At 41.0% G+C, this 83,629-nt stretch carries 82 protein-coding genes, 4 pseudogenes and 1 riboswitch; of the genes and pseudogenes, 72 read left to right on the top strand and 14 right to left on the bottom strand.

Translation table 11 applies throughout. The features are described from left to right. Window positions 1-96: IS3 family transposase (locus tag QM450_RS07355; protein WP_150535176.1), on the top strand; the 96-nt coding region annotated here is incomplete at its 5' end. A 30-nt stretch (window positions 97-126) separates the two neighbouring features. Here QM450_RS07355 and QM450_RS07360 read toward each other — a convergent pair. From QM450_RS07360 to QM450_RS07370, 3 genes and pseudogenes are all read right to left on the bottom strand, one after another. Beyond that, a pseudogene (locus QM450_RS07360) lies at window positions 127-687 on the bottom strand (phage integrase central domain-containing protein); the annotation flags it as partial. A gap of 84 nt (window positions 688-771) precedes the next feature. Further along, the gene (locus tag QM450_RS07365; RefSeq protein ID WP_414320150.1) at window positions 772-2,286 is read right to left on the bottom strand and encodes an ATP-binding protein; all 1,515 of its coding nucleotides are present in this window, start codon (window positions 2,284-2,286) and stop codon (window positions 772-774) included. A 358-nt stretch (window positions 2,287-2,644) separates the two neighbouring features. Then, window positions 2,645-3,175, bottom strand: a complete 531-nt coding sequence (locus tag QM450_RS07370) for a helix-turn-helix domain-containing protein (protein WP_414320151.1) — start codon at window positions 3,173-3,175, stop codon at window positions 2,645-2,647. A 217-nt stretch (window positions 3,176-3,392) separates the two neighbouring features. Here QM450_RS07370 and QM450_RS07375 point away from each other — a divergent pair, with 217 nt between their 5' ends. The 23 genes and pseudogenes from QM450_RS07375 to QM450_RS07485 form a co-directional block, all read left to right on the top strand. Further along, complete coding sequence (locus QM450_RS07375; protein ID WP_261052964.1) at window positions 3,393-3,587, top strand: helix-turn-helix domain-containing protein; 195 nt, start codon at window positions 3,393-3,395, stop codon at window positions 3,585-3,587. A gap of 19 nt (window positions 3,588-3,606) precedes the next feature. Then, window positions 3,607-4,014 (top strand): hypothetical protein, encoded by a 408-nt coding sequence (locus QM450_RS07380; protein WP_414320152.1) that lies wholly within the window; start codon window positions 3,607-3,609, stop codon window positions 4,012-4,014. A 494-nt stretch (window positions 4,015-4,508) separates the two neighbouring features. After that, window positions 4,509-4,904: a hypothetical protein gene (locus QM450_RS07385; RefSeq protein ID WP_414320202.1), complete on the top strand. Its 396-nt coding sequence runs from the start codon at window positions 4,509-4,511 to the stop codon at window positions 4,902-4,904. After that, window positions 4,901-5,101, top strand: coding sequence for a hypothetical protein (locus QM450_RS07390; protein WP_414320153.1), 201 nt, complete (start codon window positions 4,901-4,903; stop codon window positions 5,099-5,101). Before QM450_RS07385 ends, QM450_RS07390 begins: the two co-directional genes overlap by 4 nt. 1 nt (window position 5,102) lies before the next feature. After that, window positions 5,103-5,318 carry a hypothetical protein gene (locus tag QM450_RS07395; RefSeq protein WP_414320154.1) on the top strand — a complete coding sequence of 72 codons (216 nt, stop codon included), beginning with the start codon at window positions 5,103-5,105 and terminating at the stop codon, window positions 5,316-5,318. Further along, the gene (locus tag QM450_RS07400) at window positions 5,315-5,656 is read left to right on the top strand and encodes a DNA-binding protein (protein ID WP_414320155.1); all 342 of its coding nucleotides are present in this window, start codon (window positions 5,315-5,317) and stop codon (window positions 5,654-5,656) included. Before QM450_RS07395 ends, QM450_RS07400 begins: the two co-directional genes overlap by 4 nt. Further along, window positions 5,649-5,930, top strand: a complete 282-nt coding sequence (locus QM450_RS07405) for an XRE family transcriptional regulator (RefSeq protein ID WP_414320203.1) — start codon at window positions 5,649-5,651, stop codon at window positions 5,928-5,930. Before QM450_RS07400 ends, QM450_RS07405 begins: the two co-directional genes overlap by 8 nt. Window positions 5,931-6,064: 134 nt before the next feature. Next, window positions 6,065-6,925 (top strand): primase alpha helix C-terminal domain-containing protein, encoded by an 861-nt coding sequence (locus QM450_RS07410; RefSeq protein WP_414320156.1) that lies wholly within the window; start codon window positions 6,065-6,067, stop codon window positions 6,923-6,925. Window positions 6,926-6,944: 19 nt separating this feature from the next. Further along, window positions 6,945-8,585 carry a phage/plasmid primase, P4 family gene (locus QM450_RS07415; RefSeq protein WP_414320157.1) on the top strand — a complete coding sequence of 547 codons (1,641 nt, stop codon included), beginning with the start codon at window positions 6,945-6,947 and terminating at the stop codon, window positions 8,583-8,585. A 295-nt stretch (window positions 8,586-8,880) separates the two neighbouring features. Then, entirely contained in the window at window positions 8,881-9,057 is a 177-nt protein-coding gene (locus QM450_RS07420; protein ID WP_261075048.1) for a hypothetical protein, read from the top strand. A gap of 11 nt (window positions 9,058-9,068) precedes the next feature. Beyond that, a complete protein-coding gene (locus QM450_RS07425) occupies window positions 9,069-9,527 on the top strand; it encodes a hypothetical protein (RefSeq protein ID WP_414320158.1) in 459 nt (152 codons plus the stop codon). A 98-nt stretch (window positions 9,528-9,625) separates the two neighbouring features. Beyond that, window positions 9,626-10,129 (top strand): hypothetical protein, encoded by a 504-nt coding sequence (locus QM450_RS07430; protein WP_414320204.1) that lies wholly within the window; start codon window positions 9,626-9,628, stop codon window positions 10,127-10,129. 677 nt (window positions 10,130-10,806) lie between these two features. Then, on the top strand, window positions 10,807-11,226 hold the full coding sequence (locus QM450_RS07435) for a DUF1492 domain-containing protein (protein ID WP_414320205.1): 420 nt from the start codon (window positions 10,807-10,809) through the stop codon (window positions 11,224-11,226). Window positions 11,227-11,714: 488 nt separating this feature from the next. After that, window positions 11,715-14,546, top strand: a complete 2,832-nt coding sequence (gene uvrA, locus QM450_RS07440) for an excinuclease ABC subunit UvrA (RefSeq protein ID WP_414320159.1) — start codon at window positions 11,715-11,717, stop codon at window positions 14,544-14,546. After that, entirely contained in the window at window positions 14,539-15,600 is a 1,062-nt protein-coding gene (locus QM450_RS07445) for a M24 family metallopeptidase (RefSeq protein ID WP_414320160.1), read from the top strand. Before uvrA ends, QM450_RS07445 begins: the two co-directional genes overlap by 8 nt. A 53-nt stretch (window positions 15,601-15,653) precedes the next feature. Further along, window positions 15,654-15,807: riboswitch (M-box (ykoK) riboswitch) on the top strand. Between the two features lie 192 nt (window positions 15,808-15,999). After that, window positions 16,000-18,660 (top strand): magnesium-translocating P-type ATPase, encoded by a 2,661-nt coding sequence (gene mgtA, locus QM450_RS07450; RefSeq protein WP_049549169.1) that lies wholly within the window; start codon window positions 16,000-16,002, stop codon window positions 18,658-18,660. Window positions 18,661-18,795: 135 nt separating this feature from the next. Continuing rightward, window positions 18,796-19,194, top strand: coding sequence for a transcriptional regulator Spx (gene spx, locus QM450_RS07455; protein WP_000591164.1), 399 nt, complete (start codon window positions 18,796-18,798; stop codon window positions 19,192-19,194). A 66-nt stretch (window positions 19,195-19,260) separates the two neighbouring features. Then, window positions 19,261-19,833: an SP0191 family lipoprotein gene (locus QM450_RS07460; protein ID WP_000737513.1), complete on the top strand. Its 573-nt coding sequence runs from the start codon at window positions 19,261-19,263 to the stop codon at window positions 19,831-19,833. 96 nt (window positions 19,834-19,929) lie between these two features. Beyond that, window positions 19,930-20,196 (top strand): IreB family regulatory phosphoprotein, encoded by a 267-nt coding sequence (locus tag QM450_RS07465; protein ID WP_000507060.1) that lies wholly within the window; start codon window positions 19,930-19,932, stop codon window positions 20,194-20,196. Between the two features lie 3 nt (window positions 20,197-20,199). Further along, complete coding sequence (gene ruvX, locus QM450_RS07470) at window positions 20,200-20,619, top strand: Holliday junction resolvase RuvX (RefSeq protein ID WP_049549170.1); 420 nt, start codon at window positions 20,200-20,202, stop codon at window positions 20,617-20,619. Between the two features lie 15 nt (window positions 20,620-20,634). After that, a complete protein-coding gene (locus QM450_RS07475; RefSeq protein WP_000017624.1) occupies window positions 20,635-20,940 on the top strand; it encodes a DUF1292 domain-containing protein in 306 nt (101 codons plus the stop codon). A gap of 354 nt (window positions 20,941-21,294) precedes the next feature. Further along, the gene (locus QM450_RS07480) at window positions 21,295-22,533 is read left to right on the top strand and encodes a bifunctional folylpolyglutamate synthase/dihydrofolate synthase (protein ID WP_414320161.1); all 1,239 of its coding nucleotides are present in this window, start codon (window positions 21,295-21,297) and stop codon (window positions 22,531-22,533) included. Window positions 22,534-22,620: 87 nt separating this feature from the next. Continuing rightward, a pseudogene (locus QM450_RS07485) lies at window positions 22,621-23,049 on the top strand (SP_0198 family lipoprotein); the annotation flags it as partial. 129 nt (window positions 23,050-23,178) lie between these two features. On the opposite strand, the gene QM450_RS07490 reads toward QM450_RS07485, so the two are convergent. Further along, a complete protein-coding gene (locus QM450_RS07490) occupies window positions 23,179-23,991 on the bottom strand; it encodes a Cof-type HAD-IIB family hydrolase (protein WP_414320162.1) in 813 nt (270 codons plus the stop codon). Between the two features lie 196 nt (window positions 23,992-24,187). Here QM450_RS07490 and QM450_RS07495 point away from each other — a divergent pair, with 196 nt between their 5' ends. The 7 genes from QM450_RS07495 (at window position 24,188) to QM450_RS07525 (ending at window position 30,721) form a co-directional block, all read left to right on the top strand. Next, window positions 24,188-25,609, top strand: a complete 1,422-nt coding sequence (locus tag QM450_RS07495) for an NCS2 family permease (protein ID WP_414320163.1) — start codon at window positions 24,188-24,190, stop codon at window positions 25,607-25,609. Window positions 25,610-25,695: 86 nt separating this feature from the next. Then, a complete protein-coding gene (tsaE, locus tag QM450_RS07500) occupies window positions 25,696-26,139 on the top strand; it encodes a tRNA (adenosine(37)-N6)-threonylcarbamoyltransferase complex ATPase subunit type 1 TsaE (protein WP_007555495.1) in 444 nt (147 codons plus the stop codon). Then, entirely contained in the window at window positions 26,129-26,650 is a 522-nt protein-coding gene (locus QM450_RS07505) for a GNAT family N-acetyltransferase (protein WP_049526485.1), read from the top strand. Before tsaE ends, QM450_RS07505 begins: the two co-directional genes overlap by 11 nt. A 4-nt stretch (window positions 26,651-26,654) precedes the next feature. After that, the gene (gene brpA / locus QM450_RS07510) at window positions 26,655-27,692 is read left to right on the top strand and encodes a biofilm formation/cell division transcriptional regulator BrpA (RefSeq protein WP_414320164.1); all 1,038 of its coding nucleotides are present in this window, start codon (window positions 26,655-26,657) and stop codon (window positions 27,690-27,692) included. A gap of 79 nt (window positions 27,693-27,771) precedes the next feature. Continuing rightward, entirely contained in the window at window positions 27,772-29,040 is a 1,269-nt protein-coding gene (locus tag QM450_RS07515) for a competence/damage-inducible protein A (RefSeq protein ID WP_414320165.1), read from the top strand. A gap of 41 nt (window positions 29,041-29,081) precedes the next feature. After that, complete coding sequence (recA, locus tag QM450_RS07520) at window positions 29,082-30,236, top strand: recombinase RecA (RefSeq protein WP_414320166.1); 1,155 nt, start codon at window positions 29,082-29,084, stop codon at window positions 30,234-30,236. A gap of 290 nt (window positions 30,237-30,526) precedes the next feature. Further along, on the top strand, window positions 30,527-30,721 hold the full coding sequence (locus tag QM450_RS07525) for a PspC domain-containing protein (RefSeq protein WP_414320167.1): 195 nt from the start codon (window positions 30,527-30,529) through the stop codon (window positions 30,719-30,721). A 201-nt stretch (window positions 30,722-30,922) separates the two neighbouring features. On the opposite strand, the gene QM450_RS07530 is transcribed toward QM450_RS07525, so the two are convergent. Continuing rightward, a complete protein-coding gene (locus QM450_RS07530; protein ID WP_414320168.1) occupies window positions 30,923-31,477 on the bottom strand; it encodes a GNAT family N-acetyltransferase in 555 nt (184 codons plus the stop codon). A gap of 108 nt (window positions 31,478-31,585) precedes the next feature. Between QM450_RS07530 and QM450_RS07535 the strand changes: the two genes are divergently transcribed. Both QM450_RS07535 and QM450_RS07540 read left to right on the top strand, forming a co-directional pair. Next, a complete protein-coding gene (locus QM450_RS07535) occupies window positions 31,586-32,956 on the top strand; it encodes an MATE family efflux transporter (protein ID WP_414320169.1) in 1,371 nt (456 codons plus the stop codon). A 97-nt stretch (window positions 32,957-33,053) separates the two neighbouring features. Continuing rightward, the gene (locus QM450_RS07540) at window positions 33,054-33,770 is read left to right on the top strand and encodes a YebC/PmpR family DNA-binding transcriptional regulator (protein ID WP_000532896.1); all 717 of its coding nucleotides are present in this window, start codon (window positions 33,054-33,056) and stop codon (window positions 33,768-33,770) included. A gap of 221 nt (window positions 33,771-33,991) precedes the next feature. Here QM450_RS07540 and QM450_RS07545 read toward each other — a convergent pair whose 3' ends face one another. Then, window positions 33,992-34,651, bottom strand: coding sequence for a hypothetical protein (locus QM450_RS07545; RefSeq protein ID WP_414320170.1), 660 nt, complete (start codon window positions 34,649-34,651; stop codon window positions 33,992-33,994). A gap of 206 nt (window positions 34,652-34,857) precedes the next feature. Between QM450_RS07545 and QM450_RS07550 the strand changes: the two genes are divergently transcribed. The 17 genes and pseudogenes from QM450_RS07550 (at window position 34,858) to tnpA (ending at window position 48,006) form a co-directional block, all read left to right on the top strand. After that, complete coding sequence (locus QM450_RS07550; protein ID WP_414320171.1) at window positions 34,858-35,319, top strand: MarR family winged helix-turn-helix transcriptional regulator; 462 nt, start codon at window positions 34,858-34,860, stop codon at window positions 35,317-35,319. After that, a complete protein-coding gene (locus QM450_RS07555) occupies window positions 35,303-37,072 on the top strand; it encodes an ABC transporter ATP-binding protein (protein ID WP_414320172.1) in 1,770 nt (589 codons plus the stop codon). Before QM450_RS07550 ends, QM450_RS07555 begins: the two co-directional genes overlap by 17 nt. After that, complete coding sequence (locus QM450_RS07560; RefSeq protein ID WP_414320173.1) at window positions 37,062-38,822, top strand: ABC transporter ATP-binding protein; 1,761 nt, start codon at window positions 37,062-37,064, stop codon at window positions 38,820-38,822. Before QM450_RS07555 ends, QM450_RS07560 begins: the two co-directional genes overlap by 11 nt. 64 nt (window positions 38,823-38,886) lie before the next feature. After that, window positions 38,887-39,243 carry a DUF2200 domain-containing protein gene (locus tag QM450_RS07565; protein WP_414320174.1) on the top strand — a complete coding sequence of 119 codons (357 nt, stop codon included), beginning with the start codon at window positions 38,887-38,889 and terminating at the stop codon, window positions 39,241-39,243. 2 nt (window positions 39,244-39,245) lie between these two features. Beyond that, on the top strand, window positions 39,246-39,749 hold the full coding sequence (locus QM450_RS07570) for a phosphatase PAP2 family protein (RefSeq protein WP_414320175.1): 504 nt from the start codon (window positions 39,246-39,248) through the stop codon (window positions 39,747-39,749). Between the two features lie 118 nt (window positions 39,750-39,867). Beyond that, on the top strand, window positions 39,868-40,314 hold the full coding sequence (locus tag QM450_RS07575; protein WP_000776599.1) for a LytTR family DNA-binding domain-containing protein: 447 nt from the start codon (window positions 39,868-39,870) through the stop codon (window positions 40,312-40,314). 4 nt (window positions 40,315-40,318) lie between these two features. After that, the gene (locus QM450_RS07580; RefSeq protein ID WP_414320176.1) at window positions 40,319-40,993 is read left to right on the top strand and encodes a LiaF transmembrane domain-containing protein; all 675 of its coding nucleotides are present in this window, start codon (window positions 40,319-40,321) and stop codon (window positions 40,991-40,993) included. A 106-nt stretch (window positions 40,994-41,099) separates the two neighbouring features. Next, window positions 41,100-41,288, top strand: coding sequence for a 50S ribosomal protein L28 (rpmB, locus tag QM450_RS07585; protein WP_001140948.1), 189 nt, complete (start codon window positions 41,100-41,102; stop codon window positions 41,286-41,288). A 150-nt stretch (window positions 41,289-41,438) separates the two neighbouring features. Next, entirely contained in the window at window positions 41,439-41,804 is a 366-nt protein-coding gene (locus QM450_RS07590) for an Asp23/Gls24 family envelope stress response protein (RefSeq protein ID WP_000216431.1), read from the top strand. A gap of 2 nt (window positions 41,805-41,806) precedes the next feature. Continuing rightward, on the top strand, window positions 41,807-43,471 hold the full coding sequence (locus tag QM450_RS07595) for a DAK2 domain-containing protein (protein WP_414320177.1): 1,665 nt from the start codon (window positions 41,807-41,809) through the stop codon (window positions 43,469-43,471). A gap of 170 nt (window positions 43,472-43,641) precedes the next feature. Beyond that, the gene (locus QM450_RS07600) at window positions 43,642-43,848 is read left to right on the top strand and encodes a hypothetical protein (protein ID WP_414320178.1); all 207 of its coding nucleotides are present in this window, start codon (window positions 43,642-43,644) and stop codon (window positions 43,846-43,848) included. Next, on the top strand, window positions 43,845-44,039 hold the full coding sequence (locus QM450_RS07605) for a hypothetical protein (RefSeq protein WP_075232359.1): 195 nt from the start codon (window positions 43,845-43,847) through the stop codon (window positions 44,037-44,039). Before QM450_RS07600 ends, QM450_RS07605 begins: the two co-directional genes overlap by 4 nt. Further along, window positions 44,026-44,910: an ABC transporter ATP-binding protein gene (locus QM450_RS07610; RefSeq protein ID WP_414320179.1), complete on the top strand. Its 885-nt coding sequence runs from the start codon at window positions 44,026-44,028 to the stop codon at window positions 44,908-44,910. The genes QM450_RS07605 and QM450_RS07610 overlap by 14 nt, the downstream gene beginning before the upstream one ends. Before the next feature lies 1 nt (window position 44,911). After that, on the top strand, window positions 44,912-45,649 hold the full coding sequence (locus QM450_RS07615; RefSeq protein WP_414320180.1) for an ABC transporter permease: 738 nt from the start codon (window positions 44,912-44,914) through the stop codon (window positions 45,647-45,649). Then, complete coding sequence (locus tag QM450_RS07620; RefSeq protein ID WP_414320181.1) at window positions 45,649-46,746, top strand: sensor histidine kinase; 1,098 nt, start codon at window positions 45,649-45,651, stop codon at window positions 46,744-46,746. The genes QM450_RS07615 and QM450_RS07620 overlap by 1 nt, the downstream gene beginning before the upstream one ends. Next, entirely contained in the window at window positions 46,747-47,346 is a 600-nt protein-coding gene (locus QM450_RS07625) for a response regulator transcription factor (protein WP_075232363.1), read from the top strand. It begins immediately after the preceding gene. Between the two features lie 202 nt (window positions 47,347-47,548). Further along, a pseudogene (gene tnpA, locus QM450_RS07630) lies at window positions 47,549-48,006 on the top strand (IS200/IS605 family transposase). Between the two features lie 283 nt (window positions 48,007-48,289). Here tnpA and dusB read toward each other — a convergent pair. Both dusB and hslO read right to left on the bottom strand, forming a co-directional pair. Continuing rightward, window positions 48,290-49,270, bottom strand: coding sequence for a tRNA dihydrouridine synthase DusB (gene dusB / locus QM450_RS07635; protein ID WP_414320182.1), 981 nt, complete (start codon window positions 49,268-49,270; stop codon window positions 48,290-48,292). After that, window positions 49,257-50,129 (bottom strand): Hsp33 family molecular chaperone HslO, encoded by an 873-nt coding sequence (gene hslO / locus QM450_RS07640; protein WP_414320183.1) that lies wholly within the window; start codon window positions 50,127-50,129, stop codon window positions 49,257-49,259. The genes dusB and hslO overlap by 14 nt, the downstream gene beginning before the upstream one ends. Window positions 50,130-50,367: 238 nt before the next feature. Here hslO and QM450_RS07645 point away from each other — a divergent pair, with 238 nt between their 5' ends. From QM450_RS07645 to QM450_RS07690, 10 genes are all read left to right on the top strand, one after another. After that, window positions 50,368-50,499: a teichoic acid D-Ala incorporation-associated protein DltX gene (locus QM450_RS07645; RefSeq protein WP_000358457.1), complete on the top strand. Its 132-nt coding sequence runs from the start codon at window positions 50,368-50,370 to the stop codon at window positions 50,497-50,499. Window positions 50,500-50,519: 20 nt separating this feature from the next. Continuing rightward, window positions 50,520-52,070, top strand: coding sequence for a D-alanine--poly(phosphoribitol) ligase subunit DltA (gene dltA / locus QM450_RS07650; protein WP_414320184.1), 1,551 nt, complete (start codon window positions 50,520-50,522; stop codon window positions 52,068-52,070). Beyond that, entirely contained in the window at window positions 52,067-53,311 is a 1,245-nt protein-coding gene (dltB, locus tag QM450_RS07655) for a D-alanyl-lipoteichoic acid biosynthesis protein DltB (protein WP_414320185.1), read from the top strand. The genes dltA and dltB overlap by 4 nt, the downstream gene beginning before the upstream one ends. 13 nt (window positions 53,312-53,324) lie before the next feature. Further along, window positions 53,325-53,564, top strand: a complete 240-nt coding sequence (gene dltC, locus QM450_RS07660) for a D-alanine--poly(phosphoribitol) ligase subunit DltC (RefSeq protein ID WP_414294956.1) — start codon at window positions 53,325-53,327, stop codon at window positions 53,562-53,564. After that, on the top strand, window positions 53,557-54,825 hold the full coding sequence (dltD, locus tag QM450_RS07665; protein WP_414320186.1) for a D-alanyl-lipoteichoic acid biosynthesis protein DltD: 1,269 nt from the start codon (window positions 53,557-53,559) through the stop codon (window positions 54,823-54,825). Before dltC ends, dltD begins: the two co-directional genes overlap by 8 nt. Window positions 54,826-54,963: 138 nt before the next feature. Beyond that, window positions 54,964-56,997, top strand: coding sequence for a cell surface ecto-5'-nucleotidase Nt5e (gene nt5e / locus QM450_RS07670; RefSeq protein ID WP_414320187.1), 2,034 nt, complete (start codon window positions 54,964-54,966; stop codon window positions 56,995-56,997). Window positions 56,998-57,240: 243 nt separating this feature from the next. Further along, complete coding sequence (adcR, locus tag QM450_RS07675; RefSeq protein ID WP_414320188.1) at window positions 57,241-57,681, top strand: zinc-dependent transcriptional regulator AdcR; 441 nt, start codon at window positions 57,241-57,243, stop codon at window positions 57,679-57,681. Then, window positions 57,681-58,385, top strand: a complete 705-nt coding sequence (locus QM450_RS07680; protein ID WP_316108278.1) for a metal ABC transporter ATP-binding protein — start codon at window positions 57,681-57,683, stop codon at window positions 58,383-58,385. The genes adcR and QM450_RS07680 overlap by 1 nt, the downstream gene beginning before the upstream one ends. After that, window positions 58,378-59,184: a metal ABC transporter permease gene (locus QM450_RS07685; RefSeq protein WP_061863957.1), complete on the top strand. Its 807-nt coding sequence runs from the start codon at window positions 58,378-58,380 to the stop codon at window positions 59,182-59,184. The genes QM450_RS07680 and QM450_RS07685 overlap by 8 nt, the downstream gene beginning before the upstream one ends. A 9-nt stretch (window positions 59,185-59,193) precedes the next feature. Then, window positions 59,194-60,696: a zinc ABC transporter substrate-binding protein AdcA gene (locus tag QM450_RS07690; protein WP_414320189.1), complete on the top strand. Its 1,503-nt coding sequence runs from the start codon at window positions 59,194-59,196 to the stop codon at window positions 60,694-60,696. A 142-nt stretch (window positions 60,697-60,838) separates the two neighbouring features. Here QM450_RS07690 and QM450_RS07695 read toward each other — a convergent pair whose 3' ends face one another. Next, window positions 60,839-61,696, bottom strand: coding sequence for a 5'-nucleotidase, lipoprotein e(P4) family (locus QM450_RS07695; RefSeq protein ID WP_223339512.1), 858 nt, complete (start codon window positions 61,694-61,696; stop codon window positions 60,839-60,841). A gap of 431 nt (window positions 61,697-62,127) precedes the next feature. On the opposite strand from QM450_RS07695, the gene QM450_RS07700 reads away from it, so the two are divergent. The 3 genes from QM450_RS07700 (at window position 62,128) to QM450_RS07710 (ending at window position 70,440) form a co-directional block, all read left to right on the top strand. Continuing rightward, entirely contained in the window at window positions 62,128-65,730 is a 3,603-nt protein-coding gene (locus QM450_RS07700; RefSeq protein ID WP_301559182.1) for a DNA-directed RNA polymerase subunit beta, read from the top strand. A gap of 32 nt (window positions 65,731-65,762) precedes the next feature. Further along, complete coding sequence (rpoC, locus tag QM450_RS07705; protein WP_414320190.1) at window positions 65,763-69,425, top strand: DNA-directed RNA polymerase subunit beta'; 3,663 nt, start codon at window positions 65,763-65,765, stop codon at window positions 69,423-69,425. A 451-nt stretch (window positions 69,426-69,876) separates the two neighbouring features. Continuing rightward, window positions 69,877-70,440, top strand: coding sequence for a sugar O-acetyltransferase (locus QM450_RS07710; RefSeq protein WP_414320191.1), 564 nt, complete (start codon window positions 69,877-69,879; stop codon window positions 70,438-70,440). 137 nt (window positions 70,441-70,577) lie between these two features. Here QM450_RS07710 and QM450_RS07715 read toward each other — a convergent pair whose 3' ends face one another. Next, window positions 70,578-71,261, bottom strand: coding sequence for a DUF4956 domain-containing protein (locus QM450_RS07715; protein WP_414320192.1), 684 nt, complete (start codon window positions 71,259-71,261; stop codon window positions 70,578-70,580). Continuing rightward, complete coding sequence (locus tag QM450_RS07720; protein ID WP_414320193.1) at window positions 71,254-72,030, bottom strand: polyphosphate polymerase domain-containing protein; 777 nt, start codon at window positions 72,028-72,030, stop codon at window positions 71,254-71,256. The genes QM450_RS07715 and QM450_RS07720 overlap by 8 nt, the downstream gene beginning before the upstream one ends. Before the next feature lie 206 nt (window positions 72,031-72,236). Here QM450_RS07720 and QM450_RS07725 point away from each other — a divergent pair, with 206 nt between their 5' ends. Further along, on the top strand, window positions 72,237-73,484 hold the full coding sequence (locus tag QM450_RS07725; protein WP_414320194.1) for a carbohydrate-binding domain-containing protein: 1,248 nt from the start codon (window positions 72,237-72,239) through the stop codon (window positions 73,482-73,484). Window positions 73,485-73,546: 62 nt separating this feature from the next. On the opposite strand, the gene QM450_RS07730 is transcribed toward QM450_RS07725, so the two are convergent. The 3 genes from QM450_RS07730 to QM450_RS07740 form a co-directional block, all read right to left on the bottom strand. Further along, window positions 73,547-73,750, bottom strand: coding sequence for a CsbD family protein (locus QM450_RS07730; RefSeq protein ID WP_075232383.1), 204 nt, complete (start codon window positions 73,748-73,750; stop codon window positions 73,547-73,549). Window positions 73,751-73,866: 116 nt separating this feature from the next. Beyond that, window positions 73,867-74,499 (bottom strand): DUF421 domain-containing protein, encoded by a 633-nt coding sequence (locus tag QM450_RS07735; RefSeq protein WP_414320195.1) that lies wholly within the window; start codon window positions 74,497-74,499, stop codon window positions 73,867-73,869. Next, complete coding sequence (locus tag QM450_RS07740) at window positions 74,496-74,948, bottom strand: DUF3290 family protein (protein WP_049508129.1); 453 nt, start codon at window positions 74,946-74,948, stop codon at window positions 74,496-74,498. Before QM450_RS07740 ends, QM450_RS07735 begins: the two co-directional genes overlap by 4 nt. A gap of 192 nt (window positions 74,949-75,140) precedes the next feature. Here QM450_RS07740 and QM450_RS07745 point away from each other — a divergent pair, with 192 nt between their 5' ends. The 8 genes and pseudogenes from QM450_RS07745 to QM450_RS07780 all read left to right on the top strand — a co-directional run. After that, window positions 75,141-75,905: a nucleoside phosphorylase gene (locus QM450_RS07745; RefSeq protein ID WP_414320196.1), complete on the top strand. Its 765-nt coding sequence runs from the start codon at window positions 75,141-75,143 to the stop codon at window positions 75,903-75,905. A gap of 32 nt (window positions 75,906-75,937) precedes the next feature. Beyond that, on the top strand, window positions 75,938-77,317 hold the full coding sequence (locus QM450_RS07750; protein ID WP_414320197.1) for a TrkH family potassium uptake protein: 1,380 nt from the start codon (window positions 75,938-75,940) through the stop codon (window positions 77,315-77,317). 13 nt (window positions 77,318-77,330) lie between these two features. Then, window positions 77,331-77,996: a potassium channel family protein gene (locus tag QM450_RS07755; RefSeq protein WP_414320198.1), complete on the top strand. Its 666-nt coding sequence runs from the start codon at window positions 77,331-77,333 to the stop codon at window positions 77,994-77,996. Between the two features lie 157 nt (window positions 77,997-78,153). Beyond that, window positions 78,154-80,643 (top strand): SSURE domain-containing protein, encoded by a 2,490-nt coding sequence (locus tag QM450_RS07760; protein WP_414320199.1) that lies wholly within the window; start codon window positions 78,154-78,156, stop codon window positions 80,641-80,643. 123 nt (window positions 80,644-80,766) lie between these two features. Further along, window positions 80,767-81,465, top strand: coding sequence for a response regulator transcription factor (locus QM450_RS07765; protein WP_414320200.1), 699 nt, complete (start codon window positions 80,767-80,769; stop codon window positions 81,463-81,465). Next, window positions 81,462-82,514: a sensor histidine kinase gene (locus tag QM450_RS07770; protein WP_414320201.1), complete on the top strand. Its 1,053-nt coding sequence runs from the start codon at window positions 81,462-81,464 to the stop codon at window positions 82,512-82,514. Before QM450_RS07765 ends, QM450_RS07770 begins: the two co-directional genes overlap by 4 nt. Window positions 82,515-82,708: 194 nt before the next feature. Beyond that, complete coding sequence (rpsD, locus tag QM450_RS07775) at window positions 82,709-83,320, top strand: 30S ribosomal protein S4 (RefSeq protein WP_000092756.1); 612 nt, start codon at window positions 82,709-82,711, stop codon at window positions 83,318-83,320. A 205-nt stretch (window positions 83,321-83,525) separates the two neighbouring features. Beyond that, window positions 83,526-83,629: pseudogene (locus QM450_RS07780) on the top strand (sigma-70 family RNA polymerase sigma factor); the annotation flags it as partial.

Here is an 83,629-nt window from a genome sequence, read left to right on the forward strand (position 1 = left end):
ATTGTAGACTATATTGATTACTACAACAATAAACGAATTAAGGTAAAACTAAAAGGACTCAGTCCTGTGCAATACAGAACTAAATCCTTTGAATAAATTAATTGTCTAACTTTTTGGGGTCAGTACATTTTCAAAGTGTTTTACTTTTTGGCGTTTTGCTTTCTGAGTGTTACGAGGTAAAACAACATCACGGGCAGGATTGGACGTTATAGCTTGCATGGTTACGCCATACTGTAAGATACGTTTGTTTAAAGCGTGTATCTTGTCATAGTGTAGAAAAGCCCCTTTTTCCCCTCTATTAGCCTTGTCAGCAAGTTTGTTGATAATTGACTGGATAAGTGGAGTAGTGAGCTTGTCGAGCTTGTAGGCCCCAAAATTAGGCAATATATGATTATCGATTAGCTTTCTAATATTGCCTTGATTGTTTGGCTTAACAGTATTTTTATAACTTTCCCACCAGAGAGTGGCTAATTCTTGATAGCTTGTTATGGTACTAGCTTTTTGTCTAGTACAACCGTCTTTCTGGAAAGCAATTTTTTCTTGAGCAGCTTTCTGCTTAACTTCCTTTTGCGTCCGACCTGTTACCTTGGTTTTTACTTTCTTTCCTGTTACCTGGTCAACTCCTAGATATACATTAGCACGATAGACTTTACTACCGTCTTTTTTTATAACTTCAGTTATTTTCATGATGATAAACCTTTCTAAAATACATCAGCAGGCAAGCTATTATCAAAAAGGTTTTATATCATGCTAGGGGCTACGAGAAGACCCTTATTTTCGTTTTATTTCTTCCAGTAGAGAATACATAGCATCAATGTGGTTATATTTTTGAAATTCAGGATCTTGGTTTTGTGCAATAAAGTATACGTATTGTCTACCGGATTTGAATTTATCGATAGCTTGTTTTTCCACTAATTTCTTTAAATATTTTAAAATTGTATTTTTGTGGATTTTTAGTTTTTCTTCCAAAGTCTCTCTTGTTATGAAACGGTTTTCGATTATTAATTCTAATATTTTTTTCTCATATTCGTTATCAATATCCAGGTTATCTATAAGGGAAGTATCCCATAATGTAAGTTCAACTGAGTCTAATTCAGTTCGTAAATTGGGATACTTTAAATGCCTCTCTTTAACTGCTTCCATTATTTTGGGTATACCAGTTCCCGCTTTTTCACATAAATTTAAAAATCTAAAAATTTCTTGTATTAAGTAGTTTCTTGGATCAGAATGTGCCCCACTAAAAAAGTCCTTTATGTCAATTCTAAGTGTTCCGCCATTTGTGAATATATACCTGTCGGGATATCTAATTATCATTATCCCTTTTTCGCTTTTATAGTCGCTATGAATAAGGCTATTAATGAATGCCTCGCGAATTGCAATTCGTAATTTTGAAATTCCAATTCTATTCATAGAATTTTCTTGAATGTTAGAGTTGTCATTCAAAGTTAGATATAATTTTTCAATAACTAGGTAAAAGAAATTAAAAAGATTATCTTCCCCCCATGTACCATCATAAATCACACGATCTTTAAAGCGATTGTTTTCAGAAAACTCTTTTAGAACATATTCTACGTTATAGTGTGGAATAAACTCTTTTATTGAATTATGTGTACCAAAAATTAATAGTCCAGCAACTGTTGGCTTTATTTTATCGTCCTTGCGATCTCTTCGTAAAGCATTTATTTTTATTAAAAATTGTTCGTTATCCAATTTTGAAAAAGGGTGCTCCGCATTTATATTATCAAATTTTTCTCTATATAGCTTTATTGTTTCTGTATCTAAGTCTAAAATAGAAAAATCCTGAATAAGTGTGCTATCAAAACTTTCCTTAGCGGAATCTCTTAACATAGAGTTGATTTGTTCTTGTGAACATCTAAAATCTCCGGTACCTTGGCGGAAATAAGTAGATGTTACACTTTCGTTTAGATATATTGGTTTGTCCTTATAATCAACTTTATAAATAGGGATAATGATAATACTCTTTCCCTTTTCATTTATAACTTGAACACTTTCTTCGTTTATTACATTTCTGTTAATTTTCTTAGGATTGTTAACTAAACTATATAAATCATCAAGTATTTTATCTGGATTATTGACCCCAGAAATATAAAATTCTTTATTTTGTGTATTCTCTGATATTCCCAGAATTAGTAATCCATCATTTGTATTAGCAAAGGAGCAAATGGTTTTCATACCGTCTTTAGGGAAAGAGTTTTTAGCTTCTTTGAATTCAACACTTTGGTTCTCTCCTGCTAATAACAATTTTTGTATATCGTATTTTCTCATTTTTTCTCCAATAGATTCGCACACGCATTCGCACACGCGCGGGAAAAATAGTTTATTTTTGGTTAGCTAACAGTGCTATTAAAGGTTTTTTTGAAAGTAGATTATTCGCACACGCATTCGCACACGCGCTTCATGATTGTTGAACATTGTGGCGCGTGAGTATGCTATAGGTCGCATTTTAAATTCAAGAGTGATATAATGATGTTGTGAATACCTAACCTTTCGCTTATTTTCAGTTAGGTACTATTAGACAAGTTGGCAGTAGCTAGCTTGTCTTTTTTTTGCTCTTTTCCAATTTCCCCCGTTTTTGCACAATAGACCTATGGGTTAGGGTTACTATTGGCGAATATGGGGGAGTTTATTCATCGTCAATTGTGATAAATCGGTAATCTTTTTTATCCACAAGATCAAGAAGACTTTTATTGTGACCAGCTTGTTTTTGTAAAGTCTTACCTAACAAACTATCTTCCCTGTTAAAGTTAAGAGTCGTAATTAAATTATAAATCAAAATTATATCTTTATCGCTTATATAAAAATTGCAATCATTGATATATTTCACGAAATTTATAAAATTCTTTTCAGATAATCTTTGAAGATTTTCGTTAAAAAATAGCTCGTTTTCCTTTTTGATGAAGTCAGAAAAATCATCAGGGTTTAAATCGGTAGTACCGTGGACTAGGTGATTTCTTAAATCACGGTTACTTTCATACCCCAACAGATACCCAACGCTTACCCCGAAGAAGTCAGCAAGTTGCTGGGCTTTTTCTGGTTTAATTTGGCTTTCTCCGTTTTCCCAGCGTGATAGAGTCTTTTCTGATATGCTCATTTCTTTTGCTATTTCCTTTTGAGATAGCTTTTTTTCTTTACGTAACTCTTTTAATCTATTCATTTATATCAACACCTTTCAAATGTATTATATCATTCTTTTTCTCAAACCAGACAAAAAAAGTCTGATAAAATAAAAAATATCCTTGACAAAGACAAAAAATGTCTGTATAATAAAAACCAATCAGACAAAAAATGTCTGAACAAAACCTCCAGCACAACACTTTTCAATCTATTCTGCTGGAGATAGCTTTTAAAGATAATAGAAGGAGGTAAGACATTTGAAAAATAATATGCGTGTTATTTTAGCAAAGAAACGTTTGAAGGTGGCAGATGTTGCAAGAGAAACAGGGCTATCAAAAAGCACATTGACTGCATTATATTATGAACGTTCAAAAAATCCGACTTTTGAGACATTGCAAAAAGTAGCTGAGTTTTTAGAAGTTACGATTGATGACTTGTTAAAGGTTGGATAAATAGAAAGGCAGGCAAGCAATGGGGAAACAAGTATTTACTCAGGAATTACTGAGGAACATACAGGAAGAAAATGGAATCATCACACTAGACCTAATACTGGACGCTTTACCAACTTGGTCAGAAAAAGACATCAAGGGCCGATTATCAAATTGGCGTTACCGTAAGGCTATTGACTACAAGGTAGAAGATGGGGAATTTAGTGAGATTTTCCTACTAAAAAGCAAGCAGGAAACAAAAGAAGAGATCAGCGCTGGTCAACGTTTGAAAATGGATTTATATTTCAGGCAGGTTTTAGCCTTAACTGGAATCATTGAATCAAACACCAGTAAGGACAACGACAAGACCAAGGCGGTTGAATTGCAACAGAAAGCAATGCGAGCAATACCAGATGACATTTTCAAAGAATTGTCAGAGGTTTATGAATAGATGGAACAGTACGGAAAGGTTGGATTTAAAATCCAAGCTATGGCATTCAGAAATAAAAAAACACGCCTAGAAAGCGCGTGATAGCAACAAAAAAAGGCTTAGCAATAACCACACCGCAGAGCCTTTCACACTAACACTAAAACGAATTTAACAAAGCAGGCAAGCTATTATCAAAGAGGTTTTAGTAAAGATTTATACCTAGATTATAGCATATTTAGGGCAATTTGACCATACGGAGAGCGCCAAATCTTAAAACTGGTACTTTCTCACGCTTTCAATTTGGCGACTCTGAGCGTGGGAATTAACTGTATAGGAAACAACTCAAAAAGCCCCACGCTCAAATTTTGGTCGAGGAGAGTGTGAGGAAATCATGTATAGTAAAAGGCATTAAAAAGCCCTCAGGGCAATTACACAACATAGAAACAGAGGTAAAAAACATGGCAGAAACAACATACGAGAATTTAACTAGACGTATAGACAGAATTAACGCAGAAATGCGAGAAATTGGCGAAAAAACTGGGCTTTATAGCCTTTCGTTATTGGCAAGTCAGATAAAGTCTATCAAAGAAGATTTATCCCGTTTACTTTGGATTGAACTTCCTGAATTGAATGAACGCAATAAAATCGAGGCACTATCTAAAAGAACTACGGGAATGTTTTTCAGCCCTGGTATTTTTGAAATGGACGCTATGCGAAAAGCATTCTTTAAACGCCAAGCCAAGCACTTTTTTGACAACGAAGCAGAGCAACAGGCATATATAGAGCATGCTGAAAAGGAGTATTTAGAGGCTACTGTAACCTTAAAAGATATTCTTTTTAACTCTAAAAATGGAACTCAGAGAGTAAATAAAAGTTGTCTTATAGAGAAGTTTGAGGAGGCAATGCAATGACACTTGACCTAGACAACATGACACAAGCAGAGTTTGATGAAGTAATGGCAGAAATTAAGTCAAGAAATCCAAACCTATTCCAGTTTATCGCTGATTTTGTAGATCGAAAGGTAACAACCGAAGAGGTGGACGACTGGTTGAAGATGAAACGTGAAAAACAAGTGGAATATATCAAAAATTACAAAGCGAGGGCATAACATGAATGAGTTAGATTTGACTAATACACAGGCGATTATCTTTTCCGTGGTATTGATTGGCTTGCTAATCTATCTAAACTACCGAGACCGCAAAAAAAGCGCCCAATTTGAGCGAGAAAACCAACAGACGATAGAAACACCTAGCGAGGATTTGAACCCTGATTATGGGCGTTATATTCAGCTTGCAGGGGTAGACGTATGGGGAGGAATTGAATGAGTCTGACAGAGAATGACAAACGAGTATTAAGACTAATCAAAGTGGGGGCTGAGAACTCCATAACAGGGGCAGAAATCAGCCTAATCACCAAACTAGCAGAAAGAACCGTCCAGGATATTATCAGCCGTCTGATCACGCGCTACGGTGTTCCTATCGTTGGGGTACGTCACGGAGCTTTTAGAGGCTACTTTATCCCAGCTAACAAAGAGGAGCTACTGGATGGAGCAAAGGCATTCTATAACCAAATACAGGAGGAACAGAAGCGCCTAACTGTCCTTTTAAATGCTGATTTAGAGAGCTACAAGCAACTACTGAAGGGAGCTGATGAATATGTTTAGTCTCAGCAAAGAGAGCGAATATGAGCTAACTCATGGCGTTCTGGAGCTTGTGGAGAATTACCTGGAAGCGCGTGATACAGTCAAACCACGTTTGACAGGGTTAATCTCAGCCCAGGAAGTCATGGACGAGTTAGACGTAAAATATAAGACACTCCAAAAGTGGGAAGATGCTGGGCTAAGACGATACCACCCACCGCTAGAAGACACTAGGAAAATCTATTATAGAATTTCTGACTTGCTGAAGTTTTTGGGGGTGGAAAATGGCAAGGTATAGTATTCATCCGGCAGATAATAAAGGACATTATCACAATATTAAATTTTACAAAGAGCGCAGGCCAACCCTAGACCAGCTAAAGGAACAGCAAAGTCTTAAAAAGCTGAAGAAAAAACGTAGAAAGGGGCGATAGTATGACAATTTACGAGGCTAAAGGCTTTCAGGGTAATCTTGTCTATCCATTTGATAAGATTGAGCCATTCCAGTATATTGAACGCTTTAAGCCTTTGGTAGTCCCTGAAGGGTCAAACATTGAAGGATTTAAACGTACACAAGCGCCTTACTGTATCAGTGGGAAAGTGACACCAGAAAATAATGGCAGTTACAAGCGAAACAACACCAGTCTGGTATATCGGGATTTGATTTTCCTTGACTATGACGATATACAGGGGACGTCTGAGGACTTCATAAGAGCCGTTTCTAGCGCCTTGTTTGGCTATTCCTATATCTTATACCCGACTATCAAACATAGCTTAGAAAAGCCCCGTTTTCGCCTTGTGGTGAAGCCTGACAACGTGATGAATGAGGCAACCTATAAGCAGATAGTAAAGGAGATTGCTGACAAGATAGGACTACCCTTTGACATGGCCAGTCTAACCTGGTCACAACTCCAAGGGCTACCAGTCACAACAGGCAACCCAGGAGACTATCAAAAAATCGTAGAACATGGCCTAGATTATCCAGTCCCCAATGTTGAACCAAGAACGAAGCAAGAAACTACTGGAAAATTCACACCCAGAACGAGTGGCCAGAGATCAATGACTATGAGGATCATTGACACGCTTTTTAATGGTTTTGGAGACGAGGGAGGGCGTAACGTGGCACTCACGCGCTTTGTGGGGCTACTCTTTAATAAGTGGGTTGATTGTGATCTAGAGACCGCCTATGAACTTACAAAGATAGCCAATAGCGTGACTGCTGAACCGTTACCGATTGAGGAACTAGACCGTACTTTCAGCAGCATAGCACGGGCAGAATACAGAAAGAGAGGATAGAACCATAGAAAAGGAGAAATTGAAAAGCCTGGAAAGTGAAATCTTAGGGGTGCGTGAAAGTGAGGATAAGCACTTTAAGACTTTCAAAGGTGTTAGGGGGCAACTTATCAAAGAGTGTCAAGAAATCAAGGACAAGGCTTATCAGCAAGCTTATGAAGAAGTTATGGCAGACAGCAAACACCTTGAAAATGTAAAGGCAGGCAGGTTGACCGAGGCCCAACATGAAGAACTAGCCCAGCAGAAAGGCGAGGAAAAGAGCAGCAAGGCTTTACCAACTAATCCGCTGGAAGTTGCTATTATGTTAAAAAAGCATATCCGATTTATTAGAATTAAGCCAGAGGCACAAGGGCAAAAAGCCCCACTATATTTCTATAATCCTGATTTTGGTATCTGGTTAGAGGATAATGAATTTTTGCAAGATCTTATTTCTGTCATTTATCCAAACACAACGGAAAAACAGGCATTTGACACGCTTTATAAAATAGCAAGACAAAGCCAAATGAGGGAAATCCAAGGTAATTATACTGTAATTGGGAAACAGCTATACAATGCTAAGACAGGCATTTTTGAAGAAACTACACCAGAGATTACAGCAACAAGAAAGATAAAAACAGGCTATAACCCTGGGGCAGAAGAGCCTATAATTAACGGCTGGAAGCCGACAGCTTGGCTTTTAGAGTTGTTTGACGGTGACAAGGAGCTTTATAACCTTGCTATCCAAATTATAAAAGCAAGCATCACAGGGCAGTCATTACAAAAGATCTTTTGGCTTTTCGGTGAAGGTGGAACAGGAAAAGGAACTTTTCAGCAGTTACTTATAAACCTAGTTGGTATGGAAAATGTGGCCAGTTTGAAGATCACCGGTTTAACAAAAAGCCAATTTTCAACCTCTATATTATTAGGGAAGTCGCTTGTAATCGGTGATGATGTACAAAAGGACGCAGTAATTAGAGACACTTCAGATATGTTTAGCTTAGCAACAGGCGACATAATGACCATAGAGGACAAAGGGAAGCGCCCTTATAGCATACGCCTTAATATGACGGTAGTACAATCTTCTAATGGTTTACCAAGAATGAACGGGGATAAATCAGCTATTGATAGGCGATTTAGAATTTTACCTTTTACCAAAGTATTCAAAGATAAACCGAATAAGGCTATCAAAGACGATTACATTAACCGCAAAGAAGTTCTGGAGTACCTGGTTAAGTTGGCCATTGAAACACCAATCGCTGACATTAACCCTACGAAGTCTATTGAAATACTTGAAGAACATCATAAGGACATGAACCCCGTTATTGATTTTGTTTCTAAGTTTTTTACTGATGAATTGACAAGTGAGTTTATCCCTAATAGTTTTGTATATCACGTTTGGAAAGGTTTCCTAGAATACTATGGTATTAAAGAAAATAGGTCAGAAATGGGCTTACATCGAGAAATCAAAAGCAACTTGCCTGAAGGTTTCGCAGTTGGCCAGAAGGTTATCCCTGCAGGGCAACAGATCCATAAAGGTTTTTATCCTAAAGAAGACCTACCGCCGTTTGCGAGTATAGTTTACGCTAATGGTAGGGAGACACCCGAAAAGCAGAAAAAGCCAAAGAATGAACGCGGGTATTACAACCATTGGCCAGAGTACAAAAAGAGAAGAAAAAGAAAATAAGAATTTTATACACTTTATACAGTAGGGCAAAAATTTTATACACTTAAAAATGTTGTCATATCAAGGGTTTTATACACTTTATACGAAAAACACGGAAATAAAAAAATTTCCTTATATTATGTTTCAAAAATGGGGTTCCTATTATCCCCTATATATATTTTTATTTTAATGTATAAAGCGTATAAAGTGTATAAAACAATAGCAAAACCCTTGGTACTACTGACTTTATTTTTTATACACTTTCAAAAACAAGTGTATAAAATTTTCAAGAAGCGTATAAAAAAGGAGCTAAAAAATGAAAGTCAAGTTATTTTATCAGCAGCAGAAGCAAAGCCTGCAGGAATTTGAATCTCAAGTCAACGACTTTATGGCAAGCGTTGAAGTTGTGGATGTGAAATACACTGAAGCGACTGAAGGTGATTATGAGAATTTAAGTGCAACATTGGGTCTACTGATCCTATATAAAGAATAAGGAGGAAACCTATGATAGAACCAGCATACTTTGAACAGGCAGATCAAGAACTGGAGGAACTCAACCGTAAGCGTGACGATTTTATGGCGGATGTAACACCAGTGTGTCTTGAAGATACGCCTGAATTGATTGAACTAGGTGAGAAGCTCCGGGCAGAAGACACCAGCATAAACGCCTATGAGTTATACAGACACCCTGAAGCGCGTGCAAAGTTATTCGCCCAAATCGCGGAAGCCTGCTTCTTGCTGATTGCAGATAGTTCACCAGTACCAGTGCAGCCAACACAAGCACAGCGGATCCATTTTTGCGAGTACCTAGAAGGGCAGTTCCAGAATATCATTAAAAAGTTGATTGCAAGCACAGACAAGCAAGCTTTGGAGTCTTTACTTGAAGCCCTGCAACTGCCCAAAGAAAAACAAGCTCAGTTTATCCGTAATGTGGTAGTAAGCGGCTTACTCAGTGAAGAATAGCAGCAAAGGGGCATTGCCTCTTTTTGTGGTTTCATTGCTACCAAACCCAATCAATTTGGGTTTTTCTATATAGGGGGATTTTTGAACGAATGGAAGTTATAAAATCAATAACCATAGAGACATTTATAAAGCCAATGAAAAACAAGAATATCAGTCATGGTATAGCTGAGTTGGACGGTAGAAAACTAGAAATAGACCTAGGTAATCTGTATATCACCTTTGAACGTGATCGTTTTGATTTAGCAAGAATACCAGGAACTAAGGGAGGCAATCGCTACTTCTTTCTCTGTCCTATTTGTGGTAAACGATGCAGAAAACTCTATAAGAGACTTTTGATATATGGTTGTGGATCATGCCAGAAAATACACAAGTCAACACTGAACCGAAGTAAGACAGATTGCCAATACTATTGGGAGAGAGCACTGAGGGAAGCTAGAAAGGTAGAACCAGGTTGGAGTCCCAAACGTGGCGGATATATGTTCGATGGTTTTCCTGAAAGACCAAAGTATATGAAACGTGCCAAATATTATAAGCATTATCAAAAGTTTGTGAACTATACCAAGAAAGGAGATAGTTTTTGGCTGAATGGATTGAAATTGTAGGACAATATGAAGTAGTGTGCAATTTACAAAACAAACAAATACTACATATTAGACGGTTTAAAAGTTAAAAAATCTAGATATATCAAGGGTTTAAGTAAGCAGAGCGTTCCAAAAAAGGGTGCGATAAAAGGAGCGCGTGTTTTGATAAAAAAATTATTCGTTTAGGAAAAGGAAACAGAAAATACTTAGGTTTTGGTAAGGTTTAAATTAGGTTTTGCATTTAATAATAGCAAGGTACAGGGCTTTGTTCTAGAGATAAAACACTAAGATTTCCTAAGATATAGATACTTTTAGAGACAAAGAACGGTAAGGTATCGAAGTTTTCCAATGGTGAGGTTTTGGTTAGGTAGTGGCAAAAAATATGCCTGACAAATGGCAGGGTTATGTGTGTTGAACTCCGAGCGAACGCCGAGAAAATAGCTCTTGAACAGAGAACAAACAGAGAAGATTACATAGCTTGAAGTTAGAGCGAAGCCTGAGAAAGTGGGGTATATCCCCCTATCATTTATCAAGCAGAGAAGGAACAAATAACTTGCCTTATTTACACTTACAACATGCTTTCGAATATGGACATTTATGGACACATTCCGCCAGTCGTTGAAAATGCAAAAAAGCCAAGGCTTACCACCTCAGCTATAATTTCAACACATTTATTATATCATAGAGGAGGCCAAGGCATGACACCAGGGCGGATAAAAGAAAAACTAGAGGGCGTTAAGTGGATCAATAAAGAAATAGAGGGCTTATATTTAGAGCTTGCAGCTTTAGAAAGTGGTATTATCAAAAAGCAAGAACTGACCACTACCAGAGTACAAACAAGCAGGGTAAATACAGCAGAGAATAACCTTATAAGTGTCCTGAAGCTAAAAGAGGACACTTTACAGAGAATTGAACGCCTCACTGAAGAGAGAATGGAAATATCTAAGCTGATTGATAAGCTGGTCAATCCTCTTGAGCGTTCTGTTCTCAGGCTGTTTTACTTGAATGATCTCGACGCTTGGGAGGTTGCTGAAGAAATAGATAAATCAAAGACTACAGTATACATTATAAGGCAAAAAGCTATAGAACATTTGGCAGGTATTGTAAACGGGGATTGATTTAACCTTACCACAGAGCCTAGTGCGTATAGGGAGCCCTAGGCTTAATATTTGCCCCTGTTTCGCTTTGTTTCGGACTGGACGATAAAATCATTACGGATAAACTAAAAGCCCTTATAAACGAATCTGGAGGCTTTTGTGAGGTCATAATCTTATAAACCACGCGCTTCATGGTATAATATACCTATCAGCAACCAGCAATTAAAAAAGCACGTTTGACCGTGCTAGTTTCTTGCCTGCTGAACTCGTCAAATCCTAGCCCTTTTGTGGGGCTTTTTTGCTCCCCTTTTTGCGTACTTTGGGGGAGCAAGTAGTAAATAGTAATGTTAGTGATTTTTATTAAAAAGCGCGTGATATAAGGGTTAGGGAACTCTAAGGAAACATAAAATAAGAAGCTTTTAATTATACTACAAAATCGGCTTTTTTGGTAATAGAATTTCACTTTTTTTGGTATAATGGTAAGCAACAATGGACTAGAAAGAAGTAACATGCAAGATAAGATTGTCATCCATGGGGCTCGCGCCCATAATTTAAAAAATATCGACGTGGAAATTCCACGAGACAAGCTAGTTGTGGTGACGGGACTATCTGGATCTGGGAAGTCTAGTTTAGCCTTTGATACCCTTTATGCAGAGGGGCAGCGTCGCTACGTTGAGAGTCTGTCAGCCTATGCTCGTCAGTTTTTGGGCAATATGGAAAAACCAGACGTGGACTCTATCGATGGTCTCAGTCCTGCCATTTCCATTGACCAGAAAACGACCAGTAAAAATCCTCGTTCAACGGTTGGGACAACAACGGAAATCAACGATTATCTACGTCTCCTCTATGCTCGTGTAGGAACACCCTACTGTATCAACGGACATGGGGCTATCAAGGCTTCGTCTGTCGAACAGATTGTAGACAAGGTATTGGAATTGCCAGAGCGACAGCGTCTGCAGATTTTGGCTCCTGTTATTCGTAAGAAAAAGGGGCAGCATAAGACGCTGATTGAAAAAATTCAAAAGGATGGCTATGTTCGTGTCCGTGTCGATGGGGTTGTCTACGATGTGACCGAAGTTCCTGAACTTGAAAAGAATAAGCAACACAACATCGATGTGGTGGTAGACCGTATTATCATCAAAGATGGTATCCGAAGTCGTCTCTTCGATTCGATTGAAGCAGCTCTCCGTATCGCTGAAGGTTATGTCGTTATTGATACTATGGATGATTCAGAGTTGCTCTTTTCAGAACACTATGCTTGTCCAGTATGTGGATTTACGGTTCCAGAGCTAGAACCCCGTCTCTTCTCCTTCAATGCACCGTTTGGCTCCTGTAGTGAGTGTGATGGTTTGGGTATTAAGCTAGAGGTTGATACGGACTTAGTCGTACCAGATGCTAGTAAGACTCTTCGTGAGGGAGCCTTAGCGCCCTGGAATCCGATCTCTTCTAACTATTATCCAAATATGCTGGAACAAGCCATGACAGCTTTTGGAGTGGATATGGATAGGCCTTTTGAGGACTTGTCTGAGGCGGATAAACATCTCATCTTCTATGGTTCAGATGGGAAAGAATTCCATTTCCACTATGAGAATGAATTCGGCGGAGTTCGTGATATCGACATTCCATTTGAAGGAGTGCTTGGCAATATCAATCGCCGTTACCATGAAACCAATAGCGACTACACTCGTACTCAGATGCGCCTTTATATGAATGAGCTAACTTGTGGTACCTGTCATGGTTATCGTCTCAATGACCAAGCCTTATCTGTTCGTGTAGGGGGAGAGAAAGAACTCCATATCGGAGAAATTTCAGACCTCTCCATCGCAGACCATTTGGAAGTTATTGACCAGCTAACCCTATCTGAAAATGAAGCTATCATCGCTCATCCTATCCTGAAGGAAATCAAGGATCGCTTGACCTTTCTAAATAATGTGGGACTGAACTATTTAACGTTATCCCGCTCGGCAGGAACCCTATCAGGTGGGGAGAGCCAACGTATTCGCTTGGCAACCCAGATTGGTTCCAATCTCTCAGGAGTTCTCTATATTCTTGATGAGCCGTCTATCGGTCTTCACCAGAGGGACAATGACCGTTTGATTGCCAGTCTGAAAAAAATGCGCGATTTGGGTAACACTCTCATCGTGGTAGAACACGATGAAGACACCATGCGAGAAGCCGATTATCTGATTGACGTTGGTCCTGGAGCGGGTGTCTTTGGTGGAGAAATTGTCGCGGCAGGAACACCTAAGCAGGTAGCTCGCAACAGCAAATCCATTACAGGACAGTATCTATCAGGGAAACGCGCAATTCCAGTACCGACGGAACGCCGAGTTGGAAACGGTCGCTTTATCGAAGTGACAGGTGCGCGTGAGAACAACTTGCAAAATATCACCGCTCGCTTCCCACTCGGGAAATTCATTGCAGTGACAGGGGTATCTGGTTCAGGGAAGTCTACCCTCATTAACAGCATCCTCAAAAAGGCTATTGCACAAAAGCTCAATCGCAATTCAGACAAGCCCGGTAAGTTTAAAACTATTACAGGAATCGAGCATATCGATCGTTTGATAGATATTGACCAGAGCCCAATTGGACGGACACCGAGGTCTAATCCTGCGACCTATACAGGTGTCTTTGATGACATTCGAGACCTCTTTGCTCAGACCAATGAAGCCAAGATTCGTGGCTACAAGAAGGGCCGATTCAGTTTTAACGTCAAGGGAGGTCGTTGCGAAGCCTGCTCAGGTGACGGAATCATCAAGATTGAGATGCACTTCTTGCCAGATGTTTATGTTGCTTGTGAAGTCTGCCACGGGACCCGCTACAACAGTGAAACCCTAGAAGTTCACTACAAGGAAAAAAATATCTCGCAGGTCTTGGACATGACGGTCAACGATGCGGTAGAGTTCTTCCAACACATTCCTAAGATTCAACGCAAACTCCAGACTATCAAGGATGTGGGACTGGGCTATGTGACGCTAGGTCAACCAGCTACCACCCTTTCTGGGGGAGAAGCCCAGCGTATGAAGCTGGCTAGCGAGCTCCATAAACGCTCGACAGGCAAGTCATTCTATATTCTGGATGAACCGACGACAGGGCTTCATACTGAGGATATCGCTCGCTTGCTTAAAGTCTTAGCTCGCTTTGTTGACGATGGCAATACAGTCCTTGTCATTGAGCACAATCTAGATGTTATTAAGACAGCAGACCATATTATTGATTTGGGACCTGAGGGCGGTGTCGGTGGTGGAACCATCATCGCAACAGGAACTCCAGAAGAAGTAGTGGCCAATGAAGCCAGCTACACAGGACACTATTTGAAAGGAAAGTTACATCATGAATAAACGTGTACAAGCATTTCTCGCTAAAATGCAAGAAAAAGAACTAGATGGCATCATCATTAATAATCTTAAAAATGTCTATTACCTGACTGGTTTTTGGGGTTCGAACGGAACAGTTTTTATCAGCCGTGATCGTCAGGTCTTAGTGACAGACTCTCGTTATATCATCGCAGCCAAACAAGAAACCAGTGGGTTTGAGATTGTGGCTGACCGTGATGAATTGGCTGTCATTGCCGGCATTGTCAAGGACATGGGCTTGTCTCGGATCGGTTTTGAGGATGAGATTTCGGTCTCTTATTACCACCGTATGCAGGCAGCTTTTGCAGGTTTGGACTTGCTTCCACAAACTCAGTTTGTTGAAGGTCTTCGAATGATTAAGGATGAGGCAGAGATTGCAGCTATTCGCAAGGCTTGTTCTATCTCAGACCAAGCTTTCCGCGATGCGCTTGACTTTATCAAGCCAGGAAAGACTGAAATTGAGATTGCCAACTTCCTTGATTTCCGTATGCGTGAGTTGGGAGCGGCAGGCTTGTCTTTTGACACCATCCTAGCGAGTGGCATCAACTCTTCTAAACCCCATGCCCACCCAATGCACAAGCCAGTAGAACTAGGCGAAGCTATTACCATGGACTTCGGTTGCCTTTATGATCACTATGTCAGTGATATGACTCGTACCATCTACCTTGAGCATGTGAGCGACGAACAAGCAGAAATCTACAACACTGTTTTAAAGGCTAACCAAGCATTGATTGACCAAGCTAAGGCCGGCTTAGGTTTCCGTGACTTTGACAAGATCCCTCGTGATATCATTGTTGAAGCAGGCTATGGAGAATACTTTACACATGGTATCGGGCACGGTATCGGACTTGATATCCACGAAGAACCTTATTTTAGCCAAACTTCCAAAGAAGTTATCAAAACTGGTATGGTCTTGACTGATGAACCTGGTATTTATATTGAAGGGAAATACGGAGTTCGTATCGAAGATGATATCCTGATTACAGATACAGGTTGTGAGTTACTAACCCTTGCTCCAAAAGAATTAATCGTAATCTAAGAAAAATGAGATAAATTGTTGACTTTTACGAGTTAAAGGTTTATACTGAAAGGCGAAAACGGTAGGTGAGGCTACCATAGGGATACGGATGACTACCGCAAAGCAGTGGAGACACTACTCGTTGGTCAACAGTCCTGGTCGCGAAGGTCAAGACTAAGCTCATTACATCGCCCTATGGAGTTAAAGCTTGAACGAAAACGGATAATAAGTTTTTTAGTCCTGCCATTTTATGGCAGGATTTTCTGCTGTTTTAGAACAAAGAAAGGAGACAAACGATGCAAATTGACGATCATCCAGAACCGCACATACACAGCCAATCGCTGATTTGTGTCGTTTTGTCCTTATAAAGCGATTGGTTTCTGTGTATGAAATTATCATTCATACAGATAGGAGAAACCAATGAAAACTACAAAAGAAAGACTAGCAGCAGCTATTCAAACCCCATTAAAAGATAGTCTAGCTTTTTACCATACAAGTCTAAAAGGCTTAGACCAAGAACAAGTCGAAGAAAACCGTGACCTGTATGGTGAAAACACCATTACCAAGGGTCAAGAGGATTCCATCTTTAAGAAGATTTATGAGTCCATTATCAATCCTTTCACAATCATTTTGCTTGTGATTGCCTTTATTTCTCTCGTTACAAACGTTTGGCTTGCCAAACCTGGCCAAGAGGACCCAACTACCTCTATCATTATTGTTGTCTTAGTCTTGATATCAGGAGGCATCCGTTTTGTCCAAGAGTTACGGAGCGACAAGGCGACAACCAATCTTTCAAAAATGATTGTCAACACGGCAACTGTCATTCGTGATGGTCTGGAACAAGAGTTGCCAATCGATGAGTTAGTTGTGGGAGACCTCGTGAAATTGAGTGCTGGAGATATGATCCCAGCTGATATTATCTTATTTGAATCCCGTGACTTTTTCGTTCAACAGTCAGGTTTGACTGGAGAAAGTGATGCAGTCGAAAAACTTGCTTTAAATAAAGCGACTAGTCAAGATGTAGATAGCCTCTTAGAAGCAGAATCTTTGGCATTCATGGGGACAAACGTTATCTCAGGAAGTGCTACAGCTATGGTCCTAGCAGTTGGGGATGACACCATGATGGGAGCCATCGAGCAAACTCTCAACACCTATGATGAGCCAACTTCTTTTGAACGTGAAATGAACAGTATTTCTTGGCTCTTGATCCGCTTGATGCTTGTCATGGTTCCGATTGTGTTTTTTGCAAATGGTTTAACCGATGGAGACTGGCTAGAGGCTGGAGTATTTGCCTTGAGCGTGGGTGTCGGACTGACACCAGAAATGCTTCCGATGATTATTACAGCCAGCTTAGCAAAAGGTTCCATTATCATGGCCAAGGAAAAGGTAGTCATCAAAAAACTAAATGCTATCCAAGACTTAGGAGCAATCGATATCCTTTGTACGGATAAAACTGGAACTCTAACGCAAGATGAGATTGTCTTAGAATATCCCTTGGATATCCATGGTGATTTGGATATGGCGGTCTTAAGAAGAGCTTATCTAAATTCACATTTCCAAACAGGTTTGAAAAACTTGATGGACCGTGCCATTATCAGTAGAACTGAAAAAGAAGTTAAGGAACACGCTATCCTACAAAATCTAGACACCAGCTTCCAAAAAATCGACGAACTACCATTTGATTTTGAACGTAGACGCATGAGTGTTATCGTCAAAGATGATAGCAATGTTGTTAGTATGGTGACCAAAGGCGCTTTAGAAGAAATGTTGAACATTTCGACACATGTGGAATATCGTGGAGAAATAATCCCTATTACGGAAGGTATTCGCCAAGAAGTACTGGCAGAAGTTGGTCAATTAAACCGTCAAGGCTTGCGTGTCTTAGGTGTTGGCTACAAATCAGGTTTACGTGAAGACTATGCCTATGCTGTGGATGATGAAAGTGATATGATCCTTACGGGTTACCTTGCCTTCTTGGATCCACCAAAACCATCTGCAGCACCCGCTATCCAAGTCCTACTTGAGCATGGTGTCAGAACAAAGATTTTAACTGGGGATAATGAAAAAGTAACCCAGGCCATCTGTGAAAAGGTTGGTTTGGATGTTGAGCAGATGCTTTTGGGAGCTGATATTGACCAAATGACAGACCAAGAGTTGGCAGAAGCGGTTGAAAGTGTAACAGTCTTTGCCAAATTGTCTCCTGACCAAAAAGCGCGTATCATTCTACAGTTAAAGAGAAATGGTCACGGTGTTGGTTATATGGGAGATGGTATTAACGATGCCCCATCCATGAAGGTGGCAGATGTCGGTATTTCTGTAGATACAGCAGTCGATATCGCCAAGGAAACAGCGGATGTTATCTTGCTAGACAAGGATCTCATGGTTCTTGAAACTGGTATCGTTGAGGGCCGTAAGGTCTACGCCAACATGACCAAATATATTAAGATGACCGTTAGTTCAAACTTTGGGAATATCTTCTCACTCCTTGTTGCGAGTATCTTCTTGCCATTTTTACCAATGGCCCCTGTTCATCTCATTGTCCTAAACCTAGTCTACGATTTATCTTGTGTGGCATTGCCATTTGATAATGTGGATCAAGATTTCCTCAAACAACCCCATACATGGGAAGCAAAATCCATTACGCGATTTATGGTTTGGATGGGACCAATCTCATCTGTTTTTGATATTTTGACCTTTATCTTCCTCTACTTTATCATTGTTCCTTTGGTGACTGGCCATCATTATGTTCATGGGTCAGAATCTGCCCTTCAGTTTATTATCTTGTTCCAAACAGGATGGTTCATCGAATCTATGTGGTCTCAAACCATGGTCATCCATATGCTTCGTACAGCAAAAGTTCCTTTTGTACAAAGCAGACCAGCTTGGCTTGTGATTTTGATGACACTGGTTGCAGCCTTTTTCGTAACCAGTCTACCTTATGGACCGCTAGTAAATATCCTTCGTCTAGCACCCTTAGGACTTCCTTACTTCTTGTTCTTAATCTGTATTATTTTCTTGTATATGTTTAGCGTTACAGTTATTAAGGAGTTTTACATTAAGAAGTATAAAGAATGGTTATAGTTCGTATTTTGTCAAGAAAAAAGTTCAAAAATTGCCAAAAAAGTTAAAATTTTTTAAAAATAGGTCGCAAGTCCGATGTTTTTTATGGTATAATAGTCTAAACTGATAGTAACATGTAGCGAAAGGGGTAGGTACATGATTAAAATTTATACAGTCTCAAGTTGTACTAGCTGTAAAAAAGCGAAGACCTGGCTCAATGCCCACCAGTTAAGTTATAAAGAACAAAACCTTGGTAAGGAAGGAATTTCGAGAGAAGAACTACTTGATATTTTGACAAAAACAGACAATGGAATTGCAAGTATCGTATCATCGAAAAATCGTTATGCAAAGGCCCTTGGTGTTGATATCGAAGATTTGAGTGTGAATGAAGTGCTCAACCTGATTATGGAAACACCACGTATCTTGAAAAGTCCGATTCTTGTAGATGAGAAACGTCTACAAGTCGGCTATAAAGAAGACGATATCCGTGCCTTTTTGCCACGCTCTGTCCGTAATGTGGAAAATGCAGAAGCGCGTTTACGTGCGGCTCTATAAAACATCAAGGCTGGGAGTGACTCCTGGCCTTCTCTAATATTTAAATTGGATAACATGTGAGGATTTATGAAAAAGTTAGTCATCGGAACATTCGCAGCACTATTTTTGCTCGTTGGATGTGGTCAGAAAAAAGAAACAGCAGCTTCAACTACTGAGAGTTCTCAGGAAGCTCTACAGTCTACCTTGCCCGTATTAGAAAATGCAACCAAGAATACAGTTGTTACTAAGACCTTGGTTTTGCCAGCTGATGAGAGTGGAGCACAGCAAACTCAAATCATTACTTACAAAGGCAATCAATTTTTAAGCTTGACCATTCAGCAGAAACGTCCTGTATCAGAAGATTTAAAAAATTATATTTCTGAACGTGGATTAGACGAAGCTAAAAAAGCTCTTAAAGAAGCTGAGGACAAGGATGAATCTGTGCAGGCAGCTCGAAAAATTTCAGGCTTTACCATTGAAACGACTCTTTTAAATGAGAAAGAAATGGAAACCAAGACTAGCTATGATTTCCAAACACTGGATCTCAAAAAAGCAAGTGAAAACGAATACTTGAAGAATGTTGGACTGGAAAATCTATTGAAAAACGAACCAGAGGACTATATTGCTAATCGTGTTGCAAATGGGGCAACAGTCCAGTAAAAAGTCAGAGAAAATCAGCAGAATCAGACTGTGTGATTTGTAGAACGACCGCGAATGTGCTATAATAGTACTATTCTAAGGAAAGAGGGTGTTAGAATGGGATTTACTGAAGAAACCGTACGTTTTAAATTGGACGATTCCAATAAAAAAGAAATCAGTGAAACATTGACAGATGTCTATGCTTCTTTGAATGAAAAGGGCTATAACCCTATTAACCAGATCGTGGGCTATGTTCTCAGTGGAGACCCAGCTTACGTTCCTCGTTATAACAATGCACGAAATCAAATCCGTAAGTATGAGCGAGATGAAATCGTTGAAGAACTGGTTCGCTACTACCTTAAAGGACAAGGAGTCGATCTATAATCTATGAGAATTATGGGATTGGACGTTGGCTCCAAAACGGTAGGAGTAGCGATTAGCGACCCGTTAGGTTTTACGGCACAAGGACTTGAAATCATCCAAATCAATGAAGAACAAGGTCAGTTTGGTTTTGATAGACTTGAGGAGTTGGTTGATACATACAAGGTGGAGCAGTTTGTTGTCGGTTTGCCTAAAAACATGAACAACACAAGTGGCCCACGGGTGGAAGCTAGCCAGGCATATGGCGAGAAGTTGGTAGAGCTCTTTGGCTTACCGGTAGATTATCAAGATGAACGCTTGACTACGGTTGCTGCTGAGCGTATGTTGATTGAGCAAGCAGATATTAGTCGCAATAAGCGTAAAAAAGTTATTGATAAATTAGCTGCTCAATTGATTTTGCAAAATTATTTAGATAGAAAATTTTAAGACAGAGGAGAAACTATGTCACACGATCACAACCACGATCACGAAGAACGTGAACTTATTACACTTGTAGATGAGCAAGGAAACGAAACTTTATTTGAAATCCTTTTGACTATTGACGGAAAAGAAGAATTTGGTAAAAACTATGTCCTTCTTGTACCAGTTAACGCAGAAGAAGATGAAAATGGTGAAGTTGAAATCCAAGCATACTCATTCATCGAAAATGAAGATGGAACAGAAGGTGAATTGCAACCAATCCCTGAAGATTCAGAAGATGAATGGAACATGATTGAAGAAGTCTTCAACAGCTTTATGGAGGAGTAAAAACGTTCGGGGAACGTTTTTAGCCCTGCGCTAGAAATTAGAAACGCAGGTAGTCTGGTAGACTGTATCAGCCCAGTTCCTTAAAATAAGGGAGAACTGGTAAGTCCAGTGGACGTTTTTAGCCTGACGCTAAAAATAAAAACCGTCAGTAAGTTCGGGGGATGTTTTTAGCCCAGCGCTAGAAATTAGAAACGCAGGTAGTCTGGGAGACTGTATCAGCCCTGCTTCTAGAAATAAGAAAAAGCAGGAACGTCCGAGGGGTATTTTTCTCCCATACTAGAATTAAATACTAGCTAATGAAGTAAAAAGCGAAGAGAATCTTCGCTTTTTTGTTAAGGATTAAGGAGATTAAGCGTGTTTGAAGTAGAAAAATGGCTTCATAGTCGAATCGGTTTGAATTTTAGATCAGGTTTGGGGCGGATGCAGAGTGCGGTAAACTTGCTGGGAAATCCTGAGCAAGCCTATCCTATTATCCATGTGACAGGGACAAATGGAAAAGGTTCAACCATTGCCTTTATGAGAGAGCTCTTTGTTTCTCATGGTAAGAATGTGGGAACCTTTACTTCCCCTCACATTGTTAGCATTCATGATCGGATTTGTATCAATGGTCAACCCATATCGGACGTAGACTTTATCCGTTTAGCAAATCAAGTTAAGGAAATGGAGCAAAGACTTCTAGAAACCCACGATCAGCTATCTTTTTTTGAATTGTTAACTGTGATTGCTTTGCTTTATTTTAAAGAACAAGAGGTGGACCTAGTTCTATTGGAAGTTGGAATTGGTGGCTTGCTTGACACGACCAATGTGGTGACTGGAGAGATCGCAGTTATTACATCAATCGGCCTAGATCATCAGGAGACCTTGGGCAATAGTCTGGAAGAAATCGCAGAACAGAAGGCAGGGATTTTTAAGCCAGGAAAGGTATCAGTGATTGCAAACTTAGCTCCTGAAGCCCAGCTCGTTTGTCAAAAGATAGCAGAAGATTTAGATGTAACTCTCTATCAAGCTGACCGAGATTTTTCTTTCAAATCAGGAGATTTTTCTTCTTCTCTAGCGGATTTGACCCGACTAAAACTGGGTTTGGAAGGAGCTTATCAAGAGGAAAATGCCGCCCTTGCTTTGCAGGCATTTCTGTTGTTTATGACAGAGAGAGGTGAAAAGGTCAATGAGGAAGTTATCCGGTGTGCTCTGAAAACAACCAGCTGGGCTGGGCGTCTAGAAGCTGTTACGGAGCACATTTATTTGGATGGGGCTCACAATTTACCGGCTTTAGAGCGGTTGGTTGAATTTATCCAGCAAAAAATTCAGCAAGGTTGTCACCTTCAAATCCTTTTTGGAGCTTTAAAGCGTAAGGATTATAGCGGAATGTTAACTTATTTGACAGATCATTTACCTGATACAGCTCTCTATGTGACGAGCTTCGACTATCAAGGCTCTTTGGAGGAGCAGGATTTGAGCGGCTATCATAGAGTTGCTTCCTATCGAGACTTTATAGATGATTTTGAAAAGTCTGCAGGGGAGAAAGACTTGCTATTTGTGACAGGTTCTCTCTATTTTATATCTGAGGTTCGTGCCTACCTTGTGAATGTTTGAACCCGCTTGATATAGTAGAGGTGAAATGGCTCAGCAGTATTATGATACTTCATAGTTGTTAAAAGAAAGGAGACATTATGTCACTAAAAAAAATTCACACTTTCTCTTGCTACTGTGGTAAGTCTTAGTCTTTTAGTTGCTTGTTCGTCAACAACTAAGTCGACACCTTCATCCCAAGCAAGCACTAGCTCTGAAGTGAGCACTAGTCAAGTATCAGAAACCAGTGCTTCTAGTTCTAATACTAGTGCAAAGACTGACACAACTACTAATATAGATGGGACCTACAAGGGCCAAGACGAGGGAGATAGCATTACTCTCGTTGTTACTGGTAATACTGGAACATGGACAGAAGTTGAAGCTGATGGTGATCAGGAAATTAAAAAGGTCACTTTTGAACCAGAAAATCAGAGAGTCTTTATTGGAGACGATATCAAGATTTATGTGGCTGAAGAGAACCAGATTATTGTCGATGACATGGACAGCGAGGCTTCGGATCGTATCGTTTTAAAGAAATAGACATCATTTGTTGGGATTTGGATCTGTAAAAGACGGATTCAAATCCTTTTTTCATTGACTTTGAGCTCAAAAAAATTCCATACTTTTAAGGTAGCTAATGTCTACCACAAAAGTATAGAATGAGTGAAATTAAAGAAATCGTTCTTGTAAAAATTGAGCGACGCCATCTTCGTCGTTGGTTAATGGTAGTTGCTCGTCTGCGAAAGGTAACAGAGCAGGATTTGCGTTTTTCATGGCATATCCTTTACCTGCAAAAGAAAGCATTTCTTGGTCATTATGTTCGTCACCAAAGGCAATCAAATTCTGTTTGTCTATATTCATGACATTGAGAAGATATTCAAGGGCAAAGGCCTTGTGAACTCCTTTGGGAGTACACTCGAGAATGTTCAAAGGGCCGCCCCAAGTGTTAATATTGAGTTGGTGCTTGTAGAAGCTGTTCATCTCTTCAGCCAGTGCATATTTATCGTCTGCCCTAGTTTGTAATAAAATACAGTTAGGCCCTTTGGTCACTAAGTTAGACTGGAATTGATTTTCTGGGCGAAAGTTTTCAACACCAAATAATTTAGGGTTGGCAATTTCTTTGTCCAGGGCTGTAATGTAAAACTTTTTACGGTATTCACCTGCGATAAAGTCTGCCTCAATCTCCTCTTTTCGTTTCACGATATCCAAGAGGTATTTTTTGTCCACAGTCAGACACTTTTCATGTTTCCAAGTCTTACCTGGCAGATGAGTGAGTGAGCCGTTGAAATTGATCATAGGGGTTTCAAGTTCAAGTTGGTCATAAAAATCTTTGGCCATACGGTAAGGGCGACCAGTTGCGATAACAACTTGGTGGCCTTTTTTAGAGATTTTCTTAATCGTTTCAATAGTAAAATCAGAAAGTTTGCTTTCAGAGTTGAGCAAGGTTCCGTCCAAATCGACGGCAATCATTTTTTTAGTCATAAAATCCTCCCGAATCTAGTTTCAGATAAGATGTTTTCTATTATATCAGAAAGTGACTAGAAAAGCTGATAATAAGCGAAAATAAAGAGAATAATATCTCATAAGAATTTTTAAAATTAGAAAAAATATCTTGAAAATATGAATGATTGGTGATATAATGGTGTTATTGTTCGTAAAATGACAAAGGAGATTAAAAATGGACAAACTATTTAAACTAAAAGAGCACGGGACAGATGTTCGTACAGAGGTGCTTGCTGGTTTAACAACTTTCTTTGCAATGAGTTATATTCTCTTTGTAAACCCTCAAATGCTTTCACAAACAGGAATGCCTGTTCAGGGTGTATTCTTGGCGACAATTATCGGTTCTGTTGTGGGAACTTTGATGATGGCCTTCTATGCTAACTTGCCATATGCGCAAGCTCCAGGTATGGGACTCAATGCCTTCTTCACATTTACCGTCGTATTTGGGATGGGTTATAAATGGCAGGAAGCCCTTGGAATGGTCTTCATCTGTGGGATTATTTCATTGATTATTACATTGACCAATGTTCGTAAAATGATCATCGAATCTATTCCTACAACTCTTCGTTCAGCGATTTCAGCTGGTATTGGGGTTTTCCTTGCTTATGTTGGGATTAAGAATGCTGGTCTCTTGAAATTCTCGATTGACCCAGGTACCTATACAGTAGCAGGTGAAGGAGCAGATAAGGCTCAAGCAGCACTTACTGCAAACTCAGCAGCTGTTCCAGGATTGGTAGACTTCAACTCTCCAGCTGTCTTGGTAGCTCTTGCAGGTCTTGCTATTACTATCTTCTTCGTTGTTAAGGGGATCAAAGGTGGTATCATCCTTTCTATTTTGACAACGACAGTTCTTGCGATTGCTGTTGGTCTTGTTGATTTGTCTAGCATTGATTTTGCAAGCAACAATCTTTCATCAGCAGTTAACGACCTAGGAACCTTGTTTGGTGCTGCTCTTGGTTCAGAAGGATTGGGATCTCTGATTTCAAACACTTCTCGTTTGCCAGAAACCTTGATGGCCATTCTTGCCTTCTCATTGACAGATATTTTTGATACTATCGGTACTCTTATCGGTACTGGTGAAAAAGTTGGTATCATTGCAACAAGTGGTGAAAACCATGAGTCAGCTAAATTGGATAAGGCTCTTTACTCTGACTTGGTGGCAACTTCAGTAGGTGCTATTGCAGGTACTTCAAACGTTACAACTTATGTTGAGTCTGCAGCTGGTATCGGTGCTGGTGGACGTACTGGTTTGACAGCTTTGGTTGTTGCCATCTGTTTTGCCCTATCAAGCTTCTTTAGCCCACTTCTAGCAATTGTTCCAACAGCTGCAACTGCACCAATTTTGATCATCGTCGGAATTATGATGCTTTCTAACTTGAAAAATATCCCTTGGGATGATATGGCTGAAGCTGTTCCAGCTTTCTTCACATCTATCTTTATGGGATTCAGCTACTCAATCACACAAGGGATTGCCATTGGTTTCTTAACTTATACTTTGACGAAGGTTGTCAAAGGTCAAGTGAAAGATGTGCATGTCATGATTTGGATTTTGGATGCCTTGTTTATCTTGAACTACATCAGTATGGCTCTTAACTAATGACAAAAACTAAAAAAAGAGGGGAGTCTCCTCTTTTTTTGTTGATGGAAATATCACAAAATAAAACTTTTTGGTATAATAATTACATGTACACAAAAAATGAAGATGAGTTGGTTGCACTTGGGGAAAAGCTAGGGCACTTGTTAGAAAAAAATGATGTGTTGATTTTGACTGGTGAATTAGGTGCTGGGAAAACAACGCTAACAAAGGGTCTGGCTAAGGGATTAGGCATTCATCAAATGATTAAGAGTCCTACTTATACCATTGTTAGAGAATATGAAGGACGTCTACCCTTGTATCACTTAGATGTTTATCGCATCGAAGGGGATGCAGATTCTATCGACTTGGATGAATTTCTTTTTGGTTCAGGTGTAACGGTTATTGAGTGGGGACATCTATTGGGGGAAAATCTTCCATCAGATTATCTGGAGTTAGAAATCCTTAAAAAAGATGAGGGCCGAGAAATCGTCTTTCATGCTCATGGCCAAAGAGCGACAGAACTTTTGAAAGGATTGACGGATGGAGTATGATCTTTTAATCCGTGAAGCGGAAGCCCAGGATGCTTCAGCGGTCATTGCTCTCTTAGATCAAATTGGTCAAGAGACTAGTTTTACCAGTCTGGATGAAAATGGGATTGCAATGAGTGAGTCTGAAATGCAACATTTTTTGGATAAGCAGGCCCAGTCGGATAATCAAATTACCCTACTCGCTTTTTTGAATGATGAGTTAGTAGGAATCATCAATACAACAGCTGATCAACGTCCGCGAGTCCGTCATATTGGAGATGTCTTTTTAGGAATAAAAAAAGCTTACTGGGGAAATGGTCTCGGTAGTATCTTGATGGAAGAAACTATTGAATGGGCCAAATCAAGTGGTAGTATTCGACGGTTACAATTGACAGTTCAAAAAAGAAATCTTGCTGCGGTGCATCTGTATGAAAAAATGGGCTTTAACATAGAAGGATTACAGGAACGTGGTGCTTGTATAGAAGGAGGAGAGTTTCTAGATGTTTACCTAATGGGTCAACTGATAGACGAATAAGAGTATGGCAAAAAAGATAATCGGAATGTTTTTAGGCTTTGTTCTTGTGACAGTACTTGGTGTGGGAGCTTATGCCTATACGATCTACCAACAGAGTACACAGACCCTAGCTAAAACCTATAAAAAAATCGGTGAAGAAACCAAGGTCATTGAAGCGACCGAACCTCTGACGATTTTGCTTATGGGAGTGGATACGGGAAATGTTGAGCGTACAGACCCATGGGAAGGTAATAGTGATTCAATGATCTTGGTGACAGTGAATCCTAAAACCAAGAAGACAGTCATGATGAGTTTGGAGCGTGATATTCTCACACAAATCCAGCAGCCAGATGGTAGTGTAACGGAGGCTAAACTCAATGCTGCCTACGCCAATGGTGGAGCAGAGTTGTCTATTTCAACGATTCAAAAAATGATGAATATCCATATTGACCGTTATGTGATGGTCAACATGCATGGACTTCAAAGAATGGTTGATGCTGTGGGTGGTATTACAGTGAACAACACTCTAGGTTTCCCAATCTCTATCCAGGATCAGGAACCATTTAATACAATTTCTATCGGTGTTGGTGAACAGAAGCTAAATGGTGAAGAAGCCCTTGTTTATTCACGTATGCGTTATCAGGATCCAGAAGGAGACTATGGTCGTCAAAAACGTCAGCGTGAAGTGATTCAAAAAGTTGTCGAGAAGATTCTTAGTCTGAACAGTGTGAGTCACTATCAAGAGATTCTGAAGGCTCTTAGTGACAATATGCAGACAAATATCGAAATTACAACGACAACCATTCCTCAGTTGATGGGTTATCAAGATTCATTCAAGAATATTGAGTCTCAACAATTGCGTGGAGAGGATGCAATGCTTCAAGGGACATCTTACCAAATCGTGACATCTGAGCATATGTTAGAGATGCAAAATCTTTTACGTCGTTCGCTCGGGCAACCAGAGGTTACGAATTTGGAGACTAATGTAGTCTTGTATGAGAATCTTTATGGTCAGGGTCAGTTGCCTCAATCTACTAGTGTTGCAGTAGAAGAGTTAGAATAATAGGAAACTATTGGTCAAATCGTAGGAATTATCCTGCGATTTTTTCAAAGAAATCCGAATAGGTAAGTAGGAGGAAAAAATGAAAGCAGAAATTATAGCTGTTGGAACAGAGATTTTGACAGGTCAAATTGTCAATACCAATGCGCAATTCTTGTCTGAAAAGTTGGCTGAAATCGGTGTAGATGTCTATTTTCAGACGGCCGTAGGAGATAACGAGGCTCGTCTCTTATCCTTGTTAGAAATTACTCAGAATCGCAGTAGTCTAGTTATTTTAACAGGTGGCTTGGGGCCAACGGAAGATGATTTGACCAAGCAAACTTTGGCTCAATTTTTAGGACGTGACTTGACTTTTGATCCTCATGCTCAGGCTAAGCTAGATGACTTTTTTGCTCATCGACCAGACTATGCTAGAACTCCAAATAATGAACGCCAGGCTCAAATCGTTCAAGGTTCAACTCCATTACCAAACAAAACAGGACTGGCAGTCGGTGGCATGATCGAGGTGGCTGGGGTAACCTACGTCGTTCTACCAGGACCTCCAAGTGAATTGAAACCTATGGTCTTAAATGAGTTGCTTCCAAGATTGACAACGGGATCTAAGCTCTATTCACGTGTGCTACGTTTCTTTGGCATTGGTGAGAGCCAGCTAGTGACCATTCTATCAGATTTGATTGACCAGCAGACGGATCCAACCTTGGCACCTTATGCTAAAACTGGGGAAGTGACCCTTCGATTATCGACCAAGGCTAAGAGTCAAGAAGAAGCTGATCGTGTTCTAGATACTTTAGAACAAAAAATCCTTGAAAGAGAAACCTTTGAGGGTGTTTCACTTCGAGAAATTTGCTATGGCTATGGGGAAGAAACCAGCTTGGCTAGCCTGGTAGTAGAAGAGTTGAAAAAGCAAAAGAAAACTATCACTGCAGCAGAAAGCTTGACTGCAGGTCTTTTTCAAGCTACTTTGGCTGATTTCTCAGGTGTATCTGCTATCTTTAAAGGTGGTTTTGTGACCTATAGCCTTGAAGAAAAAGCTAAGATGCTTGATATTCCACGAGCTGAATTGGAAGGGCATGGAGTTGTCTCAGCCTTTACTGCTGAAAAAATGGCTGAACAGGCGCGAATCAAGACCCAGTCAGATTTTGGCATTAGTTTGACAGGAGTGGCTGGACCAGATAGCCTAGAAGGACATCCAGCAGGTACAGTTTTTATTGCTTTGGCGCAAGCTTCGGGGGCAGAAGTTATCCAGGCCAATATCGCAGGTAGAAGTCGTGCAGATGTGCGAGAAATTGCAGTATTACATGCCTTTAACCTAGTTCGCAAAGCTTTATTAAGTGATGGAGATTTGTTATAATAGAAGAAGGTCTAAGGACTATTAGAGTACAGGAGAATAAAATGGCGAAAAAACCAACAAAAAAATTAGACGAAATTGGCAAAAAATTTGGTGCTGATCGTGAAAAAGCCCTAAACGATGCCCTTAAATTGATTGAAAAAGATTTCGGTAAGGGATCAATCATGCGCTTGGGTGAACGTGCAGAGCAAAAGGTCCAAGTGATGAGCTCAGGTTCTTTGGCTCTTGATATCGCACTCGGATCAGGTGGTTATCCAAAGGGACGTATCATCGAAATCTACGGTCCAGAATCATCTGGTAAGACAACGGTTGCCCTTCATGCAGTTGCACAAGCGCAAAAAGAAGGTGGGATTGCAGCCTTTATCGATGCAGAACATGCCCTCGATCCAGCTTATGCTGCGGCTCTTGGGGTCAACATTGACGAATTGCTCTTGTCTCAACCAGACTCAGGAGAGCAAGGTCTTGAGATTGCAGGGAAATTGATTGACTCAGGTGCAGTTGACCTTGTCGTAGTCGACTCAGTTGCGGCCCTTGTCCCTCGTGCGGAAATTGATGGAGATATCGGAGATAGCCACGTTGGTTTGCAGGCTCGTATGATGAGCCAGGCTATGCGTAAACTTGGTGCTTCTATCAATAAAACCAAAACAATTGCTATCTTTATCAACCAATTGCGTGAAAAAGTTGGGGTCATGTTTGGAAATCCAGAAACAACTCCTGGTGGACGTGCTCTGAAATTCTATGCATCAGTGCGTTTGGATGTTCGTGGAAGCACGCAAATCAAGGGAACTGGTGACCAGAAAGATACCAATGTTGGTAAAGAAACTAAAATTAAGGTCGTGAAAAACAAGGTGGCTCCACCATTTAAGGAAGCCTTCGTTGAAATCATGTACGGAGAAGGGATTTCTAAGACTGGTGAGCTTTTGAAGATTGCAAGCGATTTGGATATCATCAAAAAAGCAGGAGCTTGGTACTCTTACAAGGATGAGAAAATCGGGCAAGGTTCTGAAAATGCTAAGAAATACTTGGCAGATCATCCAGAAGTCTTTGACGAGATTGACCACCAAGTTCGTGTCAAGTTTGGCTTGATTGAAGATGATGCAGTAGCTGATGAAAAAGTTGCACCTGCGGAATCAGAAGTAGCTAATCAAGAAGTGACTCTTGACCTTGGCGATGATCTTGAAATCGAAATTGAAGATTAAAAAGTAAAAGTGGTGGAGGAATCCCCACTTTTTCTGTTCTTTGGACTAAGGAACTGAAACAATGAGAGCTTAATACTCTTCGAAAATCAAATTCAAACCACGTCAGCTTCGCCTTGCCGTACTCAAGTACAGCCTTCGGGTCGCTTCCTAGTTTGCTCTTTGATTTTCATTGAGTATAAGATCTGCTAAAACTAGCATCTTCAGATAAAAAGTAGAAAGACTATTGAAAAAGATTTGATTTGATGATAAAATAAATTGAAAATAAAAGTAATGCCAAGGAGATTGTTGGTATGGAAAAACGTCTAGTTCGTAATGTTCAAGATAAAAAGATTGCTGGTGTTTGTGCAGGTCTTGCTGACTATTTAGATATTGATGCAACACTTATTCGTGGGCTTTGGATTCTCTTCACATTGCTAGGTGGATCAGGAATTCTTGCTTACCTCATTCTTTGGCTCATCATGCCAGAAGCTGGAACAGAAGCGTAAACTTAGTGCATCTTTATAAGATAAATCATGATAAGGCTGAAACAAAATTGTTTCAGCCTTATTTATGATGAGCTAGGGATAGTTTTTTCCAAATTTTCATCTTCTTTGGGAATAACAAAAAATCACCTGCAACAGGTGATTGTAAATCGGTTATAGAGAAAATTACAAATCTTTAATGGAGATTCAAGGTTACAATCTAGATTAGTGTTCACTAAAGCGACGGTACTCGATGTGGAAGTCAAAATAATTTTCTTCTTGTAATTTTTGGAAGATATTCCGATAGGCTTCTTCATCAAAGTGGTCGCCACGATATAGAATCTCAAAACTAAGACCTTCGTACTCCAAAAAAGCATTGGCTGTTTTGAAGCCGTTTTGTAGGTAGAAGTCCATGCGGGCTTTTCGTTGTTCGAGGTTATCACAATCTTCGTCCAACCGCTCCACTTCAAGAATCATGGTACGTTGGTAAAAATCAATGAGTTTTTCAATGATTTCTCTCCCGTAGCCATGACTACGGAGATGAGGCATAATAGCAAAGAAGCTAATGTAGAATGCTTTTTGGTTGGAAATGGCAAAAGCGAAGCCGACAAATTCTTCCTCGTTATAGAAAGCGAAAAAGTGGGCATCATCTCTATCCTGGTAACTTAAAAATTCTTCCAAAGAGACGCGTTCTTCTTCAGGAAAGGCTTCCTTGTTTAATTGGTCAACTTTCTCAAGGTCTGGGAATACATCTGTAATTAACTGGCTGGTTAAGCTCATACATAGCCTCCTTTTCTGTCACGATTATACCAGATTGTTTGTAACTAGGCAACGCTTTCTTATCCAAACTCTCTTGTTCCCCTACTAGAAAGCTGATATAATAGCCTTATGAATAAAAAATCAACGGTGGACCTGATTTATGGTCCCATCCTTCCCGCGCTAATTAGTTTTGCATTACCGATTCTACTGTCCAATATCTTTCAGCAACTTTACAATACGGCTGATATCTTGATTGTTGGGCGTTTTTTAGGGCAAGATTCCTTGGCTGCAGTTGGAGCAACGACAGCCATTTTTGATTTGATTATCGGCTTTGCCCTCGGTGTTGGAAATGGGATGGGTGTTGTTATTGCACGTCTCTACGGCGCTCGTAATTTTGAAAAGATTAAGGAAGCTGTCGCAGCAACTTGGATTTTAGGGATTATCTTGAGTGTGCTTGTCATGTTGATGGGCTTTTTTGGTCTTTATCCACTCTTACAGTACCTAGAAACACCTGTAGAAATTCTCCCTCAGTCCTATGAATATATCTCCATGATTGTTAGCTGTGTGGGAGTGAGCTTTGCTTATAATCTTTTTGCAGGTTTGCTACGATCAATTGGTGACAGCCTTGCTGCGCTTGGTTTTCTTATTTTCTCAGCCATCGTTAATGTGATTCTGGATTTGTATTTTATTACACAATTGCAGTTGGGGGTTCAGTCTGCAGGTCTTGCAACCATTATCTCCCAGGGTTTGTCAGCTATCCTTTGTTATCTCTATATCCGAAAGAGTGTTCCAGAGCTCCTTCCTAGGTTGAAGGATTTCAAATGGAATAAGGCCCTCTATGTCGATCTCTTAGAGCAGGGGCTAGCCATGGGCTTGATGGGTTCAATCGTCTCTGTCGGAAGTGTTATTTTGCAATCCTCTGTCAATAGTTTTGGAGCAGTCATTATCAGTGCTCAGACAGCAGCACGCCGAATCATGGCCTTTGCCTTATTGCCAATGACGGCAATTTCTGCCTCTATGACCACTTTTATCTCTCAAAACTTTGGTGCAAAACGTCCAGATCGCATTGTCCACGGTCTTCGACTAGGGAGTTATATCAGTATGGCTTGGGCAAGCTTTGCTTGTGTATTCCTATTTTTTGCAAGTCCTAGCCTGGTTTCTTTCCTAGCGAGTTCGACAGACGGTTACTTGATTGAAAATGGGGCTTTGTACCTACGCATCAGTTCAGTATTCTATCCGTTTTTGAGTCTTTTATTGATCTATAGAAATAGCTTGCAGGGTCTCGGTCAAAAATTCTTGCCACTTGTATCAAGCTTTATCGAGTTTTTTGGTAAAATTATTTTCGTCGCTTGGATTATTCCTTGGACAGGTTATACAGGTGTGATTCTATGTGAGCCCCTTCTCTGGCTAGTTATGACTGCCCAACTTTACTTCTCACTTTCCAAACATCCATGGATCAAAGAAGGCAAAAAACTCTTGGCTACTGGCGGGAAATCCTAGCTTAATTTACAAAAGAAAAATCCATTTCCTCTAGTGAAAATCGGATAGACTTGTGTTATAATAAGAAAGATTAAAATGTGAAAAAAGGAGATTCCTAATGGGACGTAAATGGGCCAATATCGTAGCTAAGAAAACGGCTAAAGATGGAGCTAACTCTAAAGTATATGCAAAATTTGGTGTAGAAATCTATGTGGCAGCTAAAAAAGGTGAACCAGATCCAGAACTAAACACTGCTTTGAAATTCGTTATCGATCGTGCCAAACAAGCGCAAGTACCAAAACACGTTATTGATAAAGCAATCGATAAAGCAAAAGGAAACACAGACGAAACCTTTACAGAAGGTCGTTACGAAGGATTTGGGCCAAATGGTTCAATGTTGATCGTTGATACCTTGACTTCAAACGTTAACCGTACAGCTGCCAACGTGCGTGCTGCCTTTGGTAAAAACGGTGGGAACATGGGAGCTTCAGGTTCTGTATCTTACCTCTTTGACAACAAAGGCGTTATCGTCTTTGCAGGTGATGATGCTGATGCCATCTTTGAGCTTTTGCTTGAAGCAGATGTTGATGTAGATGATGTGGAAGCAGAAGAAGGAACAATCACTGTCTACACTGCACCAACTGACCTTCACAAGGCTATCGTTGCCTTGCGTGAATCTGGTATTGAAGAATTCCAAGTAACTGAATTGGAAATGATTCCTCAATCAGAAGTTGAGTTGTCAGGTGAAGATTTGGAAACATTTGAAAAACTCTACGGAGTCCTTGAAGACGACGAAGACGTACAAAAAATCTACACAAACGTAGATGGATTCTAAGAATAAAAATAACCCCTTTGAAAATTCAGTGTTTTCAAGGGGTTTGTTTATCTTGTGATGACAAAAGGGCAGGAAAGAGACGAAAATCTCTTTTGCTCAAAACGTTATTAGTAATCTATAATTGTCCATAATCCAATGGATTGTGGAAATATCGTGGTGTTGGGATTTAGAAATCGAGGCTTGGCCTACCGATTGCTATTCCCAGTACCTTTTTAGTTATGTTAAACTTTCACTCCAGAATCAGTTTGTTCTTTTCGGTCCAGTCCGACAGCAAATTTATGAATCAGAAGAAACTGACCATTTTTCTGCTTTACAAAGTTTAAAACAACTGCCTTACTAGGTGAACTTAGGGAGAGGTAGGTGATTCTTTTGGTTTCATAATCACTGTCACTTGAATCTACTTCAGAATCTGGAATCCCATGTTCACTGATAATGTCTTTGTAATTGCTACCGCCTTGCCCTTGGTTGGAAGGGTCGCCCTCTATTAAGGCATCAAACTGTTCTTGAGTCCAGGTAAATATCTCTTCTTCCTCTTCATATTCATCAATGGTACTATTTGGCCAATCTTCATTGGTTGGTTCTTCCATGAGATAATTAGAAGAGCTACGATAGCCTCTTATAAAATCAGCGAAGATAGGAGTGAACAGCAGTTGGCTTATCAGTACAATGATAATGGAAATGAGGCCAAAGCTTGAACCAATCATAGCCAATGTTTTACGGTTTCTGAGATTGAGGGCGATGCCAAAAACTCCTAAAATCAAAGTGGCAATGGCAAGGAAAAAAGATAGGATGTTGACGATAGGTATCCAAGAACCAAGAAGCGCCAGGGCTCCAAAGATGATGGCAAGGATTCCTAAGAGTTTCTGTTCTTTTTGTTTCATGTGTGAATTTCTCATTTCTAGTAAACTGAATTCGTATCTATGTGAGATAGTGTTTATTATAGATAAAATAAGAGCTTATGTCAATTTCTGCTTAGATAGTTCTCAAGGAAACTTTTTTCTTGACATCCTATTTGAAAATGATAAAATAGTTCTCATGAAAACTTAATTGTTCGCAAGAGAACTATTTTATTTAGAAGGGAGAAAACATGGATAAACCGATGTTGGTCTTTAAACGTTTTGGGCATCAGGTTCACCTCATGGTACAAAAGGAAGCCAAGCGTTGTGGTATCGAATTTATGGGTGGACCGCAAGGACAGGTCCTCCGTTTTTTAGATCGTCGTGAGCATGATCAAGAGTTGACGCTCATTAAGGATATTGAACAAGAACTCAATGTCACCAAGTCAGTTGCTAGTAATTTAGTCAAGCGCATGGTGCAAAATGGTTTGGTAGAGTTGGAGGCAAGTCCAAGTGATAAACGAGCAAAATTTGTTCATTTGACTGAAAAATCTCGCTCTCAAATGAAGCAGGTCAAGTCTTTCTTTGATCGAATTGACCGCAGTTTACTCGATGGAGTATCTGAGGAAAAACTAGCTATTTTTGAGGAAGTCATGGGGCAATTACAGGCTAATGTAGAAAAAATAGGAGGGGAAGATGAAGAAACTCGCTAAGCGTATCACAGGAAAAGAGTGGGGAATGATTCTCTTGACTGTACTCTTTACCTGTTTCTCGGTCTATCTAGAGTTAGAAGTACCGACTTACATTTCAGAAATTACTGCATTGATAGGAACGCCAGGGACACAGTTGGATGCACTTTGGTCACCAGCTATTAAGATGATGGGTTTGTCGCTTTTGGCTTTTCTATCATCTGTGACAGTTGGATTTTTTGCAGCTCGCGTTGCAGCATCCTACACGGCTCATCTGCGTAGTGATATTTTTAATCGTGTCTTGGATTACTCTCAGACAGAGATCAAACGTTTCTCTATTCCTAGTCTTTTGACTCGGACGACCAATGATATTACGCAGATTCAAATGCTCTTTACTATGGGACTCCAAGTGGTCACTCGTGGTCCTATCATGGCTATCTGGGCCATTGGAAAAATCCTTGGCAAATCTGAATACTGGCTCTGGGCAGTAGTGGTTGCTGTTATCGTCAATGTTCTGATGACAACAGTTCTCATGACTCTAGCCTTTCCAAAACAATCTGTCATCCAGAAATTGACAGATAAACTCAATAGTATCACTCGTGAAAGCTTGACAGGGATACGAGTGGTTCGTGCTTACAATGCTGAAGATTATCAAGATAAGAAATTTGAAGAGGCCAATGATGAGGTGACTCGTCTCAATCTCTTTGTCAACCGTTTGATGGCTATTATGAATCCTATTATGATGGCGATTTCGAGCGGTTTGAGTCTAGCCATTTATTGGATTGGTGCCTATATCATCAATGATGCTAGCCTGACAGACCGTCTACCACTCTTTAGTGATATGGTGGTCTTCATGTCTTATGCCATGCAGGTCGTGATGGGCTTCTTGCTCATGGGTGCTCTTTTTATCGTCCTTCCTCGTACCTTGGTTTCTGCAGGACGTATCAATCAAGTCTTGGATCTTCATTCCACTATTGAAAATCCTAGTCAACCACAGACTGCAGAAGCATCTGTAAAAGGTCAAGTGGAATATCGTGACGTAACCTTCCGCTACTCTAAAAACTCAGAAGCGGTTGTGGAGCATGTCAGCTTCAAGGCAGAAGCAGGGCAAACCATTGCTTTTATCGGATCGACCGGTTCTGGTAAATCTACGCTTGTGAACCTCTTGCCTCGTTTTTATGATGTATCAGATGGGGAAATCCTAGTAGACGGCGTCAATGTGCAGGATTATGATTTGGAAGACTTGCGGAATAAAGTCGGCTATATCCCACAAAAAGCCGTCCTTTTCTCAGGAAATGTCAAAGGCAATCTAGACTTCGGTAAAAGTCAAGAAAGCCCACTAAGTGAGACTGCTATGTGGCAAGCTCTTGAGTTGGCTCAGTCTAAAAGCTTCATCGAGGATAAGGAGGCAGGTCTAAACTCAGAAGTGGCCCAAGGTGGGACCAACTTCTCAGGAGGACAAAGACAGCGGTTGGCTATTGCGCGTGCCTTGGCTCGTAAGCCAGAGATTCTCATTTTTGATGATTCATTCTCAGCCTTGGACTACAAGACAGACCGTATCTTGCGCCAAGAACTAGCTGAAAAAACCCAATCTATGACCAAGTTGATCGTTGCCCAACGTATTTCAACCATTATGGACGCAGACTTGATCTTAGTCTTAGATCAGGGTAAAGTCGTGGGACAAGGCACCCACAAGGAACTTCTTGCAACCAACGAAGTTTACCAAGAAATTGCCTATTCACAACTATCGAAGGAGGAATTGGAACATGGAAAATAAGAAGACGTCCCTTTGGAAACAATACAAACCTTTTCTAGCAGGTCTCCAACTTCCTCTACTAGTAGCTGTCGTGGCTGCTGTATGTTCAAGTATTATCACTGTTTATGGACCAACTAAGATTAAGGAAATCACCAACTTAATTTCAAATGGTTTGGCTACAGAAATCGACTTAGGGGCTGTAACAAGTATCGCCAGCTTTTTAGCAATTTTGTATGTACTTGGTGCCATTCTCAACTATACTCAAGCCTATATCTTTTCAACGAGTATCCAACATTTTTCAAAACGCTTGCGGACGGCCATTGCTGAAAAAATTAATCGTCTGCCACTTGCTTATTTTGACCGTCATTCTCAAGGAGATACTCTCTCTCGTGTAACCAATGACGTCGATACGGCAGCTCAGTCCCTCAACCAAAGTTTGGGGACCGTTATCTCAGCTAGTTTCTTGCTGATTGCTGTTTTGATTACCATGTTTGGGATGAACTGGATTTTGGCATTGGTAACCGTTGTTTCAACTCTTGTTGGATTTGCTGCGGTTTCAGTGATTATGGCTAAGTCACAGGGTTACTTTAAAGCCCAACAAAATAATTTAGCAGCTGTAAACGGCTATGTGGAAGAAATGTACTCTGGCCACAATGTGGTGACCAGCTATAACGCTGTGGATACCACTAAAGAAAAATTCGCAGGATTGAATCAAGATCTACATGATAGTATCTGGAAATCTCAGTTTATTTCAGGGATCATGATGCCCGCTATGTTCTTTGTCGGAAACTTTAGTTATGTTTTGGTTGTTATCGTCGGTGCTGCCTTGGCTCTTGAAGGCCATATCAGTATTGGGATTATCGTAGCTTTTATGGTTTATGTTCGTACCTTCTCACAACCCTTATCACAAATTGCTCAAGGGATTACGAGCTTGCAACAAGCTAGTGCAGCCATGACACGTGTCTTTGAATTCTTGGGTGAAGCGGAGATGGAAGACGAGTCTCATAAGGAGAGACAATTAACCGACATGAAGGGTCAAGTGGTCTTTGACAGAGTTGCCTTTGGCTATACTCCTGAGAAAACAATCATCCATGATTTTTCTGCGACAGCTCATGCAGGGCAAAAGGTTGCCATTGTTGGGCCGACTGGAGCGGGTAAGACTACTATTGTCAACCTCTTGATGAAATTTTATGAGATTGATAAGGGAAGCATTCGCATTGATGGTGTTGATGCCAAGGCTATGAAGCGCTCAGAAGTGCACGATGCCTTTTCAATGGTCCTGCAGGATACATGGCTCTTTGAAGGAACTATTCGAGACAATCTCATCTACAATCAAACAGGTATCAGTGATGAACGTGTGATTGAAGCTGCCAAAGCAGTAGGAATCCACCACTTTATCACAACCTTACCAGATGGCTACGATACTGTTTTGGATGATACAGTGACCTTGTCAGTCGGGCAGAAACAGCTCTTGACCATCGCTCGTGCCCTTCTCAAAGATTCTCCACTCTTGATTCTTGATGAAGCGACATCCTCAGTCGACACACGTACAGAGGAGTTGATTCAGAAAGCCATGGACCGTTTGATGGAGGGACGCACATCCTTTGTCATCGCCCATCGCTTATCAACTATCCGTAATGCTGACTTGATCCTGGTCATGAAAGATGGAAACATCATCGAGCAAGGTAATCATGATGAACTGATGGCTCAAGGTGGTTTCTATGCTGACCTCTACAACAGTCAATTTACAGAAGATGAAGTAGAAGAATAAAACCAAAGAAGGCTTGACGGCCTTCTTTTTCTTCTTTATACTGGTATAATAGAAAGAGGAATGTATGAGTCAGAAATTATACAATATGAAATTTTCTGCGGTCTATCCAGCCTTGATTGCAAAGGTTGAGCGAAAGGGTGGAAGGGCAGAGTCCGTTCACCAAGTGACCAGTTGGCTGACAGGTTATGAAGTGAGTGATATTGTTGCCTGTCTGGATAGGGACCTTACCTACGGAGATTTTTTTCGACAGGCACCGTCTTATGTGCCTGAACGGATTTCAATTACAGGTAAGATTTGTGGTGTTCGTATTGAGGAAATTGACGATCCTCTGATGCAGGAAATCCGCCGTCTGGATAAATTAGTAGACTGGCTTGCTAAAGGGAAAACAGCCCAGCAGGTCCTAGAAAAGTATGAGAAATAGATATGAAAAACTATCAAGAGTGGTACGATAAAAGAAAAGCAAGTCTCCTTCGACACCCACAAGGATTGCAATTGATGCGAGTCTTTAATCGCATGATGACAGTCCTAATGCCAGTAGCCTACTTGACTTTGTTGGGGACAAGTCTTATAACCAAGGGCTTGGGGAACGACTTTTACGCTTATATCTTAGTGCCAGCATTGGGTTTTGTTCTATTGACGCTGGTGCGTAAGTGGATTAATCAACCGCGTCCCTATGAAACTTGGGGAATTGTCCCTCTACTAGACAAGGACAGCTCTGGGAATTCAATGCCTAGTCGCCACGTCTTTTCAGCAACCATTATTTCCATGGCTTGTGTGCATGCAAATCTGCCTGCAGGGTTGATTTTATTGGTCTTATCAGCTCTTCTCGGTCTTGTGCGAGTCTTGGGTGGCGTTCATTATCCCAAGGATGTTCTGGTTGGCTATGCCTGTGGACTCCTCTGGGGAATTCTCTTCTTTATTTTGTAAAAAGCAAAGCAAGTGGGCTTGGCCTCGTAACCACTTACGGGTCAAAAGTGACCACTTGCTTTTTTGCCCTTGTAAAGTCTTCTGGCCTTTGGTATAGTAGATGCAGAAAGGAGATAGGATGAAGTTACGAATCGAGATTGATAGTGAATTAACTGAGACAGAGATTGTCATCAAGGCTGCAGCCCTGACAGATGAAATAGCTGACTTGCAACGACTCTTGCAAGAAACCAAGGCTCCTAGGTTGATTTTTTACAAGGGGACGGGTGAGTACTACTTAGACTTGTCAGAAATTCTCTTTTTTGAGACAGAAGGTAGCAAGATTTACGCCCATACCCAGAAAGAAGCCTACGAGGTTCGGCTCAAGCTTTATGAGCTAGAGTCCATCCTGCCCCGCTATTTCAGTCGGGTATCCAAGTCGACCATTGCCAATATCCGGCAGGTCTACTCGGTGGACAAGTCCTTCTCAGGGACAGGAACTATTTCCTTTTATCAGACCCACAAGGAGGTGCACGTGTCACGACACTACCAATCCCTCCTAAAAGAAAATCTAAGAAACATGAGGTAAGAAGATGAAAAAGAAAGCATTTGGTATTGTGTTGCTAGTATTGGCAGCTTTAGTATTGTTACAGGGGAATTTTGGGATTCCTTCACTTGAAGGGGAAATTTGGCCCTTGATTGGTATTGGATTTTTTGCCTACCAATCAGTTGAGGCTTTGTTGCGTCGTCATTTCACTTCAGCCTCTTTTACAGCCCTAGTAGCCCTCATGATTGCTAATCATTTTTACGACATTTTACCGATTCCCAATCAATCATTGTTCTGGGCAAGTATTTTAATCGTAATGGGTGTCAGCGCACTCACTCATTCTAACAGAACTTGGAATGGAAAAAAATGGTGGTATGACGGTGAAAAGACCATTCTGACAGACAAGGAAGTCGCTTTTGGGGCGGGTACATTTTACAAGCAAGACCAAGAATTGGTAGAAGACGAGTTTGAAGTCGGCTTTGGGAATGCCAAAATCTATTATGACAATGCAGAGATGTTAGGTGATTTTGCTACTCTGAATATCGAAGTCGGTTTTGGGAATGCAGTTATCTACGTGCCTCAACACTGGAGAGTAGATCTAAAGGTAGAGACTTTTTGTGGAGCAGCCAAGGCAGATGCCCCTCTAGGACCAACCAGCAAAACTTTGATTATCCGTGGAGATGTAGCTTTTGGGAAACTAGGAGTTGTTTACGTTAAATAAAAAAATATTCCAATCCCCTTGCCAAAAAAGAGAAAGTGTGATAACATAGTACAGTATGTGGTGCTAGCACATCCGCTATATTAGATCTAATAGGAGGAAAACACAAATGGCTAAAGTATGTTACTTTACAGGTCGTAAGACTGTATCAGGAAACAACCGTTCACACGCGATGAACCAAACAAAACGTGCCGTAAAACCAAACCTTCAAAAAGTTACTGTACTTATCGATGGTAAACCTAAAAAAGTTTGGGCTTCAGCTCGTGCTTTGAAATCAGGTAAAGTAGAACGCGTTTAATAAAGAGTAAAAGGCCATCAGGTCTTTTTCTTTTGCTCTGAGTTCAAAAAGTCTCGTCAAAGGAGCAAATATCCGCCGATACAGTATTCTGCTTTTACACTTGGCTTGAAATATGATAAAATAGAGTATCAACTAGTTGAGGTAGAAAAAATGACTGTAAAAATTAATACAAAAGATGGTCAAATCGAACTAACAGATGAAGTGATTGCTACCGTTGTAGGCGGTGCAGCAACTGAGATTTTTGGTGTGGTCGGTATGGCAAGTAAGAAAGCCCTCAAAGATAATTTCCAAGCCCTCCTTGGGAAGGAAAATTATTCTAAAGGTGTCGTTGTAAAAGCGGCCGAAGATGGTAGCATTGCAGTTGATGTATATACCGTGTTGAGCTACGGAACAAAAATCAGTGAAGTCTCAAAAAATATCCAAGAGCGTGTCCGTTTTAGTTTGGAAAACCAACTTGGCATTACTGCTCAAACTGTGAATGTCTACATTCAAAATATCAAAGTTGTAGGAGAATAATCGTGTCAAATATTACTACAAGCTTATTTCAAGAAATGGTACAGGCTGCATCTACTCGTTTGAACAAGCAAGCCGAATATGTCAACTCATTGAACGTCTTCCCAGTTCCAGATGGAGATACAGGAACAAACATGGGAATGACTATCGAAAATGGTGCTAAAGAAGTAGCAGACAAACCAGCTTCAACTGTTGGTGAGGCTGCAAGTATCTTGGCTAAAGGTCTTTTGATGGGTGCGCGTGGGAACTCTGGAGTTATCACTTCTCAGCTTTTCCGCGGATTTTCGCAAGCCATCAAGACAAAAGAAGAGTTGACAGGGAAAGACCTAGCTCTTGCCTTCCAATCTGGTGTTGAAGTAGCCTACAAGGCCGTTATGAAGCCAGTTGAAGGAACAATCTTGACTGTATCACGTGGTGCTGTTATCGGTGCTAAGAAAAAAGCCGAGCAGACAGACGATGCTATTGAGGTTATGCGCGCTGCCTTAGAAGGAGCTAAAACAGCCCTTGCTAAGACTCCAGACATGCTTCCAGTATTAAAGGAAGTTGGAGTTGTAGACTCAGGTGGTCAAGGTTTGGTCTTTATCTATGAAGGCTTCCTTTCAGCTCTTACTGGTGAATACAGTGCGTCTGAAGACTTTGTTGCCACTCCAGCGAATATGAGTGAAATGATCAATGCTGAACACCACAAGTCTGTAGCTGGACATGTGGCAACAGAAGACATCACCTTTGGTTACTGTACAGAGATCATGGTTGCCCTTAAGCAAGGCCCAACTTATGCAAAAGACTTTGACTACGAAGAATTCCGTAACTACTTGAACGAACTTGGGGATTCACTTCTTGTTGTCAATGACGATGAAATCGTTAAGGTTCACGTCCATACAGAAGATCCAGGTCTTGTTATGCAAGAAGGTCTCAAGTATGGTAGCTTGGTTAAGGTTAAAGTCGATAACATGCGTAACCAACATGAAGCACAAGTGGAAAAAGAAGCTAAAGTCAGCAAACCAGCTGAAGAAAAAGAATATGCTCTTATCGCAGTAGTAGCTGGACAAGGCTTGGCAGACATCTTCCGTGCTCAAGGTGTGGACTATGTTATCGAAGGTGGACAAACCATGAACCCTTCGACAGAAGACTTTATCAAGGCTGTTGAGCAAGTCAATGCTCGCAACATTATCTTCTTGCCAAACAACAAAAACATCTTCATGGCAGCTCAATCTGCTGCAGAAGTCTTAGAACAACCAGCTGTTGTGGTAGAAGCTCGTACAATCCCTCAAGGATTGACTAGTCTTCTTGCCTTTGATCCAAGCAAGTCTATCGAAGAAAACAAAGAACGTATGACTGCAGCTCTTGGTGATGTGGTCAGCGGTAGTGTAACAATAGCCGTTCGTGACACGACTATTGATGGTTTGGAAATTCATGAAAATGACAATCTGGGTATGGTAGACGGTAAGATTCTCGTATCAAACCCTGATATGCACCAAACTCTGACTGAAACTTTGAAACATATGTTGGATGAAGATAGTGAAATCGTAACCTTCTATATTGGTGAAGACGGAAGCGAAGAATTGGCTAACCAAATCGCCCAAGAAATCGCAGAAGAATTCGAAGATGTAGAAGTAGAAATCCACCAAGGTCAACAACCAGTTTACCCATATCTTTTCAGTGTGGAATAAGAATGAAATAGAAAAAGAAAGAGGTCGGGACAAAGGTTCCCGATCTTTTTTGGTTTGCAATGAATTTTGGAGGTAGTAGCTAACTAGATTTTTTATGACATTTGTCATATCTCCTCATGACAGAATCTTCTAGTGACACATGCTTCAAAGAATTATAATAGATGTATCAAATGGAGGAAGAAAAAATGAAACATAAAGTAATTATCGCAATGAGTTTAGTAGCAGCAGGAGTCATGACTTATCTCATGTTTTCAGGATTGGACGAAGGCTTCTATCATTTTCCTTGGGAGCTATTTGCAGGATTTGGAATCATGTCTTGGCTTATCCGAGAAGGTTTGAAATTGGTCTCAGATGTGAAAAAGGAGTTTGAAAAATGAAAAAAGCGATTCTCTATCTCTTTATTGGATTGTCACTAGTGGTATGGTTGGTCGAAATGTTTACAGGTTGGTTTGACCAAGCCTTCCTTCACCAAGTCATCCGCGGTGCTTGGGGGCTAGGATTTATGATTTTTATCGTCTTTCCGATGGGAAAGGAGTGGTTGAAAGGAGAATATCATGAACATGATTAAGGTAGAAATCCTAAATAAAAGCATCAAGGGCAAGGCTATATTGAAGGATATTTCCTTTGAGGTGGCTGAAGGTGAATGTGTCGCCTTAATTGGTCCAAATGGTGCTGGAAAGACAACGCTTTTGGACTGTTTGCTTGGAGACAAACTGGTCACAAGCGGTCAAGTATCCATCCAAGGCTTGCCAGTGACGAGCTCTAAGTTAGACTACACTAGATCCTATCTCCCTCAAGAAAATGTCATCGTTCAGAAATTAAAGGTCAAAGAGTTGATTGCTTTCTTTCAAAGCATTTACCCAAATCCCTTGAGCAATCAGGAAGTCGATCAACTATTGCAGTTTGACCCGCAACAAAAAGAGCAATTTGCAGAAAAACTGTCAGGTGGGCAAAAGCGTCTCTTCTCTTTTGTCTTGACCTTGATTGGCCGACCAAAGCTTGTCTTTTTAGATGAGCCAACTGCTGCCATGGATACTTCAACCCGCCAACGTTTTTGGGAAATTGTTCAGGAGCTAAAAGCGCAGGGAGTTACTATTCTCTATTCGTCCCATTATATTGAGGAAGTAGAGCATACAGCGGACCGGATTTTGGTCTTGAATAAGGGAGAGTTGATTCGTGATACGACACCTCTAGCCATGCGCAGTGAGGAGATTGAAAAGCACTTTATCCTTCCTCTAGCTTACAAGGAAGTCGTTGCGCAGTCTAACTTGGTTGAAAACTGGTCACAAAAACAAGATGCCCTGCAAGTAGTCACACGTGAAGCGGATGCTTTCTGGGAACGGTTAGTCCAGGCAGGCTGTAGGATACAAGAAATTGAAGTCAATAACCGTAGTTTGCTGGATACAATCTTTGAAGAAACACAAAAGGGAGATGACTAATATGAAACGATGGATCGCACTAAACAAGATAGAATTTCTATTGACCAAACGACAATTAGTCTATTATCTATTATCCGTAGGGATGCCGACGGCCTTCTATTTATTCTTTTCAGGCATGTACCAGGATACACCAGATGGGCCAGCAAATTTTATGCGCGACTACCTTATCTCTATGACGGCCTTTTCCATGATATCGACAGCCATGTTTTCATTTCCAGCTGTTTTACATACCGATAAAATCAACAACTGGCAGAAAACATTACGCCATACTCCAGTAAATATGGTAGAATATTATCTATCAAAGATAACAAGTATGATGGTTGATTATCTGGTTTCAATCCTGGTTGTTTTCTCAGTTGGGCACTTGGTCAGAGGTGTGGATATGCCTTTAGGAAGCTGGATTGGGGCTGCGCTCTTGCTGATTGCGGGAAGTATAGCCTTTGTAGCGCTTGGTTTGATCCTGACACTCTTACCGTCTAGTCAGTTGATGTCTGTCGTGGGCAATCTTCTCTATCTAGGCTTGGCTGTTTTAGGCGGACTCTGGATGCCCATCTCTTTATTTCCAGACTGGATGCAAGCAATCGGTAAGTGCCTACCAACCTATCAGTTGATGGAGTTGCTCAAGGCCTTCTTAAACGAGGGTGGCATCAATTTATCAGCCACAGTTTATCTACTTGTTTTTTCAGCAGTTTTGTTTGGTTTGACTATTTACCTTCAAGGTCATAAGGAGAATGCTTAATGCTTGAAAGACTGAAAAGCATAGACTATATGTATTGGGCCAGTTTGATTTTTATGTTTTTTTCCATCATTCCTGTAGTGACTGGGGAGCTTCCTGTCTGGCATTTATTGATTGATATTCTATTTGTAGTGGCATATTTGGGTGTTTTAATAACTAAGAACCAGCGCCTTTCTTGGCTTTTCTGGGGCATCATGCTGGTCTATGTAGCTGGGTATACTGCCTTTGTTGCTGCGAATTATATCTGGTTTTTCTTTTTCCTTTCCAATCTCTTAATTTATCATTTTGGTGTACGTAGTTTAAAGTCTTTACATGTCTGGACTTTTCTCCTTACTCAAGTGCTTGTTGTAGGTCAACTTTTGATTATTCAGAGAATCGAAGTTGAATTTCTAGTCTATCTGCTTGGAATTCTTACTTTTGTGGATTTGATGACTTTTGGTTTGGTTCGGATTCGGATTGTGGAGGATTTGAAAGAAGCTCAGGCTAAGCAAAATGCCCAGATAAATTTATTGCTTGCTGAAAATGAACGTAGTCGTATCGGTCAGGATTTGCATGATAGTCTGGGGCATACCTTTGCTATGCTGAGTGTCAAGACAGATTTAGCCTTGCAGTTATTTCAGATGCAGGCCTATCCACAGGTGGAGAAGGAATTAAAAGAAATTCACCAGATCAGCAAAGATTCCATGAATGAGGTGCGAACCATTGTGGAAAATCTGAAATCACGGACTTTAGCATCAGAGCTTGAGACTGTCAAAAAGATGCTGGAGATTGCTGGAATTGAAGTTGAGGTTGACAATCAATTAGACAAGGCTAGCCTGACCCAGGATGTAGAGTCGACGGCTGCCATGATTTTGCTAGAACTGGCGACCAATATCATCAAGCATGCCAGCGCTGAAAAAGCCTATCTAAAACTAGAACGTACAGATCAGGAATTACTCCTGACAGTCAGAGATGATGGGAAAGGTTTTGCAACTGTAAAAGGAAATGAACTTCATACAGTCCGTGACCGTGCAGCAGCCTTCTCAGGTCAAGTAGAGCTGGTCAGTTTGAAACATCCAACAGAGGTGCGCGTGCATCTGCCTTATAAGGAGAAAAAGTAGATGAAAGTATTAGTCGCAGAAGATCAAAGTATGCTTAGAGACGCTATGTGCCAGCTCTTAAGTTTTCAGCCAGATGTGGAGACTGTTCTGCAGGCGAAAAATGGAGCCGAGGCTATCGAGGTTTTGGAGAAAGAAGCAGTAGATATTGCCATCCTTGATGTCGAAATGCCAGTCAAGACAGGACTCGAAGCACTTGAGTGGATCAAACAAGAAGTGCCTGAAACCAAGGTGGTTATCGTTACGACCTTCAAACGACCAGGTTATTTTGAACGAGCGGTCAAAGCAGGAGTCGATGCCTATGTCTTGAAAGAGCGAAGCATCTCCGAACTCATGCAAACCCTGCATACGGTGTTAGAGGGACGCAAGGAATATTCTCCAGAGCTGATGGAAGTCATGATGACTCATCCAAATCCCTTGACCGAGCAGGAAGTCGCTGTTTTACATGGAGTAGCACAGGGGCTGTCCAACCAAGAAATTGCGGACAAGCTCTACCTCTCAAACGGTACCGTTCGTAATTACATGACCAATATCCTCTCCAAACTAGGTGCCAGCAACCGAACCGAAGCGGCCAAAACCGCCGAAGAAGAAGGCTGGTTGTGAGGGGGAGAAGAAAGAAAAAAATCTCTTAGAAATGAATCTAAGAGATTTTTTGTGTTATGTGGCTATTAGTCCGTCTCGCTCCGTTAGGTGCGAGATAAAAAAACACCCGCTATGCGGGTGCGCGTCGAAGGTTATACTAAAAAACTCCAAACGCGATACAATAAAGGTGTTCAAGCCAATTGTAAAGCGAAAGGAGAAAACCATGGCACAAAAGTCTCATAGTTTATCACACACAAAGTGGATGTGTTCCATCACATTGTGTTCACCCCTAAGTATAGACGAAAAATCATCTATAATCAATATCGAAGTAGTTTAGGCGAAATATTCATCGCTTGTGTAGTTATGAAGGTATTGAAATTATCGACGGACACTTGATGCGTGATTATGTACATATGTTGGTAAGTATTCCACCAAGGATAATTCATGGGTTATTTAAAAGGCAAAAGTGCACTCATGATGTTTGATAAACACGCCAACCTCAAGTATAAGTTTGGAAATCGGTATTTCTGGGCAGAAGGTTATTATGTGAGTACAGTAGGGCTCAATGAAGCCACAATTAAGAAATATATTCAAGATTAAAGAAATTATCCAGTGGATGATTTCTTCACGAGTATGAAAATTTGAGAGCGAGTAAAGCATGATATAGCACTAGATAAATGAAGTGTGAAAGAATATGAGGATCCCTTTAGGGATAGTGGTAAGTAATACTCACGCCTCTTTAAGAGGTAAGTGACGAGTCAGCTTGAACAAGGTGAAAGCCAGCGTCTTTAGGCGCTGGCTGGTAATTTGGGCTTATAGCCCTGGTGCAAACCACCTGTTAGACTAGGGGTGATTGGATTGTTACCTTAAACGGTATACGTTAAAACGCCGTATGCCGAGCGACACATACGGTGGTGTGAGAGGGACTAGAAATCAGCCCTTATTCGAAAGGTAGTATAGAAGTTTAAGCCTTCTCCAACTGTAAGAGAGCTTCAATTTCTGCAAGTGTGCTTGCCTGTGAGATAGCTCCACGAAGTTTAGCTGCACCTGATGTTCCACGGAGGTAGTGAGGAGCGAGTCCACGGAATTCACGGACCGCAACCTTTTCTCCCTTGAGGTTGATTAAGCGTTTCAAATGCTCGTAGGCGATGTTCATCTTATCTTCAAAGGTTAAATCAGGAAGGATTTCTCCAGTTTCAAAGTAGTGATTGATTTGATTGAAGAGGTAAGGATTTCCCATGGCTGCGCGTCCAATCATAACGGCATCAGCACCGACTTCTTCGATGCGTTGTTTGGCTTCTTGGACAGTGCGAATGTCACCGTTAGCGATAAATGGAATTTTTGTCAGAGCTTGTGCAACCTTGTGGAGAGTCTCCAAATCTGCGTGACCAGTGTACATTTGTTCACGGGTACGACCGTGCATAGCAAGTGCAGAGACACCTGCAGCCTCAGCGGCGAGGGCATTTTCCACAGCTAGAGATGGGTCAGACCAGCCCGTACGCATTTTGACAGTGAGAGGGATATCAAGGACTGATTGAACTTTGTTAATGATAGAGTAGATCTTGTCTGGATCCTTGAGCCACATAGCGCCAGCTTCGTTTTTCACGATTTTGTTAACTGGGCAGCCCATGTTGATATCCACGATATCGGTCTTGGTATTTTCTTGGATGAATTCTGCTGCGCGTGCTAGGCTGTCTTCATCGCTTCCGAAAAGTTGGATAGAGACTGGGTTTTCGCCTTCATCGATATGAAGCATGTGAAGAGTTTTTTCGTTGTTGTATTGGATACCTTTATCAGAGACCATTTCCATGACAACGAGTCCAGCTCCGAGTTCTTTAGCAATAGTACGAAAGGCGGAGTTAGTCACGCCGGCCATGGGTGCTAAAACGGTACGATTGGGAATCTCAACATTGCCAATCATAAAAGGTGAATTAAGATTTGTCACGAATGAGTTCCTCCAGATCATTTTCGTTAAAGTTGTAAGTTGTTTGACAGAATTGACAAGTGATTTCTGCGCCATGATCTTGGTCCTTCATTTCCAGCAAGTCTGAGCTTGGAAGACTAGAAAGAGCCTTCATAAAACGTTCTTTGCTGCAGTCACATTGGAAACGAATTTCTTCTTCAGACAAGCGTTTGTATGGCTCGTCACCATAGATGGCTTTAAGAAGAGCTTCGATATGGTCTTCACTCTCGAGAAGTGTTGAAATGGCAGGCATTTCTTGGATGCGTTTTTCAAAACGAGCGATTTCTTCTTCCTTGGCTCCTGGCAAAACTTGAACAAGGAAACCACCTGCTACTTTGACCTTGTCTTCTTCGTCCAAAAGGACATTGAGTCCAACTGCTGACGGAGTTTGTTGGCTTTCTGTCAAGTAGAAGGCAAGATCTTCACCGATTTCTCCAGAGATGAGGGGAGTCATGGAGTTGTAAGGATTTCCAGTGCCGTAGTCTGTGATAACGAGAAATTGACCATTGCCGACAAAAGGTCCGACTAGGACTTCACCAGTTGCAGTCTTTTTGATATCAACACCAGGATTTTGGACGTAGCCTTTGACATTTCCTTTGGTATCTGCGACAGTGATGATGGCACCTAGAGAGCTAGTTCCAAGAACTTTAACCGTTAGCTTGGTATTTCCTTTTTCATTGGCTGCGAGAATCTGGCTAGCAATAAGGGTGCGGCCAAGTGCAACAGTTGAGCTAGCTTGAGTTTGATGTTTTTCTTGAGCAGTGCGGACGGTTTCAGTGCTATCAAGAACATAAGCACGAAAGGCCCCACTTTCTGATATAGTTTTAATAATTTTATCCATAGCTACTATTTTAGCATAAAAATGCCCAAAGGGGGAGTGGGGTGTTTGCTATCGTTTTAAAGTGATCTATTTACATCAGTGAAATTATGAAGAAAGAACTGAAATAGGCTAAAATGTGCTTTCTAAAAATGGTAAACAGTTGAAAATAGAGGGAATAAAGTGGTAAAATGGGAACAAGAAAAAATAGTAATTGTATATTTGCATAAAATTATTGAAAATTTACAAAAAGAAGTTAATTATGGATAAAAAGAAACCAATCTATGTTTTTTTAGGACAAACGGTCCTGTATTTTATTGTTCTACTTGGTTTGCTTTACTTTTTTAGTTACCTAGGACAAAGTCAGGGAAGCTTTATTTACAATGAATTTTAGTTTAAAGGAGAAAAATCATCGTGTCTAATAAGCCGATAAAAGATATGATTGAAGCGATTGAATATTTCGCCCAAACTCAACCTACCTTTCCAGTATACAATGTCTTAGGGCAAGAGCACACTTATGGTGATTTAAAGGCTGATTCAGATAGTTTGGCTGCAACCATTGATCAGCTAGGATTACCTGAAAAATCTCCAGTAGTCGTTTTTGGTGGTCAGGAGTATGAGATGTTGGCTACCTTTGTAGCCTTGACCAAGTCAGGTCATGCCTACATTCCAATTGACAGTCATTCGGCCTTGGAGCGAGTTTCGGCTATATTGGAGGTTGCAGAACCAAGCTTGATTATTGCCATTTCAGACTTTCCATTGGAGCAGGTCTCTACGCCAATGATGACTCTAACTCAGGTTCAAGAAGCCTTTGCTAAGGGGGCAAGCTATGAGATCACGCATCCGGTCAAGGGGGATGATAACTACTACATCATCTTTACTTCAGGGACTACTGGAAAACCTAAAGGAGTGCAAATTTCGCATGATAATTTGCTCAGCTTTACCAACTGGATGATTACGGACAAGGAATTTGCGACGCCAGAGCGTCCACAAATGTTGGCGCAACCACCCTATTCCTTTGACTTGTCTGTCATGTATTGGGCACCGACCTTGGCTCTTGGAGGAACGCTTTTTGCCCTCCCATCGGCCATTACTCAAGACTTTAAGCAACTCTTTGCGACCATCTTTTCACTTCCAATTTCTATCTGGACTTCAACACCATCTTTTGCAGATATGGCCATGTTGTCTGAAGATTTCAATGCTGAAAAGATGCCAGGCATCACCCATTTCTATTTTGATGGGGAAGAGTTGACAGTTAAAACCGCTCAGAAATTGCGCGAGCGTTTCCCACATGCGCGTATCATCAATGCTTATGGGCCGACTGAAGCGACGGTAGCTTTGTCAGCAGTCGCTATTACAGATGAGATGTTAGCAACCTTGAAACGTCTTCCGATTGGCTACACCAAAGAAGATTCTCCAACCTTTATTATCGATGAGGGAGGGAATAAATTACCAAATGGAGAACAAGGGGAGATCATCGTATCTGGTCCAGCTGTTTCAAAAGGCTACATGAACAATCCTGAAAAAACAGCTGAAGCCTTCTTCGAATTTGAAGGTTTGCCAGCCTACCACACTGGAGATGTTGGAACTATGACAGATGAAGGTCTTCTTCTTTACGGTGGACGGATGGACTTCCAGATCAAGTTTAATGGCTATCGTATTGAACTAGAGGATGTCTCTCAAAACTTGAACAAATCTAAGTACGTTGAATCTGCTGTTGCAGTTCCTCGTTACAACAAGGATCACAAGGTCCAAAATCTCTTGGCCTATGTTATCTTAAAAGATGGCGTCAAAGAACAATTTGAGCGCGAAATTGATATCACGAAAGCTATCAAGGAAGACTTGGAAGATATTATAATGTCTTACATGATGCCATCTAAGTTTCTTTACAGAGAGGAATTGCCACTGACTCCAAATGGCAAGATTGATATCAAAGGATTGATTAACGAGGTGAATAATAGATGATGGATTTCCTGAAACAGCTGCCTCATATTGAGCCGTATGGGAATCCGCAGTACTTTTTGTACGTGATTACTGCTACCTTGCCCATCTTTATCGGTCTTTTTTTCAAAAAACGTTTTGCTTGGTATGAAATACTGGTTAGTCTATTCTTTATCGTTACCATGTTGACGGGTGGCAAGACTAATCAAATAGCTGCCTTAGGAATCTATCTAATTTGGCAAATTGTACTGGTTCTTTTTTACAAGCAGTATCGAAAAATTCGAGATGGCAAATGGATTTTCTATCTCGTTAGTCTGTTGTCTTTACTTCCAATTATATTTGTAAAGGCGCAAACAGCCATTAACGGAACACAATCCTTGCTGGGTTTTATCGGAATTTCTTATTTGACATTTCGTTCGGTGGGAATCATCATCGAACTTAGAGATGGAGTCATTAAGGATTTGAAAATGTGGGAGTATTTGCGTTTTCTTCTCTTTATGCCGACATTTTCAAGTGGTCCTATTGATCGTTTCAAACGTTTTAATGAAAATTATCAGACGATACCAGAGCGCGATGAGTTGCTAGATATGCTAGCCGAGTCCGTTCGGTATATCATGTGGGGTTTTCTATATAAATTTATCCTAGCTCATATTTTAGGCGAGATTTTATTGCCACCGCTAAAGAATTTAGCTTTACAAACAGGTGGCTTCTTTAACTACTACGTAGTTGCAGTCATGTACACATTTGGTCTGGAGCTCTTCTTTGACTTTGCGGGTTATTCCATGTTTGCTCTAGCTATTTCAAATCTGATGGGGATTCGTAGTCCGATCAACTTCAACAACCCTTTTTTATCAAGGGATTTGAAGGAGTTTTGGAATCGTTGGCACATGAGTTTATCCTTCTGGTTCCGTGACTTTGTCTTTATGCGCATGGTCATGGTGATGACGAGAAAGAAGCTCTTTAAGAATCGAAATGTGACCTCAAGTGTCGCCTATATCCTGAATATGCTCCTTATGGGGTTCTGGCATGGGATAACTTGGTTTTACATCGCCTACGGACTCTTTCATGGAGTGGGCTTAGTCATTAATGATGCCTGGGTTCGAAAGAAAAGAACGCTCAATAAAGAACGTAAGAAAGCAGGGCGACCTCCCTTGCCTGAGAATCGCTGGGTTCAGTTGCTTGGCATGGTGATAACCTTCCATGTCGTGATGATTTCATTCTTAATCTTCTCTGGGTTTTTGAATGATTTATGGTTTAAAAAATAAAAGGAATTAAAAAATGGATATCAAATCAGAAGTTATTGAAATTATTGATGAATTGTTTATGGAAGATGTTTCTGACATGATGGATGAGGATCTTTTTGATGCAGGTGTCTTGGATAGTATGGGAACCGTTGAATTGATCGTGGAAATCGAAAATCGCTTTGATATTCGTGTCCCAGTTACAGAATTTGGTCGTGATGACTGGAATACAGCTAGTAAAATCGTAGCAGGGATTACGGAGTTAAAGAATGCTTAAACGCTTGTGGCTGATTTTCGGGCCTGTCTTTGTAGCGGGCTTGCTGGTGTGCCTTCTTATCTGTTTCTATCCAAGTAGTCCAAGTCATAATCTTATGGAGGAAAAATACTCTGCCGCTTCGATAAGTGCAGAAAGCTTTAAGGAAAGAAGTCAAAAAGTAAGAGCTCTTACGGATCCTGATATGCGTTTTATACCCTTTTTGGGTTCGAGTGAATGGATTCGTTTTGATAGCATGCATCCAGGAGTATTAGCTGAAAAGTATAATCGCTCCTATCGTCCTTATTTTATGGGGCAGGCAGGAGCAGCTTCTCTTAGTCAGTACTTTGGACTACAACAAATAACATCTGAGCTTGAAAACAAACAAGCGGTATTTGTAATCTCTCCACAATGGTTTACAAAAGAGGAGCACGATGCGCCTACTTTTCAAAGCTTTTTTAATAATGACCAGTTGACGGCCTTTTTGGAAAATCAATCCGGAGATCTGGCTGCTCAATATGCGGCTACTAGACTCTTGAAGAAAAATCCAAGAGTACCGATGAAGGGGATTGTTGAGAAGCTGGCCAAGAATGAACAATTGTCAGACTTTGATCAAACGATGGTTAATCTCTCTGCCGAGTTCAATGAAAGACAAGCTGCTCTTTTTGGTCAATTCTCCATTCATGGTCGATTAAAGTACAAAGATCATATTGAAAAATATTTGAGCAGTCTCCCAGAGCAATTTTCTTATGAAGAATTGGAAAATATTGCTCGTAAGGATGCAGAAGAAAATACGACCAATAATGATTTGGGGATGGATAACCATTTTTATACCACTCAGCTTAAGAAGGACTTAAAAAATTTAGAAGGCTATCAAAAGAATTATAACTTTCTCCAATCAACTGAGTACAATGATTTGCAGCTAGTGCTTGATCAATTTGCCAAGTCTAAGGTCAATGTTCTCTTTGTCTTTCAACCTGTCAATAAAAAATGGATGAACTATACAGGTTTGAACGAGGAAATGTATCAACACTCTATTGAAAAAATTCGTTACCAGTTGGAAAGTCAGGGTTTCACCAATATCGCTGACTTTTCAAAAAATGGTGGAGATCCCTACTTTGTTAAGGATACGATTCATATCGGTTGGTTAGGCTGGTTGGCGTTTGATAAGGTTGTAAATCCCTTTTTGAGCAATCCGACAACAGCACCTACTTACCAAATGAATGACCGTTTCTTTAGCCAGGATTGGGCAAATTACGATGGGAATATTAAAGATTTTCAATAATATAGAAAAGGAGTTTGAACTTTTTGTTCAGACTTTTTTATGAAATGTCAGATAGCTTGCCCTAAAAAAGGTTAAAAGTTTTAAAATGATGCTAAATAGCGTATAATGGTAGAAGAAAGAAGAGAAAGGGATTTCAATATGAATAAACGTTTTTTGTTGCCTGTCCTATCGACAGCCCTATTAGCTCCAGCCTTTTTAGCTGGACAGGTCTATGCTGAAGAAAATACTAGTTCTTCAGAAGCTACAGAAGTTGTAAGCACTACAGAAGCACCAGTAGTGACAGCGACTCCTGAGGTTGTTACAAGTCCGGCAACGCCAGTTGAAGAGGCTGCGCCTCAAAAAGAAGAAGCAGATACTGTTATCTTGCATACCAATGACGTGCATGGTCGTATCGCAGAAGAAAAAGGAGTAATTGGAGATGCCAAACTCGCTACAGTTATTGAGAAGGAGCGCGAAAAGAGCGATCAAACGACTCTAGTAGTAGATGCAGGCGATGCCTTCCAAGGTCTACCGATTTCAAACTCTACAAAGGGTGAAGCTCGTGCCAAAATCCTAAATGAGATGGGTTACGATGCTATGGCTGTAGGAAATCATGAGTTTGATTTTGGACTTGATGAAGTTAAAAAATACAAAGAAATTTTGAACTTCCCATTGCTCAGCTCAAACACTTATGTCAACGGTGCTCGTTTATTTGAAGCAGCAACAATTGTTGATAAGAATAAGGATGTTGCAGGTGATGAATTTGTCGTCATCGGTGTGACAACGCCTGAAACAGCTACCAAGACCCACCCTAAAAATGTCAAAGGCGTAACCTTTACAGAACCTATTGCAGAGGTTAACAAGGTTATCGAAGAAATTCAAGCTAAAGCCTTGGCAGAAGGCAAGGACTACAAACACTATGTTGTCCTTGCTCACTTGGGAGTTGATACAACAACGCCAGTAGAATGGCGCGGTTCAACACTTGCAGAAGCACTTTCAAAAAATCCTCTTTTGAAAGGTAAGCGTGTTACAGTGATTGACGGTCACTCTCATACAGTAGAATCGACTACTTATGGGGACAATGTGACATACAATCAGACAGGAAGCTATCTCCATAACGTTGGTAAAATCACTTATAAATCTCGCCAATTATTAGGGAATCCTTCACTCATTGCAGCTGCAGATGCTAAGAAATTGGAAGCTAATCCAAAAATTGAAAAACTTGTCAAGGATATCAAACAAAAGTATGACGCTGAAAATGCTATAGAAGTTGTTTCAAATAGTCCAGTTGAATTGAACGGTGACCGTGAAAATGTCCGTGTCCGTGAAACCAACCTTGGAAATGTTGTAGCGGATTCTCTCTATCAATACGGTCAAACAGGATTTAGTCATCCAACAGATATCGCTGTAACAAATGGTGGTGGCTTGCGTGAAACGATTGCCAAGGGTAAACCAATTACAAAAGGAAATGTCATTGCGGTTCTACCATTTGGGAACACAATTTCACAAATTCAAGTAACTGGTCAGCAAGTTCTGGATATGTTTGAAAAATCACTCGGCTCTATCTTGCAGGTTGATAAGGCAGGAAAAATTGTCTTGGATGAAAATGGTCAACCATTGCTAGAACCAAGTGGCGGATTCTTACAGATTTCAGGAGCCAAGGTCTACTACGATACAAATCTAGCTGCAGACAAACGTGTCTTGGCTATTCAAGTTAAGAATCGTGCGACTGGTCTTTATGAAAAACTAGATTTGGCTAAAGTCTACTACCTAGCAACCAATGACTTCCTTGCAGCAGGTGGTGACGGTTACACCATGCTTGGTGGTGCCAGAGAAGAAGGCCCTTCAATGGATGCTGCCTTTGAGGATTACCTTAAAACAGCTGATTTGACTCAGTATGAAAAGGTAAATCCAAACTCACGCACGATTTCTGTGGATTCAAAAACATTTACATTGCCTGAAGAAGGAAAAGTGCAAGACCCAGCTAAACCAGAAGAAGACCCAGCAACAAAACCGACTCAACCTTCTACTGTAAAAGTTGATTATAAGGCTGCAGATAAGTTTGCTAACAAGACAGTCGTATCAGAAAAATTACTTCCAAATACAGGTAGTGAGCAATCTATTTTCATGATGCTATTGGGGATGATTCTTGGAGCGACAGCCCTCTGGACTAGCCGTAAACAAGAAAAATAATTCTAAAGGATGAAAACATCTCAGGTGTTTTCATCTTTTTTCTTGACTCCTTGCTTGGATGTGATATACTTAACTAGTAAAGGAATGGTGTGATACTCAATAAAAATCAAAGAGCAAACTAGGAAGCGAGACGCAGGCTGTACTTGAGTACGCCAAGACGAAGCTGACGTGATTTGAATTTGATTTTTGAAGAGTATGAAAACCTTGTATTTATAGAATTCCGTTCTGAGAAAGGAGCAAATCATGAGACAGTTGGCAAAAGATATCGATCGTTTTTTAAATGAGATTATCCTAAAAGCTGAAAATCAGCATGAAATTCTCGTTGGTCATTGTACCAGTGATGTGGCCTTGACCAATACCCAGGAGCATATTCTCATGCTTTTATCAGAGGAGTCGCTAACCAACTCTGAGTTGGCGCGTCGTCTCAATGTTAGTCAAGCTGCCGTTACCAAGGCTATCAAAGCCCTGGTTAAGGAGGGAATGTTAGAAACATCTAAGGATCCCAAGGATGCGCGCGTTATCTTCTATCGATTGACAGACTTAGCACGACCAATTGCTGAGGAACATCACCATCATCATGAGCACACCCTCTCGACTTATGAGCAGGTTGCCACTCAGTTCACACCAAACGAACAAAAAATTATCCAGCGGTTTTTAACTGCTTTAGTAGGAGAAATCAAGTAATGAGATACATCACAGTAGAGGATTTGTCCTTCTATTATGACAAGGAACCTGTGCTTGAGCATATCAACTATAGTGTTGATAGTGGGGAATTTGTCACCCTTACTGGGGAAAATGGAGCAGCCAAGACAACGCTAATCAAGGCTAGTCTTGGAATTCTTCAACCGAGAATTGGGAAAGTAACCATCTCAAAGACAAATATTCATGGGAAAAAATTAAGAATTGCCTATCTTCCTCAGCAGATTGCAAGTTTTAATGCAGGCTTTCCAAGTACTGTTTATGAGTTTGTCAAATCAGGTCGCTACCCAAGAAAGGGCTGGTTCCGTCGTTTGAATGCTCACGATGAAGAACACATCAAGGCTAGTTTAAACTCTGTCGGTATGTGGGAGCATCGGGATAAACGGATTGGTTCTCTCTCTGGTGGGCAAAAGCAAAGAGCTGTTATCGCACGTATGTTTGCTTCAGATCCAGATATCTTTATCTTGGATGAGCCGACAACAGGGATGGATGCTGGCACCAAGAATGAGTTTTATGAGCTTATGCACCATAGTGCCCACCACCATGGCAAGGCTGTTCTGATGATTACTCACGATCCTGAAGAAGTCAAGGATTACGCAGATCGTAATATCCACCTGGTCCGAGACCAAGATTCGCCATGGCGTTGCTTCAACGTCCATGAAAATGATCAGGAGGTGGACCATGCTTAATCTATTTTCTTATGATTTTATGCAGCGGGCCTTTTTGGCAGTTATTGCCATGAGTCTCTTTTCACCAGTTCTTGGGACTTTCCTCATTTTGCGCCGTCAAAGTCTCATGAGTGATACTCTGAGTCACGTCTCACTTTCGGGTGTTGCCTTTGGTTTGGTTTTGGGAATTTCTCCGACCATCTCAACCATTGCCATTGTCTTGATTGCAGCGGTCTTCCTTGAATATCTCCGCACGGTTTATAAAAGCTTTATGGAGATTGGGACAGCTATTCTCATGTCTACAGGACTTGCGGTTTCACTCATTGTGATGAGTAAGGGTAAGAGCTCTAGCTCGATGAGTTTGGACCAATACCTCTTTGGTTCTATCGTGACTATTAGTCAAGAGCAGGTAATTGGGCTCTTTGTCATTGCAGCGGTTGTTTTAATTCTGACCTTCCTCTTTTTGAGACCCATGTACATCTTAACTTTTGACGAGGATACAGCTTTTGTAGATGGTCTTCCAGTGCGTACCATGTCTATTCTCTTTAACATGGTGACGGGTGTGGCTATTGCTCTCATGATCCCAGCTGCGGGAGCACTTTTGGTATCAACTATCATGGTCTTGCCAGCAAGTATTGCTTTGCGTTTAGGGAAGAACTTTAGTTCGGTGATGATTCTTGCCAGCGTTATTGGTTTTCTAGGCATGGTGGCAGGACTTTATATATCCTATTATGCAGAAACACCACCGAGTGCAAGTATTACCATTATCTTTGTAGTTGTCTTCTTGTTAGTCAGCTTACTCAAACGTTTTATCAAATAGGAGAAAAAAATGAAAAAACTAGGCCTACTTTTGGCAAGTCTTGTGACAGTTTTTTTGGTTGCTTGTTCTAATCAAAAACAGGCAGACGGGAAATTAAATATCGTTACAACTTTCTATCCTGTCTACGAATTTACCAAGCAAGTAGCAGGAGATACAGCCAATGTAGAGCTCTTGATTGGAGCAGGGACAGAACCACATGATTATGAACCATCGCCTAAGGCAGTTGCTAAAATCCAAGATGCTAATGCCTTTGTTTATGAGAATGAGAACATGGAAACATGGGTTCCCAAGCTTTTAGATTCACTAGATGCGAAAAAAGTAAAAACAATCAAGGCTACTGGAGATATGTTGCTTCTTCCAGGAAGTGAAGAAGAGGAAGACCATGACCATGGTGAAGAAGGTCATCATCACGAGTATGACCCTCATGTATGGTTGTCTCCTGCGCGTGCGATCAAACTTGTAGAACATATCCGTGACAGTCTTTCAGCTGACTATCCAGATAAGAAGGCGACTTTTGAACAAAATGCAGCAGTCTATATCGAAAAATTGCAAGCCTTGGATAAGGCCTATACTGAAGGACTTTCTAGTGCTAAACAAAAGAGTTTTGTGACTCAACACGCTGCCTTTCGTTATCTTGCCTTGGACTACGGACTCACTCAAGTCTCTATCTCTGGGCTTTCGCCAGATGCGGAGCCTTCAGCAAGCCGCTTGGCAGAATTGACCGAATATATCAAGAAAAACAAGATTTCTTATATCTACTTTGAAGAAAATGCCTCACAAGCCCTAGCTAATACTCTCTCAAAAGAAACAGGAGTTAAGTTAGACGTTCTGAATCCTCTGGAAAGCTTGACCGAAGAGGACATGAAAGCTGGAGAAAACTATATCTCTGTCATGGAGAAAAATCTCAAGGCCCTCAAGCAAACAACTGACCAGGCAGGGGCAGAAATTGAACCAGAAAAAGCAGAGGAAACTAAAACCGTTCAAAATGGTTACTTTGAGGATGCGGATGTTAAGGACCGTACCCTAAGTGACTATGCTGGCAACTGGCAGTCAGTCTATCCTTTCCTTGAAGATGGTACTCTAGACCAAGTCTTTGAATACAAGGCTAAGTTGACTGGTAAGATGACTAAGGATGAATACAAAGCCTACTATCAAAAAGGCTATCAAACGGATGTATCTAAGATTAATATCACGGATAACACTATGGAATTCATCCAAGGTGACCAAAGTAAGAAATATACCTACAAGTATGTCGGCAAGAAAATCTTGACCTATAAGAAAGGGAATCGAGGAGTTCGTTATCTCTTTGAAGCGACAGATGCAGACGCTGGACAATTTAAGTATGTTCAATTCAGCGACCACAATATCGCACCAGTTAAGACCGGACACTTCCATATCTTCTTTGGAGGTACTAGCCAAGAAGCCCTCTTTGAGGAGATGGACAACTGGCCAACTTACTATCCAGAGAATTTATCTGGTCAAGAAATCGCCCAAGAAATGTTGGCTCATTAAGATACGATTCACATGATAAAAGCGAACAGGAAAGTTTTCTGGTTATCAGAATCCTCTCTTGTCCGCTTTTTTGAGTTTTGTCAGTTAAAGAGCTTTGGCACTTCTTTTTGTACTTATGGCCTTATTGAATACCAAGTTTTTATTACTTGTCAAAGCCTTGTAAAGCCTTTTCGCGTTCTTCTACTTGTCCCTTGGCATCTAGTTTATTACCACCGTAAACTGCTGTTTCCCATGATCCATACATTGGATTTGGGAAGATGATGAATTTTTCACCAAATTCTTTTTGCAATTCTTCAAGTTGTTTGTCACGATCAGCTTCAGAAGTCTTAGAAAAATCTGCAAAGTCTACAAGGTTATCACCAAATAGTAACACAAGATTTGTCTTTTCTTGAACCGCTTGTCGACGACCTTCTTTGGATTTTACACCACTTTCTAGGAACATGAGGTGATCACGTCCTTGTACAGGAATACCTTCGCTTTCTAGATTTTTAATGGTAGCATCTACTTGGTCGACTGAACGGTCAGAAATATAGTAGATTTGAACACCGTTTTGATCGGCAAACTGAAGAAAATCTTTAGCGCCTGGGACGGCTTTTGCTGCAGCTTTTTGGACCCAAACATCCCAATTTTCAGGTGTGAATGCTGTTCCATCTTTGACATTTTGAACTTGATAAGGACTGTTATCTAGGACCGTTTCGTCCAAGTCCAAAACAATCGAATAAGGCTTGTCTGATTCTGTTTTCAGTAATTCCTTGAGACGATCTGTAGCAACATTATAACCTTGTAGATACAAGGCTTTTGTTTCGGCCGCTTTTTGATACCAGAGAGTTGACATGGTATTTTCTCTAGACCGTAGTTGGTCGTAAGTCATTGTAATCTGATTGTCAGATGAGTTATTAGCGGATGTTTGTGTTTCTGTGGATTTTGTGGCGCAGCTGGTCAATAAGATGACAGATGCAAGTGCAGAAACGATTGTAACAGTGGTTTTAGCTGTTTTCATAAAATGTCTCCTGTCTATTAATTTCAATAACAGTATAGCATGAGGAAATAGTTAAGGCAAGCGTTTTCCTAAATATGGACTTAGTTTTTCAAAGAAAGATGCTGATAATTAACGGATTTAAGGAAGAGAAAAATCTTTAAAAGACCTTGAAAAATCTAGCTAAATAAGGTATAATATAAATAATCATTTGTCGTAGGTTTTGTCTGAAATATTGTCCGGACAAGGCTCACAGCAGTTAAATCTCCTGAAAAAGTCGGATTTAGCTGCTCTTTTTGTGCTTTTTTTCAGGTTTTTTGGACTTTGTAACAAAGATTTAAAGATTCTGAAAATTAGTCGAGGGGGATAAGTTGATAGGGTTTTTAGAACCATCTAACGATAATTACTAGCTTAGATCACTAAGCTTGGAACTTTATTTAAAAAGGAGAATCATCTTGGCAGGACATGACGTTCAATACGGGAAACATCGTACCCGTCGTAGTTTTTCAAGAATCAAAGAAGTTCTTGACTTACCAAATTTGATTGAAATTCAAACTGATTCATTTAAAGATTTCCTAGACCATGGTCTGAAGGAAGTGTTTGAAGATGTATTGCCAATTTCAAACTTCACAGACACAATGGAGTTGGAATTTGTTGGCTACGAAATCAAAGAACCTAAATATACGCTTGAAGAAGCTCGTATCCACGATGCCAGCTACTCAGCACCTATCTTTGTAACCTTCCGCTTGATTAACAAAGAAACTGGCGAAATCAAGACACAGGAAGTATTCTTTGGTGATTTCCCAATCATGACTGAGATGGGAACCTTTATCATCAATGGTGGTGAACGTATCATCGTATCACAGTTGGTGCGTTCTCCAGGTGTTTACTTTAATGACAAGGTAGACAAAAATGGTAAAGTGGGTTACGGTTCAACTGTTATCCCTAACCGTGGAGCTTGGTTGGAACTTGAAAGCGACTCAAAAGACATCGCCTACACTCGTATCGACCGCACTCGTAAGATTCCATTTACGACCTTGGTTCGTGCGCTTGGTTTCTCAGGTGATGATGAAATCTTTGATATCTTTGGTGACAGTGATCTTGTTCGTAACACTGTTGAAAAAGATATTCACAAGAACCCAATGGACTCTCGTACAGACGAAGCTTTGAAGGAAATCTACGAACGCCTTCGTCCAGGTGAGCCTAAGACTGCTGAAAGCTCACGTAGCTTGCTTGTAGCTCGTTTCTTCGACCCACGTCGTTATGACTTGGCTGCAGTTGGTCGTTACAAGATCAATAAAAAACTCAATGTTAAAACACGTTTGCTTAACCAAACAATTGCTGAACCATTGGTAGACCCTGAAACAGGTGAAATCTTGGTAGAAGCTGGAACAATCATGACTCGTAGCGTGATTGAAAGCATTGAAAGCCATTTGGATGGCGATTTGAACAAGATTGTCTACATTCCAAATGATGCTGCTGTAGTAACAGAGCCAGTTGTTCTTCAAAAATTCAAGGTTGTTGCACCAACTGATCCAGACCGTGTTGTAACTATCATCGGTAATGCAAATCCAGATGACAAGGTTCGTATCGTAACGCCTGCAGATATCTTGGCTGAGATGAGCTACTTCCTCAACTTGGCTGAAGGTATTGGTCGTGTGGATGATATTGACCACCTTGGAAATCGTCGTATCCGTGCTGTTGGTGAATTGCTTGCCAACCAAGTGCGTCTTGGACTTTCACGTATGGAACGTAACGTTCGTGAACGTATGTCTGTTCAAGATAACGAAGTACTAACACCACAACAAATTATCAATATCCGTCCAGTAACTGCAGCAATCAAAGAATTCTTTGGTTCTTCTCAATTGTCACAGTTCATGGACCAACACAACCCGCTTTCTGAGTTGTCACACAAACGTCGTTTGTCTGCCTTAGGACCTGGTGGTTTGACACGTGACCGCGCTGGATATGAAGTGCGTGACGTGCACTACACTCACTATGGTCGTATGTGTCCAATCGAGACACCTGAGGGACCAAACATCGGTTTGATCAACAACTTGTCTTCATACGGACACCTCAACAAGTATGGTTTCATTCAAACACCATACCGCAAGGTTGACCGTGAAACTGGAAAAGTAACTAACGAAATCGTTTGGTTGACTGCTGATGAAGAAGATGAGTACACAGTAGCACAGGCTAACTCTAAATTGAACGCAGATGGCACTTTTGCTGAAAAAGTTGTCATGGGACGTCACCAAGGGGTTAACCAAGAATACCCAGCTTCAAGTGTTGATTATATGGACGTTTCTCCAAAACAGGTAGTTGCCGTTGCGACAGCATGTATTCCTTTCTTGGAAAACGACGACTCCAACCGTGCCCTCATGGGTGCCAACATGCAACGTCAGGCTGTACCATTGATTGATCCAAAAGCACCTTACGTTGGTACTGGTATGGAATATCAAGCAGCCCATGACTCTGGAGCGGCTGTGATTGCTCAGTATGATGGTAAAGTTACTTATGCCGATGCTGACAAGGTAGAAGTTCGTCGTGAAGATGGCTCATTGGATGTTTACCATATCCAAAAATTCCGTCGTTCAAACTCAGGTACTGCCTACAACCAACGTACGCTTGTTAAAGTTGGTGATCTTGTAGAAAAAGGCGACTTTATCGCAGATGGACCTTCTATGGAAAATGGAGAAATGGCGCTTGGACAAAACCCAATCGTTGCCTACATGACATGGGAAGGTTACAACTTCGAGGATGCCGTTATCATGAGCGAACGCTTGGTGAAAGACGATGTCTACACATCTGTCCACCTCGAAGAATACGAATCAGAAACTCGCGATACAAAGCTTGGACCCGAAGAAATTACTCGTGAAATTCCAAACGTTGGTGAAGATGCCCTTAAAGACCTTGACGAAATGGGTATTATCCGTATCGGTGCTGAGGTTAAAGAAGGGGATATCCTTGTAGGTAAAGTAACACCTAAGGGTGAAAAAGACCTTTCAGCTGAAGAACGTCTTTTGCACGCTATCTTCGGAGACAAATCTCGTGAAGTTCGTGACACTTCTCTTCGTGTACCACACGGTGCCGATGGTGTCGTTCGTGATGTTAAGATCTTTACACGTGCAAACGGTGATGAATTGCAATCAGGCGTTAATATGCTGGTTCGTGTTTACATCGCTCAAAAACGTAAGATTAAGGTCGGAGATAAGATGGCCGGACGTCACGGAAACAAAGGGGTTGTTTCTCGTATCGTTCCTGTAGAAGACATGCCTTACCTTCCAGATGGAACTCCAGTTGATATCATGTTGAACCCACTTGGGGTGCCATCACGTATGAATATCGGTCAGGTAATGGAGCTTCACCTTGGTATGGCAGCTCGTACTCTTGGTATCCACATCGCAACACCAGTCTTTGACGGAGCAAGTTCAGAAGATCTTTGGTCAACTGTTAAGGAAGCAGGTATGGATAGCGATGCTAAGACTATCCTTTACGATGGACGTACTGGTGAACCATTTGATAACCGTGTGTCAGTTGGTGTCATGTACATGATCAAACTTCACCACATGGTTGATGATAAATTGCACGCTCGTTCAGTCGGACCATACTCAACCGTTACTCAACAACCACTCGGAGGTAAAGCTCAGTTTGGTGGACAACGTTTCGGTGAGATGGAGGTTTGGGCGCTTGAAGCCTATGGTGCATCAAATGTCCTTCAAGAAATCTTGACTTACAAGTCTGACGATATCAACGGACGTTTGAAAGCTTATGAAGCTATTACAAAAGGAAAACCAATTCCAAAACCAGGTGTTCCAGAATCCTTCCGAGTTCTTGTTAAAGAATTGCAATCACTTGGTCTTGACATGCGTGTCCTTGACGAAGATGATCAAGAAGTTGAACTTCGTGATCTTGATGAGGGCATGGACGAAGATGTCATCCACGTAGATGACCTTGAAAAAGCACGTAAAAAAGCTGCTGAAGAAGCAAAAGCTGCTTTTGAAGCTGAAGAAGGTGCAAAAGCGGAAGCAACAGAAGAAGCTACTGAACAAGAATAAGTAGCTCACTTAGAATAGAAAGGGAAGAAATAGTGGTTGACGTAAATCGTTTTAAAAGTATGCAAATCACACTAGCTTCTCCAAGTAAAGTCCGTTCATGGTCTTATGGAGAAGTCAAAAAACCTGAAACAATCAATTACCGTACGTTGAAACCAGAACGTGAAGGACTATTCGACGAAGTCATCTTTGGTCCTACAAAAGACTGGGAATGTGCTTGTGGTAAGTACAAACGCATTCGTTACAGAGGGATTGTTTGTGACCGTTGTGGTGTTGAAGTAACGCGTACAAAAGTTCGTCGTGAACGTATGGGACACATCGAGTTGAAAGCTCCTGTATCTCATATCTGGTATTTCAAGGGGATTCCAAGCCGTATGGGCTTGACCCTTGATATGAGCCCTCGTGCCCTCGAGGAAGTAATCTACTTTGCTGCTTACGTGGTGATTGATCCAAAGGATACACCACTTGAGCACAAATCTATCATGACAGAGCGTGAATATCGTGAGCGCTTGCGTGAATATGGCTACGGATCATTCGTTGCTAAAATGGGTGCCGAAGCTATCCAAGACCTCTTGAAACAAGTAGATCTTGAAAAAGAAATTGCTGAACTTAAAGAAGAATTGAAGACAGCAACTGGACAAAAACGTATCAAAGCCATCCGTCGTTTGGATGTTTTGGATGCCTTTTACAAGTCTGGAAATAAACCTGAATGGATGATTCTTAACATCCTTCCGGTTATTCCACCAGATCTTCGTCCAATGTTGCAGTTGGATGGTGGTCGTTTTGCCTCATCTGACTTGAACGACCTTTACCGTCGTGTTATCAACCGTAACAACCGTTTGGCTCGTTTGCTTGAGTTGAATGCACCAGGTATCATCGTTCAAAATGAGAAGCGTATGCTTCAAGAAGCGGTTGACGCTTTGATTGACAATGGTCGTCGTGGTCGTCCAATCACAGGACCAGGTAGCCGTCCACTTAAATCATTGAGCCACATGCTCAAAGGTAAACAAGGACGCTTCCGTCAAAACTTGCTCGGTAAACGTGTTGACTTCTCAGGACGTTCCGTTATCGCCGTTGGTCCAACTCTTAAGATGTACCAATGTGGTGTGCCACGTGAAATGGCTATCGAGCTCTTTAAACCATTTGTCATGCGTGAAATCGTAGCTCGCGATATTGTGCAAAACGTTAAAGCGGCTAAACGCTTGGTAGAACGTGGAGATGAGCGTATCTGGGATATCCTTGAAGAAGTGATCAAAGAACACCCAGTACTTTTGAACCGCGCACCTACCCTTCACCGTTTGGGTATCCAAGCCTTCGAGCCAGTCTTGATTGATGGTAAGGCCCTTCGCTTGCACCCACTTGTCTGTGAAGCCTACAATGCCGACTTTGACGGGGACCAAATGGCCATCCACGTACCGCTTTCAGAAGAAGCTCAAGCAGAAGCTCGTATCCTCATGCTCGCTGCTGAGCACATCTTGAACCCGAAAGATGGTAAACCAGTTGTTACTCCATCACAGGATATGGTTTTGGGTAACTACTACTTGACCATGGAAGAAGCTGGTCGTGAAGGTGAAGGAATGGTCTTCAAAGACCGTGACGAAGCGGTTATGGCTTACCGCAATGGTTATGTTCACCTCCACTCACGTGTTGGTATTGCAACAGACAGCCTCAACAAACCATGGACAGAAGAGCAAAAACACAAGGTCTTGCTTACAACAGTTGGTAAAATCCTCTTCAACGACATCATGCCAGAGGGTCTACCATACTTGCAAGAACCAAACAATGCCAACTTGACAGAAGGCGTTCCAGCTAAATACTTCTTGCCACTTGGTGGAGATATCAAGGAAGCAATCAGCAAACTTGAACTCAACCCTCCATTCAAGAAGAAAAACCTTGGAAATATCATCGCTGAAATCTTCAAACGTTTCCGTACGACAGAAACTTCTGCCCTACTTGACCGTATGAAGAACCTCGGTTACCACCACTCAACTCTTGCAGGATTGACAGTGGGTATTGCCGATATCCCAGTCGTTGATGACAAGGCTGAAATCATTGAAGAATCACACAAACGTGTAGAACAAATTACTAAACAATTCCGTCGTGGTATGATCACAGACGACGAGCGTTACAATGCCGTTACGGCTGAATGGCGTGCTGCCCGTGAAAAACTTGAAAAACGTTTGATTGCTAACCAAGATCCTAAGAACCCTATCGTTATGATGATGGACTCTGGAGCCCGTGGTAACATCTCAAACTTCTCACAGCTTGCCGGTATGCGTGGTCTGATGGCGGCTCCGAACGGTCGTATCATGGAATTGCCAATCCTTTCAAACTTCCGTGAAGGTTTGTCAGTACTCGAAATGTTCTTCTCAACTCACGGTGCCCGTAAAGGTATGACTGATACGGCCCTTAAGACAGCCGACTCAGGTTACTTGACTCGTCGTTTGGTTGACGTTGCCCAAGACGTTATCATCCGTGAGGACGACTGTGGAACAGATCGTGGTCTCTTGATCCGCTCTATCGCAGAAGGAAAAGAGATGATCGAGTCTCTTGAAGAGCGTCTCAATGGTCGTTACACTAAGAAAACTGTTAAACATCCAGAAACTGGTGCAATTATCATTGGTCCAAATGAATTGATCACAGAAGATAAGGCGCGTGAAATTGTCAATGCTGGTGTGGAAGAAGTGACTATCCGCTCTGTATTTACATGTAACACTCGTCACGGTGTCTGCCGTCACTGTTACGGTATCAACTTGGCGACTGGTGATGCGGTCGAAGTCGGTGAAGCAGTTGGTACAATCGCTGCCCAATCTATCGGGGAACCTGGTACACAGCTTACAATGCGTACCTTCCACACGGGTGGGGTTGCCTCAAATACCGATATCACTCAGGGTCTTCCTCGTGTCCAAGAAATCTTTGAAGCCCGCAATCCTAAAGGGGAAGCGGTTATCACAGAGGTCAAAGGACAAGTTACTGCTATCGAAGAAGATGCATCAACTCGTACTAAGAAAGTCTTTGTTAAGGGTGAAACTGGCGAAGGCGAATACGTGGTACCATTTACAGCACGTATGCGTGTCGAAGTTGGAGACCAAGTCTCTCGCGGTGCAGCATTGACAGAAGGTTCTATCCAACCGAAACGTCTCCTTGCTGTACGTGATGTCTTGTCAGTTGAAACCTACCTTCTCGGTGAAGTACAAAAAGTTTACCGTAGCCAAGGGGTAGAAATCGGTGACAAACACATCGAGGTAATGGTTCGTCAAATGATCCGTAAAGTTCGTGTTATGGATCCAGGAGACACAGATCTTCTCATGGGAACACTTATGGACATCAACGACTTTACAGATGCTAACAAGGATGTTCTTATCGCAGGTGGAGTGCCAGCGACTGGTCGTCCAGTCCTTATGGGAATCACCAAAGCCTCACTTGAAACAAATAGTTTCTTGTCAGCAGCTTCCTTCCAGGAAACAACTCGTGTCCTTACAGACGCAGCTATCCGTGGTAAGAAAGACCATCTCCTTGGTCTTAAGGAAAATGTTATCATCGGTAAGATTATCCCAGCTGGTACAGGTATGGCACGTTACCGTAACCTTGAACCACAAGCAGTCAACGAAGAGTCTTACTTAGCATCTTCACAAGAAGAAGCTCCAGTTGATACGACTGTAGAAGAAGTCGTTGAAACTGTTGAAGTAAGCGAATAAGTAGATGTTACTTAAGATCTGAGATGAAAAGATTAATCATTCACTATAGATTCTTAAGAAGGATCCACTAGATAAAAAAGCGAACAAGGCAGAATTCTGATTGTCAGAAAACTGGCTTTGCTCGCTTTTTTTATTTAAGGCTAGACTTGTGTTTTATAGTAGATTGAATCTAGAAGAGTACACTACAACTGCTAAAAATATTTCTAGAAATTAGTTTGACTTTTCTAATCTCTCTGTTCATATCTTATTTCAATCCACTATATAAACATTTTTTCAATTTTAAATTTATAGTAGATCAAATACAAAACAGTACACTGTGAATTCTAAAAAATGCTAGAAATTGACTTAACTACTCTGGTAAATTTGTTCAGATTCTATTTCATTTCACTATAACTTGCTCGAAATTTAAAACTATGCTACAATCATCTAAAACAAGCAAGAAAGAAATAACATGAAAACAGAATATCAAAAAATGATCGCGGGAGAACCATACCACCCATTCGACCCAGACCTCCGTTCTCTAGCACAAACAGCGCGACAAAAGCAAGCCGCTTTTAATGAAGAGGTGGATCCAGTAAAAGGTATGGAAATCATCAAAGGATGGTTTGGTTCTACTGGTGAAAATCTCTACATCAACCCTCGCTTGATGGTAGATTACGGGGTCAATATTCATCTGGGAGAAAATTTTTATTCCAATTGGAATTTGACCATGTTGGACGTATGTCCGATTACTATTGGTGATAATGCCATGATTGGTCCTAATTGTCAGTTTTTGACACCTCTTCATCCGCTGGATCCCGATGAACGAAACTCGGGACTAGAATTTGGCAAACCCATCACGATTGGTAAGAACTTTTGGGCAGGGGGAGGAGTTATCGTCCTTCCGGGTGTTACTTTAGGGGATAATGTCGTTGCAGGAGCAGGAGCGGTCATTACAAAATCCTTTGGTGACAACGTAGTTCTAGCAGGAAATCCAGCACGAGTTATCAAAGAGATTCCAGTTAAAGGAAATTAAAGGTTGTAGAAAGAGAAAGTGAAGTCTTTTTCAAAAGAGCTCTTTGAAATCGAAAAGCCTAACCAGTCTCAGTATCAAAAACTTATTGCTAGCAAAAAACGAGGTCGGAATTTTTATCCCAGCCTCGTTTTTCGTTTTTAGAGATTTTTTCTCTTTTTAGCTTTTTTAGTCAATGCCACATCGCATTGATCAATATTTTGTGTAAGATAGCTAGTCACTTGGAAATCATCGACCTCTGTTTTTAGCTCGACTTCATAGACAATGCTAAGGTTGTCCCCTGCATTTGTGCTATTGATCGTAATCATGTCAATTTCTGAGCAGAATTGGTCAAGAGCAGATTGGATAGCATCTTGAATCTTCTCGTGATTAGCTACCGTGATTGTTAAAAGTCTACGGCGTTGATTGTCAGTTTTGACCTGTTGATTTTCCAAAAGGAACCAAACACCCAAGATAAAGAGGGTGAAGAGAATAGCCAAGAAGAGATAGCCTGTTCCACAAGCCAAACCGATAATCATGGCAAGGAAAATAGCAATCAGTTCTCTTGAACCACTCGTTGCAGAACGGAAACGAATCAAACTAAAGGTTCCGGCTACAGCAATTGACGTACCCAAGCTCCCATTGACCAGAAAAATAACCAAGGTCATAAGGCAGGGAAGCAGAGTCAAGCTGATAGCAAATTCTCTGGTGTAGAGGGTCCGATATTTGTAGGCCCAAGTAAGGGCCAAACCGAGGACTAGACTGACTAGAAGTGCCAGCAGTAGTTGGAAGGGATCTGCACTTGCAGTGGCGTTGTTGAAAATGGAATTAAATAGATTAAGCATAAGCGGTACCTGCGCTTTCTATACTGGGACGTGGTGCATAAGGAAGCCCTTGAGATTTGTGGTAAGCACAACTGTATTTTGAAAATTTGTGCTCCATCAAACCATACTTGTCTAGAATGTCTTGTAACCACGGAGGTTTGTTTCCAGGAGCTTTAATCTCCATAATCACAGTGTTGTTATCTAAGAGAGGAGCCCCGTGATTTCCCGCAAAGAGACTGACAGTTTCATCTCTATAGACTAGATTTTGGTCAATGGTGATACGAATTTTATTATAGTTGTAGCCCTCGATGTATTTTTTTTCTTTTAATGAATAACGATCGTAGTAGATGTACATACGAGGCTTGATAGCCTGTTTGTAATCCTGATGAAGTTTTTTCACTTTTTCAATGACGATTGTATCAGTAATACTAGCATCCAAGTGCCCTTTGGTCATGAAATTAAGGATAGAAATAGGAGTTGAGAGTAGTCTAAATTTGCGGCCAACCCCTTCTTGGTCCTTGGTTTTGATTTCTAAAAATACTTGACTATCTGCTTTAGGTTGGCTGAGATAGGTCCGCATCCGAACCTTTTCTTTTCGCTTATTTCCAAAATCATCATCTTGGAGCACAGCAAAGTCTTCCGTATCAAAGTAGATATTTGAAATAGTTGAAATTGGATAGTCGTCTTCTACTAGATATTCCTTTAAATCTTGAATCAGTTTGTCTAGTTTATCTTTGGAGACAATATATTTGGTTTCAATCCGCTTAAAAGTTGTTTCTAATGGTTTCATAAGTCTTTCTCCTCTTGCTTTCAGTTATACTATTTTTAAACAAGGTGAACTTGTTTGTCGACAATTCTAGAGGGGAATTCTAAAACTTTTGTTAAATTTAACTTAATTGAAACTAAACTTAAGAAAACTTTCAGAAAAAGTTTAGGCTTCTTTTAGGAAAGACCCGTAGACTAAGAGCATGTAAAATGAAAGACGAGGAAACGAGCATGAAAGCAAAAAAATGGACATTCCTATTAACAAGTATAACAACTCTAGCACTGGTAACAGCATGTACCCAGTCAACCTCAAATACAACAGCTAGCAATAGTACTGCAACGACAACAGTAACTACCAATAAGAAAACATTTAGTTACTTTACAGATAAGGACTATGATACTTCTTATGATGAAAAAACAGCTGCAACTGTAACTTTGTCAGGATCAACGGCGACGGTATCAGGTGACGGAGTGGCCGTATCAGGTTCTACCGTTACAATCTCTAAGTCAGGAACTTATGTAATTTCTGGTCAATCCGACGGAGTTCAAATCAAGATTGAAGCTGGAAGTTCAGATGACGTACACATCATCCTAAACGGTGTCACCATAACTAATACCAATGCAGCTATTTCAGCAACATCAGCTGGACACGTCTACCTAACCCTAGCAGACGGCACCACAAATAGCCTGTCAGATTCAGCTTCAAACAGTGATGACAAGGCTGACGCGGCTCTCTTCTCTAAAGTGGACTTAACCATCAACGGGAAAGGAACTCTCAATGTAGATGGCAAGAAAAACAATGCTATCAAGGCTAACGATACACTTCATATCACAGGTGGAACTTACAATATCACAGCAGTTGGAGACGCCTTTAATGTTAATGATGAACTCAACATCACTGGAACAACCATGACCATCGATGCCAAGGAAGACGGAGTCAAGGTCGATAATGATGATGATACATCTGTTGGAACCATGTATCTCTCTGATAATACTATTACTGTTACTGCTGGCGATGATGGTATCCACGCTTCAGGTGATTTGGTCATCGATAGTGGTACCTATACTGTTAAGAATTCTACCGAAGGGCTTGAAGGTAAGTCAATCACTATTAACGGCGGGGATATTACCATCTATTCAACGGACGATGGTGTCAATGCAGCCAACAAAAATGCTCAACAAAGTGAAATTTTCTTCACCATGAATGGTGGGAACTTGACAGTTGAAGTTGGCCAAGGGGATACAGATCCAATTGACTCAAATGGGAATATCACAGTTAATGGAGGAACCATCAAAATGACTGGTCAATCTGGTTTTGACTTTGACGGAACAGCGACCTACACAGGTGGAGATATCTACCTCAATGGTGAAAAACAAACTGAAATCGTCAATTCTATGCCTGGAGGCGGAGGAGCACCTGGCGGTGACCCTCAAGGAAATGGTGGCCCTGGTGGTGGTGCACCTGGTGGACGACCGTAAAAGAAAATCTCCTTTCTCGAAAGAGAAGGGAGATTTTTTTATGTTGTTAGAACGAGAAAGAATTACTCTTCGTCTTTTTTAAAGATGTTTTTTACACCAGCTACTGCACCTTCGACAACTTCTTTTGCATCTTCAGCAACTTCTTTAGCTTTTGAAGCTACTTTTTCTGCAGCTCCTTCTGCTTGAGTTTTTGTATCGCCAGTTAGTTTACCAAAACCTTCTTTAACAGAACCTTTAGCTTGGTTGAATTTTTCTTCGATTGACATGGGGGATACCTCCGTTAATTTTTTGTATTATCTAAATTACATCAGATATTAATTTAAGTATATACCCTTTTATGCTAAAAAGCAAAAAACTGATACGAAAAGCATCAGTTTATTTTTTAATAGGTTACAACATTCAATTGACCTTTATCATATTCAGCAATAAAGATATTTGAGACTTCTTCGAAACCTTCTTCTTTCAATTTCTCAGTTAGCCACTCCTCGGATTTGCCAATGGTTTCTAGGATTTCAACTTGGACAACACCGTCGGTAATAATTGGATACTTAGGATTTTCATCGCCCATTCTTACGACAATCAGCTGTCCATTTTGCTCAATCACAGCTCTCTTGACGTCCTTGAGTTGGAAGATTCCTTGAGAACGTAATTTAAGAGCTACATCTGCAGCTGCAAGACCTTTTGAGCGACAAGCTTCGGGATCTAATTTACCATTTTTAATGATAATAGTAGGTTTTCCGTCAATCAAGTGTTTGAAAAAGGAAATATTGGTATTCAACCATTTAAGGAGTAAAATGAGAATAGTCCAAATAATGAGGATAACAATGTATTGGATGATGGTAATAGAACTATTGTAGATAACCCCACCGATAATACCCCCGAGAACAAAGTTCTGGATTTGGTCCACTGCAGAACTTGGTGCTAGATTTCCTTTACCTGTTACGTTAATAACAAAAACAAGAGAAAGAAGCCCCAAGGCTAATTTAATCGCAATTGTAGCAAAAAAGCTTATCATTTTTCAACCTCCACGAGTTCAACATCTGATTTATAGAGTTCCATTTTTTCTAATAAATAGCTATCTTGGTCAGTCCCGCTAATGGCACGATAAAAATGTTCGCCAACCTTAATAATAGCTCCATCAGTTACTGCTGAGGTATTGACATAGACCTCTTTTTTATCTACACCTAATTCTTTTGAAACGACTTCGATAAAGTTTAGGGAAGAGCGGAATTGATTATCATTGGATTGACTGTTTTGAAGATTCGTAATGCTTATCAAAACGAATGCGATTAAGGTCAAAATAGAAATGAGCGATAATTCACGGAACTTGCTCCCTTTTTTATCTTTGAAAGCTTTAAATGCAAAAAATCCAGTCACGATAAGCAGTAAAGCTGATACGATAATCATGACCCAATTCTGTTGACTAATCTGACTGAGCACATAGTCATAGGAATAGAATTTCATAAAACTCCCTCACTTTTTTAAATTCAATCTATTATAAAATAATTCCTAAGCTATAGCAAGTTTATTATGACGAAAAAAGCATTTAATTGTTGTTTCCTACTTAAGGTAGGTTTTTTCTGATTTGACTTAGGCTTCCGTCTTGACTTTCGTTTTGCTTTTGTTATAATAGTACAAATTTAGAGGAGGTACTCTATGATTCAAAAACATGCCATTCCTATTTTAGAGTTTGATGATAATCCTCAGGCAGTCATCATGCCAAATCACGAAGGATTAGATTTACAGTTGCCAAAGAAGTGCATCTATGCATTTTTGGAAGAAGAGATTGACCGCTATGCTCAGGAAGTAGAAGCAGAGTGCGTAGGGGAGTTTGTTTCTGCCACTAAAACCTATCCTGTCTATGTCATGAGTTACAAGGGTGAGGAAGTATGTCTGGCTCAGGCTCCTGTTGGTTCTGCCCCTGCGGCTCAGTTTATGGATTGGTTGCTTGGCTACGGTGTAGAGAAAATCATCTCCACGGGAACCTGCGGGGTGCTGAGTAATATAGAAGAAAATGCCTTTCTGGTTCCAGTCAGAGCATTGCGTGATGAAGGAGCTAGCTACCATTATGCACCTCCTTCTCGTTATATGGATGTTCATGTAGAAGCTGTTTCTGCCATTGAGCAAGTCTTGGAACAACTAGGTGTCCCTTACGAAGAAGTCATGACTTGGTCGACAGACGGATTTTACCGAGAAACCGCTGAAAAAGTTGCCTATCGCAAGGAAGAAGGCTGTGCAGTTGTAGAGATGGAGTGTGCAGCTCTAGCGGCAGTGGCTCAACTTCGTGGAGTTATTTGGGGTGAGTTGCTGTTTACAGCAGATTCTTTGGCAGATCTTGATAACTATGACCAGCGCGATTGGGGTGCGGAAGCTTTTGAAAAGGCGCTAGAACTCTGTCTTGAGATCGTTAGTCATATGTGAGTATTCTCAGCTTTTTGTGGTACAATGTAGCTATGTTATTAAAATCAATTGTTGAAAAAATAAATACCACTTTGGGGCGTTTATCACCTGCTCGGCGAATCTTTTTAAGCTTTGCTTTGGTTATTTTTCTAGGTTCCCTCCTGTTGAGTCTACCACTCGTACAAGCTCCAACATCTCATGCCGGTTATTTTGATCATTTATTTACAGCCGTATCCATGGTCTGTGTGACAGGACTATTTACCTTACCTGTCGCTTCTACCTACAATGTTTGGGGGCAGTTGATTTGTATGGTCTTGATTCAGATTGGTGGTTTGGGGCTCATAACCTTTATAGGGGTCTTCTATATTCAAAGCAAGCAAAAGCTAAGTCTTCGAGGTCGTGAAACGATTCTGGAGAGTTTTAGTTTTGAAGAAACTCAGTCTTTGAAGGATTTTCTACGTTCCATCTTTTTGACGACTTTTTTAGTAGAAGGTTTAGGAGCCTTTCTGCTGAGTTTTCGTTTTATCCCCGAGTTTGGCTGGGGACGAGGTATTTTAACGTCTATCTTCTTGGCGATTTCTGCTTTCTGTAATGCTGGATTTGATAATTTTGGAAGTACGAGTTTGCTAGCCTTTCAGACAGATCCTTTGGTTAATCTAGTGATTGCTGGCTTGATTATTACAGGCGGTCTAGGTTTCATGGTCTGGTTTGATCTAGCCACTCAATTGGGAAAGAAGAAAAAACGCCGTCTTCGTTTCCATACTAAGCTAGTCCTCTTCTTAACAGCGGGGATTTTATTTGCTGGAACAGTTTCAACCCTCTTGATAGAGTGGAACAATTCGGGAACGATTGGAAATCTAAGTTTCCCTGATAAATTGCTGGTTAGCTTCTTCCAAACTGTCAGCATGAGAACAGCAGGTTTTGCTTCTATTGATTACACTCAAGCTAGACCTGTCACATTACTGATTTATATCTTACAAATGTTTCTCGGTGGAGCACCTGGAGGAACAGCAGGAGGACTTAAAATCACAACCTTCTTTGTTTTGTTGGTATTCGCACGCAGTGAGTTTTTAGGCTTACCTCATGCCAATGTAGCACAGAGAACGATTGAACCTCGGACAGTCCAAAAATCATTCAGTGTCTTCATTATTTTCTTATTGACTTTTCTGGTTGGCTTGATTTTACTAGGAATAACAGCGGAAGGGAATCCGAAATTTATCTACCTGATGTTTGAAACTATTTCAGCGCTTGCTACGGTTGGAGTAACTGCTAATTTGACACCAGAATTAGGCAAATTAGCTCTCAGCATCGTCATGCTACTGATGTTTATCGGACGAATTGGGCCACTGACGCTATTAGTCAGTTTGGCTGAGTATCGGCCAGATAAGAAAGATATGATTCACTATATGAAAGCAGATATAACCATAGGATAAGAAAGGATAAGCTATGTCAGATCGGACAATTGGAATTTTAGGTTTGGGTATTTTTGGGAGTAGTGTTCTCGCCGCTCTTGCTAAGCATGATGTAAATATCATAGCCATTGATGACCATGAGGAACGAATCAATCAATTTGAACCAGTCTTGGCGCGTGGCGTTGTTGGAGATATCACAGATGAGGACCTCTTGCTATCAGCTGGAATTGATACCTGCGATACCGTAGTCGTCGCAACGGGTGAAAATTTAGAGTCCAGTGTTCTAGCAGTCATGCATTGCAAGAGTCTGGGTGTACCGACTGTTATTGCTAAGGTCAAAAGTCATACAGCAAAAAAAGTCCTTGAAAAAATAGGTGCAGATTCAGTCATTTCACCAGAGTATGAGATGGGTCGTTCGTTGGCACAGACGATTCTCTTTAATAACAGTGTAGATGTCTTTCAGTTAGACAAGAACGTCTCCATTGTCGAGATGAAAATTCCTGCATCTTGGGTAGGAAAGAGCCTTAGCCAATTAAATCTTAGAGGACGGTACAATCTCAATATCCTCGGTTTTCGTGACTACGAAAATGCTCCCTTGGATGTTCAATTTGGACCGAATGATCTATTGAAAGCTGACTCCTATATCATGGCAGTGATCAATAACCAATATTTGGATACCCTAGCAAGCCTCAGTGAGTAGAGGAGGAATGACTATTCTTTTTTTCAACGACTATTGAGTCAATATAAGTATTTTATAAGAGGGATTTAAGAAAAATTTTAACTTTTTCTTAATCCTTTTTAATTTTAGGAGATTATACTAGAGTCATCAAATAAAGAAAAACTCTAAGGAGAATCCTATGAAATTCAATCCAAATCAAAGATATACTCGTTGGTCTATTCGCCGTCTTAGTGTCGGTGTTGCCTCAGTTGTTGTGGCTAGTGGCTTCTTTGTCCTAGTTGGCCAACCAAGTTCGGTGCGTGCCGATGTGGTCAATCCAACCCCTGCTCAAGTCGTACCAGACGCTGCCTCAGTGAGTGAAAAGAGTGACTTACCGGCAGAACTTCTCAAAGAAGCAGTCGATACAGCTCTTCCTTCAGACCAGGCAGACTCAGCACCCAAAGAAGAAGTGCAAGCAAAACCAGAATCTAAGAAACAAACAGAAGATACGGTTAAACCTGCGACAAATCCTGCTCCTGCAGTTACTGGACAAGACCATGAAGCAAATGAAGCTCAACCAGCAACCACTCCAGCTGAAGTTCAAAAAGGCGTGGCTGACAATACCAAAGACACAGTAGACGTTCCAGCTACATACTTGGATAAAGCCAACTTCCCTGGCCCATTCACAGCTGGTGTCAACCAAGTTATTCCATACGAATTCTTCGCCGGAGACGGCATGTTAACACGCCTTATCTTGAAAGCATCCGATAAGGCCCCATGGTCAGACAACGGTTCAGCCAAAAATCCGGCCCTCCCACCAGTAGAAAAATTGGGCAAAGGTCTCTACTTCTATGAAGTGGATTTGGCCGGCACTCAAGGTAAATCAGATAAAGAGCTGCTTGACTTGTTAAAACAAAACGGCACTCAAAGCTATAAAGCTACAATTAAGGTGTATGGTGCGAAAGATGGCAAAGCAGATTTGAGTAACCTCGTAGCGACTAAGGATTTGGATGTCAACTTGAACGGCTTAACCACCCCAGCTGAAGTGCAAAAAGGTGTGGCTGATAACACCAAAGACACAGTTGATGTTCTAGCTTCTTACTTGGACAAGGCTAACTTCCCTGGCCCATTCACAGCCGGTGTTAACCAAGTGATTCCATATGAATTCTTCGCTGGTGACGGTATGTTGACTCGCCTTATCTTGAAAGCATCTGACAAGTCCCCATGGTCAGACAACGGTTCAGCCAAAAATCCTGCTCTCCCACCAGTAGAAAAATTAGGCAAAGGTCTCTACTTCTATGAAGTAGATTTGGCAGGTACTCAAGGTAAATCAGATAAAGACCTTCTTGACCTCTTGAAACAAAATGGCACTCAAAGTTATAAAGCTACTATTAAAGTGTATGGTGCGAAAGATGGCAAAGCAGATTTGAGCAACCTTGTAGCGACTAAAGAATTGGATGTCAACTTGAACGGCTTGACTACTCCAGCTGAAGTACAAAAAGGTGTAGCCGATAATACCAAAGACACAGTAGATGTCCCAGCCACTTACTTGGACAAAGCCAATTTCCCAGGCCCATTCACAGCAGGTGTCAACCAAGTTATTCCATATGAATTCTTCGCTGGTGACGGTATGTTGACTCGTCTTATCTTGAAAGCTTCTGACAAAGCTCCATGGTCAGACAACGGTTCAGCTAAAAATCCAGCTCTTCCACCAGTAGAAAACTTGGGCAAAGGTCTCTACTTCTACGAAGTGGATTTGGCCGGCACTCAAGGTAAATCAGATAAAGACCTTCTTGACCTCTTGAAACAAAATGGCACTCAAAGTTATAAAGCCACCATCAAAGTGTACGGTGCTAAAGATGGCAAGGCAGACTTGAGTAATCTCGTAGCGACTAAGGATTTGGATGTCAACTTGAACGGCTTGACCACTCCAGCTGAAGTACAAAAAGGTGTGGCTGATAATACCAAAGACACAGTAGATGTCCCAGCCACTTATTTGGACAAAGCCAACTTCCCAGGCCCATTCACAGCCGGAGTCAACCAAGTCATTCCATACGAATTCTTCGCTGGTGACGGTATGTTGACTCGCCTTATCTTGAAAGCATCTGACAAGTCCCCATGGTCAGACAACGGTTCAGCAAAAAATCCAGCTCTCCCACCAGTAGAAAAATTAGGCAAAGGTCTCTACTTCTATGAAGTGGATTTGGCAGGTACCCAAGGTAAATCAGATAAAGATTTGTTAGAGTTGTTGAAACAAAACGGTACACATAGCTATAAAGCTACCATCAAAGTGTACGGTGCAAAAGACGGCAAGCCTGACTTAACTAATCTTGTAGCGACTAAAGATTTGACTGTTAATTTGAAGGGGTATAAGTCTCTCAATCCGATGAAATCGCAAATGCCAGCTGCTAGCCAGGATAAGATGATGCCTAACAAAGAGCAGGACAAAACCATGAATGCTAGCCAGCCTATGGTAACCTCAAGCAAAATGTCTGATGAAGGTAAGATGGCATCTAATAACAAGGCGTCAAATCCAATGATGGCTGATCACATGAAAGAACAAAAAGACATGCTTCCATATACCGGTGAAGCCCAAACATCAATGGCTACTCTTGGATTCTTTGGATTAGCTTTGGCCGGACTTCTAGGTGGACTCGGTTTGAAAGCTAAAAAAGAGGATAATGACTAGTCTAGCTACAGACTTTCTATCTAGGATTTAAAAAATCCAGATAGCGATTAGAATGTTCGTAAAGAGATTAAAATAGTGTTATACTATTGTGGTATAGCACTGTTTTTTTCAAAGGAGAGACAGATGGGAAAGACAATTTTACTCGTTGACGACGAGGTAGAAATCACAGATATTCATCAACGCTATCTGGTTCAGGCAGGATATCAGGTTTTGGTAGCTCATGATGGAGTAGAGGCCTTGGAAATCTTCAAGCGAAAACCGATTGATTTGATTATTACAGATATCATGATGCCTCGGATGGATGGTTATGATTTGATTAGTGAGGTCCAGTATCAATCTCAAGATCAGCCTTTTCTCTTTATCACAGCTAAGACTAGCGAGCAGGACAAGATTTATGGCCTGAGCTTAGGGGCAGATGACTTTATTGCCAAGCCCTTTAGCCCTCGTGAGCTGGTTTTGCGTGTCCACAATATCTTGCGTCGCCTTCATCGTGGAGGTGAGACAGAAGTCGTCAGTCTCGGGGATTTACGGATGAATCACGGTAGTCATGAGGTCCAAGTCGGAGATGTAGCACTTGATTTGACAGTCAAATCCTTCGAGCTTTTATGGCTTTTAGCCAGCAATCCAAAGCGGGTTTTCTCTAAGACAGATCTCTATGAAAAGGTCTGGCAAGAAGACTATGTGGATGATACCAATACCTTGAATGTTCATATTCATGCATTGAGGCAGGAGTTGGCTAAATATGCCAGTGCAGAAACGCCCACCATCAAAACCGTCTGGGGTTTGGGCTACAAAATTGAGAAAGCACGAGGTAGTCAATGAAATTAAAAAATTATATTCTAGTAGGTTATATCATTTCAACACTCCTAACGATTATCGTGGTTTTTGGGGCCGTCCAGCGAATGTTAATTGACGAAAGAGAGATTTATTTCCTAGTGGGTATGACTCTCATGGCAAGTTTTGTTGGTGCTGGGATTAGTCTCTTTCTCCTATCGCCTGTCTTTACATCATTGGCCAAACTTAAGGAACATGCAAAGCGAGTAGCGGACAAGGACTTCCCTGCAAATCTGGAGGTTCAAGGGCCTGCAGAATTTCAGCAGTTAGGGCAAGCTTTCAATGAAATGTCCCATGATTTGCAAGCGACCTTTGATTCCTTGGAAGAAAGCGAACGAGAAAAGGGCTTGATGATTGCCCAGCTTTCGCATGATATCAAGACTCCCATCACCTCTATCCAAGCGACGGTAGAAGGAATTTTGGACGGAGTTATCAAGGAAGGAGAACAAGCCCATTATCTAGCAACCATTGGACGCCAGACCGAAAGGCTTAATAAACTGGTTGAAGAGTTGAATTTTTTGACCCTAAACACAGCTAGAAATCAGGCAGAGACGACTAGTAAAGACAGCATTTTTCTGGATCAGCTCTTGATTGAGTGTATGAGTGAATTTCAGTTCTTGATTGAGCAGGAGGAGCGAGATGTCCACTTACAGGTGATTCCAGAGTCTGCCCGGATTGAAGGAGATTATGCCAAACTTTCTCGCATCTTGGTGAATCTGGTCAATAACGCTTTTAAATACTCAGCTCCAGGAACCAAGCTGGAAGTGGTGGCTAAGCTGGAGAAGAACCAGCTTTCAATCAGTGTGACCGATGAAGGGCAGGGCATTGCCCCAGAGGATTTGGAGAATATTTTCAAACGCCTTTATCGTGTCGAAACTTCGCGCAATATGAAAACAGGTGGTCATGGCTTAGGTCTTGCGATTGCGCGTGAATTAGCCCATCAATTAGGTGGAGAAATCACAGTTACCAGCCAGTACGGCCTAGGAAGCACCTTTACCCTCCTTCTCAACCTTTCTGGTAGTGAAAATAAAGCTTAACCCCCCTTTACAAATCCAGCGATCCATGGTAAAATGGATTTTGTGTGAAATATCAGCAGGAAAGCATGAAGCTCGTCAACAGGTGTCTTATAATAAGTAACCTTGGCTGTTTAGGCGAAGGGCATCTGCACGAATCAGGGCTTTCTAAGTGACTATTTCCACCGAAATATTATTTATATCAGGAGGACATTCACATGTCACGTTATACAGGACCATCTTGGAAACAAGCTCGTCGCCTTGGCCTTTCACTTACAGGTACAGGTAAAGAATTGGCACGTCGTAACTACGTACCAGGACAACACGGACCAAACAACCGTTCTAAATTGTCAGAATACGGTTTGCAATTGGCTGAAAAACAAAAACTTCGTTTCACTTACGGTGTAGGTGAAAAACAATTCCGTAACTTGTTCGTACAAGCTACAAAAATCAAAGGTGGAATCCTTGGTTTCAACTTCATGCTTCTTTTGGAACGTCGTTTGGATAACGTTGTTTACCGTCTTGGTCTTGCGACTACTCGTCGTCAAGCTCGTCAATTCGTAAACCACGGTCACATCCTTGTTGACGGAAAACGCGTTGATATCCCATCATACCGTGTAACTCCAGGTCAAGTAATCTCAGTTCGTGAAAAATCATTGAAAGTTCCAGCTATCCTTGAAGCAGTAGAAGCTACTCTTGGACGCCCAGCATTCGTATCATTCGACGCTGAAAAATTGGAAGGTTCATTGACTCGCTTGCCAGAACGCGACGAAATCAACCCAGAAATCAACGAAGCACTTGTCGTTGAATTCTACAACAAAATGCTTTAATTTTAAGAAATATCTTACAGAAAGCCTACAACAGTGGGCTTTTTGCTTTACCTGAAAATTAGACTGTGAAAAACTAGTCACCTTTATGTGAATTACAAACTTATAATCCATAACATTACAGACTTGAAAAAACACAAGATAGGAAAGACGGGCCCTCTTTCCCCCTTTCTCTGCTATACTACAAGCAGAGAAAGGGGGAAAGCAAATGCTTGAAAAGTATTATGATAAGGTAAAGGGAATTGTTCATAGATGTAGAAAAGACTACTATCTCCACCTGTGGGAGAAAGAGGATTGGGACCAAGAAGGCAT

The sequence above is a fragment of the Streptococcus infantis genome (assembly GCF_047464615.1).
In the GTDB taxonomy this organism is placed as follows: domain Bacteria; phylum Bacillota; class Bacilli; order Lactobacillales; family Streptococcaceae; genus Streptococcus; species Streptococcus infantis_Y.

Bases quoted from the DNA above. Each gene is read 5' to 3' on its own strand.
- QM450_RS07365 (WP_414320150.1), bottom strand. From the start codon at position 2,286: ATGAGAAAATACGATATACAAAAATTGTTATTAGCAGGAGAGAACCAA.
- QM450_RS07370 (WP_414320151.1), bottom strand. From the start codon at position 3,175: ATGAATAGATTAAAAGAGTTACGTAAAGAAAAAAAGCTATCTCAAAAG.
- QM450_RS07380 (WP_414320152.1), top strand. From the start codon at position 3,607: ATGGGGAAACAAGTATTTACTCAGGAATTACTGAGGAACATACAGGAA.
- QM450_RS07385 (WP_414320202.1), top strand. From the start codon at position 4,509: ATGCGAGAAATTGGCGAAAAAACTGGGCTTTATAGCCTTTCGTTATTG.
- QM450_RS07390 (WP_414320153.1), top strand. From the start codon at position 4,901: ATGACACTTGACCTAGACAACATGACACAAGCAGAGTTTGATGAAGTA.
- QM450_RS07395 (WP_414320154.1), top strand. From the start codon at position 5,103: ATGAATGAGTTAGATTTGACTAATACACAGGCGATTATCTTTTCCGTG.
- QM450_RS07400 (WP_414320155.1), top strand. From the start codon at position 5,315: ATGAGTCTGACAGAGAATGACAAACGAGTATTAAGACTAATCAAAGTG.
- QM450_RS07405 (WP_414320203.1), top strand. From the start codon at position 5,649: ATGTTTAGTCTCAGCAAAGAGAGCGAATATGAGCTAACTCATGGCGTT.
- QM450_RS07410 (WP_414320156.1), top strand. From the start codon at position 6,065: ATGACAATTTACGAGGCTAAAGGCTTTCAGGGTAATCTTGTCTATCCA.
- QM450_RS07420 (WP_261075048.1), top strand. From the start codon at position 8,881: ATGAAAGTCAAGTTATTTTATCAGCAGCAGAAGCAAAGCCTGCAGGAA.
- QM450_RS07425 (WP_414320158.1), top strand. From the start codon at position 9,069: ATGATAGAACCAGCATACTTTGAACAGGCAGATCAAGAACTGGAGGAA.
- QM450_RS07435 (WP_414320205.1), top strand. From the start codon at position 10,807: ATGACACCAGGGCGGATAAAAGAAAAACTAGAGGGCGTTAAGTGGATC.
- uvrA (WP_414320159.1), top strand. From the start codon at position 11,715: ATGCAAGATAAGATTGTCATCCATGGGGCTCGCGCCCATAATTTAAAA.
- QM450_RS07445 (WP_414320160.1), top strand. From the start codon at position 14,539: ATGAATAAACGTGTACAAGCATTTCTCGCTAAAATGCAAGAAAAAGAA.
- mgtA (WP_049549169.1), top strand. From the start codon at position 16,000: ATGAAAACTACAAAAGAAAGACTAGCAGCAGCTATTCAAACCCCATTA.
- spx (WP_000591164.1), top strand. From the start codon at position 18,796: ATGATTAAAATTTATACAGTCTCAAGTTGTACTAGCTGTAAAAAAGCG.
- QM450_RS07460 (WP_000737513.1), top strand. From the start codon at position 19,261: ATGAAAAAGTTAGTCATCGGAACATTCGCAGCACTATTTTTGCTCGTT.
- QM450_RS07465 (WP_000507060.1), top strand. From the start codon at position 19,930: ATGGGATTTACTGAAGAAACCGTACGTTTTAAATTGGACGATTCCAAT.
- ruvX (WP_049549170.1), top strand. From the start codon at position 20,200: ATGAGAATTATGGGATTGGACGTTGGCTCCAAAACGGTAGGAGTAGCG.
- QM450_RS07475 (WP_000017624.1), top strand. From the start codon at position 20,635: ATGTCACACGATCACAACCACGATCACGAAGAACGTGAACTTATTACA.
- QM450_RS07490 (WP_414320162.1), bottom strand. From the start codon at position 23,991: ATGACTAAAAAAATGATTGCCGTCGATTTGGACGGAACCTTGCTCAAC.
- QM450_RS07495 (WP_414320163.1), top strand. From the start codon at position 24,188: ATGGACAAACTATTTAAACTAAAAGAGCACGGGACAGATGTTCGTACA.
- tsaE (WP_007555495.1), top strand. From the start codon at position 25,696: ATGTACACAAAAAATGAAGATGAGTTGGTTGCACTTGGGGAAAAGCTA.
- QM450_RS07505 (WP_049526485.1), top strand. From the start codon at position 26,129: ATGGAGTATGATCTTTTAATCCGTGAAGCGGAAGCCCAGGATGCTTCA.
- brpA (WP_414320164.1), top strand. From the start codon at position 26,655: ATGGCAAAAAAGATAATCGGAATGTTTTTAGGCTTTGTTCTTGTGACA.
- QM450_RS07515 (WP_414320165.1), top strand. From the start codon at position 27,772: ATGAAAGCAGAAATTATAGCTGTTGGAACAGAGATTTTGACAGGTCAA.
- recA (WP_414320166.1), top strand. From the start codon at position 29,082: ATGGCGAAAAAACCAACAAAAAAATTAGACGAAATTGGCAAAAAATTT.
- QM450_RS07525 (WP_414320167.1), top strand. From the start codon at position 30,527: ATGGAAAAACGTCTAGTTCGTAATGTTCAAGATAAAAAGATTGCTGGT.
- QM450_RS07530 (WP_414320168.1), bottom strand. From the start codon at position 31,477: ATGAGCTTAACCAGCCAGTTAATTACAGATGTATTCCCAGACCTTGAG.
- QM450_RS07535 (WP_414320169.1), top strand. From the start codon at position 31,586: ATGAATAAAAAATCAACGGTGGACCTGATTTATGGTCCCATCCTTCCC.
- QM450_RS07540 (WP_000532896.1), top strand. From the start codon at position 33,054: ATGGGACGTAAATGGGCCAATATCGTAGCTAAGAAAACGGCTAAAGAT.
- QM450_RS07545 (WP_414320170.1), bottom strand. From the start codon at position 34,651: ATGAAACAAAAAGAACAGAAACTCTTAGGAATCCTTGCCATCATCTTT.
- QM450_RS07550 (WP_414320171.1), top strand. From the start codon at position 34,858: ATGGATAAACCGATGTTGGTCTTTAAACGTTTTGGGCATCAGGTTCAC.
- QM450_RS07555 (WP_414320172.1), top strand. From the start codon at position 35,303: ATGAAGAAACTCGCTAAGCGTATCACAGGAAAAGAGTGGGGAATGATT.
- QM450_RS07560 (WP_414320173.1), top strand. From the start codon at position 37,062: ATGGAAAATAAGAAGACGTCCCTTTGGAAACAATACAAACCTTTTCTA.
- QM450_RS07565 (WP_414320174.1), top strand. From the start codon at position 38,887: ATGAGTCAGAAATTATACAATATGAAATTTTCTGCGGTCTATCCAGCC.
- QM450_RS07570 (WP_414320175.1), top strand. From the start codon at position 39,246: ATGAAAAACTATCAAGAGTGGTACGATAAAAGAAAAGCAAGTCTCCTT.
- QM450_RS07575 (WP_000776599.1), top strand. From the start codon at position 39,868: ATGAAGTTACGAATCGAGATTGATAGTGAATTAACTGAGACAGAGATT.
- QM450_RS07580 (WP_414320176.1), top strand. From the start codon at position 40,319: ATGAAAAAGAAAGCATTTGGTATTGTGTTGCTAGTATTGGCAGCTTTA.
- rpmB (WP_001140948.1), top strand. From the start codon at position 41,100: ATGGCTAAAGTATGTTACTTTACAGGTCGTAAGACTGTATCAGGAAAC.
- QM450_RS07590 (WP_000216431.1), top strand. From the start codon at position 41,439: ATGACTGTAAAAATTAATACAAAAGATGGTCAAATCGAACTAACAGAT.
- QM450_RS07600 (WP_414320178.1), top strand. From the start codon at position 43,642: ATGGAGGAAGAAAAAATGAAACATAAAGTAATTATCGCAATGAGTTTA.
- QM450_RS07605 (WP_075232359.1), top strand. From the start codon at position 43,845: ATGAAAAAAGCGATTCTCTATCTCTTTATTGGATTGTCACTAGTGGTA.
- QM450_RS07610 (WP_414320179.1), top strand. From the start codon at position 44,026: ATGAACATGATTAAGGTAGAAATCCTAAATAAAAGCATCAAGGGCAAG.
- QM450_RS07615 (WP_414320180.1), top strand. From the start codon at position 44,912: ATGAAACGATGGATCGCACTAAACAAGATAGAATTTCTATTGACCAAA.
- QM450_RS07620 (WP_414320181.1), top strand. From the start codon at position 45,649: ATGCTTGAAAGACTGAAAAGCATAGACTATATGTATTGGGCCAGTTTG.
- QM450_RS07625 (WP_075232363.1), top strand. From the start codon at position 46,747: ATGAAAGTATTAGTCGCAGAAGATCAAAGTATGCTTAGAGACGCTATG.
- hslO (WP_414320183.1), bottom strand. From the start codon at position 50,129: ATGGATAAAATTATTAAAACTATATCAGAAAGTGGGGCCTTTCGTGCT.
- QM450_RS07645 (WP_000358457.1), top strand. From the start codon at position 50,368: ATGGATAAAAAGAAACCAATCTATGTTTTTTTAGGACAAACGGTCCTG.
- dltB (WP_414320185.1), top strand. From the start codon at position 52,067: ATGATGGATTTCCTGAAACAGCTGCCTCATATTGAGCCGTATGGGAAT.
- dltC (WP_414294956.1), top strand. From the start codon at position 53,325: ATGGATATCAAATCAGAAGTTATTGAAATTATTGATGAATTGTTTATG.
- dltD (WP_414320186.1), top strand. From the start codon at position 53,557: ATGCTTAAACGCTTGTGGCTGATTTTCGGGCCTGTCTTTGTAGCGGGC.
- nt5e (WP_414320187.1), top strand. From the start codon at position 54,964: ATGAATAAACGTTTTTTGTTGCCTGTCCTATCGACAGCCCTATTAGCT.
- adcR (WP_414320188.1), top strand. From the start codon at position 57,241: ATGAGACAGTTGGCAAAAGATATCGATCGTTTTTTAAATGAGATTATC.
- QM450_RS07680 (WP_316108278.1), top strand. From the start codon at position 57,681: ATGAGATACATCACAGTAGAGGATTTGTCCTTCTATTATGACAAGGAA.
- QM450_RS07685 (WP_061863957.1), top strand. From the start codon at position 58,378: ATGCTTAATCTATTTTCTTATGATTTTATGCAGCGGGCCTTTTTGGCA.
- QM450_RS07690 (WP_414320189.1), top strand. From the start codon at position 59,194: ATGAAAAAACTAGGCCTACTTTTGGCAAGTCTTGTGACAGTTTTTTTG.
- QM450_RS07695 (WP_223339512.1), bottom strand. From the start codon at position 61,696: ATGAAAACAGCTAAAACCACTGTTACAATCGTTTCTGCACTTGCATCT.
- QM450_RS07710 (WP_414320191.1), top strand. From the start codon at position 69,877: ATGAAAACAGAATATCAAAAAATGATCGCGGGAGAACCATACCACCCA.
- QM450_RS07715 (WP_414320192.1), bottom strand. From the start codon at position 71,261: ATGCTTAATCTATTTAATTCCATTTTCAACAACGCCACTGCAAGTGCA.
- QM450_RS07720 (WP_414320193.1), bottom strand. From the start codon at position 72,030: ATGAAACCATTAGAAACAACTTTTAAGCGGATTGAAACCAAATATATT.
- QM450_RS07725 (WP_414320194.1), top strand. From the start codon at position 72,237: ATGAAAGCAAAAAAATGGACATTCCTATTAACAAGTATAACAACTCTA.
- QM450_RS07730 (WP_075232383.1), bottom strand. From the start codon at position 73,750: ATGTCAATCGAAGAAAAATTCAACCAAGCTAAAGGTTCTGTTAAAGAA.
- QM450_RS07735 (WP_414320195.1), bottom strand. From the start codon at position 74,499: ATGATAAGCTTTTTTGCTACAATTGCGATTAAATTAGCCTTGGGGCTT.
- QM450_RS07740 (WP_049508129.1), bottom strand. From the start codon at position 74,948: ATGAAATTCTATTCCTATGACTATGTGCTCAGTCAGATTAGTCAACAG.
- QM450_RS07745 (WP_414320196.1), top strand. From the start codon at position 75,141: ATGATTCAAAAACATGCCATTCCTATTTTAGAGTTTGATGATAATCCT.
- QM450_RS07750 (WP_414320197.1), top strand. From the start codon at position 75,938: ATGTTATTAAAATCAATTGTTGAAAAAATAAATACCACTTTGGGGCGT.
- QM450_RS07755 (WP_414320198.1), top strand. From the start codon at position 77,331: ATGTCAGATCGGACAATTGGAATTTTAGGTTTGGGTATTTTTGGGAGT.
- QM450_RS07760 (WP_414320199.1), top strand. From the start codon at position 78,154: ATGAAATTCAATCCAAATCAAAGATATACTCGTTGGTCTATTCGCCGT.
- QM450_RS07765 (WP_414320200.1), top strand. From the start codon at position 80,767: ATGGGAAAGACAATTTTACTCGTTGACGACGAGGTAGAAATCACAGAT.
- QM450_RS07770 (WP_414320201.1), top strand. From the start codon at position 81,462: ATGAAATTAAAAAATTATATTCTAGTAGGTTATATCATTTCAACACTC.
- rpsD (WP_000092756.1), top strand. From the start codon at position 82,709: ATGTCACGTTATACAGGACCATCTTGGAAACAAGCTCGTCGCCTTGGC.